This is a genomic window from Streptomyces sp. NPDC053665, from assembly GCF_055585285.1.
Window position 1 is genome coordinate 114284 of record NZ_JBVJKK010000001.1, and the last position, 113785, is coordinate 228068.

Sequence of the window (113785 nt, forward strand, 5' to 3'; positions counted from 1 at the left end):
CATGTCCCGGTGGCTGGTGTAGAGCGCGTTGACGCCGAAGCGCAGCAGGTCCGGTGCGCGCATGTCGGCGACGACGCCGTGCTCGGCGAGGGCGGCCACCAGTCCGCGGGCGTGCGGGTGGCGGAGGCTGACCTGGCTGCCGCGGCGTCCCGGGTCGGCCGGCGTGACGGAGGTGAAGCCCGAGGGGGCCAGCAACTCGTCCGCGCAGCGCAGGAAGAAGCCCGTCAGGGACAGGCTCTTGTCCCGGACCTGCTGCATGTCCACGCCGTCGAAGGCGGTCAGGGCCGCCTCCAGGGCGAGCAGGGACAGGATCGGCGGAGTCCCGATCCGCGCGCGGGCGATGCCGGGGGCGGGCGTGTACGCGTCGCCGAGCGCGAACGGGTCGGCATGGCCGGTCCACCCGGGCAGTGGCGTCTCCAGCGCGGCGTGATGGCGCCGCGCCACGTACAGGAAGGCGGGTGCGCCGGGGCCACCGGAGAGGAACTTGTAGCCGCAGCCGACGGCCAGGTCGACGCCGGTCCCGTCGACGTCCAGGGGAAGCGCGCCGGCCGCGTGGCACAGGTCCCAGAGCGCCAGCGCCCCGGCGTCGTGGACGGCCCGGGTCAGCGCCCGCAGGTCGTGCAGCTCGCCGGTGCGGAAGTCGACGGGCGTGTAGCTGACGACGGCGACCCGGTGGCCCTCGGCGGCGAGGAACGACGGCAGGGCGGCCGGTGGCACCCGCCGCACGGTCAGGTTCCTGCGCCGGGCGACCGCGTCCGCCAGATAGCGGTCGGTGGGGAAGTGCCCGGGGTCGGTGACCAGGAGCGGACGGTCCGGGCGGAGCGCGGCCGCGGCGTCGAGCGCGGTGAACAACTGCACGCTGGTGGAGTCGCCCACGACGGTCTGCCCGGGGGCGGCGCCGATGAGGGCACCGACGGCGTCCCCGACCCGCAGGGGCGCCTGCCACCAGCCGGCCGCGTTCCACGAGCCGATGAGCCCCGTGCCCCACTGGCGGCGCACGGCGTCGTCGAGGGCCGCGGGCACGGCCGCGGGCAGCGGGCCCAGGGAGTTGCCGTCGAGGTACACGACACCGGGCGGCAGCAGGAACCGCGCGCGGAGCGGGGCGAGGGGGTCGTCGGCGTCGAGCTGTGCGGCTCGCCCGTGCAGGCCGGCCGGCGCGGACAGTGCGGTGGTCATCGGTGTGCGGCCTCCTCGCCCGCCCGGCCGGCGTCCCTCCGGGGGAAGGCGGCCGCCATGTCCCGGAGGGTGTCGGCGACCGCGCGGGCGCCGGGTGCTCCGGGCTCGATGAGGGTGTAATGGCCGGTACCGGGCAGGACGACCGTCCTGAGGTCGCGGTGCACGGCCGCGTAGTCGCCGAACTGGGTGAGCGGGACCTCCTCGTCCGCCGCCCCGTGCAGCAGCACGGTGGGGACACCGGTGGAGCCGGCGTCGCGCAGCAGGGTGAGCGGGTCGACCTCGGGCAGCCGCTCCGCGAAGACGGCCTCCCCGCCCAGGAGTTGGAGGGCGGCGCCGTCGCTGAGGTCGTCGCGGCGGGTGGCGGCCAGGTCGGTGATCGGCGCCAGGGCGAGCACACTCGTCGGCAGGGTGCGGGTGTGCCAGCGCGAGCCCTCGGGGAGCAGGCCGCGGGCGGCGCACCACAACGCCAGGTGCCCGCCGGAGCAGTGGCCCGCGAGGACGTACGGGCGCCCCCCGGGCAGGGTGTCGACGATGCGGGCGACGTCGTCGAAGGTCTCGGGGTAGCCCCCCGCGCCGCCGGAACGGCGGAAGCCGGGCAGCAGGACGTCGAAGCCCTGCCGGGACAGGTAGGCCGCGAACGGCGTCAGGTGCATGCGGTCGTAGCGCCAGTAGCCGCCGTGCAGCAGCACGACCAGCGGGGCGTCGGGGTCGCCGGACGGCCAGGCGTCGTAGGACTGGTGGGGGTGGTCGCCGTAGCGGCCGTGCACCGGCGCCAGCACCGGTTTCAGGCTCAGGACCCGCCGTTCCTCCTCGGCGGCGAAGGCGGAGATCGCCCTAGAGGTCACCGCGCACCTCCCACAGTTCGGGGAAGACCGGGCGGGCCGCGCGGCGTTCCAGCCAGGCGAGTCCGGCCGATCCGGCACTGCCCGCCTTGGCGCCCATGGCGCGGCGCACCACCAACACGTGCTCGAACCGCCAGCGCGTGACCAGTTCGGCGATGTCGGTGAGGAGTTCGCCCAGCGCGAGGTGGGGGTGGTGCTGCGGTCCGGCGTAGACGTGCCGCCAGGTGGCCACGACCCCGGGGTCGGAGGTGTAGGGGCGGGTGACGTCCCGCTCGAGGACATGCCGGGGAACGGGCAGTCCCTGGCGGTGGAGGTGGGCCAGCACCTCGTCGTAGAGGGACGGTTCGCGGTAGGTCTCGCCCAGCGCCTCGTGTACGGCCGGGTCGCCGCGGTGGGCGCGCAGCAGTCCGGCGGACTTGTCGCCGAGGAGGAACTCCAGGTGCCGGTACATGGCCGACTGGAACCCGGACGCCCGGCCGAACGCGGCCCGGAAGCCGTTGAACTGGGCGGGGGTCAGCGCGGCGATGGGCGCCCAGGCGCCGTTGAGAGCCGTCAGCGCGCGGCGGCTGCGGGTGAGGGCGTCCATGGCCGCGGCCGGGTCGTCCTTGGCGAACGCCACCTTGGCCGTGCGCCACTCGTGCACGATCAGGGTGAACCACAGCTCCATCACCTGGGTGGTGACCAGGAAGCCCATCTCGTCCGGGGCTTCGGTGAGCGGGTGCTGCAGCGTGTTGAGGACGGACGCGTGCACATACGTGTCGTAGGGGCTCGCGCCGGGGAAGGGGCGGGTCAGGTCGTCGTCCACCGGATGGTCGAGGGCGGACGTGCCGTGGTTCATCGCATCTCCTTGGGAAGCCGGCCGGTCGGGGCCGGGTGGCTCGGGGTCACACACCGAGGTGGGCGCCGCCGGAGGCGTCGATCCACTGGCCGGTCACCCAGCGGGCGTCGTCGCTCGCGACGAAGGAGACGACGTCGGCGATGTCCGCCGGGTCGCCGAGCCGCTTGAAGACGGAGGCCTCGGAGTACCTGCGGCGGATCTCCGGGATGCTGAGCGTGGGATTGATCTCCGTCTCGGTGTAGCCGGGGGCGACGGCGTTGACGGTGATGCCGCGGGAGCCCAGCTCCTGGGCGAGGGAGAGGGTGAGGTAGTCGAGGGCGGCCTTGGTCATGGTGTACGAGACGATCGGCGGGAAGGCGACGCGGGTCGCGACGGAGGAGACGGTGATGATCCGCCCGCCGTCGCGCAGCCGGTCCAGTCCTCGCTGGATGACGAAGAACGGCGCCTTGGTGTTGATGGCGAAGACCCGGTCGTAGTCGGCCTCGGTGACCTGCGCGAACGGCTTCGGCAGGGTGATGCCGGCGTTGCTGACCAGGATGTCCAGGCCGTCGGGGGCCTCTTGGGCGGCCAGGGCGCGGTCGAAGGCGGCCCACAGGGTGTCGGCGTCGCCGGGCACGCCCAGTTCGGCGTGCACGGGGAAGGCACGCCCGCCGTCGGCCTCGATCTCCTTGACGGTGCGCTCGGCGGCCGCCTCGTCGTGGCCGTAGTGGACCGCCACCAGGGCGCCCTCCCGGGCGAGACGGCGGCTGATGGCTCTGCCGATGCCCCGGCTGCCGCCGGTGACCAGGGCGGTCTTCCCTTCGTGACGAGCGGTGGTGGTGGTCAAGGCGAGTCTCCTTCGTGGTGGGTGGCGTGACCGGGGGCGGTCCTCAGGCGTCGAAGTCGAGGGTGACCTCGGGGGTGTTCGGGCGGGCCCGGCAGACGAGCGTGTATCCGGCGGCGAGGTCCCCCTCGTCCAGGGCGTGCTGGGCGTCCGCCGCCACCTGCCCGGACAGGACCTTGGCCCGGCAACTGCCGCACACGCCCTCGCGGCAGGCGTAGGGGACGTCGGGGTGGGCGCGCAGCAGGGCGTCGAGGAGGGACAGGTCCCCGGGCCGGACGACGGCGACGCGGCGGCGCCCGTCGAGCAGGGCGCTCACCCGGGCCTCCCCCACCGCGGGCACCGGTCCGGACGTCGGCGGCTGGGGTTCGCGCCGTGGGCGGGGTGCCGACGGCGTCGTGAAGAGTTCCCAGCGTACGAGCGCCGGGTCCGCTCCCCAGTCCGCCAGGGCCCGTCGCGCGCTGTGCAGGAGCCCGGGCGGGCCGCACAGGGCGAACGCCGTGTCCGGGCCGGGCCGGGCGCCCAGGGCCGCCAGCAGGTGGCGCAACCCGGCCGCGTCGACCCGTCGCGCGAGCGGCCCGTCCGCGCTCCCCCGGTCCTCCCGGGTCAGGACGTGCAGGACGGTGAGCCGGTCGACGAACTCGTCCTTCAAATGAGCCAGTTCGTCGGCCAGCAGGGCGTCGGCGGAGGTGGGGACGGAGTGGATCAGGCTGACCCGGCAGGCCGGGTCCCGGCGCAGGGCGTGGGCGGCCATCGGCGCCAGCGGGGTGATGCCGGAGCCGCCCGCGAGGAGCACGTGGTGGCCACCGGGCGGGAGCCACGGCAGGGCGAAGGAGCCGGTGGGCGCGGAGAGTTCGAGCCGGTCGCCGGTCCGGAGACGGCTGGTGGCATACGCGCCGAAGCCGCCGGGGCCACCGCGTTTGATCACGAGGCGCAGCGCCCCCGGCTCGTCGGGGGGCGGGCACAGCGAGTAGCTGCGGCGCAGTTCGCCGCCGGGGTGACGGTGCCGGACGACGACGTGCTGGCCCGGGCGGTGGGCGAAGACGGCGCGCAGGGCTTCCGGCACCTCGAGGGTGACGGCCACCGTGTCGGCCGTCGGGCGGCGGAGCCCGGCCACACGCAGCGAGTGGAAGCCGCCCCGGCAGGAGGGAACGGGCTGCGTGGGCGGGGCGGTCGCGGGCGGGGCGGTCGCGAGCGGGGTGGTCGTGGGCGGGGCTGTGGTGGTGTTCACGCGGGGCCTCACAGCGCGGTCAGATGGGGGAAGGGCTCACGGCACGCCGTGCACCACAGCACCGACTGGCAGCGCGACGGCCCGAAGGTGCTGTGCGGACGGGTCGCCCGGGAACCGCAGCGGGGGCAGGGCACGCCGCCCAGCTCGACGGGGACCGGGCCGTCCGGGACCGGCGAGACGGGCGGGGCGATGCCGTGTGCGGCGAGCCTGCGCCGGCCCTCGGGGGTGATGCGGTCCGTGGTCCAGGGCGGCGACAGCACCTGCCGCACGCGGCCGTCGGGGTGACCGCAGGCGGCCAGGACGTCCCGTACGGCGGCGGTGATCTCGGGCAGCGCCGGGCAGCCGAGGTAGGTGGGCATGATCTCCACCTCCAGCACCCCGTCCGCACCCGGCCCGACCGAGCCCACCACGCCGAGATCGCCGAGGCCGATCACCGGCAGCTCCGGGTCGGGCAGCGCCCCGACCCGCTCGCGCACCTCCTGGACGGAGCAGCGGGGCGGGGACGGCGTAGACGCGGTCACCAGCGACCTCCCGGGAACTGCCGGTGCACGGACTGGAGTTCGGCGATGAGCGGTCCGAACTCCTCGGTGTGCAGACCGGACCGCCCGCCCCGGGCCGACCAGGACGGGCCGGGCAGGGTGAGTCCCGCACCCGTGACGACCTCGGAGACGGTCCGCTGCCAGGCCGTCCGCGCGAGCGCCGGGGAGGGGACCGTGCCGGACGCGGACAGGCGGCGGGCCACCTCGTCCTCGTCGAAGAGCTCAGCGGTGTAGGGCCACACCCGGTCCAGGCCCTGCTGCATGCGCCGGGCGCTCTCCCGCGTGCCGCCCGCGAGCGTCCGGGTCCACCGGTCGGCGTGCAGCCGGTGGAAGGCGACCTCCTTGGCGGCGCGGGCGCCGAACGCGGCGAGTTCGGCGTCGGAGCAGTCCGCCAGCGCCTGGTAGTACGCGACCGCGTAGTGGGTGTAGGCCAGTTGACGGGCCACGGTCGTCGCGAAGTCCCCGTTGGGGAGCTCGGTCAGCAGGACGTTGGTGAACTCGCGCTCCGAACGGGTGAAGGCGAGGTCGTCCTCGGTGCGGCCGCTGCCGTCGAGCCGGCCGGCGCGGGTGAGCAGCACGCGGGCGTGCCCGATGAGGTCGAGGGCGATGTTGGACAGGGCCAGGTCCTCGTCCACGGTGGGCGCGCGGGTGATCCACTGGCAGAGGCGCTGACCGAGGACCAGGGCGTCGTCGCCCAGGCGCAGGAGGTGGACGGCCAGGTCGGCGGTGGTGCCGGTCGCGGCGGCCGGGGCGCCTTCCGCGCCGGGCGCCGCGGGAACTGCCGGGTCGTCACGCGTGGTGGTCACCTCGGGGGCCTTTCTCGGTCAGCGGCGTGAAGTGCTCGGGGTGGCGGTAGGGCTTGCCGGAGCCCGCGAAGTACGGATCGCGTTCGTCCGGGGAGGCCGTGTGCACGGCGTCGGAGCGGACCACCCACAGCGACAGCGGCTCGCCGCGGCGTGTGAACAGGTCCCGCGCCGTGGCCAGCGCCGCGTCGGGCCCGGCGGCGCGCACCGACCCCACGTGCTGGTGGGCGAGGCCCCGGCGGGCCCGCAGGAACACCTCCCAGGACGCCGGGACGCCCTCCCCCGCTGCGCCGTTCATCCCGCCTCCTTCCCCACGGCACGTGTGACGTCCGTGCGCTCCGTGGCATCCGTGGCGTCCGCCGCGGCCGTCGCGTCCGCCGCCTCCGCGCGGGCGGCGTACGCGACGGCGGCCTCGCGCACCCAGGCGCCGTCCTCGTGTGCGGCCCGGCGGTGGGCGATGCGCTGCCGGGCCCAGTGGGTGTCGTCGCCCAGGGCCTCGCGGTAGGTGTCCCAGTCGACGGGCGTGAAGTCGTAGTGGCCGCGCTCCTCGTTCCAGCGGATCGCCGGGTCGGGCAGCGTCAGTCCGAGGCGTTCGGCCTGCGGGACGCAGGTGTCGACGAAGCGCTGGCGGAGTTCGTCGTTGGTGTGCCGCTTGATCCCCCAGGCCATCGCCCGGCGCGACACCGCGGCGCCCAGTGCGGCGGTCCGCGCGTCGGCCCCGCCCGCCTCGGTGTCGGGCGGTCCGAACATCAGCGCCACGGCCGGCAGCCACCACCGGTCCACCGCGTCCTGCGCCATCTCCTTCTGCTGCGGCGTCCCCTCGCACAGGGCGCGCATCAGGTCGTAGCCCTGCCGGACGTGGAAGGCCTCCTCCTGGCAGACGCGGCGCATCGCGCGGGCGTACGGCCCGTACGACGTGCGGCACAGCGGCGCCTGGTTGATGACGGCGGCGCCGTCCGTCAGCCAGGCGATGGCCCCGGTGTCCGCCCAGGTCAGCGCGGGGTGGTTGAACGTGGCGGAGGCGCGCTGCTGTCCCCGGTGCAGCGCGTCCAGCAGCTCGGCGCGGTCCACGCCCAGGGTCTCGGCGGCGGAGTAGAGGTACAGCCCGTGCCCTGCTTCGTCCTGCACCTTCGCGAGGAGGACCGACTTGCGGTGCAGGGACGGGGCCCGGGTGAGCCACGCGCCCTCCGGCTGCATGCCGATGATCTCGGAGTGGGCGTGCTGGGCGATCTGGCGGATCAGCATGCGGCGGTAGGCGTCGGGCATCCAGTCGCGCGGTTCGATGGTCTCGCCGTCGGCGATGAGAGCGTCGAAGTGGGCGAGCAGTGCGTCCTGTTCCGCGGTGGCGGGCTCGGGAGCGGCGGCGCCGACCGGTCCGGCCGTCGCGGTGGATCCGGTCACGCAGCACCGCCCCCAGGGACGGCGACCGCCGCGCCGCCGGGGAACGCCGGCGCGGGAGACCCTCCCGGTGCCGGGACCCGTACCGGCTGCCTGGGCACGCGCATCACTCCTTCGGTTCGGGGGCGTTCGCCCGGCGGGGCCCGACCGGGCGGGCCGGGACGCTTCGTTGCGGAAAGAGGCCGGGCACGGCCCCGGCTATCCCCGCCGCACGAGGATCGGGCGCGTGACAAAGCTCACGGCACGACCCCGGGAGTGGAACCGGTCGTGCCGTCCTCTTGAGGAGGTGACAGCCGAGTCCCGTACGGCGGCCGGCACGCCGAGGAAAGGGGAAACCATGAGCACCATCAGGGAGTTGCTGGTCGAACTCACCGGTACGGCCGAGTACGCCGACCGGATCGGCGACGACGTCGACCTGGCGGCCAGCGGCATCGACTCCGGGGACCTGGTGCGCCTGGTCCTCCTGGTCGAGCAGCGGCTCGGTGTGGAGATCACCGCCGAGGACATGGAGAAGCTGCACACCATCGGCGACTACGAGCGCTTCCTGGCCGAGCACTCGGTCGCCGGGGCGAGCGGCGGCGCGTGATGTGGCTGACGCAGCTGCTGGAGCGCAACCGCCAGTGCCGGCCCGGCCGGACCGCGCTGGTGGACGAGGAACGCAGCGTCACGTGGGCCGAGTTGCACGACCGGACCGTCGAACTGGCGCGAGGGCTGGCCGAGTCGGGCATCCGCCCGGGTGACCGGGTGGCCGTTCTCTCCAAGGACCGCGTCGAGGTGCTGGAGACCTACTTCGCTCTGGCCCGGCTGGGCGCGCTGTTCGTGCCGCTGAACCACAGCCTGGCCGAGCCCGAGGTGGCCGGCATCGTCGAGCGCGTCGGCGCGGTGGCCGTCATCGGCGAGTCGGAACTGCTCGACCGGCACCTCGACCTCGCGGACTCGGTGCGGATCCGGCTGGCCCTCGACAAGCCCGCCTTCGCGACGCTGGGCAGCCTGGCGACCGAGCGGGACCTGCCCGTCGTCGCCGACACCGACCCCATCGCCGTGCTGCACACCTCGGCCACCACCGGGCAGGCCAAGGGCGTCACCGTCGACAGCGCGTCGTTCCGGGCCATCGCCCTGGGCTGGCTGGTGATGGCCCGCCCCACGGACGACATCGTCATGGTCAACTGCTGCCCCCTGTACCACGGCAGCATGGTGGTGTCCCTCACCTACATGGCGGCCGGCGCGACGATCGTGCTGATGCCGGGCTTCACCCCGCAGCGGGCCCTCGCCGCGGTGGAGCGGCACCGGGCCACGCACATGTGGATGGTCCCGCAGATGCTGCGGTTCATGCTCCAGGCCAAGGCGTCCGCGCACACCGACCTGTCCTCCCTGCGGGAAGTCCTGTACGGGGCCGCGCCCATGCCCCTCGACGTCTACGCCGCGGCGGTGGAGCGGCTGGGCTGCGGGTTCCGGCAGGTATACGGCATGACGGAGGTGGGCGGCCCGTTCGTCACGCTGGGCCCCGACGAGCACCCCGCGCCCGGGGACGTCACCGCCCGCATCCCCTGCGGCAGGGTCGTGCCCGGCATGTCCGCACGCGCCGTCGACGGGACCGGCCGGGAGCTGCCGCCGGGTGACATCGGCGAGATCGTGGTGCGGGGTCCCGGCGTCATGCAGGGCTACTGGAACGACCCGGAGGCCACCCGTGAGATCACCCTCGACGGCTGGATCAGGACGGGCGACCTGGGCTTCCTGGACGAGGAGGGCCGGATCAGCCTGGTGGACCGCACGAAGGACGTGATCATCCGGGCGGGCCAGAACGTCTACCCCTCGGAGATAGAGCGGGCCCTGATGACCCACCCGGCGGTCCGCGACGCGGCGGTCGTCGGGATGCCGGACGAGGACTACGGCGAGGTGCCGCTGGCGTACGTCGTGACGGAACCGGGCACGGAGCCGGGGGCGGCGGCGCTGCTGGCGCACGTGGCCGGGCTGCTCGCGCCGTACAAGCGGCCGCGGCGGGTGGAGTTCATCGAGCAGGTGCCGCGCAACCCCGCCGGGAAGATCATCAAGAAGCTGCTGCGGGTGTGAGGGAAGGGCGGGCGGTGACGACCGGGCGCCCCACGCAGGCCGGGCCGGCCACGGCGTCGTCGCCGGGGCCGGCCCGAGGCGGCTGGTGGGACCCGTCGGAGGCACACGGCGCCGAGCCGACAGCAGACAGCCCGGCGCCGACCCGGACCCGTCACCGGACCGGGCCGGCGACGCACGGCGGCGGACCCGTGTCGCTCGAGCCGTTCGCGCCGGCCGGGCAGCGGCCTGCCGTGGACGTCCTCGGGGGTGACGACGGCGCGCGCCTGCCCGGCCCGTCGGCGCTTGCCGCGCTGCCGGTCGCCCCCGGGCTGGGGCTGGGTGTCGCCACCGTGTCCGAGCCGTGCCTGGAGCCGGCCGGACCCGCCGAGGCGGAGGTGGCGGCGTCGATGCCGGCCCGGCGGCGGCTGGAGTTCCTGGCGGGCCGGTGGGCCGCCCGGCGGGCCCTGCGCGCGGTGGGCCTGGACTGCGGGGAGATCCCCCGAGCGGGGCGGCTGCCGGTGTTCCCGCCCGGCGCGGCCGCGTCGATCTCGCACAGCGCCGGGATCGCGGTCGCCGTGGCCCGCGGCCCGGGCCGGGACCTCCCCCTCGGCTGCGACCTGGAGCTGCGGCCCCTCCCCCGCGGCGCGGCCCGGCTGGTGCTGCGCGAGGACGAGGAGGAACTGCTTTCCCGCGGCTGCCGGCCCACGGGCACGGCCTGGTCGGTGACCGAGCTGTTCTCCGCGAAGGAGGCGGCGTGGAAGGCCCTGGCTGTGCGCGCCAGTGCCTGCGGGGTGGGTACCGCACCGGGGAGTCTGCGGGATCTGCGGGCCGAACCGGCGGGAGACGAGTTGCGCGTGGGCCTGCGGGGCGTCCCCGCACGGGCCGTCCGGGTGCGGGTGACGCACGTGGGGGCGGGTGTGTTCAGTCAGGTCACCGGGTGGGCCGGCCGGCCCGGCTGACCGCGCTGCGGCGTGCCGCCGCCCCCGGCGCGGTGCACCGGGGGCGGCGGGACGGTCCAGCCGGTCAGTGTTCCGACGTCCCGCCGTCCCGGTAGGAGCGCCGTACCGTGTCACCGGCCTTGTCGGTCTGGGCGTCGTACTTGTTGCCCGTCCGATCGTCGACCATGCGCTCGGCGCTGCCGACGCCCTTGTCCGCCTGGTCGGGGTGACCCTTGGCCATCTGCTTGGCCTTGTTCATCATGTCGCCCAGCTTGCCCATGGAAGGTACCTCCGGGGAGTGCGCGTACGTCGTACTCCGCGCAGGTACCCCTCTCGCCGAGGACGAATCACCCCAGCCGACTCATTTCGGTCCGGTTGTCCGCGGTCGCTCATCCGCGGTCGCCCACCCGGGCGGCCATGTTCCCCGCGGGGTGCCGGTTGTCGTGGATGAGCTGGTGCGCGAGGCCGATCTCGTCGAAATCGAAGGTACGGGACAGGCAGGGATCAATGATTCCCTGGTCGATCAGCCGGGTCACCTCCCGCGCCTCACGGGCCGTGGCGACGTGCGAGCCCTGGAGGCGCTTCTGCCGCATCCACAGGAACCGCAGGTCGACGTCACCGTTGTAGCCGGTGGTGCCGCCGCACAGAACGACCATGCCGCCGTTGTCGCACAGGTACAGGGACGTCGGGATCGTGTCGGCGCCGGAGTGCTCCAGGACGATGCGCGGGTTGCGGCGCTCCCCGAGCACGTCCCAGAAGCGCCGCCCGAAGGCGCGGGCACCCGACAGCCAGCGGGCCGTCGCCGCCTCGTCGGAGGTGTCCGGCAACCGCCCCCAGTGATCGAAGTCCCGCCGGTCGATCCAGCCCTCGGCGCCCAGCTTGAGGCAGAACTCGCCGCGCTCCTCGCTGGAGACGACCGCGACGGGGATGCCGCCGACGTGCCGGACCAGTTGGATGGCGATGCAGCCCAGCCCGCCGGCACCGCCCCACACCAGGACCGGGTCGCCGGGGCGCACGGTGTGCGGCGGCCAGCCGAACAGCTGGCGGTAGGCGGTGGCCGCGGTCGCCATGTAGCAGGCGGCCTCCGGCCAGGACAGCCGGGCGGGCTTGGGGTGGCACATGTAGTCGTCGACGACCGCGAACTGGGCGAAGGAGCCGTGGTTCTCCTCGTAGCCCCACACGCGCTGACTGGTCGACCAGGTGGGATCGCCACCGAGGCGGATGTCCTCGGCCTTCTCGTCCCAGCGGTTGGCGAGGACGACGACCTCGTCGCCGAGCCTCACTCCGCGCACGTCCTCGCCGACCGCCCACACGATGCCGGACAGGTCGGAGCCGCCGATGTGGAAGTCCTCGGTGGCGCCCGCCTTCTGCCGGGCCGCGATCACGTCGAGCGGCGAACCCAGCGCGGCCCAGACGTTGTTGTAGTTGATGCCGGCCGCCATCACCTTCACCAGGACCTGTCCCCGCCCGACGGGAGGGACGTCGACCACCTCGGTCCTGAAGGCGTCGACGGGCTGTCCGTAGCGCTCACGCCGGATGAGCGAGGCGTACATCTTCTTCGGGGCGGTGCCCAACTCGGGCGCGTCACCGAGTTCGTAGAGGTCCTGGGTCGCACTCACGCTGTCTCTCCTCGACGCGGGTTCACGGGGAAGGGGATGCGGCGGGCCGGTCGCCGAGGCCGCGCAGGGCCTTGGCGACCGCCTCGCCGATGCGGGCGATCGGTTCGGGTTCGGTCATCTCGTAGTGGCCGCAGGGCACGCGGTGGTCGTGCAGGGTCCCGTCGACGTACGGCCGCCAGCTGTCGGCCTTGCCGGGCAGTACCGCGAGGTCGGCCGGGAAATCGGTGTGCCGCTCCTCGGAGGCGCTGAAGAACAGCACGTCACCACGGAAGACGCCGGGCGCGAACTGCGGTGCGATGCGCAGGTTGTTGCGCATGACGGCGGCGATGGCGGCGGCCTCGGCGCGGGTGACGGGGACACTCGACGGGTCGGCCGCGACGCGGGCGTCGATGCGGTCCAGGACGGTCTCCACGGGCGCCTGGTCGACGGGCAGGCCCGCCACCCGGGACAGCAGGGCCGCCACCTGGCGTTCGGCCGCGTCGGGGTCGTGGGCGGTGCCGTGCGGCTGGGGCGCGTCGAGCATGGCGAGCAGCTCGACGCGCTCGCCGTCGCGCTGGAGCGCACAGGCCATGGCGTGGGCGACGAAACCGCCGTACGACCAGCCCAGCAGGCGGTACGGGCCCTGCGGCTGCACCTGGCGGACCAGGTCGAGGTAGTGGGCGACCATGGCGGTGGCGTCCGGCGCGGGCGGGGTCGTGCCGTCGAGTCCGGCGGCCTGGATGCCGTAGACGGGCTGGTCGCCGCCGAGATGCGGCAGCAGACCCGTGTAGCGCCAGGCAACGCCCGCGCCGGGGTGGACGCAGAACAGGGGGCCGGCGGCGCCTTCGGGACGCAGCGGCAGCAGCGGGCCGAGGGCGGTGGGCGCCGGCTCCTGGGCCTTCGGGTCGTTCTCGACGGTCGCGGCGAGGATCCCGGCGACGGTGGGCGCGGCCAGCAGGGCGGCCGCCGGCACGTCGAGCACACCCGACTGGCGCAGCCGGCCCGCCAGCAGCACGGCGCGCATCGAATCGCCGCCGAGGTCGAAGAAGTTGTCGTGCAGGCCGATACCGCCGATGCCGAGGATCTCCTCCCACAGGCGGGTCACCTCGCGTTCGCGGTCGGTGCGCGGGGGGACGTGCTCCGTGGTGAGCCGGGGCCGGGGGGCGAGACCGGTGGCGGCCGTGGCCGGGGTGTCGTCGGTGGCGGGGCCGGTGCGTGCGCCGGGGGCGTCGATCCAGTGGCGCCGGCGTTCGAAGGCGTAGGGCGGCAGCGGGACCCGCCGGGGTGTGCCGGGGACCGGGGGCAGGGCGCTGTCCACGCCCGCGCTCCACAGCCGCCCCAGTGCCTCGGCGAGGACGAACCCGTCGGAGGCCTCGGCCTTCGCGTGGCGCATGGTGGTGACCGTCACCGGCGCCTGGTCGGTGAGCCGGCCGGTGGCCAGCTTGGTCAGGGTGTCGCCCGGGCCGATCTCCACCAGGACGGGGTGCAGCCGGTCCCACAGCGCGCTGATGCCGTCGGCGAACCGCACGGTGCGGCGGGTGTGGTCGAGCCAGTGCCCTACGGAGGTGGCCTGGGCGTCGGTGACCCAGGTGCCGGTGACGTTGGTGACGTAGGGGATGCGCGGCGGGCGCAGGGTGACCTGGCGCAAGTGGGTCTCGTAGGCGGGGAGGACCGGGTCCAGGACGTGGGAGTGGGCCGCGACGGGGATGCGCAGACGGCGGAACGGCACGCCCCGGCGGGCGAGTTCGGCCTCCAGGCGGGTGACGGCGTCGAGGTGCCCGGCGACGGTGCAGGCGCCGGGCCCGTTGACGGCGGCCAGGGACAGGTCGTCGCCGAGCAGCGGCGCGATCTCCTCGGCCGGGGCGGCGACGCCGAGCGTGGCACCCCCGGCGGAGGCGATGAGCCGGATGCGTTCGGTGACCAGGGGGAGCATGTCCGCCAGGTCGATGACGCCGGCCAGGCAGGCGGCCGTGTACTCGCCGAGCGAGTGACCGATCAGCGCGTCGGGGCGTACGCCCGACTCGATGAGGGTGCGGGCCAGGGCGTACTCGGTGACCACCAGGCCGAGGAAGGCGGAGGTGTCGTCGGGCCGCCGTTCCTCGAACAGGGCGGTGCGCAGGTCGGCGCCGAGGACGGGCCGCAGGATGCGGGCGCACTCGTCGACGGTGTCGCGGTAGACGGTGTGGTCACCGTACAGCTCCGCTCCCATGCCCGGGTACTGGGTGCCGCCGCCGGGCAGCAGGAACGCCACGCGGGGCGGTTCCCCGGTCAGGGGCGGGGTGGTCGCGGCGGCGGAGCGCAGTGCGCCGACGGCCTCCGCGCGGGAGGCGGCCGTGACGGTGAGCCGGTGGTTCAGCGCGGGCCGGTCGGTGCGCAGGGAGTGGGCGAGGTCGTCCAGCCGCAGCTCCGGGCGGCGTTCGAGGTGCCGTGCGAGTGCCTCGGCCTGCCCGCTCAGGGCGCCGGCGGTCCGGGCGGACAGCGGCAGCACCAGGCGGCGGCCGTCCTCGGGCGGGCGGGGCGCGCCGGGAGCGGTGGGCGGGGCCTCCTCCAGGATGACGTGGGCGTTGGTGCCGCCGATGCCGAAGGCGCTGACGGCGGCGCGGCGGGGGTGTTCGCCCGCGGGCCAGTCCTCCAGGGCGGTGGGCACGCGGAAGGGGCTCGCGTCGAAGTCGATGAGCGGGTTGGGGCGGTCGAAGTGCAGGCTGGGCGGGATCTGCCGGTGCTCCAGGGCGAGGACGGCCTTGATGAGGCCGGCGATGCCGGCGGCGGCTCCCAGGTGGCCGATGTTGGTCTTGACCGAGCCGAGTGCGCAGAACCCGGTGCGGGGCGTGCTCTGCCGGAACGCCTCGGTCAGGGCGGACACCTCGATGGGGTCGCCGAGCCGGGTGGCGGTGCCGTGCGCCTCGACCAGCCCGATCGTGCCGGCGTCGACCTCCGCCTGGGCCTGCGCGGCGAGGATGACCTCGCTCTGCCCGGCGGCGCTGGGCGCGCTGAAGCCGACCTTGCGGCGGCCGTCGTTGTTGACGGCGCTGCCGCGGATGACGGCGCGGATGCGGTCGCCGTCGGCGAGGGCGTCCTCCAGCCGTTTCAGCACCACGGCCCCGACGCCGTCGCCCGAGGAGGTGCCGGCGGCGTCCGCGGCGAAGGCGCGGCAGTGGCCGTCGGGCGAGAAGGGTCCGTCGGGCACGTGACGGTAGCCGAGGGCGGCCGAGGGGTTGAGGGAGACGGCGGCGGCGAGCGCGGTGTCGCAGCGGTGGTCGAGCAGGTCCTGGCAGGCGGTGTGCACGGCGACCAGCGCGGTCGAGCAGGCCGTCTGGAGGGACACGCTGGGCCCGGTGAGGCCGAGTTCGTAGGAGACGCGCGTGGCGAGCGTGCCGAGGGAGTTGGCGGTGGCCGCGTGGACGAGCGCCACCGAGCCGGGCTGCCCGGCGAAGCGCGGGTGGACGTGGGCCGGGTAGTAGCGGCTGTCGCCGGCTCCCGCGTACACGCCGAACGCCTCGCCCGTCCGCTCCGAGCCCAGGCAGCCGGCGTCCTCCAGGGCGTGGTACGCCACCTCCAGCAGCAGCCGCTGCTGCGGGTCGACGACGGCGGCCTCGGCGGGGCTGTAGCCGAAGAAGCCGGAGTCGAAGCGGTCGATGCCCTCGACGACGGACACCTTCCGGACCAGTGCGGGATCGTCCAGGTCGCTCGGGTCGCCGCCCGCGGCGAGGAACTCCTCGTCGGTGACGGGCCGTACGGATTCGCGGCCGGCTGCGAGGTTGTCCCAGAAGGCGTCGAGGTCGTCGGCGCCGGGGAAGCGGCCCGCCATGCCGATGACGGCGACGGCGGGGAGGTCCTCGGCCTGGGGGGTGCTGGTGTCGTGCACGGCGTGTGCCTCGTCCTTTCCCGGTTCGGTGGTGTACGGGCCCGAGTCGTCCCGGTCAGGCACGGCCGCGGTCCCCGCCGTGCCGGGCGGAGCGGCGTGCGCGCGCGGCCCGCTGCCGCTGCGCCTGTGCCTTGGCGCGGTCCAGGCCGGCCGGCTCGGGCCGGGGCGCCGCCCGGACCGCCGGTGCGGCGGTCCCCGTGGGGCCGGTGGCGGTGGCCGCCAGGTGGCGTGCCAGGTCCCGCACGGTGGGGTGCGCGAACAGGTCGACCACCGGCAGTTCGGTGCCGAAGGCGCGGTTGACGGCTGTCTGCGCGGTGACGAGCAGCAGGGAATTGCCGCCCAGGTCGAAGAAGTTGTCGTCCCGGCCCACCCGGTCGCGGCCCAGGACCCGGCACCAGACCTCGGCGAGCCGGCGCTCCAGCTCGCGCAGGTGCTCGCCCGTCTCCGTGCGGTCCGCTCCGGCCGCGGTGCCCGTGGAACGCAGGACCCACGCGTCGGACGGCCCGGCCGCACGGGCGCCTTCGCCCGCCGCCTGGTACAGGGCGCCCAGGTCGGTGCCGTCCTCGAGACCGACGCGCCCGGCCAGCCGCCGCGTGGCGCGCACGGGCGCCACGACGTGGCTGCCGACCCAGGGGGCGGTGCGGTCGGCGCCGATGAGCAGGTGCGGCTCGTCCAGGGAGCGGGCCAGATCGAACGAGCGCAGCGCGGCGGGGGTGTCGAGCAGCCGGTAGCCGCGGGCCTCGGTGAGCGCGGTGAGCCTGTACCCGCGGCTCATGCCGCGCTCGCGCCACATGCTCCACGCCAGGGACTGCGCGGGCAGGCCGAGGCCGCGGCGGTGCTGGGCGAGGGCGTCCAGGTAGGCGTTGGCGGCGGCGTAGGCGGCGTTCATGGCACCGCCGAAGAAGCCGTTCACCGAGGAGAAGGTGACGAAGGAGGTCACCGGATGGTCCTCGGTGAGCCGGTGCAGCGTCCACGTCCCGCGCACCTTCGCCTCCAGCGCCCGGCGCCAGGTGGCCGTGTCCAGCTCCCCCACGGGGCGTTCCACGAGGGTGCCGGCCAGGTGCAGCACCGATCCCAGGGGCACGCCCCACGCCGCGGCGGCGGCCTCGACCGCGTCGCGCATCTGCTGTTCGTCGGTGACGTCGGCCGGGGTGTAGCGGACCTCGCCCCGTTCGCGCAGGCGGGTCAGGACCCGGCCGTCGGGCCGTGGCGTGCGGCCGACGACGAGCAGCCGGGTGCCGGGGGTGCGCAGCAGATGGGCGGCGAGTTCGGCGCCGACGCCGCCCAGTCCGCCGGTGAGCAGGGTGAAGCCGTCGGGTGAGGGCTGTCCGGCGCGGGGCGGGGTGTCGGGCAGGGGCGCGAGGCGGCGTACGTACCGCTGCCCGTCGCGGTACGCCACGTCCGTGTCGCCGGTCGCGGCCGCCGCCTCGGTGAGGAGGTGGGTCAGCGGGTCCGTGCCGCTGTCCAGGGGCAGGTCGAGGTGCGTGGCGCGCAACGGGCCGCACTCCTCGCTCAGCGACTTCAGCAGCGCGCCGCACAGGGCGTGGGCGGGGTGGGCGGGTTCGCCGGGGCGTACGGCCTGGGCCCCGGCCGTCACGTACACCAGGTCGACGGGCCCGGAGGGTTCCGGCCGTGCGGTCAGGGCCCGGGCGAGGGCGAGCAGTTCCTCCGCGCCGGTCGTGTCGTACGGCTCCACGGCGTCGGCAGCGGGCGGTGCGCCGAGGTACAGCACGGCGTCGACCGGGCGCTGGTCGCGCTCCAGCCGGTCCAGCAGTGCGGTGTGGTCGCTCTCCTCGCCGGGCCGGACGCGGTAGTGGGCCGCGTCCAGGCGCGCGTAGGCCGTACCGGTCTCGGCCAGGGTGCAGCGGCCGCCGCTCTCGCGGAGCGCGTCGGCGAGCCGCCGGGCCAGGGCGTCCTGGGGCCGGGCCAGGACGAGGGTGTGCCGTCCGGGTGCCGCGGGACGGGCGCCGGGGTGCTCCACCCGCTGCCACACCGGCCGCAGGAACCAGTCGGGGACCGTGGCCGCGGTGCCCAGCAGTAGTTGCGTGCGGCACACCTCGGCGTCGAACTCGCCCGCTTCGAAGCGTTTGCGCAGTCTGGTCCGCTGGATCTTGCCGATCTCCGTCTTGGGGACGGTCTCGCGCGCCACCGGGACGAGGAAGGCCGGGCTGACGCCGATCTCCCGGGTGACCTTCCCGGCGATCTCGCGCAGGGCTTCGGCGGTGACCTCGGGCTCGAGGTGGAAGAACAGGGCCAGTTCGTCGGTGGGCGACGAGGGTTCGGAGCGCACGGCCACCGCCGCGGTGAAACTCCGTTCCACGAAGGGAAGTTCCTCGACGCAGGCCTCGATCTCGTGGCTGTAGTGGTTGACGCCGTTGACGATGATGACGTCCTTGGCCCGCCCGGTGATGTGGAGCTCGCCGGCCCGCAGGTACGCCAGGTCGCCCGTGTCGAACCAGCCGTCGTCGGTGAACGCCTCGGCGTTGGCGGCGGGGTTGTCGTGGTAGCCGCCGGTGACGGAGGTGCCGCGGACCTGGAACCGGCCCGCCTCGCCCTCGGCGAGGACGCGGCCCTGCTCGTCGACGACCCGCATGGCGAACCCGGGGTAGGGCCGCCCGCAGCTGACGAACATCCCTTCGTCCGGTCGGGGTTCGGCGGGAAGGACGGCGTCGGTGACCACGGAGCAGGTCTCGGACATGCCCCAGCCGGGGTGCATCACGTCCTGCGGCAGGCCGAACGGCTCCAGCGTGTGCAGGAACCGGCGGGCGGCGGAGGCGACGACGACCTCGCCGGCGTTCATCACCAGCCGCATGGGCGAGAGGTCCCAGGTGCGTCCGGCGAAGCGGTCGGCCTGCCCGGCGAGGAGCCCGAAGGCGAAGTTGGGCGCCCAGGTGACGGTGACCCGGTGCCGGTCGGCGAGGTCCATCCAGCGCAGCGGGTCCTGGAGGATCCAGGGGGTGGGGGCGTGGATCTGGCGGCAGCCGAGGTACACGTCGCGCAGGTGGAACATCACCACGCCGGTGACGTGGTCGAGCGGGATCCAGTTGAGGGACACGTCGTCCGGGCCGAGCGCGTTCATCTGCTCGGTGGCGGCGGAGCGGGTCAGCACATTGCGGTGGGTCAGGCGCACCGCCTTGGGCAGGCCGGTGCTGCCGGACGTCATGAGCATCAGCATCAGGTCGTCCGGGCCGGCCGGGTGCCAGTCGTGGTCCTCGGGAGCCTCGCGCAGGGCGTCGGCCGTGGTGAGCCGCAGTCCGGGCCAGTCCTGCCGGGCCGCGACCTCGCGCAGTCCGGCCTCGCGGGCGGCGGAGCAGACGATCCAGGGCCGGCCGAGCATCCGCCAGATGCCCTCCAGCTTGGTGAGCGCCGCGGAGGGGGTGTCGTAGCCGGTGGGCACGGTGAGCGGGACGGCGACGAAACCGCCGAGGACGCAGCCCCACAGTACGGCGAGGAAGTCCTCGGTCGCGTCGCACTGGAGGATCACCTGGTCACCGGGGCGCAGGCCCGCCCGGCGCAGTCCGGCGAGCACGCGGGACGCCTCGGGGATCAAGGAGGCGTAGCTGCGCCGGTGTTCGGTGCCGTCCGGGTGGACGTGGACGATGTCGCCCCGGCCCTGTTCGGCGGCGCGGCGCAGGGCCTCCGCCCAGCCTGCCACCGAGGGTTCGGCCAGGGCGGGGCCCTCGCTGACGGCGGGGACGGTGGAGCGGGGTGCTGTGCGGGCAGGGGCGGACGCGGGCTGCGCGGTGGGGCCGTGCAGGCCGGCGTGGCGGCGGCCGAGTTCCTCCGCCGTGGTCTCGACCGACACCTCGGCGGCCGTGACGCCCGGGATCCGGACCAGCCGTTCGCGCCATGCGCCGGCGGCGGTGCGGTCGACGGCGGGCAGGGCGCGCAGGGCCGCGGTGTCCACGGTGCCGTCCTGCGCACGGGGCAGCAGGTTGACGGCCGTGACGCGGACCGTGCCGTGCCCCGTGCGGTCCAGGGCGGTCTCGAGGTGCTCGGCGGCGTCCGGCCGTGACGGCACCACGTACAGGTGCGCGGGGGCGCCGTCGGTTCCGGGCAGGGCGTGGGCCTCGCGGATGCCGGGCACCGCGAGGGCCGCCTGCTCCAGTTCCGCGAGGTCGGGCCCGGCCGCGGCGGGGGTGCGCTCGGGGAGCGCGGGCAGTTCCCCGAGCCGGACGCCGGGGTCGGTGACCACCGTGCGCAGGGTGTCGTGCAGGGCGTGGGCGAACGCCTCGGCGGTTTCGGCGTCGTAGAGGTCGGTGGCGTACTCGACGTGCAGGGTCAGTCCGCCGGGCGTGCCGTCGGGGGCACGGCGTTCCAGCATGTCCACGAAGAGGTCGAACTTGGCGGTGCCGGTGGCCGTGGGCCGCAACTCGGTGCGCAGACCGTCCAGTTCGAGGACGGCGGGGGTGTTGTTCTGCAGGGCCAGCATCACCTGGAACAGCGGGTGGCGCCCGGGTGTGCGGGCGGGGTTGAGTTCCTCCACCAGCCGGTCGAAGGGCAGGTCCTGGTGGTCCAGGGCGGCCAGGTCGGCGGTGCGCAGCCGGGCGAGGAGGTCGCGGAAGGCGGGGTCGCCGGAGGTGTCGGCCCGCAGGACCAGCGTGTTGGTGATCAGCCCGATCAGCTGGTCGAGGGCGGGTTCGGTGCGGCCCGCGACGGGCGTGCCGAGGACGATGTCCTCGCCGGCGCCGCAGCGGGTGAGCAGGGCGCTGACGGCGGCGTGGAGCACCATGAACAGGCTGGCGCCCTCGCGGTCGGCGAGGCGCAGCAAGGCGTGGTGCAGGTCGGCGGCGACGGTGGTCTCGACGTGTGCGCCGCCGCCGCGCGGCGCGGCGGGACGCGGCCGGTCGCCGGGCAGGGTGCACTCCTCGGGCAGGCCGTCCAGTGCGGTGCGCCAGTGCTCGGTGAGCTGCTCCAGCCGCCCTGGGCCGTCCGGTTCGGGGGCCAGCAGGGCGCGCTGCCACAGGGCGTAGTCGGCGTACTGGACGGGCAGCGGCGTCCACTCGGGCGCCCTGCCGTCCCGGCGGGCCGCGTAGGCGGTGCCCAGGTCGTCGGCGAAGGGGCCGAGCGACCAGCCGTCGGCCGCGCTGTGGTGCAGGACGAACAGCAGCACGCGGTCGCTGCCGGTGCCCAGCAACCAGGCGGCGAGGGGGCTTTCGGCGGTGAGGTCGAAGCGGTGCCGCAAGGCGGCGCGGACGTGGGCGGCGGTCTCGGTGGCGGGGCAGTCGACGCGGCGCAGTACCGGACGCAGTTCCCCCGGCGGCAGGATGCGCTGGTACGCCGTTCCGTCGTGCTCGGCGATCACCGTCCGCAGGCTCTCGTGCCGGTCGGCCAGGTCGCCGAGGGCCGACCGGAGCGCCTCGGTGTCGAGGCCGGCGCCGGCCGGGACGAGGAGCGGGATGTTGTAGGTGGCCGCTCCGTCGTCGAACCGGTTCAGGAACCACATGCGTTCCTGTGCGAAGGACAACGGCACCCGCTGCGGGCGTACGGTGTCGCCGAGGGCCGGGCGGGGCGGGGCGTCGTCCGTCACCGTGAGCCGCTGGGCGAGGGCGGCCGGGGTGGGCGCGTCGAACAGTGCGGTGATGGGGATCTCGGCGCCGGTGGCCTGCCGGATCCGGGCCAGCAGCCGGGTGGCGAGCAGGGAGTCGCCGCCCAGGTCGAAGAAGCCGTCGTCGGTGCCCACGGTGCCGGGGGGCAGCTTCAGCACGTCCTCGAACTGCGCGCACACCAGGGCTTGTTGCGGCGTCTCGGGGTGGGTGCCGGAGGCGGCCGCGGTGAAGTCGGGGACGGGCAGTGCCTCGGTGTCGAGTTTGCCGTTCGCGGTGAGCGGCAGCGCGTCCACCGGGACGCACACGGCGGGAACCATGTGCTCGGGCAGGTGGGCCGCGGCGTGGGCCCGCAGGGCGGCGGGGCTCGCGGGGGCCCCGCCCGCGGGGACGGTGTAGGCGACGAGGTGCAGGGCGCCGTTGGGAGCCCGGCGGGGGACGACGGCGGCGCGGGCGACCCCGGGGTGGGTGGCGAGGACGGCCTCGATCTCGCCGGGTTCGACGCGGAAGCCGCGCAACTGCACCTGGGAGTCGGCACGGCCCAGGTAGTCGAGGGTGCCGTCGGGGCGGCGGCGGGCCAGGTCGCCCGAACGGTACATGCGGGTGCCGGGCGGGCCGTAGGGGTCGTCGAGGAACCGTTCGGCGGTCAGCTCCGGCCGGTTCAGGTAGCCGGCGGCGACGCCGGCGCCGGACACGTACATCTCGCCGGTCGCGCCGGGCGGCACCGGGCGGCCCTGCGGGTCGAGCAGGTGCACGCGCAGGTCGGCGAGCGGGGTGCCGATGACGCTGCCCCGGCGCGGGTCGTCCAGGTCGGCCCGGGTGAGACGGTGGTGGGTGACGTGGACGGTGGTCTCGGTGATGCCGTACATGTTCACCAGTGCCGGGCGGTCCAGGCCGTGCCGGTGCACCCAGGGGCGCAGCCGCGCCGGGCGCAGGGCCTCGCCGCCGAACACGACGTAGCGCAACCGCGCGGTGTCGCCGCCCCGTTCGGCGTCCGCCTCGACGAGTTGCTCGAACGCGGAGGGCGTCTGGCTGAGGACGGTCACCCCCTCGCGGCGCAGCAGTTCCAGCAGCTCGCGGGGGGAGCGGCTGACGGCGTACGGCACGACGGCGACCCGGCCGCCGTGCAGCAGGGCGCCCCAGATCTCCCAGACGGAGAAGTCGAAGGCGTAGGAGTGGAACAGCGTCCAGACGTCGTCGGCACGGAAGTCGAAGTGCTCGGCCGCGGCGGCGAAGAGCCGCACGACGTTCGCGTGCGGGACGGGCACGCCCTTGGGGCGTCCGGTGGACCCGGAGGTGTGGATGATGTAGGCGGTGTCGGACGGGCTCACCGGCCCGTGGCGCTCGGTGTCGCTCAGGTCGGCGCCGGAGCGGCGGGCGAGGTCCGCCGCGACCTCGGGGTCGTCGAGGAGGACGGCGGGCAGCGCGCCGGAGGCGAGGTGGGCATGGGCGTGCTCGGTGACGAGGACGACGGGGGCCGCGTCCTCGACGACCAGCCGCAGCCGTCCGGCCGGGTGGCCGGGGTCCAGGGGGAGGTAGGCGGCACCGGTCTTCAGGACGGCCAGCAGGGCGGGCAGCAGCCGCACGCCGCGTTCCAGGGCCAGCGCCACGACCCGGCCGGGGCCCGCGCCGTGCTCGGTGAGCAGCCGGGCGAGCCGGTTGGCCTCGGCGTTGAGCGCGCCGTAGGTGAGCCGCTCGTCCCCGCAGCTGACGGCGGTCCGCTCCGGCGCGGCCGCCGCCCGCTCCTCGAACACCTCCGTGAGGGTCCGCTCCACGGGATACGTGTGCACGGGCGTGTCCTCGGGGTGCTCCCCCGGCAGCAGCACGTCCAGGTCGCCCAGCGGTGCCGCCGGGGCGGCCTCGGCGACGCGGCGCAGCACCGCGAGGAACCGGTCGCGGTGCAGGGCGAGTTCGTCCTCCTCGTACAGGGCGGGATTGGCGTCGAAGGCCAGCCACAGCCCGCCGCTCCGGCCTCCGGGGCGCACCGAGATCTGCAGGTCGTCGACGGCTCCCCCGGACAGGTGGTGCCAGGTGGTGAGGTGGCCGCCGAAGACCGGCGACTCGTCGAACGGCACGATGTTGAGCACCGGCCCGTACAGCCGGCGTCCGGTGCCCAGCAGCCCCAGGTCCCGGCGGAGGTACTCGCCGCGGTAGCGCTGGTGCCGGCGCAGGGCCTTCAGCTCCTGGGCGACAGCCCGCACCAGTTCTCCCAGGGGCGTGCCGGGAGTGGCGGTCACGCGCAGCGGCAGCACGTCGGAGGCGGTGCCGGGGGTGCGCAGGGCGGCGCTGCCCAGGCGGCTCATGGTGGCCATGCCCAGCACCAGGTCGTCGGCGCCGGTCATCCGGTGCAGATAGGCGACCGTGGCCGCGGTCAGCAGGTCGGTGCGCTGCACGCCGAGCCGGGCGGCCGCCGCGTCGAGGATGTCGGTCTCGGCGGGCGTCAGTTCGGCGGTGCGGCGCAGGAAGGGCGCGGTGGGAGCGGCCGTGCGGGAGGTGAGCCGGGCGGGCTCCGGCAGGGCGGACAGGCGCTGCGCCCAGTGGTCGCGGTCGCGGACGTGGACCTCGGAGGCACGGTAGGCGGCCTCCTCCGCCTGGAGGCGGCTCACCGGCGCGAAGCCGCAGGGCTCCGGTTCGCGCCCCTCGGACAGCGCGTTGTACGTCTCGGCCAGCCGCCGTCCGAGCAGCTTGTAGCTGTAGCCGTCGAGGAGGATGTGGTGGGCCCGCAGCAGCCACAGGTGGCGGTCGGGGGCCAGCGTCAGCAGGGTGTGGGCGAACAGCGGGCCCTTCTCCAGGTCCGCGGGCGCCGCGAGGTCGGCGCGCACGTGTGCCCAGGCGGCCGCCTCGGGGTCCTCGGTGCCGCTGACGTCGACCCGGTGCAGGGCCCAGTCGTCGGCGTCGGCGGCGGTGTGGCAGCGGGGGCCGTCGTCGGTCTCGGCGAAGCGCAGGGCGAAGGTGTCCGCCTCGCCCACGGTGCGCCGCAGCGCGGCTTCGAACAGGCCGGTGTCGAGGGGTCCGTGGATCTCCACCGCCTCCGCGGTGTTGTACGCGGCGCTGTCCGGTGCGAGCCGCCCGGCGTACCAGAGGCCCTCCTGGGCTCCGGACAGCGGTCGACGTTCGTCCTCGCGGAGTGACATGGCACAACCCTCACGTGACTAGCCGTTGTGTCCCGGACGGCGATGGCCCGGCCGGATCGGACGGGTGCGGCCACCGCTCCGCGCGGTCCTCGCGCGGGTGTACGCGCCGGACCGGCGGCCGACAGGGGCGGGACGGAGGTCGCACGCCGGGGCGGGGGGAGGCACCTCACCCGGCCCCGGTTTCACGGCACATCACGGTGCGTCACCCGAACCGGCCGGGTCAAGCGCCACCGGGCCGTGGCGGTCTCCCTTAGGGGTTTCCCTGGAATGCGCGGGTCCGGGGAGTGCTCCGGCCCCGGCAACTTCTAGGGAAATCACGCGACTTGCCTCGCCACCGCGTTCTCGGCTGGATCGGGACGTGTTCCGCCGTGCACTCTCGAAGAGCCCCCTGCGCCCCGCGGAGAGCCGCGGCGGCCGACCCGATCCGGGGCCGTGGAACCCCGGGATGGACGACGGAAAGAAGGCTGACGGCATGCACCGTGCGCTGTGTCCGGTCGAGACGCTCTACGTGGGCCAGAGAAGCAGGGCCGTGCTGTCCTGCACGCTGCGCGGACACGTGGACGTCGCGGCGCTGTCGGCCGCGTTCGACGCCATGACGGAGACGAACCCGCCGCTGCGGTCCCGCATCGAGCAGGACGGCACGGCGCACCTGCTGCGCGTGCTCGGCGAGGACGAGCGGCCCCGGCTGATCACCCGGACCGGTGAGGAGACGGAGGCCTACGCGGCGGAGCTGAACCGGCCCCTCCCGGTCGGGGGACCGCTGAGCCGGGCCGTCCTGGTCAGCGCCCCGGACGGCGAGAGCCACCTGTTCGTCCTGGTGGTGGACCACACCGTCGTCGACGGGCACAGCAGCATCGCACTGCACAACGCGCTGTGGGACCGCTACCGGGCCCTGGTCGAGGGGGAGCCCGCCCCCGCCGGCTCCGGCTCGCCGGGCTGGCCCGAGCCCGTCAGCCGGCTGGTGCCCGACGCCGACGCCGCCGACACGGCGAAGTACCTGGACGCCCGTCTGCACGACGTGCGGAGCCACCCGGTCGAGCTGGTGCCCTACGACGCCACGGCCGGCGGACACGGCGACGGGGCCGGGCAGATCGAGGTGCGCCGGCTGACCCTGGACGCCGAGCACACCTCGCGACTGCGGCGGAGGGCACGCGACGCGGGCGTCTCCGTCCACGCCCTGATCGCCGCGACGCTGCTGGGCACGGCCCGGCGGCGGCTGGACGGCGACGGCCCCCGCACCCTCGGCTGCCTCTCCCCCGTGGATCTGCGCTCCCGGCTGTCCCCGCCGCTGCCCGCCTCCGCCCTGGTGCCCGCGGTCACCACCCATTTGCAGACCCTCGACGTGTCGGGCACGGCCGAGCCGCTGGACCTCGCGCGTACCGTGCACGGCCGCCTGAGCGACTTCCTCGCCCGCGGCGACCACTTCCACGAACTGCGCATCACGCCCGAGATCCCCCGCACCCCCGCGCTGCAACTGGCCACCGTGATCGTGACCAACATGGGCGTCGTCCCGGGCCCGCGGCTGCCGGCGGGACTGCGGGCGGCCGACGTGCGTCTGGTGCCGGCCCGCGAGCACTACTTCCCGCAGGCGGGACGCAGCCCCGTCATGGCGTGCGTCGTCTCCTTCGAGGGGCGGTTGTCCGTCGAGTTCCCCCACTCCACCGCCTGTTACAGCCCGGCCTTCATGAGCGCCTTCCGCGACGACGTCCGCGCCGGGCTGCTCCGCCTCGCGAGCGCGGCGGCACCCGGCCGCGCCGCCACGGGCTGACCACGGCCCGGGCCGACCAGGGCCTCTCCCCGCTCCCCCGCCGCCGACGAGGAACCCGTGACCGACATGACCACCGTCAGCGAACTCCCCTCCCCCCTGACGCTGCTCCCCCGCGCGCAAGCGGGTGACGAGCACGCGATGAACCACCTGCTGACCGGCATCACGCCGTACGTCGCGCGCATCTGCCGGTCCATCACCCACGACGACGGCGCCGACGCCACGCAGGAGGCGCTGCTCGCCATCTACCGCGGTCTGGGTTCGCTGCGCGAACCGGCGGCGTTCTACGGCTGGGTGCGCTCGGTGACGGTCCGCGAGGCCGTCCGCACCGCCAGGCGCTACGGCGAGGAGCGCTGCTGCTCCGAGGTGGATTCCCGGCAGGAGGCCAACCCCTTGGACGCGGTGCACATCAGCGATGTGCTGGAGCGTCTGTCCCGGGCGCACCGGCAGGTGCTGACCCTGCGTGCCTACGGGCTCAACGAGGAGGAGATGGCGGAGGTGCTCGCCCTGCCCGTGGGCACCGTCCGCTCGCGCCTGTTCCGGGCCCGCCGCCGCTTCCAGGAGGCGTGGCAGCCGTCGGCGGCCTGACGCCGGGTCACCCACGAAGCGCGGCCGTGGCGGTGCCCCTCCCACCGCCACGGCCGCCCGGGATCCGGCGCCCCGGGACCGCACCGGCGCACGGTCCGATCACCGCCGCCCGTGTGCCGCCTCAGCGCACGTGCTCCGCAAGGACGCGCGGGGGCCACTGCCCCGGTGCGAACATCCCGAGTGCGTGGGCCCGCGCCACCAGGGCGGGGCGGTTGGGCGCGTCGAAGCGCCGCAGCATCTGCCCGACGCGGTACTCGATTCCCTGACGGCTCAGATAGAGACGGGAGGCCAGCTGCACCGTGGACTCACCGCTCGCCACCCCCTCCAGGACCTGTGCGTCGAGGGCGCTGAGCACCGGCCCGCCGGGCCGGGCGTGTTCGGCCCTGCGCAGCAGGACGACGACGCCGACGATGCCGCCCGCCGGTTCCCGGACGGCGACCGCGGTGACGTCCGCCGGGAAATCACGGCCGTCGCCGTCCCGGCCGGTCGCCTTTTCCGTGAACCGCCGAAGACGCCCTGCGGAAAGGGCCGCGAATTTCTCCCGGAGCCGTGCGGGAAAGGGCGAACGGAGAAGGTCGAGAAGGCTGTGCCCGCATATCTCGTCGGCGGTCAGCCCGAATTGGCCGGCGAATTCCGGTTCGGCGGCGGTGACGACCGGGTCGCCGGGCGAGACGTGGGCCGTGCAGGCACCCGCCGAAGCGGCGCCTCCCGGGGGGCCGTCGCCGGTCGGGCCACGGCGGGCGGGGGCGGCCGCGGCGGCCGTCCGGTTCTTGCGGGGCGAGGCGTCGGGGAAACTCGTGGTCGCCACGGACGTACCGTCCTTCTTCCTGCGTGCGGGCTGGGAAGGGTGAGCGGACGCGGAGCGGACCGGTGCGCTGTGCCTGGGTGTGGACGAGCGTCCGGTGACGGCGTGCACCACCTCGCCGGTGGCCAGGGCCGGTGTCCGCGTCCTGCCGGGCAGGCCGGCACGAGGGCGCCGGACTCCCGGGTGGGTCAGGGTGAGCAGAGGAGGCGGCACCGAGGCGAACGGCCCACGGCTGCCGGGGATAACGTTGTCACGCCCATGCGATCTCGGCGTCCGATCCGAACCGGAGACCGAGGACCGGGTCCGCGGGCCGTACCTCCGGCCTTCGCGAGAGGCCCGGTCGGAACCTGCTCAGCACGAGAACCTCCGCATGACGAAGTCGGGATCACATCAAGGGGGCGCTTTCGAGATTAAGCGCCGGAAACTCCTCTGGCAAGGGTTTGCCAAGTGACCTGGGCAACCCGTCAACCAGGCTGTGAAACGGGCTTGATCCGGGCAATGTCCGCGGCTTTTCAAACAACGGCCGCACATCCGGACAACGCTTGGGCGGTGGCCTGTTGACCTGCGTTTAATGGCTTGTCGCCCCTTGCCGGGCTTCATACAGTGTGGGCGATCGTCACGCCCGACCGGGCAGGCGGGACCGGCAGAGTTCTCGCCGACGGCGCCGAGGAACCGGAGGAGGGAGATGCTCGAACAGCCGCATTTCGGCCGCCGGCTGAAAAGGCTACGGCTGGCACGGGGGTTGAGCCAGGCCGGACTGGTCGGCCGGGGCATGTCGACGGGATACCTGTCGCGGCTGGAATCCGGTGAGCGGCCTCCCACCGAACGCGCCGTGGCCTACCTCGCCCAGCGGCTGGGCGTCGATCCGTCGGCCCTGACCGGCCCGTCCGACGGCAGGTCCCTGACCGGCATCCTGGCCGCCGTCGCCTCCGCACCGCCCGGCGCGGACGACACACCGGCGCTGCGCCGCGCGGTCGAGGAGGACGCGGGCGAGGACCCCGCCGCCCGCTGGCAGGCGCTGTGGCTGCTGAGCGGGGCCGCGGGCCGCGAGGGCGACCACGAGCGGGAGCGCAGGACGCTGACGGAACTCGTCGACCTGAGCGACCGGTTGGACGCGGCGGAGCTGCGGGCCCGGTCGCGTGTCCGGTTGGCCCGCTGCTCGCGCGCGCTGGGGGACGTGCGCGCGGCCGAGGAGGCGGCCGTCGGGGCGCTGTCCGTGGCGCGCACCGCGCGCCTCGGCGTGGCCGACACGCTGTCCGCTCTGACCGTGCTGATCGGGGTCGAGACCGCACTCGGCGAGCTGGAGGCGGCCGGCCGCCATGTCGCCGAACTGGAGCGGGATCTGCTCCCCAAGGCCGCGCCGGCCCTGGCGGCCGAGGCGCTGTGGGCGGCCGCGGTGGTCAGCGACCGCCAGGGTGACGCCGCGACCGCCCGGACGCGCCTGGAAAGGGCCCTGGGCCTGCTGGACGGCGGGGACGATTTGGCTCTGTGGGCCCGGCTGCGGCTCGCGGCGGCCGCCGCCGCGCTCCAGACGTCACCGCCCCGCGTAGCGGACGCCGAGCACCGGCTGGGTGAGGCCGCCGCCGTCCTCCCACTCGTCGGCACCCCCGCACAACTCCAGGAGATGCGGGCACTCCAGGCTCATCTCGCCTTCCACCAGGGGCGGTTGGAGGACGCCAGGGCGCTCAGCCGCGCCCTGCTCACCGAGGAGGACCTGCGGCTGTCCTACCGCGACCGTGTACGCCTGTCGGTTCTCGACGGCCGCCTGAAGATCCTCGCGGACCGTGCCGACGAGGGCATCGCGGCGCTGCGCCGGCTGGGGCGGCAGGCGGCGGAGTCCGCCAACGTGGATCTGGCAGCCCATGTCTGGCAGTCCCTGGCCACGACCCTGGCCGACGTCCGCCCCCGCGACCGCGCCGCAGGTGCACGGGAGCGACCCGGGCCGGAGCACCGGCGCGACTCCTGCCTCTGACCGGGCGGCGGGGGCCGTGGGCTCCCGGCGACGGGACCGGGCATCCGCCTGCGCCACGCCCCGCACCCCCCGGTCGCCTCACCATGCCACCGGCAGCTCCACGGGGAAGCGGCGGATCGTGCGGGTGTCCCAGATCAGCTCCTCCGCCGGGACCGCCAGGCGCAGGCCGGGCAGCCGGGTGAACAGCACCTCGATCGCGGCTCTCAGTTCCGCGACGGCGAGGGTGCTGGCGACGCAGTGGTGACCGCCCCAGCCGAACGTCATGTGCGGGTGGGGCGCCCGCTCGACGTCGATGGCGTCGGGGTCCTCGAACACCTCCGGGTCGCGGTTGGCCGCCAGGTAGGAGACGTGGACGAATTCACCCGCGCGGATCAGCACACCCTCCAGCTTCACGTCCTCCAGGGCGACGCGCGGGATCCCGACGCCCTTGCGGAAGGGGATGTGGCGCAGGAGTTCGTCCAGCAGCCGGGGCAGCCGCTCGGGACTGCGCTCCATCAGGGCGCGCAGGTCGGGGCGGGTCAGCAGGGTGTAGGCGATGTTGCTGATCTGACAGGTGGCCGTGTCGTTGCCGCTGAGGATGAGGGTCAGGGCCAGGACGGCCAGTTCGTCGTCGCTCAGGGGCTCCTCCCCCCGCTCGGACGCCGCCATGGTGGTGATGAGGTCGCTGCCGCCGTCCCTGCGGCGTTCGGCGACGAGCGCGGTGAAGTAGGCGCGCAGCTGCTGCTTGGCCGCGACCGCCGCCTGTCTGGCCTCGGGCGCGGTGGTGAGCATCTGCTGGGTGAGGCGCAGCATCAGGGGCCGGTCCGCGTCGGGTACGTCCAGCAGCGCGCAGATGGTGTGGTTGGGCAGCGGCTCGGACAGGCAGCGGGCCAGGTCGGCCGGCGGGCCGCTCTCGGCCATCGTGTCCACGAGTCGGTGCGCCACCTGCTCGATGGCCGGTGTCATGCCCTTCACGCTGCTCTGTGTGAAGGCCCGGGCGGCGGCATGACGCAGCCGGGTGCTGCGCGGTGGGTCCATGACGTTGAGCGACTCCGGGGAGACGATCGGCTCGGGGGTCATCCGGGGGTAGTCCCGGCCGACGACGGCGGCCCGGCTGAAGCGCGGGTCGGTGGTCACCTGGCGCACCCCCTCGAAGCTGGTGACCAGCCACGCCTCGGCCTCGCCGTGGGACAGCCGGATGCGGGTGACCGGGCCCTGGGCCATGAGGTGCGCGAGGGAGGGGTCGAAGGCGAGGTGCTCGCTGAAGTCGAAGGGGCAGGCGGCGGCGTGGGCCATGTGTACTCCTGAGGGCGTGCGGGGGTGCGGCCATGTGGGCGGAACCGGTCGGCACGGGCCTCGGCCGCCCTGCCCGAGGGGGACATTCCGCATAGTGCGGCAGAGCGCCGCTCCATGCACCCAGTGCCGGTCAAACGGCAGAAAGCAGGGAGACGTGCTTGATCCCACCCCTTCGTCACCCCGGCAGCCGGCCGCGGACGTTCTGGTCGTCGGCGCCGGACCGACCGGTCTCACCCTCGCCTGCGACCTGGCCCGGCGCGGTGTGCGCACCCATGTCGTCGAGGCGGCCGAGCACCTGCCCGCGGGCTCCCGCGGCAAGAGCCTGCAGTCACGCACGCTGGAGGTGTTCGACGACCTCGGCGTGGGCGACGCCGTGCAGGCCGCCGGTTCCCTCTTCCCGCCCATGCAGACGTGGCGGAACGGTGAGCGCGGGGGCGAATGGCAGCTGATCGAACCGGACCCGGACGCCCCGGTGTCGCGCCATCCGCGGCCGTGGCTGGTCCCGCAGTGGCGCACGCTGGAGATCCTGCGCGACCGCTTCCTCGAACTCGGCGGGACGCTGGAGTGCGGTGCGCGGCTGACCTCCCTGACGCAGTCGGACACGCAGGTGACGGCCGAGGTGACGTCCTGCGACGGTGGCCGGCGGCTGGTCCCGGCGCTCTACCTGGTGGGTGCCGACGGCGGCCACAGCACGGTCCGTGAGGCGTCGGGCATCGCCATGAAGGGCGAGGACGGCGGGCTCCGCTCGGCGGTGGTGGCGGACGTCCGCGTCCGGGGACTGGACCGCGAGCACTGGCACATCTGGCCCGACCCGGCCGGTGAGCTGCTGATGTGCCCGCTGCCGGGTACGGAGGACTTCCAGCTCAACGCCAAGATCACCGGGGAGGAGTTCACCGCGGCACCCGAGACCGTGCGCGCACTGGTCGCCGCCCGGACCCATCTCCCCCCGGACGCCGTCACGGAGGTGGGGTGGTTCTCGTTCTACCGGCCCCGCACCGCGCTGGCCGAGCGCTTCCGGCAGGGACGTGTCCTCCTGGCCGGGGACGCCGCTCACCTGCACCCGCCCGGCGGCGGCCAGGGACTGAACATCGGCGTGCAGGACGCCTGCAACCTCGGCTGGAAGCTCGCGCTGGTCGCGGGGTCCCACGCCCCGGACACGCTGCTGGACAGCTACGAGGCCGAGCGCCGGGCGGCGGCCGCCGACGTGCTGGATCTGAGCACACGGCTGTACCGGGCCGGACGCAGGACCCAGGACGCCGGTGAGCAGGCCCGCTACCGGGGCAAGGTCTGCCACCTGCTGTCGGTGCACTACCGCGACAGCAGTCTCTCGACCGACACCCGCGCCGACCGTTCCGCGAGCGGTGTCCGGGCCGGTGACCGTGCTCCCGACCTGCCGTGCGTCACCGCCGACGGCCCCTGCGAGCGCCTCTTCGACCTCCTGCGGGGGCCGGAGTTCACCCTGCTCGCCGTGGACTGCGCGCCGCCGCGGCCGATGCCCGGCCTGCGCACCCACCGGGTGACCGGCGGCCCGCTCGCCGAGGCACTGGGCAGTGGACTGTTCGTGATCCGCCCGGACCACCACATCGGCCTGGCCACCGACGCGCCCGCACACGTCGAGCGGTATCTGACCGGGATCGGTCTGCGTGCCGGGCAGCCGTGAGCAAGCGCCCTGATCGGGCCCACACCGGGTCCGCCCCTCGGGCGCGGGGCGGACCCGGCATACGATCGGCCGGTAGCCGTCCTGCAAGGAGTGCCCGTCCGTGACCGCCGCGATCCCGCTGCCCCGCCCCGCCGCCACCGAACTGCTGACGGTGGAGCGGTTCAGCCGCGTCGAGGACGGCGAGCTGCTCCACGGGCTGCTGTGGCGGGCGGGCGAGGGGTGGCGGATGGTCAGCAGCGCCGTCCTCGGGGGAGGCATCGGGACGCGGACGTTCGTCCTCAACGCCCAGGTCGCGCACGGCTACCGGCGCACCGACCCCGACCGGCACCTGGCGGAACTCGCCCGGGCCGCCGGGGCCGGCGGGCCGGGCGTCGGGCTGATGACGGCGGCCGACGTCCGCGCTCACGGCCGCGCCCGGGACGGCGGCGTGGAGGCGTTCGCCACCGCGGGCCTGGGGGTGCGGGGCTGGGCGGCCTCCCCGGTGGCGGGCAGTGACGCGGACGTACGCCCGGGCACGGTCAACATCGTCGTCGCGCTGCCCGTGGCCCTGTCCGACGCCGCCCTGGTCAACGCCGTCGCGACGGCCACCGAGGCGAAGGTGCAGGCGCTGCTCGACGCGGGCCACGACTGCTCCGGGACCCCGACGGACGCCGTGTGCGTCGCCGCCCGCTCCCCCCTGCCCGGGGACGAGGTGCACGCCTTCGCCGGCCCCCGCTCGCTGTGGGGCGCGCGGCTGGCCCGCGCCGTCCACCGGGCCGTGCGCGACGCCGCCGCCCCCGCCGGGGTGTGAGGCCGGAAACCTGTGGCTCGCCGGGAGCCGTCCGGCGTACCGTCGCTGCCCCGGAAGCGCTCGGACGGCAGGTGATCATGGAACTTCACCCCTTCGCCCCTCGGCATGCGCCGGCGGTCGCCGGCTGGCCGGCGTCCGCGGCGGAGGTCCTCATGTGGTGCGGGCGGCGCGAGTTCCCCCTGTCCGCGCGGACGGTCACCGGGTGGCAGGAGGACGACGACGTACGGGCCCACGTCTTGGTCGACAGCGAACGGCCCCTGGCGTACGGGGAGCTGTGGTTCGACACCGAGGAGGGCGAGGTCGAGCTGGCGCGGCTCATCGTGGCGCCCTGGGCCCGGGGCGAGGGACGGGGCCGTGCGCTCGTGGCGGCACTCACCACCCGGGCCGTCGAGGCCGGCTTCGCCGACGTCTTCCTTCGGGTGCACCCGGACAACGACCGGGCCCTCCGGTGCTATCTGGGCGCCGGGTTCGTGCCGGTGGACGACGGGCTGGCACAGAGCTGGAACGCCGTTCAGCCGGTCGCCTACAGGTGGCTGCGCCACGCACCCCGGGCGACGGGGGCCACGGACGGCCGGGAGGCCTGAGGCCGCTCCGCGATCCCGTGCGGCTCCCGACTGCGGGCGGGTGGCGGAACGCGCCTGATGCCACGCCGCCGGATGGCCCATCGCACCGGTTCCCGGCCAAGGGGAACATAACCTGCGCGATATGAACAAATGCCATATCGCGTATCTGGCGTGCACGGCCGCGCTGCTCGGGACGAGCCTGGGTGCCGCTCCGTCCACCGCCGCCGCGCACACCGTCCGTCTGGTGAAGCCGGGCGACTCGATCCAGCAGGCGGTCGACGCGGCCGGGCCCGGCGACACCGTGCTGCTGGCGCACGGCGTCCACCACGGCAGCGTCGACGTGACCACGCCGGGGATCACCCTGCGCGGCATGGGCCGCGGCACCGTGCTCCGGCCCGCGGCGGCCACCGGCGCCTCCTCCACCGCCAAGGCCGCGTCGGCCGCCGCCGGGGCGTGTGCCGCGGCCGGCAACGGCATCTGCGTCACGGGCACCAGGACCGACAGCGTCAAGGGCGTCACCATCGCCTCCCTGACGGTCACCGGCTTCCGCAAGACCGGCGTGTACGCCCACTCGGCCGAGGCGCTCACCGTGCGCAGCGTCGCCGCGGTCGGGAACGGGGTCTGGGGCATCGCCACCGAGCGCTCGCCGCGCGGGGTGTTCCGCGGCAACACCGCACGGGACAACGGTGACGCGGGCCTGTTCCTCGCCAACACGGTGACGGAGGAGGAAGGTGCCTCGGACGCCCGGGGCACGGTGGTGGAGCGCAACCGGCTGGAGGGCAACCGGATCGGCGTCACCGTCCGCCGGCTGCGCAACCTGACCGTCGTCGGCAACCGCCTGACGGGCAACTGCGCGGCGGTGTTCCTCGTCGGGGACGAGAACAAGCCGAAGGCCGGGCGGGTGACCGTGCGCGAGAACCGTATCGAGCGCAACAACAAGTCCTGCCCGAAGACCGCGCGCCTGGACGCCCTCCAGGGCTCCGGCATCGTGCTGACGGGCACCGACGACAATGTGATCACCCACAACGTGATCAGGGACAACGCCGGCACGTCCCCGCTGTCGGGCGGCATCGTCGTGTTCAAGAGCTTCGTGGGCACGCCCAGTGAGCGGAACCGGATCAGCGACAACCTGCTGAGCGGCAACTCCCCGGCGGACCTGGTCAACACGGACCCCGGCAAGGGCAACACGTTCCAGGGCAACTCCTGCGTCTCCTCGCAGCCCGCCGGTCTGTGCTGACGGCGCGGCGTCGCCCTGCGCGCCGCAGCGCCCGTCCCCCACACGTCCGACGACCCTCGTGCTTCACGTGAATCGATCAGGAAGGCGGCACATGACGACCACTCAGCCCGCTCCTCCGCCGTCCATGCGGCTGCGGGAGCTCGTTTTCGGGGCGGCCTGCGCCGCCGCCCTGCGCGCGGCCGCCCGGCTGGGCGTGGCCGACGCCCTCGGTGACACGCCGATGGCCGTGGAGGACATCGCGGCGTCCGTGAAGACGGAACCCGCCCCGCTGCGACGGCTGTTGCGGGCCCTGTCCTGCTACGGCGTCTTCAGCGAGCGTCCCGATGGCACGTTCGCGCACACCGACGTCTCGCGGTTGCTGCGCGAGGACGACCCGGACAGCCTGCGGGCCATCGCCCTGTGGTGCACCGAGCCCTGGACCTGGGACGTGTGGCCGAAGCTGGACGAGGCGGTGCGCACCGGCCGCAGCGTGGTGCAGGAGCTGTACGGCAAGGAGTTCTTCCCCTACCTCAACGAGGACGCCCCGGAGTCCGCCGACGTCTTCAACCGCGCCATGACGACCTCCAGCGTGCAGTCGGCGCAGGACGTCGCCCGGTTCCTCGACCTCACGGGCTGCGCGTCGGTCGCCGACATCGGCGGCGGCCAGGGGCACGTGGTGGCGAGCCTGCTGGACAAGTACCCCACCCTGGAGGGCACGCTGCTCGACCTTCCCCGGGTGGTGGAGAACGCGGTGCCGCGGCTGCTGCCGGGCGGGGACCTGGCGGACCGGGCGCGCGTGGTGCCGGGCGACGTCCGCTCGGCCGTGCCGGTGCGCGCCGACGTCTACGTCATCAAGAACGTCCTGGAGTGGGACGACGAGAGCACCACCCGGACCCTGCGCAACGTCCGTGAGGCCGGTGGCGCGGGCACGCGTGTCGTGGTCATCGAGAACCTCGTCGACGACACGCCCTCCATGCGGTTCAGCACCGCGATGGACCTGCTGCTGCTCCTCAACGTGGGCGGGGCGAAGCACACCACGCAGAGCATGGTGGACCGGCTGACCAAGGCGGGACTGGTCATCGACGACATCAGCCCCGTCAACCCCTATCTGCACGCGTTCGACTGCCACATCCCCGGCTGACCCGAGCGCACCCCGGACGCGCGGGAGCCCCGGCGACCCCGGGTCTCCCCCGGCCGGCCGCAGACGCCGGTTCGCCGGGTCCACGACGTCGTGGGCCCGGCGAACCGGTGAGGTCCGGCGGCGGTCAGCCGACCGGCTCGCGCTCCCAGAGGTAGAAGCGCTGCGCCATGGCGTCCTTCGGGGAACGCCAGGTGGCGGGGTCGTACGCGCTGACGTACGCCTCCAGCCGCTCGCTGATGTCGCGGAACTCGGGGTGCCCGGCCACCTGCGCGATGGCCTGCCCGGGCTCGCGCTCGGACTCGATCAGATGCATGTACACATCGCCGAACTGGAAGAGGCTGCGCCGGGTCACGCCGACGAGATGCGGCAGTTCCCCACGGTCGGACTCCGCGAACACCTTGGCGATGTCGGGCGCCGATCCCGGGGCCATCCGGGCGACGATCAGGGCTTGGTGCATGGGGTGTGCTCCGTCCGGTTCAGCGGGTCAGACCGGGCTCTCGCCGCGCTCGGCGGCGATCTTCTCGATGCGGTCGCGGATCAGGCCCATCTGCACCTTGGAGTTGCGGTTGATGTTGTCCGTCATCCAGACGTCGTCGACCGGTGCGTCCGGCTTCATCGCGAAGTCCTGCGTCCACACCATCCGCGTGCCGCCCGGGACCTCCTCGTACTGCCAGTGGATGTCCATGTGGGCGAAGGGGCCGGTCTCGACCCGGCGGGCGTCGACCGTGAGGGTGTCGCGGTCCGGCTCGCGTTCGGAGACCCAGCTCCACACGGTGCCGTTCTCGTCGGGGTGCATCGTGAGGCGGAAGGTCGTCCTGCGGCCCTCCCGGGACAGGATCTCGACGGAGGCGTACTCGCTGAACAACTGCGGCCAGTTCTCCAGGTCGTTGGTCACCTCCCACACCAGGTCCACGGGCGCGGCGATGGTGATCTCGTTCTGCGTGTGCCCGGCCATGTCACGCTCCTGCCAGAAGGGCGCCGTTGACGAGGTCGAGGAACTGCCGGGGCGACTTGGAGCGCTCGGCATCCGTGGGCATCGGCGTGCCGTACCGGTTCTCCAGCTCGCCCACGATGCCCAGCAGGCCCAGCGAGTCGACGCCCATGGACTCGAACAGCGCACCCTCCTGGCGCAGTTCGGCCGGGCTGACGGTGGCACCGGCGCACTTCTTCATGAGTTCGGACAGCTCTTCCACGGTGATGCGGTCATTCATGGCGTTTTCCTTCCTCTCCTGTTCCGAGGCGCCTCACGACGAGGCGCCGGTGGCGCCGTGCCGCAGCACCAGCGCCGAGTTGGACCCCATGAGTCCCCGGCTGAGGACCAGGGCCGTGCGCACCTCGGCGGTGCGGGCCTGCCCCGTCACGAGGTCGAGGTCGTGGCAGACGTCGAAGACGTTCGGCGTCGGCGGGATCACGCCGTGCTCCATGGCGAGCACCGCCGCCGCGACGTCCATCAGCGGTCCCGCGCAGTAGCCGCGGCCGATGCCGGTCTTCGGCGCGGTGACGGGCACCCGGGTGCCGTGGGCTCCCAGGGCGTCGGCGAGGGCGAGGGCCTCGGCACGGTCGGCCAGCGGCACGCCGAGCGCGTCGGCGAAGACCACGTCGATCTCCTCGGGGGCGCACTCGGCCTCGGCCATGGCGCCGCGCACGGCCTGCGCGAGCCCTTCGGCGGACTCCTCCCACCGGGAGGCGCCGGTGAAGGTCGCCGCGTGCCCGGCCAGGTGCGCCCGCACCCGCGCGTCCCGCGCCCTGGCCGTCTCCTCCGCCTCGACGACGAGCATGGCGCCGCCCTCCGCGGGCACGAACCCGCAGGCCGAGGAGGTGAACGGGCGGTAGGCCCGAGTCGGGTCGTCGACCGTGCTGAGCTCTTCGTAGCCGAGTTGGCAGACCACCGAGTAGGGCGCGATCGGTGCCTCGGTCGATCCGGCCACGATCACGTCGGTGCCGCGGCGCACGGCCCGGGCGGCGTGCGCGAGGGCGTCCAGGCCGCCCGCCTCGTCGGCGGCGACCACCGAGCAGGGGCCCTTGAAGCCGCGGCGGATGGAGATCTGGCCGGTGCTGGCGGCGTAGAACCAGGCGATGGACTGGTACGGGCCGACGTAGCGGCTGCCCTTGCCCCACAGTTGCTGCAGTTCGCGCTGGCCGAACTCGCCGCCGCCGGAGCCGGCCGCGGTGACCACGCCGACGGAGAACGGCGCGTTGTCGGTCTCCGACCGGGGCAACCGGGCGTCGTCCAGGGCGAGATCGGCAGCGCCCATCGCGAAGTGGGTGAACCGGTCGGTCTGGACGAGGAAGCGCTCCTCGATCGCCGCCGAGGGGTCGAAGTCGCGCACCTGGCCCGCCACGCGCAGCGGCAGGTGCTCGCAGCCCTCGCGGGTCACCCGGTCCAGGACGCTGATGCCCTCCCGGGTGGACTTCCAGAAGGTCTCGGTACTGGATCCGTTGGGCGCGATCACACCGACTCCCGTGACGGCCGCGCGCCGTGGGCGGGATGCGTTCATCGTGTCTCCCTCGGCCGGCTCATGACCACCGCGGACTGGAAGCCGCCGAAGCCGCTGCCCACCGAGAGCACGCTGTCGAGCCTGCGCTCACGGGCCACACGCGGCACGTAGTCCAGGTCGCACTCGGGGTCGGGCGTGTCGTAGTTGGCGGTCGGCGGCACCACCTGGTTCGCCAGGGCCAGGACGCACGCGACGAGTTCGATCGCCCCGATGGCGCCCAGGGAGTGGCCCACCATCGACTTGATGGAACTCATGGGGGTCTCGTAGGCGTGCGGGCCCAGCACCCGCTTCACCGCCGCGGTCTCGTGGCGGTCGTTCTGCTTGGTGCCCGAGCCGTGCGCGTTGACGTAGTCGACGGCGGTGGGGTCGAGCCGGGCGTGTTCGAGGGCCTCCTCGATGGCACGGGCCATCTCCACGCCCTCACTGGTCAGGCCGGTCATGTGGTAGGCGTTGCCGAAGGTGGCGTAGCCGCCGAGCTCGCAGTACACGTGGGCGCCGCGGGCCCGGGCGTGCTCCAGCTCCTCCAGGACGAGGACGGCGCCGCCCTCGCCCATGACGAACCCGTCCCGGTCGGCGTCGAAGGGTCGCGAGGCGTGGGCCGGGTCGTCGTTGTTGGGCGAGGTGGCCTTGATGGCGTCGAAGCAGGCCATGGTGATCGGGGAGATCGGCGAGTCCGAGGCGCCGGCGATACAGACGTCGGCCCGGCCCTCCTCGACGGTGTGGAAGGCGTAGCCCACCGCGTCGAGTCCGGAGGTGCAGCCCGTGGAGACGGTCTGCACCGGGCCGCGCGCCCCGAACCGCTCCGCGACCGTCGAGGCCAGGGTGCTGGGCGAGAACGCGCGGTGCAGGTCCGGGCGCGCCCGGCGGTGGTCCACGTCCCAGCGCTCACCGCCGTGGCTGACCAGGACGTAGTCGTTCTCCAGCCGGGTGGTGCCGCCGACCGCCGTGCCCAGCGAGACGCCGACCCGCCACGGGTTCTCGGCGTCCACGTCGAGACCGGCGTCCCGTACCGCCTCGTCCGCCGCCACCATGGCGAACTGGATGTAGCGGTCGGAGCGTTCCGCCTCGCCCGCCGCCAGTCCGTGCGCGGCGGGATCGAAGTCGCACTCGGCGGCGATCCGCGACCGCAGGCCCGCCGGGTCGAAGAACGTGATGCCGCGGGTCGCCGTGCGCCCGGCCGACAGCAGATCCCAGAAGGCGGGGACGCCGATGCCGCCGGGCGCGACGATGCCTATACCGGTGACCGCCACACGTCGGGTCATGACGGGACCTGGTCTCGTCCGGCCGCCTCCGCCCCCACCACCGCGGACTCGGCGTCGGTCTCCTCGGTGTCCACGTGGCCCAGCGGCGGGCTCGGGGCGAGGGGGCCGAGGTGGAACACCAGGCGCGCCTCCACGTTGCCGACGTTGCGGAAGCGGTGGCGCACGTTGAGCGGGATCAGCAGGCCCTGCTCGGGCAGGAGCGGGTGCGGCTCCCCGTCGAGGTCGACCTCCAGCTGCCCGCACACCACGTACACGAACTCCTCGGAGTAGGGGTGGTAGTGCTCGCCGATGCGGTCGCCGGGCTCGATGAGGGCCACGCCCATGAAGCCGCTGGTGGCGCCCACCGCCGCCGGGGTGAGCATGGCGCGCAGGTCACCGCCTCGCCGGCGGTTGGGCTCGACGTCGTTCAGGCTCACGATCTTGGGACGGGATGTGATCACGCGTTCCTCCGTTGATGTGCTGCACCGGCGTGGGAGAGGCGGGCTCCGCCTCTCCCCGGGGGTGGACGGTCAGGCGTCGGGCGCCCGGCGGTCGGTGACGAAGTCCATGCGCGCCAGTTCCAGCAGGCGCGCCGGGCCGGCGTCCCCGGACGCGTCCGCGGCGTCGTCGAGGAGCGTCGTCAGTTCGGCCGTCCGCGCCGGGTCGGACAGTCCGAGGATGTGGGCCGGGTCGCCGTCCTCCAGCGCGCCGCGCACGTCGACCAGCCGGACGACGACGTCGTCGCGCTGGAAGATCGTGCTGCGCAGGACGGGGCTGCGCGGGTCGTCCGCGGCCGCCTCGTCCTGGTGCGCCAGGAGCTCGGCCAGCCGCATCCCGCACTCCGGCCGGGCCGGGTAGTACAGGGCGTGCCGCTCGGCCCGCTCGTCCTGGTCCCGGGCCGTCACGTGGTGGACGGCCGGCAGCGCGGCACGGGTGAAGAAAACCCGGGCGGACTCGGGGTCGTTGAGGTCCCGGTCCTGCTCCAGGTACGGGTTGATGGCCTCCTCGACGGCCCGTACCTCGGGCTGGCGGGCGACGTGGCGCAGGGCCGCCAACAGGTCGCCGCGCACCTCGACGGCCCGCACGACGCGGTTGCCGTGCATGAACAGCGAGGTGCGGCACAGCCGGGTGGAGTCGTCGACCTTCGGCTCGGGCGAGGCGTACTCGGCGAGGATCTTGGCGACGACGTCCTCACTGCCCGGCTTGACGGTGAAGGTCAGCGCGTGCCGGATGACGCCGTCACCGATCCGGGGCGCGGCCTGGAGGCGGCGCTGCGCCGCGTCGGGGCCGTCCGCCGGGCCGCCGGTCTCGCGCACGACGTGGAAGCGCAGCGAACGGGTGTCGCGCACGCAGTTGTGCAGCGGCCGCACCATCTGCACGTGCTCCTCGCTGTTGACCCACGCGAGGAACGGCGGGGCGCTCTCCCACTCGCTGGTGATGAGCCACTGGGAGGGGTTCTCGATCGACTGGCACAGCTGGTCGCTGACGTGCCCGGGGACGGACGCGACCTGGTTGCACAGCTGCTCGTAGGCTTCGAGGAACTCCTGCTGCGCGCCGTCGTTCACGTCGACCAGGAGGACGACGCGCAGCCGGGAGCCGTCGAAGACGGACTGGGAGACATGGTGCGACGCCTGCCGCACCCGCGAACCTGCGGCCCGTTCGGACGTGGTGGTCATCCTGCGCACAGCTCCTTCGCGGAGGGGAAAGTGGGCGCCGGTCGCAGAGGGGCGACGTCAGCGTTCCTCGATCCTGTGGCCGATTCCACGCATCGCGCGACTCGGATGTAGTGCAGGAGTGATGCGGAGGGTGCGGCCGGGGGGCATATGCCGGGGCGGACCTGCCGAAGCGCGATGCCGCTGCTCCGCCGCCCGTACTCCCCCGCACAGGTGACGGCCCGGGCCGGGCGCGGGTGGTTTCCGTCTACACACGTCGGGAGGGAACCCGCAGGCGGCTTCCCGCCGCACGGCCGCGGCCCGGCGCTCGACGTGCCGGGCCGCGAGGGGGTGCGGACGTCAGCCCACGGCCAGCGCGGTCCGCAGGACGTCGCGGAGCGTCGCCTCGGCGTCCGCCTCCGCTCCGCGGGAACGCCAGGCCACGAACCCGTCGGGCCGGACGAGCACGGCGCCGCCGGGACCGGTGCCGTGGCGCTCCGCCCAGTCGGCGGAGTCCTCCGGGACCAGGTCCGCCCGGTCCCCGCTGCCCACCCGGTACGACTCCAGCGGCGCGGACAGCTCGCCGGCGAGGCGGAGGGCCGCCTCGTGCCACCCGTTCGGCTCGGCGGCGTCGCTGAGCAGCACCAGGGAGCGCTCGTAGAGGTCGAGTGTGGACATCCGGTCGTCCCCGCGGCGCACCCACAGGTGGGGAGCCCTGGTGCCGGGCGCGCCGGTCAGGTCGAGGCCCTCGGGCACCACGGGGGCCTCGGGGTCGGCGCCGGCGACGGCACCCTGGGTGTAGCGGTAGCCGAGGGCGACGTTCAGGATGCCCCGCTGCGGGCCGCCGCCGCCCGCGGCCGGCGGCGGTGCGAAACCGGGGTGGCTGTGCTCGGCCGACCGGGCGGCGGCCCGGGCGCTGGTGGCCTCGGCGACGGGGCGGCGCTCCGCGTCGTAGGTGTCCAGCAGTGCCTCGCCGGCCCAGCCGTCGAGTACCGCGGCCAGTTTCCAGGCCAGGTTGTGCGCGTCCTGGATGCCGGTGTTGGAGCCGAAGGCGCCGGTCGGGGACATCTCGTGGGCGGAGTCGCCCGCGAGGAACACCCGGCCGGACCGGTAGCTGCGGGCGACCCGCTGGGCGGCGTGCCAGGGTGCCTTGCCGGTGATCTCCACGTCGAGGTCGTCGACCCCGACGGCGCGGCGGATGTGGTCGGTGCACATCTCGTCCGTGAACTCGTCCAGGCTCTGTCCCCGCTCGGGGTGCCAGGGGGCGTGGAAGACCCAGTTCTCGCGGTTGTCCACCGGCAGCAGGGCGCCGTCGGCCTCCGGGTCGGTCAGGTAGCAGACGATGAAGTGGCGGTCGCCCACGACGTCGGCGAGCCGGCGGGAGCGGAAGGTCAGGCTGACGTTGTGGAACAGGTCGCCCGGTCCGCTGTGGGTGATTCCGAGCTGTTCGCGCACGGGGCTGCGCGGGCCGTCCGCGGCGACGAGGTAGTCGGCCCGGATGGTGGTGTGCTCTCCCGTCTCGCGGTTCTTGACCAGGGCGGTCACCCCGTCGGCGTCGCTCTCGAACGACATCAGCTCCGTGGAGAAGCGCAGGTCGCCGCCGTGCGCGCGGGCGTGGTCGAGCAGGACCGGCTCCAGGTCGTTCTGGCTGCACAGGCACCAGCCGCTGGGGCTGAAGCGGGCCAGGCCGCCGCCCGGGTCGATGTCCCGGAACAGCCACTCGCCCGCGTCGCCGACCAGCGTGGGCGTCTGGAGGATGCCGTGGTTGACGGACAGGGTGGCGGCGGCGTCCTGGATCGCCTGCTCCACGCCCGCCACCCGGAACAGTTCCATCGTGCGGACGTTGTTGCCGCGGCCCCGCGGATGGATCGAGGTGCCCGCGTGACGCTCCACCAGCACGTGCGGCACACCCAGTCGTCCCAGGAACAGGGACGTCGACAGGCCGACCAGGGAGCCGCCCACGATGAGGACCGGGACGCTGATGGTGTCGGGGCCCGTCCGTCCGGCTCGTTCGTTCATCACTCTCGCCTCCAGCGCGTCGATGCCGCCGCCCAGGCCGGGATACGGCGGCGATCCTCATGCATGCCCCGGGGAGCTGACGGTGGCTCAGGCTTCACCCGCCTGCTCGCGGGCCGGAGCCGTACGACCACCCGGCGCCCCCGCACCCGCACCCGCACCCGCACCGGCCGCCGCGTCCGGTGGGCGGGCCGGTTAGGATCCGGGCCATGGTGCTGACCGTGCACGACGTGGACCGCTTCGAGGCGGCCAGGCCCCGCCTGGGGGCCATCGCCTACCGTCTCCTCGGCTCGGCGAGCGAGGCCGAGGACGCGGTGCAGGAGACCTTCCTGCGCTGGCAGGCGGCCGACGTCGACCGCATCGAGGTGCCCGAGGCCTGGCTGACCAAGGTGCTCACGAACCTGTGCCTGAACCAGCTCTCCTCGGCCCGCGCCCGCCGCGAGACCTACGTCGGTCAGTGGCTGCCGGAGCCGCTGCTCGCCGGTGACCCGATGCTCGGCCCGGCGGACACGGCCGAGCAGCGCGAATCGGTGTCGTACGCCGTCCTGGTCCTGCTGGAGCGGCTGTCACCCAACGAACGGGCGGTGTACGTGCTGCGTGAGGCCTTCGCCTACTCGCACCGGGAGATCGCCGAGATCCTGGACGTCAGCGAGGCCGCCAGCCAGCAGATCCACCACCGGGCGAAGAAGCACGTCGCGGCCGGCAAGGCCCGGGCCGAGGTGGACGAGGCGGCCGCCCGGAAGATCATCGACGAGTTCCTGGCGGCCGCCACCAGCGGTCGCACCGAGCCGCTCGTCCGGCTCCTCACGCAGGACGCCGTGGCGGTCGGCGACGGCGGCGGCAAGGTCCCCGCCCGCGCCCGCGCGTTCGAGGGCGCCGCCGCGGTCGCGACGTTCATGCGGGGGCTGTTCAAGCCGAGCAAGGCCAAGCGCGACCTGGTCGGCGGCTCCCCGGACATCTACGCCTCGACCGCGAACGGGGGCCCGGCCCTGGTGGTGGTGGTCGACGGCCGGGTCGTCGGCGTCATGTGCCTGGAGATCGGCGCCGACGGCATCGCCGCGTTCCGCAGCCAGGTCAACCCCGACAAGCTGGAGCGCGCGACGGAGCGGTGGGCCGCCACCGAGCACGGGGAGCCCCTGTTGCAGGCGTTCTGACCCCCCTCAGAAACGCGTGACGCACGTCACATGGCCTGGCTGTCAGGAAACGGGACGCCGCCCGGTTCAGGAGGCGAACCCGCTGACGACAGGAGCAGGCCATGCAGCACCGCATCATCGTTCTCGGAGCCGGATACACCGGAGCGTCCGCTGCCGGGCGCATCGCCAGGCGGCTGCACCGCGACGACGTCGCCATCACGCTGGTCAACGCCGAGCCCGACTTCGTCGAACGCGTCCGGATGCACCAGCTCGCCGTCGGCCAGGAGCTCACGCCCCGGCCCCTCGGCGAGATGTTCGCGGACACCGGCGTGACCCTGAAGCTCGCGCACGTGACCGGCATCGACGTCGACGCCAGGACGGTCACGGTGACGACCGGCGGCGGCACCGAGGAACTGGAGTACGACACCCTCGTCTACGCCCTGGGCAGCGGCTGGAACGACCAGGGCGTTCCCGGCACCGCCGAGCACGCCCACCAGATCGCGAGCCGGCCCGGCGCGCTGCGGCTGCGCGACCGCCTGGCCCGGCTGGACGCCGGCCGGCCCGTGGTGGTGGTCGGCGGCGGGCTGACGGGCGTGGAGGCCGCCACCGAGATCGCCGAGGCCCGCCCGGACCTCGACGTCTCCCTCGCCGCCCGCGGCGGCCTCGGCGACTGGCTGTCCGACAAGGGCAGCCGGCACCTGCGCAGGGTGTTCGACGGGCTCGGCATCACCGTCCACGAGAACGTCGAGGTCACCGCGGTCGAGGCCGACCGGATCCTCACCTCCGACGGCACGGCCGTGCCCGCCGAGGTCACCGTCTGGACCGCCGGATTCGCGGTCCACCCGATCGCGCGGGCCTCCGCCCTGGAGGTCGACGGCACCGGCCGGATCGTCGTCGACGCCACGATGCGCTCGGTCTCCCACCCGGACGTCTACGCCGTCGGCGACGCCGCCCTGGTGGCCGGCCCGGGCGGGAAGCCCTTGCGGATGTCCTGCGCCTCGGGCGTCCCCACCTCCTGGCAGGCCGCCGACGCCATCGCGGCCCGCCTGACCGGCCGGAAGCTCCCCGAGATCTCGATCCGCTACTTCAACCAGTGCATCTCGCTGGGCCGCAGGCAGGGCCTGATCCAGTACGTCACCGCCGACGACCGCGCGGTGCGCCACGCCCTCACCGGACGGCTCGCGGCGACCTACAAGGAGCTCATCTGCAAGGGCGCGGCCTGGGGTGTCGCACACCCGACGATCGGCCTTCCGACGCGCCGCCGCCGGGTGGTCGCCGAACCGTCCCGCACCGCCCCGGTGACGGAGGCCGAGGCCGAGGCCGCCGCCTGACCGGGGGCAGCCGGCCGGGCGGGCACCCTGCGGGGCGTCCGCCCGGCCGTCGTGCGTCCCGGCCCCGGACACGCGTACGGGGGGTGATTCCCCCGCATCTGCCGTCCCCGCCCGCCTGATCGCTGTCAACCTGCCGTTGGTGATCGAGTAACGGCGGGGGCCCGTCGGGCGCCGTCGCTCCCCCCGGGGGGCGCGCCGGCCGGGGCGCTGAGGGGGGCGTGCGTGACAGCGGAGCGGTCGACGAGCGAGGTGCTCACTTCTCCTCCCGCTGCGTCACACGGCGGCGGGAGCGTGCCCGGGCCCCGTCCGGTGCCCCGCCACGTCGCGTGCGTGATGGACGGCAACGGCCGCTGGGCGGCCCGGCGTTCACTGCCCCGGACCTCGGGGCACCGTGCCGCCGAGACGACGGTGATCGACGTCATCGAAGCCGCGCGGGCGGCCGGTGTGGGCTGGCTGAGCCTGTACGCCTTCTCCACGGAGAACTGGCGACGGCCCGACGCCGAGGTCGACTTCCTCATGCACCTGGTGCGCCGCGTGGTGCGCAAACACGCCCCGCTGCTGCACGCGCGCGGCATCCGCTGCCGCTTCCTGGGCATGACCGATCCCCGCATCCCCCCGGAACTGGCGCGGGACATCCGCGACTTGACGACGCTGACCGCGCAGAACCGGCAGATGACCCTGACCGTCGCCTTCGACCACGGCGGCCGCAGGGACATCGTCGAGGCGGCACGGTCGCTGATCCGCAGTGGTGTGCCGGCCGAAGCCGTGACCGAGCGGAGCTTCGCCGACCACCTGCCCTTCCCCGACACCCCGGATGTCGACCTGGTCATCCGCACCTCCGGCGAGCAGCGCATCTCCAACTTCATGCTCTGGCAGGTCGCCTACGCCGAGTGGGTCTTCCCGCCGGTGCTGTGGCCCGACTTCCGCGCCCCCGACTTCCTCGACTGCCTGCACGCCTACCGGCAGCGCGACCGCCGCTTCGGCGGCGTACTGCCGACCCAGAACGGAGAGACCCGATCGTGACGACCGCAGACAGCCCTCGCTCCGCGCCCGCCGGTGCCGGTACGGAACAGCAAGGAACCGAGGACCACGACACCGCGCCGGGGCCCCTGTTCGGTCCCGGCTCGCAGTTCCACGCGCTCTTCAACGACCCGCGCTGGGCGCTGGCCATGATCCGGGCCACCGTGCTCGAGGCGGCACACCCGCAGATCGGCGCCGCCCTCATCGAGAACTCCACGTTCGTCGTCCACCCCTGGCGGCGGCTGAGCAACACGTTCATGAGCCTGCGCCGGATGTTCGGGGCCGACGAGCAGGTGCGGCAGCGGGAGGCGGCCCGGCTCAACCGCATGCACGCACGGCTGCGTGGGACCGACGCACGGGAGCGGCACTACGACGCGATGGACCCGGCCGTGCGGGCCTGGGTGGTGGCGACCATGTTCGAGAGCGCCGTCACCATGTGCCGTCTCAGCGGCGAGCCGCTGGACCAGGCGAGGATGGAGCAGCTGTACGCCGAGTTCCAGGCGTTCCTCGCCACGATGGAGGGTGACGCCTCCCATCTGCCGCCCACCCTCGACGAGTTCTGGCCCTACTACGACCGGGTGGTCGCCGAGGAGCTGGAGAACACCGAGGCGATGCGGATCATCCTGTACAAGCTGTTCGACCACCTGCCCGCCCCTCCGCTGCTGAACGGCTTCCCCGCGCTGTGGGCGACCGGCCGGGCCGTCGCCGGCCCCGTCATCGGGGCGATCACCGTGGCGTCCCTCCCGGAGCCGTTCCGGCGGCGGGCCGGTCTGCCGGAGATCGCGGGCGTCCCGACCCTGATGCAGGGCGCGTACCTGGCGGCCGGTCTGGCCCGGTTCCTGCCCGAGGGCTGGATCCAGGCCGACACCATCGCGGAGATGGTCACGCTCTCCCCCGACAGCGACGATCCGCGGGCGCGGACGATCAGCGCCCTGCGGGACCAAATGAAGCGGGCCGGCGCCCTCGTCCGCCTCATCACCCCGCTCCCCGCGGAGCCGGAACCGGAACCGCAACCGGCCGCGGGCGGCACGGCCCAGCGCAGCGCGGAGGAGTTCTTCGCGGACGTCCTCGACCAGACCGGCGACGGGTACCTGGACTGGCCCGACCTGGCCGCCATGGCCCGGGAACTGTCCGGCCGCCTCGACCTCGACGAGCCCGAGGAGACCCGGCTCTACGACGCGTACGCCGACTGGTGGCGCGAACTGCAGACGGCCCTCGACGCCGACGGCGACGGGCGCGTCAGCGCCCACGAGTACGCCGCCGCCGTCCCGTCCCTGGCCGGACCGGCCCTGATCAGGGTCGCCGAGGTCCTCTTCGACGTCACGGACAAGGACGGCAACCAGCGCATCGACGCCGAGGAGTACCGGGCGCTGTTCCGCACCGGCTTCCACCGGGACGCCCCCGGCGCCGACGCGACCTACAGCCGCAGCGCCTTCGTCGGCGACTTCCTGTCCTTCATGGCCGGGCGCCGGCGCACGACCGCCTACGACCCCCTGCTGGCCCAGGCGTGACGGCCCGGGTCACTCCTCTCCGAACAGGTGAGCGGGCGTGGTCTCCTCCGGCGCGTCGGCGGGGCCGGCGGGCGGTGGCGGGAACAGGAAACCCTCGAAGGCGTCCAGTGCGAACACCACGCCCAGCAGCACCAGGGGCGTGAGCAGTGCCAAGGCCATCATGACGCCTCCTGACCAGCGGTGCCGTGCGCGGCGTGACGCAGAGGGTCCAGGACCACCATGGGCCGAGCGGATGAAGATCGCACTCGCGGCAGCGGTTGCGGCGGCTCGGAGGCCCGGGCGGGTTTCACCGGTGGGGGTGGTTTGGCGACTGCGGTGACGCCCGGTGGGCACCTACACCCCAGGCCGGCTGTGGCGGCACCACTTTCCGCTCCCCCGCGGCGCCGCCGCAGCCGTCCACGGTGGGACCTCCGCGGCCGGGCGGCCCCGGCCCCCCTGGGTGATACTGGGAGTCGTCCAGGCGCGCGGCGGGGCGACGGGCGGCCGAGCGGCGACGGAAGGCCGCATGCCTGCCGATTCGCGCGAGTGTTCGCTGACAGGGAGTGTGCCGTGGCGACCATTCTGGTGGCGGATGACGACGAGGACGTCCGGGACGTCGTCTCCTTCAAGCTCGGCAGCGCCCACCACACCGTACTGGCCGCCGAGGACGGCCCGGAGGCCCTGCGGATCGCGAGCAGCCGGAGCCTGGACCTGGCCGTGCTGGACGTCCGCATGCCGGGGCTGACCGGTGTCGAGGTGTGCCGGCGGTTGCGGCAGAACCCGGCGACGGCCACGCTTCCGGTCATCCTGCTGACCGCCCAGTCGGAGGAGGGCGATGTGGAGGCCGGGTTCGCCGCCGGCGCGGACGACTACATCGCCAAGCCGTTCAGTCCGCGCGAGGTCGGCAGCCGGGTCCAGGCCGTCCTGGCCCGCTCGGGTGCCTGACCGGCGCCGCCGGAGCGCTCAGTCCCGCGTCGCCGGCGGGTAGGGCAGATGGCACGTCACCGTCGTGCCCCCGCCGGCCGCCGCGTCGACGGCGAGGGTGCCGCGGTGCGCCACCGCGATGCGCTGGCAGGTGGCGAGGCCGATCCCGGAGCCGGGCGCTCCGGTGTCCAGCCGCACGAAGGGTTCCAGCACGTGACGGCGCTGTTCGGCGGGGATCCCCACTCCGTTGTCGGTGACGCGGAGGTTCCAGCCGCCCGCGTCGTTGTCGCAGCTCACCTCGATGCGCGGGGGCCGGCCGGGGTGGCGGTACTTGACGGCGTTGCCCACGAGGTTCTGCAGAAGCCTGCGGATCTGCGTGCCGTCGCAGGGGACCACCGGCAGCATGCCGAGACACACGTGTGCCCGCGCCCGTGTCAGCTCCTCGTGCAGGTCCGCGATCGCCTCCTGGGCCACGACGCGCAGGTCGGTCTCGACGAGCTGCAGCCGTCCGCCGGTGCGGGCCAGGGACAGAGCGGCCTCGATGGTGCGGTTCATGCGGGACGTGGCCGCCTCGATACGGCTGACGAACGCCGACGCCTGCGCGTCCACGGTCACGCCCGGCAGCTCCGCGAGGAGGCCCGCGTGACCGGTGATGCCGGTCAGCGGGTTCTTCAGGTCGTGGCTGACCTGCCCGGCGAACTGCTCCAGGGCCGTGTTGGAGCGCTCCAGCTCGGCCCGGCCCTGGTCGGCGGCGAGCAGCGCGTGATGCAGCAACTGCCGGTGCCGGTGCAGGTCCAGGACGTCCACCACCAGGGACGCCAGGTCGTCCAGCGCCTGACGCTGCCGCCCGGTCAGGGACCGCACCTCCTGGGCGAACACGCACAGGGTGCCCAGCGTCTCGCCCTCAGGTGAGTGCAGTTGGGAGGCGGCGTAGAACCGTACGGCGCCCGCGGGGGCGGTCACCCAGGGGTTGGCGGCGAACCGCGGGTCCCGCCGTGCGTCCGGTACCAGGACCTGGCCGGGGGCGCGGATGCTCACCGCGCACATGGAGTCCGAACGCGAACACACCGAGGGGGCGATGCCCACCGCGGCGATCTGGTGCTGGCGGTCGGCGGAGATGATGTTCACCGCGGCCTGCGGAGCGTCGCACACCCGAGCGGTCAGCCGCACGATCACGTCCAGGTCCGGCGGTGCGGGCGCCCCGACGATGCCGTAGCGCTCCAGCACCGCGAGTCGGCGGTGCTCGGCGGGGTCGTCGCCGGCGTCCACGAGTCGGGCCTCCCTGCCGCGGAGTCACACGTGTGCGGTCCTCGGCAGCTTCACCCGGCCTGCCGGTGCCCGCAACACCGGACCACCGCGCCCGCCTCCGGCCCCGGTGACGGGGCGCCGTCACCGCCCGCCCTCCGCGCGGTGTCCGGTCACCCCTCCGGGGGACGCGCCGTGGCAAACGCACGAGGCTCCTTGGCCCGCGCCGGGGCGCCGCCGGAGGCTGGCCGCGTGAGCGACGAAGGGGCGGACAGCGGTGCGTACGGTGGCGCAGGCGGTTCTGTCGGTGTCCGCGGCCTGGGCGGCGCTCTGCCTGCTCGCGCTCTGCGTCATCCGGGCGGTGCGCAACCGCCGGGAACGGGCCGTCGGGGGTGCGGCGGCGGCCGCGAGACACCTCGTCGTGGAAACGGTGGGCGGTGAGAACCCGTCGGCCGGCGCGGCGCTGGCCGCGCTGGACCGGCGTACCTGGCAGGCGGTGGAGCCGGCCGTCACCCGCCTGCTGAGCCGCGTCAAGGGAGGCGCGCACCGGGCGCTCACCGACGTCCTGGTGCAGCGCGGTGTCGTCGACGCGGCCCTGGCCCACGCCGCCGGGCCCCGTTCGCTGCAGCGGGCCCGAGCCGCGACGTGGCTCGCCCTGACCGGGCCCAGCCTGCGGACGGACCCCGTGCACGGAGCCGAGGCACGGCGCGTCCTGCACGGCCTGCTGGAAGACCGCAGCGTCACGGTGCGCGAGACGGCGGTACGCGCTCTGGGGCGGCTCGGAGACGGGGTCAGTGCCGGTCTGCTGCTGGCCACCCTGGACGCGCCAAGGTCCGTCGCCCCCGGCCTGCTCGGTGACGCGCTCGTCCGCATCGGACCGGCCTCCGTCCAGGCGCTCACAGCAGCGGCCGGAGACGGCGACGAACAGCACCGGGCCCTGGCCGTGGAACTGCTCGGCCTGATCAAGGACCGCCGGGCGCTTCCGGCCCTGTCGGTGGCGCTGCACGATCCCGCCGCGATGGTGCGGGCGGCGGCCGCGGCGGCTCTGGGCCGGGTCGGCGAACCCGCGGCCGTCACCGCGCTGACCACGATCGTCCGCACCGACCCCTCCGGCCGGGTCGCGGCGGCCGCCGCCGAAGCGCTCGGTCTGATCGGCGACGAGAGCGCGGTGCCCGCACTGGAGCAGACGCTCCGGCACGGCAGCTACCGCCCGGCCCATACCGCGGCCCGCGCCCTGCTGCGCCTGGACCGGCCGGGACGGAGGGCCCTGACCGACGCGGCACGTGGGGGCGATCCCGCCGGGGCGCACGCCCGCGAAGCCCTCTCCTGCGCCGTCGACCGGGGAGGCACCGACCGGTGAAGGACATCGTCGTCACCCTCGTCCACCTCAGCCAGTACCTGGTCATCGGCTACTTCCTCGTGCTGAACACCGTGTACCTGGTGCTGCTGGTGGTGGCCGGACGCACCATCCCGCGTCTGGCCCGGCGCCGTCGGTTCACCGGCCTCGACGACCTCGCCACCAGCCCCCTCACCCCGCCGGTCTCGATCGTGACCGCCGCGTACAACGAGGAGCCGACCATCGTCGAGAGCGTGCGGGCCATGCTCGCTCTGCGCTACCCGCGCCACGAGGTCGTCCTGGTCGACGACGGTTCACGCGACGGCACCTTCGACCGGCTCCGCGAGGCCTTCGGGCTCGTACCGGTGGAACGCGTGCGCCCCCGGGAGATCACGTCGCGGGAACCGGCCCGTGCCGTGTTCGTCAGTACCCACTCCGTGCCCCTCACCGTCGTGCGCACCGAGAACTCGGGCAAGGCCGACTCCCTCAACGTCGGCATCGATCTGGCCTCCCACCCCCTGGTGTGCATGGTGGACGCCGACTCCCTGCTCGACGAGGACGCCCTGCTGACGCTCGCCCAGCCGTTCGTGGCCGATCCGCTGCACGTCGTCGCCGCCGGAGGCGTCATCCGTCCCGTCAACGACAGCGTCGTACGTCACGGGCGGGTCGCCGAACCCCGGATCCCGAAGGGCTGGCTCCCGCGCATCCAGGTCGTCGAGTACCTGAGGGCGTTCCTCATGGGCCGCACCGGGTGGGCCCGTCTGCACGGCCTGCTCATCATCTCCGGGGCGTTCGGTCTGTACCGCCGTGACGTCCTCGTCGAGGTCGGCGGGATGAACGCCGACTCCCTCGGAGAGGACTTCGAGCTCGTGGTGCGCCTGCACCGGCACCTGCGCGACCGGCGCCGCCCCTACCGCATCGAGTTCATCCCCGAGCCGGTCTGCTGGACGGAGGTCCCCGACAGCGGCCGCGTCCTGGCCCGGCAGCGCAGACGCTGGCACCGGGGCCTGTACGAGACGCTGCTGCGGCACCGGCAGATGCTGCTGCGTCCCCGCTACGGCGTCATCGGCATGGTCGCCTATCCCTACTTCGTCCTGTTCGAGCTGCTGGCCCCGCTGCTCGAGGTGTGGGGTCTCGTCACGGTCTGCGTCGGGTTCGGGTTCGGTGTGGTCTCCGCGTCGCTGGCCCTGCTGTTCCTGATGGCGGCCTTCGGCTACGCCGTGCTGCTGTCGCTGCTCGCCCTTCTGCTGGACGAGCTGGGGTTGCACCGCTACCGCCGGCTCGGGGACCTGGCTGCGGTGGCCGCGGCCACCGTCGTCGAGAACCTCGGCTACCGGCAGCTCACGGCCCTGTGGCGGCTGCAGGGGTGGTGGGCGTCGCTGCGCAACGGGACGCCCGTGTGGGGTGAGATGACCCGCAGCGGCTTCGCCGGGACCACACCCCTCGACCACGGGAGCCACGCCGCGGTTCCGGAGACGGCGGCCGGGCAGGCCCCACCCGGTGCACGACGGCCCGCGGCGGCACCTCGGGACCGGGGCACATCCCCCTGATCCGCGCGTCGGGAGGGGCGGGCGGAAAAAGAGCGGAAGCGCGGCGAAGTCCGCTGCTATGGTGCGCCGATGCCGACGATCAGGACGTTCCAGGTCACCTTCGACTGCGCGGATCCGGAGCGGGTCGCCCGCTTCTGGTGCGAGGTGCTGGGGTACGTGGCACCGCCACCGCCGGAGGGTTTCGCGAGCTGGGCCGCCTACGAGGACGCTCAGCCGGCGGAGCGGCGGGGGGCGTGGTTCGCGTGCAGTGATCCCTCGGGCCAGGGGCCGCGGCTGTACTTCCAGCGGGTGCCCGAGGGCAAGGTGGTCAAGAACCGCGTGCACCTCGACGTGCGGGTCGGCACGGGCCTCGTGGGCGAGGAGCGGCTGGCCACGCTGACCGCGGAGGCCGAGCGGCTGATCGCGCTCGGGGCGACGCAGGTGCAGGTGCTGCTCGCCGACGAGGAGAACGAGTCGTGCATCGTGATGCAGGACGTCGAGGGCAACGAGTTCTGCCTCGACTGAGTCCCGGTCTCACGTGAGCGGGGCCGCCCGTCGGTGCGGCGGGCAGCCCCGGCCCGTGGAGCCCACCTCCCTGGTCAGGCGTTGGGGACGGTGTCCTCGAAGGTCGTGCCGGACGTGCGGTAGGCGTTGATCTTCGCCGTGACCTGCGCCGGTGTGAGGACCTGGTCCTTGACGTGCAGGACGTAGTCGACCTGCTGGTCGTAGGCGCGCGGGGTGGTGCTCGTCTGGCCCGCGAGGTCGATCAGCCACTGGTTGAAGTTGATCGACATGGGGCGTTCCGGCAGGTAGGCGGCGTCATGGGTGCCGAACGGCTGCCCGTCCACGTAGTACCTGATGCTGTTGTTGTCGATCGTGAGCACCAGGTCGTGCCAGCCGGCGTAGCTCTGCCGCGACTCGGTGTGCTGGTTGACGGCCTGCCACGGATCCGGGTTGTAGGTCTCCCAGGACGTGGTGTAGAGGATGTTGGCGGGCTCGCCCCAGCCGCCGTTGGGCAGGTACTCGAAGTCGTACTCGGCGTAGTCGTCGGCCATCGGCGCCTTGAGGTCGTTGATGGTGAAGAACGTCTGGACGAGGTGGTCGCCGTCCGGGCCGGAGACCGGCGCGTCGGAGAACTTGACGCGGGCGGCGTACGTGCCGTTCCTGAACTTCGTCGCCTTGGTGAGGACTTCGGTCTGCCGGGTGCTCGCGGCCGTTCCCGCGGTCGACGTGCGCAGGTTCATCACGGAGTTGCCGCCGGACGCCGCGAAGGTCACGTTCTCGGGCGACCAGGTGGCACCCGGTACGCCGGGCCCGCCCGAGTTGGCCCGGACGTTCCAGCCGTTCGCGGAGATCCTCGGGTCGCCGTGGCCGGTGTAGTCGAAGTCGTCGAACAGTGTCTGTCCGCCGGTGGGCGGGTCGGTGGGCGGATCGGTCGGGGGATCGGTCGGGTCGTTGCCCTCGGGGGCCGTGCCCCACACCGTGCTGCCGGAGACCTGCGCGGTGACCTTGGGCCAGTCGGCGTACGTGGTGCGGGCGGCGCCGAAGGAGTAGTCGTCGCTCTGCTTGAGCGGCTGCCAGTCCGTGCGGTGGAAGCGCAGTTGCATGTCCCCGGTGTCGGCACCCGGCGCGAGGCTGCCGGCTCCGGCGGTGAAGCCGATGTCCAGGTAGCGGTCGGCGGTGGCGGTGGGGTGCGCGAGGGTGCCGAAGGTGCCGGTGATGTGGGCGCAGCCCTTGACCGCCCAGGAGCAGGCGAAGCGGTAGGCGGCCCCGGCCGAGTCGGCCTTGAAGTAGTAGCGCACCTTGACGGTGGAGAGCTGGACGGGGACGGCCCCGGTGTTCCTGACCTTGAGCCAAGGTTCGGACTGGTCGGCGGTGGCGGAGCCGGCGCCGGTGCGGTACTGGACGGCGACGGTCTCGCCGGCGGCGTCGGCCGTACCGGTGAGGGCGGCGAGGGAGGTGACTGCGGTGGCCACGGCCACGGCGGCGATGCGCCACCGCTGGGGAGTGGTGCGCCGTTGCATGCGGTTTCCTTCCGGGTGGGGGTGGGCCGTCCCGCCGCTCGGGGCGGCCGGACGGACACGGACGGTGCGGTGGTGGTGCGGTGCTGCGGTGCGGTGCGGGGTGGTGCGGCTCAGGGGTGGCGGGCGACCCGCAGCGCGTCGAGGCGGGCCGTGTGGCCGGCCAGACGGGAGCTGAAGTCGGCCCAGGGGGTGGGGCCCGTCCAGCCGGCGTCGGCCAGGGCGCACAGACGGGGGTAGGTCAGGTACTCGATGCGGGCCGGTGTCGCGGCGTACTCGGTCCACAGGTGGGCCTGGGTGCCGAGGATGCGGGCGGCTGTCTGCGGGGAAGCCGCTGCGGGCACGGGGTCGTGGCCGTGGACGTCCCGGAGTCCGACGACGCCGCCGGGCTGGCCGGGCGGCTCGTCGGGGCCGGGGCTCTGCGGGTAGTCCAGATAGGTGGCGCGATGATACGAGTTGATCACGTTGTGGCCGTGCCGGGCGGCGTGCAGGGCGTGTTCGGGGTCGCGCCAGGCCATCACGGTGAAGCCGGGGGGCAGTTCCGTGCCGGTCTCCGCCCAGGCCACCGGGCGCCGTCCCTGCCGGGTGAGGAAGGCGCCGACGCGGGCGAGGAACCAGCCGTGCAGGGCGGTCGGCTCGGCCAGACCCTCGCTCCGGACGCGGCCGGCGGCCGCCGGGCTCCGCTCCCATTCGGTCGTGGGGCACTCGTCGCCGCCGATGTGCAGGTGCTGCGAGGGGAAGACGTCCATGACCTCCTCCAGCACAGTCCGGCAGAAGTCGAGGACCTCCTCGTGGACGCCGAGGATCGTGTCGCACACCCCCCACCGCGTCCACACGTCCAGGGCGCGTTCGGGCCGGTTGCCCAGGTGCGGGTAGGCGGCCAGGGCGGCCCGGGAGTGGCCCGGCATCTCGATCTCGGGCATCACCGTGACCCCGCGTGCCGCCGCGTGCGCCACGAGCCGGCCGAGCTCGGCCCGGGTGTAGGCGCCGCCGTGGGGTGTGCCGTCGTGGTGGTCGCCGCTCGGCCCCCGCATGGACCGGCGCCGGTGGCCGCCGATCTCGGTGAGCTTGGGGTAGGCGGAGACGGGCATGCGCCAGCCCTGGTCGTCGGTCAGGTGCAGATGGAAGACGTTGATCTTGTGCAGGGCGAGCAGATCGACGTAGCGCAGCAGGTACGGCAGGGGCTGGAAGTGGCGGGCCACGTCGAGCATGGCTCCCCGCCAGGGCAGCCGGGGGACGTCGGTGATGTCGGCGCAGGGCAGGGTCCAGGGCACGCCCGGTCGGGGGGTCGCGGCCAGGGCCTGCGCGGGCAGCAGTTGGCGGAGGGTCTGCACACCGCGCAGCAGGCCGGTGACGGTGCGGGCGCGCAGGAGCACGGAGCGGGGTCCGATGGTCAGCCCGTAGCCCTCGCTGCCCAGTCCGGTCAGGGCGGTGTCGAGGGCGAGGACGACGGGGCCGTCGGCGGCCGGGGGCAGCCGCAGCCCGGTGGCGGGTGCGAGGAGGGTGCGCAGGAGTTCGGCGGCGGGCTCGGCGCCCGCGGTGACGCGCAGGCGGGTGTCGGGGCCGAAGGTGAAGTGCCCTGTTTTGAAGCGGGCTCTGGCGGGTCGGGGCACGAGCGCGGTCCGCGGTGGGGACGGGGTCACGGCTGTCTCCGGAAGGGTCGTGGCTGAGCGGGGGACGGGCTCAGCCCTTGACGGCGCCGGCGGCGAACCCGGCGGTCACGTGGCGTTGCAGGAGGAGGAAGACGACGAGGGCGGGGAGGGCGAAGAGGGTGGAGGCGGCCATGGTGGCGCCCCAGTCGGTGCCGAAGACGTTCTGGAACGAGGAGAGCCAGACCGGAAGGGTGCGGCTGTCCTGCTGTTTGATGATGAGGAAGTTGGCGTAGGCGAACTCGTTCCAGGCGGTGATGTAGCCGAACAGGGAGGTGGCCATCAGTCCGGGTGCGAGGAGGGGGAAGGTGATGTGGCGGAAGGCGTGGCGGCGTGTGCAGCCGTCGACCTGTGCCGCCTCCTCGAGTTCCGGCGGGATGGCGGTGATGAAGCCGCGCAGCACCACGACGGTGAACGGCAGGGTCATCATGAAGTACACCAGGGTGAGGGTGGGGAGCCGGTCGAGCATGCCGGTGTCCCGCGAGATGATGTACACGGGGATGATCAGCGCCTCCCAGGGTGCCATCTGGGCGACGAACACCAGCAGCATGAACTGCCGTCGGCCGCGCCACCGCATGCGGGCCACCGCGAACGACGCGCCGAGCGCGACGACGAGGGCGAGCAGGACGGCGCCGGCGGTCACCATGAGGCTGTTGCGCCAGAACAGTGCGAAGCCGTCCGCCGCCACCGCGGCGCGGAAGTGTTCCGTCGTCCAGGTGTGCGGCAGGAGGTGCGGTGTGTCCGACTGGATGTCCCGGTTGGGTGTGAACGCGGTGGTGACCATCCAGTAGACGGGAAAGAGGCACACCCCGATCGTCAGGCAGGCCGCGGAGTCGAGCAGCAGGCGCCGGCGGGCCCGAGGACGCGCGGCGGTGCGGGCACCTCGGCGTGTGGATCCGGAGGTCATGGGACCGGCGCTCATACGGCTTCGCCCTCCTGGCGGAACATCTGGCGGAAGTAGAGGACGAGTACGCACGCCATCAGCGCGACGGTGACCATGGAGGCCGCCGAGCCGAGGTCGTAGCGCTGGCTCGACAGGGCGGTCTGCACGGCGTAGACGGGCAGGATGGTGGTGGCGTCGCCCGGCCCGCCGTTGGTCATGACCCAGATCTGCACGAACGCCTTGAAGGTCCAGATGACCTCCAGGGAGAGGACCAGCATGAAGATCGGCCGGATCAGCGGGAGCGTGACCGCGCGGAAGACGCGCCCGGCCGAGGCGCCGTCGAGGCGGGCCGATTCGTACAGTTCCGCGGGGACGGTCGTCAGGGCGGAGTAGAGGGTGATGGCGGCGAAGGGCACCGACTGCCAGACGATCAGCAGCACGAGGATGGTGAAGGCGGCCGGACCGTGGGCGAACCACGGGTAGCGGTCGAACGAGGAGAAGCCGAGTTGCTCGAGCGCCCAGTTGACGACGCCGTACTCGGAGTGGAACAGCCACTGGAAGACGGTGGTGGCGGCGATGACCGGCATCGCCCAGGCCAGGACGAGCGCGCTGAGCACGGCCGTGCGCCACAGGCGGCCCAGCCGCTCGACGAGCAGGGCGACCAGGGTGGCCAGCAGCATGATCAGGACGACGTTCACCGCCATGAAGACGAAGGTGCGGCGTACGACCTGCCAGAAGCGCTCGTCCGCCAGCAGTGTCCGGTAGTTGCGCAGGCCGACGAACGGGGCGTCGCCCTGGATCAGTTGGCGGAGCCGGAAGTCCTGGAGCGAGATCAGCACGGCGCGGGCGAGGGGGTACAGCAGGAGATACAGCATGCCCAGGACCGTGGGGGCCACGAGCAGGTAGGGCCACGGGCCCGCCCGGCCGGCCCGTGGTGCGCTGCCGCGTCGCGGCTCGGCCGGGGGCCGCGCCGGCGGGCGGGGCCGGACGGGTGGCGCACTGGAGTCGCGGACGACCGACACGGTGTCGCCTCCTCGGGTGTCGTCAGGGGCCTGTACGGCGGGACGGGGCCGGAAGGCCCCCGGGGCGGGTGGTGCGGCGGCCGTAGCGGAGTCAGGAACCGTTCATGGCGGCGGTGATCGCCGCGGAGGCACGGGTCGCCTCCGCCCGGGCGTCGGCACCCGTGAGCACCGCGGTCATGTAGTCCTTGATGGGGTTCTTCGCCTCGACGGCGGCCCAGCCGGGGGTGTTGGGTGTCGCCCTGCCGACGGCGGCCCCCGTCGCCATGGCCGAGGCGCCCGGATCGGAGGCGACCGCGTCGGCGAGGGTGGTCTTGTTCGGGACGTAGCTCATGGCGGCGGCGAGTTTGCGCTGCCAGGTGTCGCCGGTGAGTTCCTTGACGAAGGTGAAGGCGGCCTCCGGCTTGGCGGACGCCGCCGGGACGACGAGGTCGGAGCCGCCGATGAACACCGAGCCCGGGCGCTCGGCCGTCTTGCCCGGGACGGGGAAGAACCCGAGCTTGCCCTTGAGGTCGGGGTTGTTCTCGGTGACCACGTTGGCTCCGCCGGGGGTGGAGATGATCTGGGCCACCTGCCCCTTGGCCATCACCTCGGCCTGGGGCGGCTCGGCCTCGTCGGAGTCCTTGGGGCCGTTGCCGAGGGCCTGGAGCTTCTTGTAGAAGTCCATGCCGCGCAGCGCCTGCGGCGTGTCGAGTGCGCCCCGCCAGTTGTCGCCCGACCGTGTGGCGAGGTCCCCGCCCTCGTCCCAGATGAAGCCGGCCAGTGCGTACCACATCTGGCCCGGCAGGTAGATGCCCTGGGTGCCGCCGGAGTCGAGTTTCTCGGTGGCGGCGATCCACTGGTCCCGGGTCTTGATGGAGGCCGCGTCGACACCGGCCCTCTCGAACAGGTCGGTGCGGTAGATCACGACCCGGTTGGCGGCGTAGTAGGGGATGCCGTACTGCTTGCCCTCGAACGCACCGGGTTCGGCCAGCCCTTTGAGCCAGTCGTCCCCTCCGAGTTCCTCGGTCCGGTCGCTGAGGTCGAGCAGGCCGCCGCTCTGCGCGTACTGCGCGACCTGGGTGTTGCCCGTCTCGATGACGTCCGGGGCGTCGTTGCTGGCGAGGGCGGCCGTGACCTTCTCCCCGATGCCGTCCCACTCCTGGATCTGGACCTTGACGTCGATGTCCGGTTGGGCTTTCTCGAACCCGGCGACGAACTTCTTCTGGAACTGCGCCGAGACGCTGTCGCGCATGAGCCAGACGTCGATCGTCGTGGCGCCGCCGGCGGAGTCACCGGACGATCCGGAGCCGTCACCGCAGGCGCTGACGCCCGAGACCATCACCAGTGCGGTCAGTCCTGCAAGCGTGCGGAGCTTCACAGTTCACCTCTGGAGGTAAGGCGCCAAGGAACCTGACCAGTTGAGCCACTGGACAGGTGACCTCTCGTTGGTCGATGAAAATGGCATAGACCAATAGAGGCGTCAATCCCCCGCGCGCACACGGCTTCTGGGCGCGCCGACTCGCGGCGAGCGACCTTCACGGTCTCCCCCGCGCTTGACCAGCGGGCGTCGAGTGGTAAAGAGTCCCCAGGACGGGTCGGAGAACATTCGCGTACGGCGGGGCGGGAGCGGTCGGGCATGGGCGCTGACGGGTCGGGGGCGGTACTCAAACGGGAGCGGGTCCGGGACCACATCCTCCAGCTCATCGAGTCGCTGCACCCGGGGGACGCGATCCCCTCGGAACGGTCCCTGTGCGCCACGCTCAAGGTCTCCCGCCCCACGCTGCGGGCGGCGGTCGACGAACTCGTCGCCGCGGGACTGCTGGTGCGCGAGCACGGGCGGGGCATGTTCGTGGCACCGGAGAAGATCACGCAGGAACTTGTCTCGGACTCCCACGGCATGGTCCTGCCGCAGGCGTCCGGCGCCTGGTCGAGCCGTCTGCTGGAGTTCGCCACCATCACCGCGGGCGCCCGGGTGGGCCGCAAACTACACCTGTCCCCCGCCGCGGAGATCGTCTACGCGGCGCGCCTGCGGCTGGTCGACGGCGCCCCGATGGCCATCGAGCACCTGCACATCCCGGCGGACCTCGTTCCCGCCCTGACCGCACGGGAGTTGGAGACGGGAGACCTCTACCAGCATCTGCGCGAGCGGCACCGGGTGGAGGTCAGCGAGGCGACGCAGACGATCGAGCCCACCGTGGTCAGCCAGGCGGAGGCCCGGCTGCTGGGCGTGCCCGAACTGTCGCCCGCGCTGCTCTTCGAGCGCCACACCGGGGACACGCGGGGGCGGCCGGTGGAGTACGTCCACTCGATCTACCGCGGAGACCGCTACCGCATCGTCTCCCGGCTGAGCCTGAACGCGTCGGACCGGCGGCCGGCCCCGCCCGGGGCGGGGGTGACACCGGGGGTCGCGCCCCACGGGGCGGGCCGGTGGGAGCCCAGCGTCTCCGGGGCGCCAGGGGAGGCTGCCGGGGGCGCCTGACGGAACAGGACAGGTGGGACCGGCTCTCAGCGGCGGCCCCTCGCGCTTGCGCCGACGGCCGGGCGAGGGGGGGGCGCCGCCGGTTGTCCGGGAACCCCGGCGGAATCGTCCGGAAACCGTAACGGGCGGATCCCGCAGCCGTCGGTCCTCGTCCTGTCAGGTGGTCGTGAGACGACCGGGGGCCGGACGGGAACTGCGGGAGAGCGGGGCGGACATGGCGCGGCACGGTGGCGGGCGGGGCTGGTACGGCAAGGTCGTGGGGGCGGCGCTGGGGGTGTCGGTGCTCGCCACCGGCGCGTCGGTGTGGACCGCGCAGGCCGGCGCCACCGACGCCCCGGCGCCGAGGGCGACCGCTTCGGCCTCGCCCGGCGGTGACGTCGAGCCGGTCGCCGTCACCATCGCCCATGCCTCGGAGAAGGGGGCGCGGGGCGTGAACATCACCATCGACGACGGCCCCGACCCCGTGTGGACCCCTCAAGTCCTCGACGTGCTGAAGCAGTACGGGGTCAAGGCCACGTTCTGCATGGTGGGCACCCAGGCGCGGGCGCACCCCGGCCTCGTCAAGAAGGTGGTCGCGGCCGGGCACCGGCTGTGCGACCACTCCGTCTCGCACGACACCGCCATGGACAAGAACTCCACGACCTACCAGTCCCGGCAGATCCTCGACGCCGAGCGCATGATCACGGAGGCGTCGGGGGGCGTCCGGCCGCTGTACTACCGGGCGCCCGGCGGGGCGTTCACCCCCTACAGCCGAAAGCTCGCCGCGTCGCGGGGGATGCGGCCGCTGGGCTGGAACGTCGACACCAAGGACTTCGAACGCCCCGGCGCGGACGCCATCGTGGCCACGGTCCAGCGGGAGCTGGCCAACGGACCGACGCTCCTCTTCCACGACGCGGGCGGCGACCGCTCCCAGACCGTCGAGGCCCTGCGCCGCATCCTCCCCTGGCTCGAGCAGCAGGGCTACTCGTGCGGGTTCCCGGTGCGTTGAGGACCGGAGCCGGTCAGCCGTTCACCGGCCACTCCAGGGGCTCCTTGTAGAAGCCCTGGAACAGTTCGACGGCGCTCGCCTTCTGGCCGGCGGGGATGAGGAACGCCTTGCAGATCTTCTGCGACTGCCCGGGGCTCAGGGTCTTGTCCTGGGGCGCCGGGCAGTCGGGCCACTTCGCCTCGCCCAGCAGCACGATGAGCGCGCGGGTGCGCTTGTCCTTGTCCGTCCGGACGATCAGGTCGTCGTCCATGTCGCCGGACGCCATGGGCTTGCCGCTGACGTGCTTCAGGGTGGTCCACACGTAGACCGGCACCTGGGGCTTGTCGTCCTTGTCCTTCTTGAGACCGGAGGCAGCCATGTCGGCCTCGGTGCCGGTCTCCACCTTCGTCGGGGTCAGCGTGTACTTCGTCCCCTTGTACTTCTCGGCCGTGCTCTCCTGGACCGGGCTCGACTCGCCGAGGCGGAAGGTCGTCCGGGCCTTCGCCGACTCGGACTTCCCCGCGCTCGGCCGGGCCTTGCCGTCGGCGGAGTCGCCGCCGCTGCCGCAGGCGATGAGGGTCAGCGCCAGCGCGGCGACGGATGCGGCCAGAGCGGTGCGGGTGGTGCGCATGTGCATGGGAGTGGGGTGGCGCCTTTCAGTGCGTCGGGACGGGCGCGGCGGTCCGCCGGCCCGAGCCGGGGGCCGGGGCGACGTGAGTCGCGTCTGGTCCCGTGATCGGCACGAGGCTATCAGCGGCGTCCCGGGCGGACTTCACGTGCCGCCGGGCGGCGACCGGATCGCCGTCCCGCCTCCGGCGGAAGGCGTCACAGGACATCGCGGACCGGCCGACGTGACGCCGTCCTGAAACAGGCATGGTGGACAAGCGCACAGGTATTCCACCGCGTTGAGGAATCGTTCAGTAAAAACGCTGGCGCGCCTGCTTCCTCTTGTGTCCGGAGCTATTGACGCCCGCCGGACCGGGCCGCCACCTTCATTGCGTCGACCGAATTCCCGAGACCACGAGGGCTGGGACGCTGATGAAAAGAATGCGACAGAAACTCACTTCGGCCGCGGCCGTCACCGCGGTGGCGGCGGCCGTTCTCGTCTGGCCCGCCACTGAATCCGCGCAGGCCTTCCCTCCGACCCCCAAGCAGAAGGTGCTCGACCATCTGCGTTCCATCAGCGGACATCACATCGTCTCCGGCCAGCACAACAAGGAGCCCGCCTCCGCGCCGGGACAGTACACCCAACAGGTGAAGGACGTGACCGGTCAGTATCCCGGGCTGTGGGGAGGCGACCTCATGTTCGGTGCCACTGACGTGGCCAACCGTCAGCGCGTGATCGACCAGGCGAAGATCGAGTGGGCGAACGGTTCGCTCGTCTCCCTGACCTGGCACGTCTGCCCGCCGACCGGTGGCAGCACCTGCGCCTTCGAGGGCGGGGTGAAGTCGAACATCTCGAACGCGCAGTTCTCCCAGATCCTCACCGAAGGCAGTGCGCTGAACACCGCCTGGAAGCGGCGCCTCGACGAGGCCGTCCCCTATCTGCGGCAGTTGAAGGACGCCGGGGTTCCGGTGCTGTTCCGGCCGTTGCACGAGATGAACGAGTCGTGGAACTGGTGGGGCAACCGCCCCGGATCCCAGGGCAGCGCGCGGCTGTTCCAGATCACGCGCGACTACCTCGCGGGAACGAAGGGCCTGGACAATCTCATCTGGGTCTGGAACGTGCAGGACAATCCGGCGGGCGGCTGGAGCAATTACTATCCGGGAAATCAGTACGTGGACGTCGTCTCGCTGGACGTCTGGTACAAGAACCATCCGAGTTCCGCCGATTACCAGCAGATGCGCGGCATCGCCGGAACGAAACCCATGGCCATCGCGGAGATCGGCAAGATGCCGACCGCGGCTCTGCTCGACAGCCAGACGCAGTGGGCGTGGTTCATGATGTGGTCCGAGCATCTGCGCGGGAACAACACCAACGCGGAGATCCAGGCCGCGTACTTCCACCCGCGCGTGCTCAACCAGGGTGAGCTGACTCTGCCCTGACACCTGCCCGCCTGCACGGCTGAGCGCGGCGGTGTCGTCACAGCCAGCCGTGCAGCGCGTGCAGGAAGCCGGCCGGATCGTCCCGGTGGACGGCGTGACCGGCGCCGTCCACGGTGCGTACCCGCCAGCCCCGGCGGCTGAGCCTCGCGGCGTGCGCCGGCGATATCCGCTCGCTCGGACCGGCGAGCACGACCAGTGAGGGAACGGCGGGGGCGCCGGGCAGGCCGGGCAGGTGCTGCAGGGCGGTGACCGAGGCGGGATCCCAGGCGGCGAGGGCCCGGTGCTCCGCGGTGATGTCGTCCGCGTGCCAGCGGGGATGCGCCGCGCGCAGCTCGTGCCACGTGGCGTGCCGGGTGGCGCGCAGGGCGTCCAGGTTCCGGTGCCGGGGCAGCCAGGCGGGGTCGCAGTGGACCGCGCGGGTGCAGCGCAGCCGGGAGACGGCGAGCAGCAGCGCGGCCGAGCCCAGAGAGTGGCCGACGGCGAGGTCGGGAGCTTCCGGCAGGGTGGCGAGGAGCGCGGCGGCGAGGGAGGCCGGGGTGTAGCCGGGGGCGGGGCCGCTGCCCCCGTGGCCGGGCAGGTCGACGGCGACGACCCGGTAGCCGTGCCGGGCGATGGCCGGTGCGACGCCGCTCCAGCTGCGTGAGTCCGTCATGATGCCGTGCACCAGGACGGCCGTGCGGGGGCCTTCGCCCCAGCTGCGGGTCGTGAGTCTCAAGGGTCGTCCTCCGTGGTCACGGGGCGTGCCCGATGCCGCTCCCGCCTCTCCACCGCCGTGGCGACAGGGCATGGCGGGCACCGGGGCCCGGGCAGGGTGTCCGTCCTGTCCCCGGGCCGCCGTCCGTCAGGCGGGGTCGCGCGGTGGTGGTGCGCTGCTCCCCCGCGGCAGCAGGACGGGGGTCGCGGCGGGGCCGGACTCCGGGTTGCGGCGGTGCACGACGTCGAACAGGCGGCGGGTCACGTCCGCGCCGAAACCGAAGACGTCGTGGCTCATGGCCGACAGGTTCGGATGGGTGAGCTGGCACAGTTGCGAGTCGTCCCACGCGATCAGGCTGATGTCCTTCGGCACGCTCAGCCCCATCTCGGCGGCCACGGACAGCCCCGCGACCGCCATGACGTCGTTGTCGTAGATGATCGCCGTCGGCCGCTCGTGGGCGCTGAGGAGCGATCTGGTGGCCCGTGCGCCCTGTTCGCCCGAGTAGTCGGTGGTGATGCTGCGGGCCGGCTCCAGGCCGAGCCGCTCCACGATCGCGTTCAGCGCGGCGGTGCGGATCGCGGTGTGCCCGAGAGCGGGGTGACCGCCCACCCGTGCGATCCGCCGGTGCCCGAGGACCGCGAGGTAGCGCACCGCCTCGTGCACGGCCGTCTCGTCGTCGGTCCACACCGATGTGAACCCGCCGGTGAGGGACGGATGCCCGACGGCGACGGCCGGCAGTCCGATCGCGGCCAGTTCGGTGATCCTCGGGTCGTCCCGCTGGATGTCGACCAGCAGGGAACCGGCGATCCGGCGGGACTTCCACCACTGGCGGTGGACGGCGATCTCCTGCGCCGTGTCCCGCACGAGGTGCAGCAGCAGCGAGCACCCCTGCTCCTCGAGGACGGACTCGACCCCGGAGATGAACTCCATGTAGAAGGGTTCCAGGCCCAGTTGACGCGCGGGCCGGGCGATGACCAGACCGACGGTGTCCCCTGCCCCGGTCGCCGACCCGGACAGCTTGATGGCGGCCTGACTGGGGACCCAGCCCAGTTCCGCGACCGCCGCCATGATCCGTTCCCGGGTGGCCTCCGAGACCCCGGGACGATTGTTGAACGCCAGGGACACCGCTCCCCTGGACACGCCGGCCAGGGCCGCCACGTCGGAGATCGTGACGCGCCCCGGCCGGTGCTCCCTGCCCTCACTCACGGACGGCTCCGCCCTCGTTGACGCAGAACAGGGCCGCACGGGCACTCCCGGTGTCCGTGCCGGTCCAGCCGGTCACCCGCCAGGTCGCGCTCTCGCCGGGCAGGAGGGTCACCCGCCCCCGGTCGGTGCGGGCCCCCGGGTCCAGCCGGTCGGCCTGGAGCAGCAGATCCCGGACGAGCGTCCCGGCCGTGACCGTGATCAGGGTTCCCGTCTCGCCGTCCTCGTGCACCCGTACGTCGTAGGAGGCCGGGGTGTGGGCGAACTCGCGGTCCGGGCAGGGGAAGTGGACCGCGCGCCCGCCTTCCTCGCCCGGGTGCGGGAAGCCCGGCACGTCCGCGACGAGGAACTCGCGGGTGACGTCCGTGAACCGGGCGACCGTCTCCGGCAGCCGCTCCAGCGCCACCTCCCGGGCGGCGGCCTTGAGGGGGATCTCGGCCCGCGCCAGGACCGTCCCGTCCGCCCCGACCCTGCGCACGGTGACGGTGGTGTCCCAGACCGTCCCGGCCTGGTTGCAGCCCGCGAGTGTCAGAGCCCCGTCGCGCTCCTGGATGGTCAGCAACCGGTCGGCGTACAGGCGGCGCAGCTCGAAGTAGAGGGGTTTGAAGCGGCCGTCGCCGTCGATGGCGGCCCAGGAGGTGACCGGCCAGCAGTCGTTGAGCTGCCACAGGACCGCGCCCGCGCAGCGCGGCCAGTGGGAGCGCCAGTGCTCGACCCCCGCGGCCACGGCGCGCGCCTGGTTCAGCTGGGTCAGGTAGTGCCAGGTGTCGAAGCCGGTGGGCGGAGCGAAGTGCGGGGCGAGGCCACGGTTCAGCTTGCCGTTGCCGTCCTCGGCCTTCTGGTGGTGCAGCATGGCGGGCGAGTCTGCGGTCAACGGGCGCTCCGACAGCGCCCGTTCGAGCGTGGCGAACGTCGCCGGGGCCTGCCAGCCGAACTCCGCCACGAAACGCGGCACCGAGGTGAGGTAGTCACCGTAGTCGCGGCGGTTCCACACCTCCCAGGAGTGTGCGGTGCCGTGGCCGGGGTCGTTCGGGGCGTGGTCCCAGGATCCCGACCAGGGGCTGCCCGCCCAGTACGGCCGGGTCGGGTCGGTCTGCGCCACGACGCGCGGGAGCAGGCCCAGGTAGTAGCCCTCGCCCCAGGAGTCACCGGCCAGGGCCGGTTCCCAGTCCCAGTCGGCGAAGCCCCACAGGTTCTCGTTGTTGCCGTTCCACAGGACCAGCGACGGGTGGGGCATCAGCCGGGTCACGTTCTCCCGGGCCTCCGCCTCGACCTCGGAGCGCAGCGGCTGCTCCTCCGGGTAGGCGGCGCAGGCGAAGAGGAAGTCCTGCCAGACCATGAGGCCCAGTTCGTCACAGGTGTCGTAGAAGGCGTGGTCCTCGTAGATGCCGCCGCCCCACACGCGCACCAGGTCCACACCCGCGTCGGCGGCCTGGCCGAGGCGGGTGCGGTAGCGGTCGGGGGTGACGCGGGTGGGGAAGGCGTCGTCGGGGATCCAGTTGACTCCGCGCGCGAAGACGGGCACGCCGTTGACGACCAGGGTGAAGGCGCTGCCGTGACGGTCGGCGGAGGTGTCGAGCCGGATCGTGCGGAAGCCGATGCGACGCTCCCACGTGTCGAGCGGATGGCCAGCGTCGAGGTCGCCGAGGGTGACCGTGCAGGCGTGCAGGACCTGCGGGCCGTAGCCGCGCGGCCACCACCGATCGACGTCCGGCACCCGGACGGTCACGGTGGCGCTGTTCTCCCCCGGTGCGACGGTGACCTCGGCCGACGCCTCCCCGACGGCGGCCAGCAGGCGCAGCGGGCGGTCGCGCCCGGTCGTCGTGCGGTCCAGGTCGACGGTGATCTCGGCGATTCCCGTGCCGTCCTCGGCGATCGTGACGTGTGGCCGCACCGCGGTCAGCCGGGCGGTGGACCACCGCTCGATGCGTGCCTGACGCCAGACGCCGGCCGTCACGAGGGTCGGCCCCCAGTCCCAGCCGAAGGAACAGGCCATCTTGCGGAGGTAGTGGAAGGGCTCCGGGTAGGAGTTGGGCCGCTCGCCGAGGACGGCCCGCACGGCCTCCGCTTCGGCGTAGGCGGAGGTGAAGGTGACGTCGAGCGGGGCGGGGCCGCCGGACAGCAGGTCGGTGACGTCGAACCGGTAGGAGCGGTGCATGTTGCGGGTGCGTCCCAGCAGCCGGCCGCCCACCCGTACGGCGGCGACGGTGTCGAGGCCGTCGAAGACGAGGTCGGTGCGCTCGAACGTCCCGTCGCTGTCGGGCAGTTCGGTGGCGTACGTCCAGTCCGCCCGGCCCACCCACGCCACCTCGTCCTCGTTGAGGTCGAGGTAGGGGTCCGCCAGCCACCCGGCCGCCATCAGGTCGGTGTGGACACAGCCGGGAACCTGCGCCGGCAGAGTGGAACCGGCCAGGCCGGGCGGTGCCTGGTCCGGGGTGTGGCGCTCGGTGTTCAGGCGCAGCGTCCAGCCCTCGGACAGGGGGGTGCGGACCTTCATGCGGTACTCCTCGTGGGGCGTGGTGCGGGGCGCGGCGGTCGGGCGCATCACTTGCCGGAACCGGCCGCGAAGCCGCTGTAGATGAAGCGCTGCAGCGCCAGGAAGACGATCAGGGTCGGCACGATCACCAGGACGGCGCCGGCGGAGATGGTCTCCCAGTGCGCGCCGAAGGGCCCTTTGAACCGGAACAAGGCGGTGGAGATGGTGCCGAGTTCGGGGTCGGGCATGTAGAGGAAGGGCACGTAGAAGTCGTTGTAGACCGCGATGCCCTTCACGATCACGACGGTCGCGACGGCCGGGCGCAGCATGGGAACGATGATCTTCCAGTAGATGGTCCAGGAGTTGGCGCCGTCCAGGCGGGCGGCCTCGTCGAGGGACGTGGGGATGGACCGGATGAACTGCAGGAAGATGTAGATGGAGACGATGTCGGTCCCCGTGTAGAGCAGAATGGGCGCCCAGCGGGTGTTGAAGGCGCCGAGTTCGTCGATGACCTGGAAGGTGGCGACCTGGGTGGTGACGCTCGGGACGAGCGCCGCCAGCAGGAACAGCCCCATGACCAGGCGCTTCAGGCGGAACTGGAAGCGGTCGATGGCGTAGGCGGTCATCGAGCCGATGAGGACGGTACCGGCGGTGGAGACCACGAGGATCAGCGCCGTGTTGCCGAACGCCCGCAGCATGGCGCCCTGTTCGAAGGCGGTCGCGTAGTTGGCGAAGTTGAACCAGTCGCCCGGCAGCGACAGGGGCCCGTCGTTGGCCACCTCGGACTGCGTCTTCAGCGAGGTCAGCAGCACCACGGCGAGCGGGACCACCACCACGGCCGATGCGATCAGCAGCGAGAGGTACGTGAGGGCGGCGGCGGCCCGGGACGGCGTGCCGCGGTGGGCGCGCCGGGTCGCAACGGAGTCGTCGGTCACGAGAGTTCCACCCTCTCCTCGGGGATCAGCCGGCGCTGGATCCAGGTGACCAGCAGGATCAGGAGCAGCAGGACCACGGCCGACGCCGAGGCCAGACCGACCTTGTCGAACTGGAAGGCGAGCTTGACCGTCTGGATGACGAACGTCTCGGTGCCGTTGGCGCCGCCGGTCATGATGTACGGGATCTCGAAGACCGCCAGGGAGCCGGACACCGCCAGGACGAAGCTCAGGCTGATGACGGGCTTGATGCCGGGGGCGATGATGTGCCGGAACTGCTGCCAGCGGTTGGCTCCGTCCAGCTGCGCAGCCTCGTACAGGTGCGGGGGGATCGACTGGATGGCGCCCAGGAAGAGCACCATGTTCAGCCCCATGAAGCGCCACACCGACACTCCGGCCAGCGAAGGGTTGGCCAGGTCCGGGTCGCCCAGCCAGAGATGCCTGCCCTCCACGCCTGCCAGGCGCAGCAGCGTGTCGAGGGTCCCGTCGGGCTGGAAGAAGTAGAGGAACACGAATCCGACGGCCACGCCGTTGATCAGGTAGGGGAAGAACAGCAGCCCCTTGAACAGGTTGCGGAACCGGGTGCTGAAGCCGAGGACCGTCGCGAAGTACAGCGCGACCGCGATCTGCACGATCGAGGCGGCCAGGTAGAAACCGCTGACGAGGAACACCTCGAAGCGGGCCGGCCGGGTGACCAGGTCGGCGTAGTTGTCGGCGCCCACGAAGGAGCGTGCCGGGCTGACGCCGTCCCAGTCGGTGAAGCTGTAGCCGATCATGTCGGCCACCGGGACGTAGGTGAACATCACCAGCAGCGTCAGCGGGGCGGCCAGGAAGAGCCAAGGGGTCAGGGCGGCGGCTCGGCGGCGCCCGCCCGCGCGGGACCGGCCGGCGGTGCCCCCGGGAGGCGGAGCGCCCCGCCGGCCGGCGGCACGTGTCGCGGCGCGGGTCTTGTGGACAACGGTCATCTCATGGTTCCTCGTGGTGGGTTCCCGGTCAGGGGTGCCGTCGGTGTGACGGGGTGCCGTGGCTGTGACGCGGTGCCGTCGCTGTGACGGGGTGCCGTCGCTGTGACGCGGTGAGCGGCTGGGGCCGTGTGGAGCGAGTGGCGGCCGGGGACGGGCTCCCCTGGCCGTGGTGCCCGCCGCACCGTGTCCGGTTCAGCCGCCGAGGGTCTGCCGGGCCTCGGACCACTTGTCGTTCAGCTCGTCGAAGTAGCTGTCCATGTCCCCGTCGGAGGCCCCGCGGGCGACGTCCACGAGCTTCTGCCGGTAGTCCTGCGCGGTGATGCCCAGCTCGGACGCCTTGTCGACGGCGTTGACCCGCGCAACGTTCTTCTGGCTCTGCTGAATCATGGTGACATCGTTGTCAGCGAACGCCTCGAGCGTATCGGGCAGGGGTGCGCCCTTCACCGAGGAGATGGAGCCCTCCGCGGCGGCCTGGCCGGACTTGGTGATGTACCAGTCGATCCATGCGCGAGCGGCCGCCTTGTTGTCCGAGTGCTTGTTCACCGCGTACTGATAGTCCGGGCGCAGCACGGAGCAGAACGCGCCGTCCTTCCGTGCGGGGAACGGCATGAAGGCGATGTCGTCCGGGTCCCTGCCTGCCGCTTCGGCCGCCGCCCGCATCTGGGAGACGGCCCAGGAGCCGAGCCACATCGAGGCGACCTTGCCGGTTCCGATCTGCGCCTTGGAGTCCTCCCAGTTGGTGGTCGTGGGGTCGGGCTCGGCGAGCTTCTCGTCCACGATCGTGTAGAGGAGCTTGTCGATGGCGTACAGGTCCGAACCCCGGCTCCAGGGCCTGTCCGTGGTGGCCAGGGCGTCGTAGGCCCCGGTGTCGCAGGTCGGGGAGCCGATCGCGTTCGTCCAGTTGGTGAGCGGCCAGCCATCCTTGTAGTTGGTGTAGTACGGGATCGCCGCCGTCCTCGCCTTGATCGCCTTGAGGTCCGCGATGAACTCCTCGGGCGTGGACGGCCATTCGTCGATGCCGGCCTGCGCCCAGACCTTCTTGTTGTAGACGAACCCGTTGGCGACCCCGATGTTGGCCAGACCGTACACCTGGCCGTCGACGGTGGCGTGGTCGGTGTAGTCGAACTTCGCGGACAGCTCACCCGCCCTGCCCAGCGGGGCGAAGAAGTCCGGGTACTGCTTGACGGAGAGGGAGTTCGGTATGAGCAGGACGTCACCGTAGTGCTCGGTGTTCATCCGGATCTTGGTCTCACCCTCGTAGTCGGTGAGCCCTTCGAATTCGACCTTCACCCCCGGATACACCTTGCGAAATTCGGCGGCGTACTTCTCCAGGGTGCCGTCGGTCATCTGGTCGGTCCTGTTGGTCAGGACGGTGATGCTCCCCGTCACCTTCGCGGGGTCGCTCGGGGGTGCCGCGATCTCACCGGGTTCGCCGCCTCCCTGTCCGCTACAGGCTGTTGCCGCCACCATGGTCGCAGCCGTCAGCGCGAGCCAGTTTCTTCGCATTCCCGCCACCTCTCATTGGGAGAACAGGCCGTACGGAGCGAGGGAGCGCCATGTCGGCGCTCGGCGCCCTCGGCCCGATGAGCGCTCAACGTAGACGCAGCGCCGCGACCGTGTCCATAGACCGGTCTAGACGCTTTCCCACGAGAATCAACACGCTGACCTGCACTTTTACTAAACCGTGGGTAAACGGGACGGCGGCGCGCGAGGCCGTCGACGCAGTGGGTGGCGGGAGGCTGGACAGCGTTGTCCGAAGCGTGGTCCGATCGGCCGGGGCGCGACCGGACCCACTGACGACCTCGCGGCCGGAGTGTCACGCTGCGTGACGGACGAGGGAGTCGAGAGCAGGGGACGACGACCGGTGCAACCGCCGATCCTTCGGACCTCGGTGGCCTCGGTGGCCTCGGTGGCCTCGTCAAGAGAACTCGTGGACCACCCGGATGTCACCGACGATGTGGGCGTTGAACTCGTCGAGTTCCCCGGCCGGCACCCAGAGTTCGAGAATCGTCCGTCCACCTGCCTGGCGCACGGGATAGCGACTGACGAACTGCGCGTCCACCTCGAAGCGGGTGACGTATCCCGCGCCGTCGTGCTTCACGTTCCAGTCCCGCGCGATACGGATCGCGTAGTCCTCGTTCAGGACGGGATAGAAGATCGGCTGCTCGGGCAGGCGCGGAGGCCAGGCACGCCACTCGGACCGCCGGACCAGTTCCAGCTCCTCGGGACCGGTGGGGCGCCACAAGGTCGTCGTCGGTCGCCGGCTGGCCATCGGGGCAGTCCCTTCGGTGGACGCTGGTGGGTTTCGGTAGCCGGACGGTACCGGTGGCGGTGCGACAACTGCCAGGCGATTTACGTCTCGTGGGGCGGTCAGCGGCCGAGCGTCCGCTGCCAGCGCCGCTCGCCGTCGTGCCAGGTGTCCGTCGGCACGAGGCCGGCGGCGGTGGCCACGGCGGCGGAGGCCCGGTGGTCCGGGTGGATGTGGGCGACGACCGTGCGCACGGACCGGTCGCGGAGCCACCGGAGCAGTCCGCAGGCCGCCTCGCGGGCGATGCCCCGTGCCTGCCACGGCGTGCCCACCACCCAGGCGATCTCGGCGGTGAGGCCGTCGTCCGACGGTCCCACCGTCGCCTGGACCGTGCCCGTCAGGCAGGACTCGGCGCGCAGGTGCAGCACCCAGTTCAGCCAGGAGACCGCCGGATCCGGGGAACCCGCGGTCATCCGCTCGTAGCGCGAGCGCAGGGCCGGCGGGGTGTCCGGGGTGCCTCCGATGTACGTGTGCAGGTCCGGGTCGGACAGGACGAGGGCCATCTCCTCGGCGTGCTCCACCCGCAGCGGCAGCAGGTCGAGTCGCTCGGTGCTGATCGGCCGGGCGATGAGTGTGCTCACCGGTCACCTCCCTGCCGTGCCGGAGGGCAGGAGGGTGCAGCACCGCGCGCCCTTGCAGCCGGTCGGAGGTGATGGCCGCCCGGACGCCGGTGAGGGCCCGTCACCCCCGGGACCGGAGCAGGTAGCCGGAGAACCAGGCCGGGAAGTCCCGCCTGAGCTCCGCCGGGCCGGTGAGCGTCACGGCCCCGGCGCGCAGCAGGCCGTCCCAGGAGGCCTCGCCGAGCCAGAACCTGGTGAGCGCCTCCAGGTCCGCGTCCACGTGCAGCGCGATGTCGAAGCCGCCGTCCTCCGCGCAGAGCTGCACCTGGGGACGCCGGGCCAACAGGAAGTAGGGGTCGGACCGCCGCCCGCGGAAGCGCAGTTCGACCAGGGTCGGGTGGACGGGGAGGTGCTCGGGCACGACACGGCGGCTCATGTCGTGCGTCAGCACCTCCGGGCTGAGGTCCTCCTTCCGCAGACCGCGGGGGTCGGATTCCAGGGCCCAGTGGCCGAGTTCCCGCAGCACAGGGGCGAGGTTCTCGCCGGGTTCCGTCAGCCGGTATTCGCCCTCCGCCCGTTCCACGAGCCCTGCGGATTCGAGCCTTTTCAGCCGCGCCGACAACATCGTCCGGGAAATACGAGGAATGCCGCGCTGAATTCCGTTGAAATGCCGCTCGCCCATCATCAGCTCCCGCACGACGAGCAGCGTCCAGCGCTCCCCGAGGACGTCGAGAGCGCGGGCGATCGGGCAGAACTGCTGGTAACCGGCCATGGGGCGAGCGTACCGGGGGAGGTACGGAATCTGTACTGGCCCTCTCGCGCAGCCGCCCTAGGGTGAGAAACATGAGCAACGACACGAACACGGACACCCCGCGAACCGCCCCCGACGACAAGGGCGCGACCGGACTCGAGCACCTTCTTTCGATCATCGACGGACGCAGCCCGAGGGCACCCATTTCTGCGACTCTCGGATTCGATCTGGTCGCGGTGGAATCCGGTACGGCCGTTTTCGAGGGAAAGACCGGCGAGCATCTGTGCAATCCGATGGGCACGGTGCACGGCGGATTCGCCGCCACGCTCCTGGACTCGGCACTCGGCTCCGCCGTCCTGACCCGGCTCCCGGCCGGCCTCGCCTACAGCACGGCGCAGCTCAACGTGAACATGGTCAGGCCGATCACGCCGGTCACCGGCACGCTGCGCGCCACCGCCCAGGTGATCCACCTCGGCCGCACCCTGGCGACGGCGGAGGCCCGGCTGAGCGGCGTCGAGGACGGCCGGACGTACGCCCACGCCACGGCCACCTGCGCGGTCTTCGCGACGAGGTGACGCCGGCGGCCTGCCACGACCGAAGCGCCGGTCGTGGCCGGCCGCCCGGGGCGACGCGACTCCGCCTCCGCTCAGTCGCGCGGACGCGGTGCGTCGTCCGCCTGCCCCGCGGCCGACGCGGCCGCCATCAGCGTCGCGACCTGCTCCCCGATCAGGTCCCAGGCGCCGGGAACGTCTGCGAGCGGGGTTTCGCGGAGCTGGTCCATGGGGTGGGCCGTGTCCGGGCCGATGGCCGCGGTCGCGGTCACGACGTCGTAGCCGTCGCGCACGGCCGCGTGGAGGCGATGGCCTGCGCGGCCGACGGCGCCGGTCGCGGGCTCCGCGTGCAGGGCTGTGGCGACCACGAGGGGCGGAGCGCTGCTCGCCCCTGCGGGCACCTTGCGGTAGGCGCTGGCGACCGGCGTGCGCCAGCGCAGGCCGAGCAGCACCGGGCGCTTGGCCGTCACCTCGGCGAGGTCGGTCTCGTAGACGCCGTGCGGTGCCAGTACGGTCGCGCGGGCCTCCAGGACCAGGGCCGCCGGCAGGAGGCAGCGCAACGTGCTGCCCGCTATGTTGCCGCCGACCGTCGCCGTGCGCCGCACCGCGCCCGTGCCCACCGCGGCGGCGGCGGCACGCAGGACGTGGGGGACGTGCCCGTCCACGCGGCTCAGGACCACCGCACCGCCCAGTTCCTCCGCGCCGACGACGTTGGCCTCGGGCAACCGGCTGAGCGACATCGCCTGTTCGGGGAACCCGTCACGTTGCCATGTGGCCCAGACGAGGGTCGCTCCGCCGATCGGCACCGCTCCCTCGCTCAAGTGCTTCCGTGCCTCGGCCACCGTCTTCGGCAGATGTACCCACATCGTCAGTCACGTGTCCCTTCGAGCCCGGGCGGACGCCCCCGGGGCGGTCTTCGGCCACCCGTCCGTCGTCACGGCGCATGGTGACCGCAGTGGAGGGGGCGCATCCAGGGCTCACACGGGCGCGACACCGGCGACGCGGGGATCGATCCACCCGTGGTCCCGCCTCATGGCGGCCTTTGCCGCATCGCGGCCCCGGGAGCGACTTCCCGTGACGGCGGCCGCGCACAAGCCCTTCCGGCCCGGGGCCGGGCACAAGCCCTTCCGGCCCGACTGGCGCGCACAAGCCCTTCCGGCTGGCGCCGCACGGCGGTCAGGGCGGTCCCCGCTTGACGGTCGGAAGTCCACGCTGGTCCACTGCCTGCGAAGATCCGACATCCGGTCCCCGGCCCACCGGCGGCAGCGCGGACCGAACCGAGGGAGTGCGGCCATGCCAGGCGAAGCGATCGTGCGCCAGTCCGTCGTCGACGTGCTGGAGGAACGCCTGCGCACGAGCATCCTGGACGGCACGCTCGCGCCCGGCTCCCTGCTCCCGCCGGAGCGGGAACTCGCCGCCTCCTACGGTGTCACCCGGACCACCCTGAAGCACGCGCTGTCCCGGCTGGAGCAGGCGGGCCTGCTCCGCACCCGCCACGGCGTGGGCACGCGCGTGCTGGACTTCCTGAGGTCCGGGGGCGTCGACCTCCTGCCCCTGCTGGTAGGACAGGACGGGCGGTGGCTGTCGGACGTCTTCGAGGCGCGGCGGGCCATCGGCGGGATCATCGCGCGCAAGGCGGCCTCCCAGTGCAGGACTTCCCAGGCGGTCCGCCTGCGTGCCGCGGTCGACGCGGTGGCCGGCGCCTCGGACCCGGCCGGGGCCCAGCTCGCCGAGGCGGAGGTGCACCGCGAACTGGCCCGCGCCACCGGCAACCGCGTCTACCTGCTGCTGACGAACACCCTGCTCAACGCCTACCTGCCGGTACGTCACGTCATGAGCACCCCCTTCGCCGACCCGGCGGTCGCGGCGGAGCGCATCGGGCAGGTCGTGGAAGCGGTCGCCCACCGCGAGGTGGAGGACGCCGGGCGCGCCGCCGAGGAGTACTTCCGGCTGACCGCGCAGGAGATGACCGCGGACCTGAAGAAGCACGCCCGGCGGCGGTAGGAGCGGCCCCGCGGCAGCCCTCAATCTGAAGAGGCGGTTGCGGCTGAGGGGTTGACCTGTGCACAGCGGGCTGGTTCTCTGCCTTCAGTGGATGAGCCACTCATCCACTGGTCCACTAGTCCCACTGGACCCACTGGACCAGTCATGACGCAGGGAAGGTGCCGTAGATGGCAGCACGCCGGGGAGCGCGCTTTGCGGAGACCATGGAGGGCACCCTGCGGCCGGCCGCAGCCGACGGCGGGTCGCGGCCCGTGCGACTGGACCTGCGGGTCGCCACGCGCGGCGCGTTCCGCCCACGCGGCTCCACGACGGCCCTCGTCGAAGGGCGCGTCCGCATCGACGGCTGGGCCGACGACCACCGCGCCTCCGGCACGATGGTCATCGCCCCGCTGTCCGAGGGGCGGATCGCCTACGAGGTGCGCTTCACGGCCCGCGACGGCCGCCGGTACGTCCTGGAGGGGCACAAGTCCCCGGTGTGGCGCAGCCCTTTGCGCTCGATGACCACCCTGCCGGTGCGGCTGCGACCGGCCGACGCGGGCGGCGTGGGCGGCACGACCGGCGGCACGACCGGCGCGGGCGGTGCGGGCGGCGAGGGCCTCCTCCGCTTCCGGTTGCGCACCCTGCCCTCGTTCGCCGCGAGTTGGCGCTTCCCCGCACCCGCCGCCATCGGCGGCACGCCCCTCGACCGCACCGCCGCAACCACTGCCACCACCGCGACCACTGCCACCACCACAGCCACAGCCACAGCCACAGTCACCGCCGAGGCACTCGTCGCGGCGCGCCCGGACCGCCTCAACGTCTGGTACAGCACCTTCACCGACCCGGACACCGGCACCGGCTTCTGGCTCCACCACGAACTGGTCCGACCCGTCGAGGGTGCTCCCTACACGCACGGCTGGGCCGCGGTCTACCCGCCGGACGCGCCGCCCGTCGTCGACCGCTTCGGCCCGCACCCGCTTCCGGAGGAACCCCCCGGACCGGCCCGCGGCACCACCTCCGCGCGACCCGCCGGTTTCCACTCCCCGGCCGCCGTCGCCACCGCGCGTGAACTGCGCGGCAGGACCGCCCGGTTGGCCTGGGACCTCGAGGTGACGGCGGATTCCCCACCTCTGCACACGTTCCCCCGCCTGGCGTGGAAGCGCCGCGTGCTGCCCGCCGTGCACGCCGTCCACCAGGCGCAGGCCCGCTACACCGGATCCGTCCGCCTCGACGGGGAGCCGCTCCCCCTGGCGGCGGCGCCCGGCGCCGACGCCCGCATCGCCGGTCGCGGCAACGCCCACCGCTGGGCCTGGCTGCACGCCGACCTGGACGGCGACACCGTCCTGGAAGTGGTGACGGCCGTCTCGGGGCTGCCCCTGCTGCGGCACCTGCCGCCCCTGGTGTTCCTGCGGCTGCGCAGCGGAGGACGGGACTGGCCGCGGGGCGACTGGCGCAGTTCGCTGGGCGTTCTGGGCGTCGGGCGGTTCCGGGGCCGGCCGCGGCTGCCGACCTGGACCGTCCGGGGCCGCGCGGGCGGACGCCGTATCGCGGTGCGGGTGGACCTGCCGGAGGAGAGGCGCACCGCGGTGCGGTACATCGACCCGGACGGCGCCGAGGCGACCTGCCACAACAGCGAGCGGGCCGACGTCCACGTCCGCCTGGAGCGGTGGTGCGACGGCCGGTGGCACACCGAGCGGGTCTGGGAGCTGCGCGGCACGGCGCATGCGGAAGTGGGGCTGCGATGAGGGCGGCCGGAGGCCGGGCCCTGTCGGCCGTACTGCTGGACGCCGGCGGTGGCGCCGATGGTCCGGAGTGGGAACGCCAGGTGCCGGAACGGCTGCTGCGCTTCATGTCGTCCCTGCCTCCGTCCGTCCGTACGGGCCTGCACGCGGCCGACGTCGCACTCGACGGCTTCTCCGTGCTGACCACCGGACGGCGGGCCCACCGGCTGCCGGCCGACGCCAGGGCCCGGCTCCTGCGGCGGCTGGTCCGCCTGCCCGGCTGCGAGGCGCTGCTCGACACCGTGAAGATCCCGGTGCTGCTGGCCGCGGGGGCGAGCCGGCACGGCGCCCGAGCCGTCCGGCCCCTCGTCCGGGCCGATCCCCCGCTGGACCTGTGCCCGTCGTCGGAGTGGCCGGACACGGTCCGCGTCGACGCCGTGGTGATCGGGTCCGGAGCGGGCGGAGCCGTGGCGGCGCTGACCCTGGCCGCCTCCGGGCGTTCGGTCGTGGTCCTGGAGGAGGGGCGGCACTTCCCGACCGGCGAGCTCGCCTCGCGCCCGCCGCTGGACCGGTTCGCCGACGCCTACCGTGACGGTGGCGCCACCCTGGCCTGGGGCCTGCCGCCCGTGCTGCTCCCGCTCGGCCGGGCCGTGGGCGGCACCACCCTGGTCAACTCGGGCACCTGCTTCCGCACCCCCGAGGACGTGCTGCGGCGCTGGCACCGTACCCACGGTGTCGAGCTGGCGGACCCCGCCGCCTTCACGGCCCATCTGGACCATGTGGAGCGCCTCCTCGGCGTGGGCGTCCCCGATTCGTCGGTCCTCGGCCGCAACGGCGGACTGGCGCTCGCCGGCTCCGCACGGCTGGGCTGGTCGGCGGCTCCTCTGCGCCGCAACGCCACCGGGTGCGGGGGCTGTTGCGAGTGTGTCGCCGGCTGCCCGAGCGGCGCCAAGCAGGCGGTGCACCTGTCCGTGCTGCCCGCGGCCTGCGCGGCGGGGGCACGGATCGTCACGCGCGCCCGGGCCACCCGCATCCTCACCGAGCACCGGTCCGGGTCCCGCCGTGCCGTCGGGGTGGAGGCACTGCGTCCGGACGGCACGGCGTTCACCCTCGGCGCGGATCTCGTCGTCGCGGCGGCGGGGGCCCTGCACACCCCTGCCCTTCTGCGCCGCTCGGGGCTCGCCGGGCATCCCCGGCTGGGCTGCAACCTCGCGGTCCATCCGGCCGTCAGCGTCGCCGGACGGTTCGCGGAACCGGTCACCGGCCCAGGGGCCGGCCCGAACGTCCTGCAGAGCGTCGGGGTCGACGAGTGGCATCACGACGGGATCCTCATCGAAGCGACCGCGGCACCGCCCGGCATGACCTCGTTCGTCCTCCCGCATCTCGGAGCGGACCTGAAGCGGGAGCTGGCGGACGCGGGACGGCTCGGCCTGCTCGGCGCGATGGTCTCGGACCGGCCCTCCGGGCGGGTCCGCGGGGCGCGCCGGCCGGTGGCCTCCTACGCCCTGCACGCCGAGGACGGCGACCGTCTGCTGCGGTCCATGGTCCACATGGGCCGCATCCTGTTCGCCGCGGGTGCCCGCGAGGTCCTCACCGGCATCGCGTCGGACCCGTCGGTCACGTCTCCCGGTGCCCTGGAGGAGGTGGTGCGGCGCACCGGCCGGCGTCGCCTGCACCTGTCGGCGTTCCACCCCACGGGGACGGCTGCGCTGGGGGCGGACGGCGCGCGCTCCCCCGTCCGTCCCGACGGGAGGCTGCGCGGGGCGGAGGGGGTGCTGGTCGCCGACGCCTGCCTGCTGCCGTCGTCGCCCGGGGTGAATCCGCAGGTCACCATCATGGCGCTGGCCCACGCGGTGACGGAGCGGGCCGTCGCCCGCGACGGGTAGGCCCACCCCGGGGAGCGCTGCGCGCCCTCGCGTACTCCCCGCGCGGTAGGCGGGGTGCCGCCGGCCGTACGACGACCCGGCACCCCGTCCGGGACCACTCTCGAAGCGAGGGCACCGACCGTGTGCCGAGCGAACGAGGAGTGATCGACATGCAGACCCTGGCGCACTTCGCGGACGGCGGCCCCGGACCGTGGATCCTGCTCTTCCCGTTGATGTGGGCCCTGGTGATCGGCGGTGGTGTGGCACTGCTGCGGCGCACCGCGAGGCGCGGTGGCCCCCGGCGGCAGGACACCGTCGGCGGCGACTCGCCCCTCGCCGTGCTGGGCCACCGCTTCGCCTCCGGCGAGATCGACGAGGACGAGTACTGGCGCCACCTGTCCGTGCTGGACGAGGAGTTCGGCCGCAGGGGCGGCCGGGCGTGAGTCGGCACCCCCGGGCCCGGGGCGGGGGCGAGATCCGCACGGCATAGGGTGCACGGCATCAGCGAAGGAGAAGCCCGATGCCCGACGGCCACCGCATCCTGTACGTCACCGACCTCGCCTACCGGGCCCAGGGGCGCGGGCGCTACTGCGACGAGGACATCTTCCTGACGTCGCGGCTGCGCGACGAGTTCGACCTGGCCCTGTGCCACCCGTTGGACGCGGCCGCGCTGATGGACGCCTTCGACGCCGTCGTCGTGCGCAACAGCGGTCCCGTGCTGGCGTACCGGGAGCAGTACGCCGCCTTCCGGGAACGGGCCTCGGCGCGTGGCGTGCGCGTGTACAACCCGCTGTCGGGCCGGGGGGACATGGCCGGCAAGCAGTACCTGCTCGACCTGACCCGCTCGGGACACCCCGTCATCCCCACCGTCGACGACCCCCGGCACGTGCACCTGCTGCCCGAGTCGGAGCGGTACGCGGTCAAGCCGAGACTGGGCGCGGACTCCATCGGGCTCGCCTTCGTCACGCGAGCGGAGCTGGACGGTCTCACCGGCGGCGACGTCCTCATCCAGCCCCGGGTCGACTTCAGGTACGAGGTGTCCTTCTACTTCGTGGACGACACCTTCCAGTACGCCCTCCACGCACCCGACCCCGGCCGGCGCTGGGCCCTGGAACCCTACGAGCCCACGGCGGCGGACCTCGCCTTCGCCCGCCGCTTCATCGACTGGAACACCCTCGACCACGGCATCCAGCGCGTGGACGCCTGCCGCGCTCCGGACGGCGGGCTGCTGCTCGTGGAGCTGGAGGACCTCAACCCGTACCTCTCCCTGGATCTGATCCCCGACGACACCCGCGAGAGGTTCGTGACGAGCCTGTCCGAGTCACTGCACCGGTTCCTGGACGCCGCCTGAGGGTGTCTCAGATCAACCGTGCCGGTCGCAGCGCCGCTTCGTCACCTGTGAGCCGCTTCGCGTTCAACGCCCCTTGTTAAATACTGGCGTTGAACGTGTGAAGTCCGGAGGAGCGGCTTCCAGACACCCCGGTCGACGGTGATAGCATTCCGCCGTCTGCGACCTTGATCCACTTTTGCTCAGGGCCCCGAACCCGAACGCGCGCTGAGCTCCCCTGGTGCACTGCCCCGGACGGGTTGCGGATCCTTGCGAGGCGTACCTGTCGACGCCTGCATGCCACGCGCCGTGAAAGGTTTCCATGACTCGAGACGTGCTTCTTTGGTGCCTGGTTGCGATAGCGGTGATATCCCTGGCCGCGGTCGTAGCGCTCGTGCTCCGCAGCAGAGGCGTACTGAGGAGGAAGAAGGAGTCCGAGGACGAACTGCAGGCGCAGCTGCAGTACAGCCAGATCGAACTGGCGCGGGTGCGCGGCGAGTTGTCCCAGCTCAAGAACGAGCAGGACGGCGTCATCCGCGAGGCGGAGACGAACGCCGAGGAGAACACCAAGGCGGTCCTCAAGGGCGCCGCGCGCTTCCTGCAGAGCCTCGCGGCCGAGCAGACGACGCTGCTGGACCGGGTCCAGCGCGAGTACGGCGGCCACCCGGTCCTCAGCGACCTGATGGACATCACCCACGCCAACGCCCAGATGGCGCGCAAGGCGCAGGGCATCGCGGTCATGTGCGGCGCGCCCCTGGGCCGCCGCAACCAGCCGGCCAGTGTCTACGACGTCGTCCGCAGCGCCCAGAGCCAGATCCGCAACTTCCAGCGGGTCGAGATCATGCAGCCCAGCGGCATCGCGCTGAAGGCCTCGGCCGTCGCACCGGTCGCTCTCGCGGTGGCCGAACTGCTTGACAACGCTGCCAGCTTCTCGCAGGCGGACGCCCCGATCGAGGTCACGTTCCGCCAGGTCCAGCAGAACCTCTGCATCATCATCGACGACGCCGGCGTCGGCATGGGGGACGAGGAGCGGCAGCGGGCGACCGCGCTGCTCTCCGGTGACGACGTGCCCCGGCTGTCGCAGCTGGGCACGCAGCCGAAGTTCGGTTTCCCGGTGATCGGCCTGATCGCCCGCCAGTACGGCTTCAAGGTCGATGTCACCGGTGTGTCCCGTTACGGCGGCGTACGGGCCGTCGTCCTGCTGCCCGAGGAGCTGTGGACCATGGAGGAGACCCCGTCGGCCCCCGACACAGCGCCCGTGAGCAGCATCCGGCCGATGGAGTCCCGCAGTCCGTCGCGCACGGCCAACGGCCTGCCCAAGCGCGGACCGCGAGTGGCGTCCATCGGTGACTCGCCGTCGGCGGACCAGCCGGCGCGGCGCAGTGTCCGGCGCCGCGGCACCGGAAGCCTGGGCGCGTTGCAGCGCGGCGCGCAGACCGGACGCGATGCGGCTTCCCTCGACACCCCCATGCCCGAAGGGTCCGACAACGCATGAGTACGACCGACCTGTCGTGGATGGTCCAGGACATCGTGTCCAACGTGCCCAAGGCCCGGCACGCCGTGGTGCTCTCGGCGGACGGCATCCCGCGCGGCTCCACGGACGGTCTGACCGCCGGGGACGTGGGCACCGTCTCGGCGGCCATGGCCGGGATGCAGTCGCTCAGCCGGGCGACCGCGCACTTCGCCGGCCTGGCGCCGACCCGCGAGTGGATCCAGACCGTCATCGAGTTCCAGCACGGCTGGGTGTTCCTGATCGGTGCCGGCCAGGGGGCCTACCTGGCCGCCGCCGCCGAGCCCGACGTCGACATGGAGCAGCTGTCGTTCCGGATGAACCGGCTGGTGGCCCGGCTCGGCAGCAACCTCACCGCCCCGCCGCGGGTGACCGCCGCCGACCCGGCCGCGGCGGGCGACGGCCTGAGCGCCTCGCAGCGGCGGCCGGACAGGTCCGTGGCGGTGCTCGACCAGCTGGACAGGGTGGTGGCCTCGGTGCCGGGCGCCCTGCACGCGCTGCTGCTCGGCGCGGACGGTCTGCCCCGCGGGGCGAGCGCGGGGATCGACAGGGACCTCGCGGACACGATCTCGGCGGCCATGACCGGCATCCACGCCTACAGCCGGGCGACGGCGCCCTTCGCGGGCGGGGCACGGGACGACGAGTGGAGCCAGACGGTCATCGAGTTCCAGCACGGCTGGGTCTTCCTGATCGCGGCGGGCGAGGGCGCCTTCCTCGCGGCCGCCGCCGAACACGACTGTGACATCGAGGAGTTCACCGCCCGGCTGAGTGACGCGATGCCCCCGCAGGCCGCGTCCCGCGCCGGCTGGGGAGAAGGGGTCGGCGATGCATGAGGACCCGTCCGAGGAACTGGAGCTGACGGCCCCGTTAGTCCCCTTCTTCGTCATGGCGAAGGGGCGGGTGCTGCCCCGGGAGAGCGAGTACGAGCACACCACGATGATCTCCGTGCGGGACGCGGCCGCCGCCACGGTGCGCACGCTCGCCCCGGAGGCGCGCGTGGTGATGGACCTGCTCGCCAACGGGTACCTGTCGGTCGCCGAGGTCGCCGCCCACACGCAACTGCCCCTGGGCATCGTGCGCATCCTGCTGGCCCAGATGGCCGAGGACGGGCTGATCCATGTGCGCAATCCGGTGCCACATGCCGAGCGCCATGACCCCGCCCTGCTCACCGCCGTGCTCCATGGCCTGGAGCGAATACGAACCGGAGCGTAAGTCGCGTGTATCTGGATCCCAAGGTCTCCCGCTCCGTGAAGGTCCTGGTCGTGGGCCACTTCGCGGTGGGGAAGACCACGTACATCGGCAGCGTCTCCGAGATCGAGCCGCTGCAGACCGAGGAGGAGATCACCGAGGCCAGCGAGGGCTTCGACGATCTCTCCGAGACGCCGGACAAGACGACCACGACCGTCGCGATGGACTTCGGCCGTCTGACGCTCAGCGACGACCTGGTGCTCTACATCTTCGGAACGCCGGGGCAGGAACGCTTCAAGCAGATGTGGGAGGGCCTGTCCCGGGGGGCGCTGGGAGCGCTCGTCCTGGTCGACCCGGAGCGGCTGGAGGAGACCTTCCCCATCCTCGACCTGGTCGAGGACTTCGGCCTGCCCTACGTCGTCGGGGTCAACACCTTCGACGGCCGGTCCCGCTTCCCGCTGTCCGAGGTGTGCGAGGCGCTCGACCTCTCCGAGGACACACCGGTCATCGACTGCGACGTCCGCGACCAGGACTCCTCGATGGAGGCCCTCATCACCCTCGTGAAGCACCTGTTGTCCTCACTCGGCTAGGAGCCACACCATGCAACAGCCCCTCGAGACGACCGGGACGCACGCCGGTCACCCGGCGCCCGGCAACGTGCCGCTGTACGGCCCGGACTTCGGCTCCGACCCCGAGCAGACCTACGACCGGCTGCGCGCGTCGGGGCACAGTGCCCCGGTCGACATCGCCCCCGGTGTCGAGGTCGAGCTGGTGACGAGCTACGACGCGAGCCTGTACATCCTGCAGAACCCGAACCTCTTCGTCCGCGACTCCCGGCGCTGGAACGCCCTCAACGAGGGGCGGGTCCCGGCGGACAGCCCGGCCCTGCCCATGATGGGCTACCGCCCCAACGCGCTGTTCAGCGACGGCGCCGCGCACGCACGGCTGCGCCAGGCCGTCACGGACAGCCTCGCCACCGTCGACCAGGGCCGGCTGATCCGGCTCACCCAGCAGTCGGCGGACTACCTGATCAGCCGGTTCAGCTCGGAGCCGCTCGGACAGGCCGAGTTGATGGCCGCGTACGCCCAGCCGCTGCCGCTGCTGATCTTCGGCGACCTGTTCGGCTGCCCGCCGGAGCTCGGTGACCGTGTCATCGCCGGGATCACCGGCATCTTCCAGGGCACGCCCGGCGCCGACGAGATCCTGGGCGGAGCGCTCGCGGAGCTGATCGCCCTGAAGCGCCGGCAGCCCGGCGAGGACCTCACCACCAAGCTGATGGTGCACTCCGCCCGGCTCAGCGACGAGGAGGTGCTGCACCAGCTCGTGACCCTGCTGTCGGGCGGCACCGCGCCCCTGGCTGCGGCGATCGGCACGAGCGTCGCGCTGTACCTGAGCGACGACTGGCCGACGGGCCTCCCGGCGGAGGACGCGGTCGTCAAGACCCTGTGGAACTACGCCCCGATCGCCAACTACGCCGGCCACTACCCCACGCAGGACGTCGAGTTGGGCGACCGCACCCTGCGGGCGGGCGACCCGGTGCTGATCTCCTTCGCGGCGGCCAACAACGACCCGAAGCTGACCGCCCACCGCGAGCAGCTCAGCCCCAAGGCACACCTGGCCTTCGGCGCCGGCCCGCACGCCTGCCCGGCCAAGGACCCGGCGTTCATGATCACCGCGACGGCGGTGGAGTCCCTGCTCAACCGGTTGCCGGACGTCGAGATGCGGGTGCCCTTCGACGAACTCGCCTGGGTTCCGGCCCCGTGGAGCCGCACGCTGGTCACCGTCCCCATCCGGTACAGCCCCCGCACCGTGCCCCAGGCGGGCAACTCCCGTTACGCGCAGCCCTCCACGGCTCACACCGCTCCCTCGTCGGTGGGCGTCCCCCAGCCGCACGCGACGCACCGGCCGACGCATGCCGCGCGCCCGAAGGGCGGGCTGTTCAGCCGCTTCCGGGCCTGGATGAATGGCGAGTGACGCAAGTAACCGTATGAGAATACGGTGTTGTTGTATGGCTCAAGTGACGGTCGGGTACGGATAGCGGCTGGCAGAAAGGAGCCGCAATCGTGGGAAGTGTCACGACCCCGTCCACGGACCGTCGGGCCACCATCTCTCTGTTCTCCCGTCTCAGGACGGCCGACGGACAGGCCGACCCCTTCCCCTTCTACGAGGAACTCAGGGCGCGCGGTGCGGTCAGCCCCGCGCCCTGGGGCGGTTTACTCGTCACCGGTTACGCCACCTGTGAGCGCATCCTGCGCGGCGGCAACTGGCTCGAACCGGACACCCGGTGGCGGGAGCAGCAAGGGGCGCGCACCCGTTGGAGCGCTCCCTCGGCGCGGGAGATCAGCCGGACCCTCCCGGCGCTCAACCCACCGGAACACACCCGGGTGCGCCGGTCGGCGGGCACCTTCGACCGCGGCACGATCGACCGCATCGGCAGCCGGGTCACGGGCATCGTCGACCGGCTCCTGGACGACCTGGACGAGCGAATACGGTCGGGAGAGGCGGATTTCGCGGCGCTGGTCAGCGAGGAGCTGCCCGTCGCCACGATAGGCGACTGGCTCGGTCTGCCCAGCGCGGACTGGGCACGCCTGCGGGAACTGACCCACGAGCAGGTCTTCACCCAGGAACTGCTGCCCAACGCGAGCCAGTTGGCCCGCTCCGACGCCGCCATGGCCGAACTGCGCACCTACTTCCTCGACCTGGTGCGCGAGCGGCGAAGACGCCCCGGCGACGACCCGGTCTCCCGTTGGACGGACACCTGGGACCAGCTCGAACCCGACCGGGACAAGGCCGACGAAGCGGTGTACTTCCTCGCCCTGTTCGTCCTGCTGGCGGCGCTGGAGACCACCTCGACGCTGCTGTCGACGATGACACTGCGGCTGGTCGAGGACCCCGACCGCTGGACGCGGCTCACCCACCGGCCGGACCTCGTGCCCTCCTTCGTCGAGGAGTCCCTGCGCCACGACCCTCCCACCCACGTCATCAGCCGCGTCGCCGCCGAGGACACCTTCCTCGCGGGCACGGAGGTGGCGGCCGGGGAGATGGTGCACCTCATGGTCGGTGCGGCACACCGCGACCCCGAGCGGTTCTCCGGTCCCGACACGTTCGACGTGCAGCGCAACCCCTCGCACCTGGCCTTCAGCTGGGGTATCCACTACTGCCTCGGAGCCCCTCTGGCCCGCCTTGAGGCGCAGACACTGCTCCGCCACACCATCGCCCGCCTGCCGAGACTCACCCTGGTGCGCCGCCCCGCGTACGCACCTCGGGTGGCGTTCAGGCGCCTGCTGAATCTGGATGTAGCACTGGCATGAACGCACCGCACACCCCCACCGCCGGCTCCGTCACCGCCCCCGAGCCGGCGCCGCCGCTCCCCGCTCCCCTCGCCCCCGCTCCCCTGGCTCTCACCCGGGCCGGTGCCGTCCTCCACGTCCGGCTCAACCCCGACGCACAGGACGACGTCCTGAGCACGTCGGTCCTGGACGCCCTCCTCGCCGTCCTGGACGGGCTGCACGACCAGCCCGACGTCCGCGTCCTCGTGCTGTCCTCCCAGGGCAGCGACTTCTGTCTCGGGGCCGACCGGCGGGAGTACCAGGACAGCCTGGCCGCCGACCCCGGCGGGACCGCGCTGCGGCGCATCGCGGACAAGGCCCAGCGCCTGTGCCAGGCCCTGGAGAACACCCATGCCGTCACCATCGCCCGGCTCCACGGCAAGGTCGTGGGCGCCGGCCTCGCCCTCGCCGCCTACTGCGACCTCCGCGCGGGTGCTGACACCTGTCAGTTCCGGATGCCCGAACTCGGCCTCGGGCTCGCCCCCGCCTGGGGCGGCGCCATGGGCCGCCTGATCACGGAGGCGGGGGCGGCCCGCATCCGCGAACTCATGCTCACCTGCGAGACGTTCGACGCCCTCACGGCCCACCGTCTGGGGCTCCTGCACAAGGTCGCTCCCCTCGACTCCCTGGACGACACGATCACCGCCTGGACCAGGCCCCTGACCCGGCGGTCACCGCAGGCCCTCGTCCTGACCAAGCGCATGCTGGCCGGCTACTCGAAGGCCGCCCGCACCGCCGACCCCGCCCTGCTGGACTCCCACCTGCTGGCGGCCCAGCTGACCCAGCCGCGCTGACCCGCACCCGGCGCAACGGCCCTTCTCGTACACGGCGGCACACGCGCGGCGTACGAGGGGGCCCTCGCTGTCCCCGGCGGACGCCGACATCCCCACCGGGCCGACCGCACCCGTCCCGGGCGTGCCGTGCGCCCGGATGGAGCACGTCCGCCGAGCACGGCGACACGGTCGCGGCCGATGCTGAGGATGCCCCTGACCGCCGAGTCACCCAGGACCCTCATGCCACTCATGCCCGTCCCCCGACCGGGGACACCTGCCCGCTCCGGTGCCGGACTCCCCTCCCGCCGTCACCGTCTGTTCCTCGTCACCCTGCTCGGCGCCTCCTTCCTCGGCGGTCTGCTGCTCGCCCCCACGGCGGGCGCCGCCGCCGGCGGCGGTGGCTCCGGCGGCCGGGGCGAAGGCGCCCTGCAACGACAGCTCGAGGAACTGGTGACCACGCCCGGAGGACCGCCGGGTGTGATCGTCGTCCTGAAACGGGACGGCGCCCCGCGCATCCTGCGCGCCGGTGTCGCCGACCTGGAGACCGGCCGCCCGATCGAGCCGACCGACCACATGCGGATCGCCAGCACCGCGAAGGCGTTCAGCGGTGCGGTGGCCCTGCGCCTCGTGGCGGACGGCGCACTCCGGCTCGACAGCACCATCGGCCGCACCCTCCCCCAGCTGCCGCGTGCCTGGCGGGCGGTCACCCTGCGCCAACTGCTGAACCACACCAGCGGACTGCCCGACTACACCGAGGACCCCGAGTTCGCGGAACTGCTGGTGTCGGACCCACGTCGCACCTTCGACCCCCGCCGGCTCCTGGACTTCGTGGCCGACGAGCCGCTGCGCTTCCGCCCCGGGACCCAATACCGGTACTCCAACTCCGACAACATCGCCGTCGCCCTGATGGCGGAGGCCGTGACCCGCACGCCGTACGAGGAGCTGCTGAGGGAGATCGTCTACCGGCCGCTCGGCCTGCGTGACACCAGCCTCCCCGACGGCTACGAGCTGCCCGAGCCGTACATGCACGGGTACGTCGTGGAACCGCCCGAGCCGCCCGAGGACGTCAGCGAGGTGATCAGCGCGTCCGGTGTGTGGGCCTCGGGCGGGATCGTCTCCACCCCGCGGGACATGACGCGCTTCATCCGCGCCTACGCGGCCGGACGCCTGACGTCACCGGCCGTCCTGCGCGAGCAGCGCCGCTGGGTCGAGGGCGCCTCGGAACCGGCGGGCCCCGGTCACAACAAGGCGGGTCTCGCCATCTTCCGCTACGAGACCCGCTGCGGCGTGGTCCTGGGGCACACCGGGAACTTCCCCGGCTACACCCAGCTGATCGCCGCGACCCCGGACGGCCGCAGATCCCTGACGTTCTCGCTCACGACCCAGGTGAACAAGACGCTCAACCCGGACCTCCTGGAGCGGCTGCGCACGGTCCAGGAGAACGCGGTCTGCGCGCTGCTGGGCGGACGCCGCGGCTGACGAACCCCGGTTGCCCCCGGGAGGCGTCTTCCCTACTGGAGAAGCGCCGGGACGATCACGGCGACGATCAGGGCCCAGGCGGCCAGGGCCACCGCGGTGTGGACGCCACCGGTCCGCGAGGTGGGCCCGGCACGCCGGTGTCCCACCTCGTGGCAGACGCAGTGGTCGCGCGGGAGCCGCGACAGGTCCAGCCAGTAGGCGCCGAGCAGCCGGGCGTCGGGGCGGGCGTACGAGTCGTCCTCCATGCAGGGGCAACGACGGGCCGCCCCGGAGGGCACGGCGCCGTCAACGAGGCGCCGGGGCCCTGGGGCCGGTCGCGCGAAATCGTTTCTCCGTACAGCCCCGTCCGGCGTGCCGGAAAGCGAAAAGCAGATAGGCACGGCAAAGGGCTATTGAACCGAACGATAGAAATTCACCGGCGGACCGTGACACGGCCCGGGCCGTGCAGTTGTGCCCATGCATCAGCCCCTCTCGACGATGCATCTGGTCACGAGTCACGGAGAAGCTATGTTGAACGCCACAGTGTGGACGTTTGTCGTGAGTGCGTCTCTCTGCACCATCGGTTCCGTCTTCCTGTCCGACCCTCACCGGCGACTGCACCACACCGACGCCGCGGAACTGCGCCGTCGCCGGCTCCTCGTCGAGGTCCTGCGGAACAACATGCGTGCTCAGCGGTGTACGCCGCCGTCGCCCCACACCGCGGACGAGGTCGGGGAGCCGGCGACGAGCGTTCCCCGCGCCCGACGCCATGCCGCCACCCCCTGAGCCGGGCGCCGCGTCCTCCCGGCGCAGCGCCCCTTCGGCTCGCCGCACGGGGAGCCGGCACCCGGCCCCTTGTTGCTTGAATTCTCGATCAATTCACCCGCGATCCACCGGTGACAAGGACCGCCCGCGATTTTCCCGGCGCGTGAGGAATTGACCGGCCCGCCATCCCGAATTCCCGGCACGCGTCTTTTCTCGAGCGCTGTTCCGGCAATTCCGGTGGGCGGCACCTACACGGGCGTGAGCCGGAAGGCCTGCGCGGGACCGTGGGTGCAGGTCCACTGCTGGAGGCGGGCGCCGTCGGCCGTGGAGACGTCCGCGACGTCGAGGCACTTCCCGCTGTGCCGGGCGGTGAACTCCCAGGCCCCGTCACTCCTGGCGACCGGGCGCCATTGCTGGTTCGACGCACCTCCGTACGCCCAGAGCTGGATCCCGACGCCGTCCCCGGTCGCGCCGCTGCCTCCGGTCACGTCCCAGGCCATGGTCCCGGCGTTGCGGCTCACCACGCGGACATGACCGTCCGTGGTGGGCTGGAACTGCCACTGCTGGTTGGTGTTGCCGCTCGCACACGTCCACTGCTGCACGGCCGTGCCGTTCCCGGTGCCACCACCGGCGGCGTCCAGGCACTTGCCGCTGTTGGCGTTGACGACCTGGTACCAGCGGGCGGGGTCGATGCTGCCGCCCGGCGGCGGGGTGCTGCCGTCCGGCTCCCAGACGAACGTGGCGACGGCCCCGGCGGGCAGCGTGTACGAGAGCGACTTCCCGCCGTCCGTGAGGGAGAACGCCTGGGCGGAGGCAGCCGTGTTGACGACGTAGGCGGCGCGTGAGCCGTCCGGGTTCTCGAATGCCACGTTCCGCACTCCGCCGGCGCCCTGGCTGGTGGAGCCGATGCGCACGGCGCCCGGTTCGACGAACTTGGACAGGTGTCCCAGCACGTAGTACTCCGCCATGGGCGTGACGGTGCTGCCGTCGATCTCCACGACGCCGTTGCACCGGTTCGTGCAGTGACCCTGGTGCGGTCCACCGTTCCGGTCGAGCGCGAGATTCCAGTTGATCACGGTCTCGCCGCCGTTGCGCATATTGGTCACCACGAGGTTCTCCGAGTGCCAGCGCAGGGTGTCGGCGAAGGTCTGGGACGGATTCGCGGAGTCCGTGCCGGAGCACTCGGTGAAGAAGACCCGCTTGCCCGCCTGACGTATCTGGGACTGGTTGGCCGGGTCGCCGCCATAGCAGTGGAAGGCGGCTCCGATGACCCTGCCGATCCCCGCCGTACCGGCGAACACCGTCAGCGGGTACTGCGGGTGGTCCCAATTGTGGTCGTAGGCGAGCAGGTTGGTCGGCAGCCCGGCCGCCGTCAGCGTGCGGTCCAGTACGCGGATGAAGTCGGCCTGCTGCGTGGCGGTCATCGACGTGGAGGGGTAACTGGTCGCGAACTCCGGCTCGTTCTGCACCGTGAGGTCGGTGAGGGTGACGCCCTGCTGCGCGTACGCCCGGATCGCGCGGACCAGGTAGTCCGCGTAGTCCTGGTACCGCTCGGGGAGCAGACTGCCACCGTTGAGGGAGCCGCCGCTCTTCATCCAGGCCGGCGGCGACCAGGGACTGCCCATGAACCGGATGCCGGGGTTGACGGCGAGGGCCTGGCGCAGGACGGGGATGATCTCCTGCTGGTCGCGGCCGATGCCGAACTGACCGCGGGTGTCCTCGTAGGTGTAGAAGGGGCCGGCGTTGTAGTCGGTGCTCCCCAGAGGCTGGCGCAGGTAGTTCAGGCCGATGCCGTCCCCCTGGGAGGAGAAGAGGGACGTCATCAGCGCGGTGCGCCGGGAGGCGGGAAGCTGCTGGATGAGATGGGCCGACGCCTCGGTGACCGACGCCCCGGCCCCCGTGAAGCGCTGTTCCCGCTGCGCCGCGTCGACGCGGATGTCGATGGCCCGGGGGGTGGCGTCGAACGCGACGTCGCCGCCGGGCGACAGCTTGCGGGTGCCGTCCGGAGTGGTCACCCACACCTGGGCGACGGACGGGGCGGACTGGGCGGGCCCGGCCAGCCCCACTCCGAGACCGCCGACCGTCAGGGACAGGGCGCCGAGGAGAACGGCGGCCTTGCGTACGGCAGGGCGTGGCGCCCGGCCCGACCTCTCAGGGTTCCTCATCCACTCCACTCCTCAAGTCCGAGGGCTGTCATGTGAGTTCATGCCGTACCGGACACTCAGGTCTTAGTTCAAGGTGTGATGGAACTGCCTCCGCACCGCCCGGTCAAGGTCCGTACCAGAAAAAGTGGAAGGGAGCGCTCCCATCCTGCCGCTGAAGGGCCGCCCCCGGCCAGGATGGGCCGCCCCGGCCGAGACGGGCCGGGGACCGCCGCCGGCCGGGTCGCGCCGGCCGAACCGCCCGCGGCGGCCCCGCCGTTCAGCGGGCCTTGCGGCGACTCTGCGGCGTGAAGGCGTACAGGTCCAGGATCTCCGGCCGGGGTGCGACGCCCGGGCCGCCCGCCCGCACCCAGTCCGCGATGTCCTCGGTGGCGGCCGGGTCGTTGACCAGCCCGAGCCACACGGCGCGGGCCCCTGCCGCCCGGCCCGCCGACGACGGCTGCACCACGATGACGTTGGCCTGATCGCACACGTCCAGGCAGTCGGACACCCGCACGGGCGCCTCGGCGCGCAGCCGCGCGGTCTGCTCCGCGTGGTCGACGCCGGTCACCTTCGGGCTTCCGCAGCAGCAGTCCCGGCACACGACGATCCGGCACGGCACGGCCCTGCCCCGTCCCGTGAGGGCCCCACGGCCGAAGGCCTCGGCGTCCGTTGTCTCGGGCATGCCGAACCACCTCTCTCCGGGGAGATCCGCCCCGGCGTTCTTCGAGGAGGCGACGACGTGAGTCTCCTGGCTCCCGGGTCGCAGCTCGTCCCGGCCTTCCCGCCCCCTCACGGAGGCAGTGGCCTGCGCGGGATCCGCTCGCCGGTCACAGTGGCGGGACCGCGCCGGATTCACACCGGCTTCCTCGGACCGCCGTCGCCCTGTCGCCGCTCATCATCCCATCCGAGGCAGGAGAAGAGATAAGTATGTTGACATAGGTTTCTTCTCATAGGTACTGTCCCGGACGTGACCGGAAGCAGGGGGGCTCGCACGAGCCAGGGCCTCGACCAGGTGGCCGCGGGCCTCGTGGCGTGCCTGCCCGCGCTGAGCCGGCACCTCGAGCGGAGCATCGACGGGCGGCTGCCCTTCCCCAGGCTCCCCGAGCGGCAGTTGCACCTGCTCCGCCACGTCGCCGAACACGAGGGCGTCACCGTCCAGCGGGCGGCCGCGGCGCTGCGGATGATGCCCAACAACGTCAGTGCCCTGGTCACCCGCCTCAGCGAGGCGGGACTGCTCGAACGGCACCAGGACGACACCGACCGGCGCGTGGCGCACCTGCGCGTCACGCCGCTGGCCCGTGAGCGCATCGGCGAGGTGGAGAAGATCGCGGCGGCGCAGCTCGCGTCCGCCCTGCGCACCCTCACCGACGGGGATCTGGACGCCCTCGGCTCGGCGCTCGGCGCGCTCTCGGCCGTCACCCGGCACCTGCGCGACCAGTCCGTCTGACCGGCCGGACTCGCCGTACGCCTCCCGTCCTCGCCGCCGGCGCGGTGGGGACGGCCGCGCCGCGCCCGCCGGTCCCTGCCCCCGCACATCCACGCGCCCGTGCGGCGCGCCACTCGTCATGAGGACATCCCACCCGTGCCAGTCACCGCTGTCTCCGCAGCGCCCGCCTCCGTGTCCGCCCCCGGGCCCCGGGGCGTCCGGGCCAACCCCTGGTTCACCCTGGTCGCCGTGGCCTTCGGTCTGTTCATGGTCGGTCTCGACGGATCCGTCGTCTCGATCGCCAACGCCGAGATCGCCCGCGACCTGAACGCCACCACCGCCGAACTGCAGTGGGTCACCAACTCCTACCTGCTCGCCCTCGCCGCCACCCTGATCCTCGGCGGGAAGCTCGGCGACCGCTTCGGACGCCGGACGCTGTACCTCGTCGGCGTCGTAGGCTTCACCGTCGCGTCCGTGGCGATCGGCCTCGCCGGCTCCATCGAGGGCGTCATCGCCTTCCGCGCCGTACAGGGCGCCTTCGGCGCGATGCTGATGCCCAACACCCTCGCCCTGCTGCGCGCCGTGTTCCCACCCCGGAAGTTCGGCATGGCGGTGGGCATCTGGGCGATGATCTCGTCCGTCTCCACCGCCCTCGGCCCGATCGTCGGCGGGTTGCTCGTCGAGCACGTGAGCTGGGAGTCGGTCTTCTCCATCAACGCCCCGATCGGCGTGGTCGCCCTGGTGTTCAGCCTGTTCGTCCTGCCGCAGTCCAGGAACGAGGCGGCCGCGGGCGAGAAGTTCGACGTGCCCGGCGTGGTCCTGCTGGCCCTCGGGCTGCTCGCGGTCGTCTTCGGCGTCGTCAAGGGCGAGAGTTGGGGCTGGACTTCGCCCGGCACGCTCGGCGCGATCGCCGCGGGCCTCGTCGTGCTCGGCCTCTTCGGCTGGTACGAGACACGTGTCGCGCACCCGCTGCTGCCGATGCGCCTGTTCCGCAATCCCGCGCTGGCCGTCGGGACGGTCGTCACCGCGCTGAACTTCTTCGTCCTGCTCGGTGTGATCTTCTTCGTGATGCTGTACCTGCAGAACGTGCGCGGCTTCACCCCGGTCGAGGCCGGGATACGCACCCTTCCGCTGAGCCTGGCGTCCATGGTGGCCTCGCCGCTCGGCGCGCACCTCACCGAACGGTTCGGGCCGCGCTTCACCATGCCGCTGGGGATGGTGCTCCAGGCCGGTGCCGCCTTCTCGATGCTGGCGTGGACCGCCGACTCGTCGTACTCCGCCCTGTGGCCGCCGTTCGTCGCGCTCGGCCTCGGCGTCGGCATGGTGATGTCGGCGTCCTCCGACGCGATCGTCGGCAACGCCCCTGTCCGGGACGGCGGCGTCGCAGGCGGTCTGCAGGCCACGTCGTTGCAGGTGGGCGGCGCGCTCGGTACGTCGGTGCTCGTCTCCCTCATCAGCAGCCGCGTCGGCTCCACGCTCACCGGCTCCCTCACCGACGCGGGGGTCCCGCACACCGTCGCGGGCCGTCTGGAAGAGGCCCGGGACGCGGTCGCCATGGGGGTCGCCCCGGTCTCGGGCGCGATGCCCGCACCGCTCAGGGCGGCCGTCACACAGGGCAGTCACACCGCCTTCATGAACGGCGTCCACACCGCGGTGCTCGTCACGGGAGTCCTCGCACTCGCCGGCGCGGCGCTGGCAGCCCTGGGCCTTCGCCGCCGGAAGGACGACTGAGGACAGCTGAGGACTGCTGAGGACGGCCGGCTGAGAGGGCGGCCGACCGGAAGCCCGGTCAGGCGCTCCCCCGGCCGGTGACGCGGCCGTCGAGGTGAGTCCGGCCGACTCCTGCGGATGAAACCACGCCGCACAGTGAACGCACGGCCGCCGTTCCTCCTCCAGCAGGGCGAAATTCGCCAACCGAGAGGAATGCGCCGTGCGTTCACGTACGCGTCCCCGCCCGCACCCGGCCGGCACCCTGGTCCTCGCCCTCGCCGCCGCAGGATCCGTGCCGGGCGGACCCGCGAACGGAGCGTAGGCAGCGAGCCCGCTACGGGTCCTCTATGCGGCTTTTGCCGGAAGGTTGCTCGTTCTCCACTCGGTGACGGCCATCGTTCGGGGCCTGCCGGGCACCCGGGTGGTACGCCGCGTCCGGGAGGAAGAGCACATGCTGATACTCGCCGTCCTGCTGCTGCCCGGGCTCGCCCTGCTCCTGACGGGCATGAGCGCGATCGAGGACCGGCTCCTGCGCGAGGCGGAACCGGGCGCCCGGCACGCCCGGCCCCGTCGTCTGCGCCTCGTCCACGGGGGCAGGTCGACCGCGAACCGCGACGAGGACCGGGCCGGCGGCGCCCGCACCCCCGTGTCCGCCCGCCGCGCCGCGCCGCGCGACAGGGCTGCCTGACCGGCACGGGTGCGTGCGCGCCGTCGGACGTGCGCAGGCCCGGGGCGGGTGCTGCAATGGCTGAGGCGGGCGTCCCCGACGGGAAGGCGACGGCGTGGTCCACGAGCCGGAACACCCGAGCGACCCCGGCGACGCACAGCGGCCGGGACACCGGACGGCCGACGACGACGGCACGCGGCCGGAGCACCCCGGCGGCGCGGGGGGCGGCACGCAGCCGGAGCACCCGGGCGGCGCCGGGGGCGGCACGCAGCCGGAGGAGGCCGAACGGTTGCGGGAGCTGCTGCGCAGCCCGGGCTACCGCAAGGCCCTCCTCTTCGCGGCCCTCATCGGCGTCCCCGTGTCGCTGGCCGCCTTCTGGTTCCTGGCCGGTCTGCACGAACTCGAGCACCAGCTGTGGGACGAGCTGCCGCGTCAGCTCGGCTGGGACACCCCTCCCTGGTGGTGGCCGCTGCCGCTGCTCACGCTCGCCGGACTCGTCGTCGGCCTGGTCGTACGGCACCTGAAGGGGGCGGGCGGGCACCTGCCGGCCGGTGGTCTGCACGCGGGCGGGATGACCCCCGGGGCCCTGCCGGGCGTTCTGCTGGCGGCGCTCGCCAGCCTGCCCTTCGGCGCGGTCCTGGGACCCGAGGCGCCGCTGATCGCCCTCGGCGGCGGTCTGGCCCTGCTCTTCGCCCGGCTGGCCCGTGCACCCGCGTCGCCGCAGAGCGCGGCCCTGCTGGGGGCGGCCGGTGCCGCGGCGGCCCTGCCGGCGATCTTCGGGGACCCCGTGATCGGCGCGGTCATCCTCATCGAGGTGGCGGGGGTCGGCGGACCGCAGCTGTTCGCCGTGATGCTCCCGGCGCTGCTGGCCAGCGGCATCGGCTCGCTCGTGTTCACCGGGTTCGGCCGCTGGACCGGCCTGTCCACCGGGAGCCTGTCCCTGGACCTCGGGGTGCCCTCGCCGCGCCTGGACGCCGGGGACGTGGTGTGGTCCGTGCTCATGGCCGTGGCGATCGCCGTCGTCCTGCACTTCGTCCTGGACGGCGGCCGGCTGACGGCCGCGTTCATCGCGCGCAGTCCCGTCGTCCGTACGGCGGTGTGCGCCTTGGCGGCCGGGGTGTGCGCCGCGGTGTACGCGCTGACCGTCGACCGCTCCCCCGCGGACGTGGCCTCCTCGGGCGAGGCCACCCTGGCGCGGATGGCTCAGGATCCGCACGCCTGGGGTGTGGGCGCCCTGGTCGCGGTGCTGGTGTGCAAGGCGGTGGCGTACGCGCTCTGCCTCGGCGGCCTGCGCGGCGGCCCCGTCTTCCCGGCGCTGTTCCTGGGGGCCGCGGCGGGCGTCCTGCTGGCGCCCCTGCCCGGACTGGGGATCGTGCCGGGCATGGCCGCGGGCATGGCCGCCGCGTGTGCGGCCACCCTGCGTCTGCCGGTGAGCAGTGTCGTGCTGGTGGTCCTGCTCCTCGGCGGCGCCGGGATGACGCCCGTGGTGATCCTCGCGGCCGTGACCGCCTTCGTCACGGCCCAGTTGCTTCCGGCCGGTCACCCCGTGCCGGCGCTGGGCGAACCCGCAGGGCCGCCGCCGGGCACATCGGCGCGGGCGCCGCAGGACCGTCCCGCGCACACCTGACGCCGACCGCCGGGCGGGCCGGGCCGGGGATCGCCTGCCGGTGGGCGAACCTGCTCCCTCGGTCGGCCCAACCCGGCCCCGTGCGGCGTGCCGGCGCCGGGCCGCGGTGATTGTGTGACCCTGCCCCGGCGCCGCGGCCCGGGTCACCCGGCCAGGCAGTGGAGGAGACAGTCATCGTGCAGTCGACCGCGAGCTCGCCCCGCGACGTGATCCCCGCCCAGCTGCTGAAGGGCCAGAAGGCGTTGGTCACCGGCGCCAACTCGGGCATCGGCAGGGCGACGGCGATCGCCCTGGGCCGGGCCGGTGCGGACGTGGTCGTGAACTACGTGACCGGCCGGGACGAGGCCGACGAGGTGGTCGCGCACATCGAGTCGTTCGGTGTGCGCGCGGTGGCCCACGAGGCGGACGTCTCCGCCGAGGACCAGGTGGTGGCCATGACGGGGCGCATGGTCGAGGAGTTCGGCACGATCGACATCCTCGTCGCCAACGCCGGGCTGCAACGTGACGCGCCGCTGACCGAGATGACGCTGGGCCAGTGGCAGCAGGTCCTGGACGTGAACCTCACCGGGCAGTTCCTCTGCGCCCGGGAGGCGAGCAAGGAATTCGTCCGGCGCGGCGTCGTCCCCGAGGTGTCGCGCTCCGCCGGCAAGATCATCTGCATGAGCTCCGTGCACCAGGTCATCCCCTGGTCCGGGCACGTCAACTACGCGGCCTCCAAGGGGGGCGTGCAGATGATGATGGCGACCCTCGCACAGGAGCTGGCTCCACGGAAGATCCGCGTCAACGCCATCGCCCCGGGCGCCATCAGAACGCCCATCAACCGCGACGCCTGGGACACTCCCGAGGCCGAGGACGACCTCTTGAGACTGATCCCCTACGACCGCGTCGGCGACCCCGAGGACATCGCGTACGCGGCGGTCGCGCTCGCCTCGGACCTGATGGACTACGTCGTCGGCACCACGCTGTACGTGGACGGCGGGATGACCCTCTTCCCCGGCTTCGCCACCGGCGGCTGACCCGCACCCCAAGGCCCACCGGACGGACTCGGACAGACTCGGACGGACGGGAGCTGAGCCGCTCGTGCGCGACGGGGAGGGGCCGGGATGAGTGAGGACGAGATCCTGCTGGGCATCGCCCTGACCGTGGTCCTGGCCGTCGGGTCGCAGATCCTGGCCTCCCGGCTGCGTGTCCCGGCCCTGATCGTGCTGCTGCCGGCGGGGTTCGTCGCCGGCACGCTCACCGACGTCGTCCATCCGGACAAGCTGGTCGGGCAGGATTTCCCGGCCCTGGTGTCGCTGTCGGTCGCGCTCATCCTCTACGACGCCGGACTGGGCCTGGATCTGCGGCTGCTCAAAGGCACGACCCGCAGGGCCGTCGTCCGGCTCCTGGTGTTCCAGGTGCTGCTCACCTGGGGTGCGGTCATGGCCCTGGGACCGGCGCTGCTCGGCGTCCCGGCCGCGGTGGCCAGCATGCTCGGGGTGATCCTCGTGGTGTCCGGGCCGACCGTCGTCGCTCCCCTCCTGGAACACGTCCGGCCGTCGGGGAAGGTGCGGCGCGTCCTGGTGTGGGAGGGGTCCCTGATCGACGCGGTCGGCGGCATCCTCGGCGCCGTCGTGTTCCACTCCCTCGTCTCCGGCGGACTGCGGCCCGGCCACTTCCGGTTCGGCGCGTTCTTCGGCGGCATCGCGGTGGGGCTCGCGGGCGGTGTCGTGGGAGCCGTGCTGCTCTGGCTCACGCTCCGGCTGCTCCGCCTCGGAGAAACCCTCGGCACCCTCACCCAACTGGCCGTCGTGGTGCTGGTGGCGGCCGGCTGCGACGCCGTCTACGACGACACCGGGCTCATCGCGGCGATCGTCACGGGTCTGGTCGCCGCGAACGTGCCCGGCTTCGAGATGCCCGCACGGCGCCCCTTCTTCGAGACGCTCGTCCAGCTGATCATCGGCCTGCTGTTCGTGTCGATCTCCGCGACGGTCACGCCGGAGAGCCTGCGTCCGGTCCTGCTGCCCTCGCTGGTGCTGGTCGCCGTCCTGATCGTCGCCGTCCGGCCCGTCGTCGCCCTGGTGTCGACGCTGAGGACGGACCTCGCCCGGGGCGAGCGCGCCTTCGTCGGCTGGATGGCACCGCGCGGGATCGTCGCCGCCTCCACCGCCACCACCTTCGCCGGGGCGCTCACGGCCGACGGGCTCCACGACGCCGACACCATCCTGCCGATCACCTTCCTGGTGATCGTCGGAACGGTCGTGGTGTACGGCCTGACCGCACGGCCCGTGGCCCGCCGGCTGGGCGTCGTGACCGCCCCCCGGGCCCGTCCGCTCCTGCTCGGGGGTGACCCCTGGGTGGTGGACCTCGCCCACGCCCTGCGCACCGCGGGTGCCGACGTGCTGATGTGGGCGGCGTCGGAACGGCAACGGGCCCGGATCGAGGCCGCCGGGGTCGAACCGGCCGCCGAGGCACTGCTGGCCGCCGCCACCGACCCGGAGGCGCGGCTGGAGGGCGTCACCTCCGTGTTCCTGCTGACGGACGACGACGACTTCAACGCGCTCGTCTCGGTCGTCCTGCGGGACAGCGTCGACGGCCCGGTCCACCGGATCGGTCCGCCGCCCGGCACCTCGGGCGTGGTCGCGCCCTACGCCCCCGGGGAGACCCTCTTCGGCCCTGACCTGGTCCGGCACACCGTCGCGGCCCGTCACGGCAGCGGCGCCCGCTTCCGTGTGCAGCCCGCCTCCGCGCCGCTCCCGCCGGGGCACGACACGCTGTTCGTCGTGCGGCGGGACGGCCGTCTCGACCCGGCCACCGAGGGCGGCACACCCGCCGCCGGTCCCGGCGACACCCTCGTGCTCCTGGAACCCGACCCGGCTCAGGCCGGCTGAACCGCCCTCCGCTCAGGTCCGGTTGAGGGCGGCATCCAGGGTGATGGCCGCGTCGATCAGTGCGAGGTGGGTGAACGCCTGCGGGAAGTTGCCCAGTTGGCGGCCCTGCGGGTCGATCTCCTCGGCGTACAGGCCGAGGTGGTTGGCGTAGCCCATCATCTTCTCGAACACCAGCCGCGCCTTGTCGGTCCGGCCCGCGCGGGCCAGGGCGTCCACGTACATGAAGGTGCACAGCGAGAAGGTCCCCTCCGCGCCGCGCAGACCGTCGGGGGACGCCTCGGGGTTGTAGCGGTAGACCAGGCTGTCGCTGACCAGTTCCTCCTCCATGGCCTGCAGGGTGGAGGTCCAGAGCGGGTCGTCGGGCGTGATGAAGCCGACGGTCGCCATGCGCAGCAGGGAGGAGTCGAGGACCTCGCTGCCGAAGTGCTGGACGAACGCCCCGCGTTGCTCGTTCCAGCCCTTCGCCATGACCTGCTCGTAGCAGGCGTCGCGTGCCGCGCGCCAGCGCTGGACGTCGGCCGGTCTGCCGTTGGACTCCGCGAGCCGCAGCGCACGGTCGAAGGCGACCCACGACATCACCCGCCCGTAGGTGAAGTTCTCGCGGCCGCCGCGGGTCTCCCAGATGCCCTCCTCCGGCTGGTCCCAGTGGTCGACCAGCCAGTCCAGGTCCGTCAGCAGCGCGTTCCAGCCGTGGTGCCCCACCCGCAGGCCGTGCCGGTGGGCGAAGGAGATGCTGTCGAGCGCCTCTCCGTAGATGTCCAGTTGCAGCTGGGTCGCGGCGCCGTTGCCGATCCGCACGGGCGCGGAACCGGCGTAGCCCTCCCAGTGGTCCAGCGTCATCTCGTCGAGGTCCTGGGAGCCGTCCACCGCGTACATGATGTTCAGCGGCCCGGTGTCGCTGTCCCGTCCGGCGCGTTCCTCGACCCGGTCGCCGAGCCACTGGATGAACGCCCTTGCCTCCTCGGTGAACCCCAGCCCGAGCAGGGCGTACACCGAGAAGGAGGCGTCGCGGATCCAGGTGAACCGGTAGTCCCAGTTGCGCTCGCCGCCCAGTTGCTCGGGGAGCGCGGCCGTCGGGGCGGCCACCACCGCACCGGAGGGGGCGTACGTCATGAGTTTCAGCGTGATCGCCGAGCGCTCCACGGTCTCGCGCCAGCGTCCGGTGTAGCGCGACTGCCGCAGCCAGCCGCGCCAGAACGCGACCGTGCCGTCGAAGAGCCGCCCGTACTCGGCCAGTCGGATCTCCCTGGGCGGGCCCTCGGCGGCCCATTCCAGCACCATCCCGCGCTCCAGGCCCGCCTCCAGGGTGAGGGTGAAGTGCAGGGCTTCCCGGCGGTCGGTGAGGACGTCGAGCAGTTCCTCGTCGTCCGGTTCCCGCACGGGGTGCACGGTGAGGCGCGCCCCGCGCTCCCCGGCAAACACCGCCCCGTGCTCGCTGATGTGCAGCCGGTGGGGTTCCCGCCCGTAGTCGAAGCGGGGATCGACCTCGATCTCGAAGGTCATCCGGCCGCGTACGCAGCGGATCATCCGCACCAGCCGGTGGCTTTCCGTGACGGAGGTGCCGGTGACAGGCATGAAGTCGATCACTTCGCCGGCTCCGGCCTCGGTCATGAAGCGGGTGACCAGGATCGCCGTGTCCGGCAGGTACAGCTGCTTGGTGGCGTAGGAGCGGTGGCGGGGGCGGATGGTGCAGTGCCCGCCCTTGGTCCGGTCCAGGAGCGCGCCGAAGACGCTGGGCGAGTCGAACCTCGGGACGCAGAACCAGTCGACGCTGCCGTCCGTGGTGACCAGTGCCGCGCTCTGCAGGTCACCGACGAGTCCGTGGTTCTCGATCAGCGGGTAGTCGTCCATCGGGCCGCCCTTCCGGTGCGCGATTCACCCGAACGCCCCCGGCATCAGAGTAAGCCGGAGCCGCGGGCCGGCGCGCGGGCTGAACGCGGCGGCGGGGTGGGGCGAGCGGTGCCACGGCCCGTCCCTTCCGCGTCCCGGGCCGGTGGCGGGACCCGCGGGCGGTACGGCGGGGTGCCGTGGGCCGCGAGGTCGCGCACTCTGGGTGAGGAAGGGAGCAGCGTGATGGGGACTTCTCCAGGTGTTTCGCGGGCGAGGTGGGCACGGCCGGCGTGTGCGGGTCGGGGCCGCCTGCCGTGTGGCCGGGCCGCGGGCCGTCCCGGTGCCGCGGGCCGTCCGGGCGCCGCGGACCTCCGGGCGCCGATCGGTGCGGGCCCCGCACCCCGCCCGGCGGAGTGAGCCGCGGAGCCCGCGTGCCACGCCGGCCGTCCCGGGTGTCCGGCCCGTCGCGGCGGCGGGCCCGGACCGGTGGGCGGGCCGGCAGGCTGCGCACGCTCGCCGCGCGGCTGAAGGCACGTTTTCCCCTGCTCACGGCGGTGGTCGAGCGCATGGTGGAGGTCAACGTCTTCGACTCGGCGACCCGCATCGCCGCGCAGTCCTTCCTCACCGCCATTCCCTTGCTCTTCGTGCTCGGCGCCTACGCTCCGTCGGCCCTGAAGGACCAGGTCGCGGTCTCGGTGACTGCCGTGTTCGGGCTGACCGGGCAGGAGAAGGCCCAGTTGCAGCAGCTGTTCCAGCCGCCGACCGCCGAGTTGCGGCAGGCGACCGGTCTGATCGGCGGTCTGATGGTGCTGCTGTCGGCCACCGCGGTGAGCCGGGCCGTGCAACGGCTGTGCAGACGGGCGTGGCAGCTGCCGCGCTCGGGCCCGTCGGTCGCCGCGTGGCGCTGGCTGGCGTGGATCGCCCTGTGGCTGGGCGCCCTGGCCGTGCAGGGGCTGCTGCGCAACGAGCTGGGGGCGGTCCTGGGCTTCACCATCAGCCTGCTGATGCAGACGGCCATGTGGTGGTGGACCCAGCATCTGCTGCTGGGCGGCCTGATCGGCTGGGGCCCGCTCCTGCCGGGGGCCGTGGTCACCGCGCTCGCGGTCAGCGGCCTGTCGGTCGCCGCCCACTTCTACATGCCGCGCGCCCTCAAACGGGCCCTGGACGCCTACGGGGCCGCCGGTTCGGTCTTCGTGCTGCTGTCCTGGCTGATCGTGCTGTGTGTGGCCATCGCGGTCGGGCTGAGCGTGGGCGCCGTGCTGTCCCAGGCCCCGCCGCTGCGTCGCAGGCTCGGCACCGTCGTACCACCGCCGAAGAACACCTGACGAGCGCCGCCCGGTCGGCGTGCACGGGCCGGTCGCGTCGGCGTGAAGAGGCCGGTCGCGTGTCCGCCGCACGCTCGAGGCAGCTCCCTCAGCTTCTGTGCCGAACTGAGGGAGCCTCGCGCTGATGGGCTCCCGGGAACCGACCTCCGCGTACCACCGAGGCTACTCTTCCGCGACGGCAGCCGCGCCTGCCGCGCTGCCGCCGTTCGAGCTCAGGCCGACTTGGCGGCAGGCCGCTTCGCGGTCCTGCTCCGGCCGGCGCCGCGTCCGGCGCTCGCGGCCGTGTCCTTGGGCCGCTTCGCGGTGGTCGCCTTGGCCGTCTCGGAGGCACCCGTCTGCTTCTCGGATCCGGACGGGCGCGATTCCGTCGCGGTGGACCACTTGAGCTCGATCTCCAGCTCGACCTCGCCGCCGCCGATCTCGACCTCGATCTCGCTGCGCAGACCGTCGGGGATCCGCAGGGTCAGTGTGCCGGAGCCGAGTTTCAGCTCGGCGTCCTCGCCTTCCCTCAATGCGTCCGCGAGTGCGGTGAGCTGGTCGGCGGCCTCACGACGGGACAGCGTGCGCTTCTGCTCGAACTTGAGATCCTTCATGGTCGCCCTCCGATCGGGCACGAACGACGCGACAAGGCCCATTCTCGCGCGGTACCGCGGATCGAACCTCCTCACGCCGGGGCACCGGCACCTCGCCGCGGCCCTGCCCGCTGACGTACCGCACTTCTCAGGAGGGTCCTCCGTAGCGGGCCGCGAGGGCGGCGGCGCGCTCCCGCAGGGCGTCGCGCAGCCACTGCGGGGTCAGGGCCTCCGCGTCCGGGGCGAGGTGCCACAGCGCCCACTCGGCGTGCCTCGCATCCTGGAAGGCGACCTCCATCCGCAACCGCCCGTCGGCCTCGGTCTCCTCGGCGAGGACGGCCACCGCGGTCCCCACCAGATCCTTCCGCCGGGCCTCGGCCACCCGCAGCAGCACGCTGACCCGGTCCCCGCCGTCGCGGAACCGTGCGCTGCGTTCCCGCCAGACGCGGTCCAGGTCGACCCCGTCGGCGCGGTGGGCCGGTTCCGGTTGCTCCCGGGCGGCGAGGATGCGGGACAGGCGGTAGGTGCGGTCGGCTCCGGACCGGGTGGCCAGGAGGTATCCGCGGCCCCGCACGGTGACCAGGCCGACCGGGTCGACGGTGCGCCAGGCGGGCTCCCGGTCCACCGTCGCGTACTGGATGCGCAGCCTGCGCCCGGCGAACACCGCCCGCCGCACCTCGCCGAGCACGGCGTCGGGTACCTCCTCGGCGTCCGAACGGCGTGCGAGCAGGTCGATGTCCGGCTCGACCAGCAGGCGCCGGGCGGCGCCCGCGGCGGTGGTCCGGGAGTCCTCGGGGAGCGCGTCGACCACTTTGCGCAGCGCCGAGGCGAGCGCCGGGCCGAGGCCGAACGCCTGGGCGCCGCGGCGCGATCCGGCGACCAGCAGGGCCAGGGCCTCGTCGTGGGTCAGTCCGGTGAGTTCGGTCCGCAACCCGGGCAGCAGCGCGAAGCCACCGTGCCGGCCGCGTTCGGCGTACACCGGCACCCCGGCCGCGGACAGCGCCTCGATGTCGCGCAGCACCGTGCGGGTGGACACCTCCAGTTCACGGGCCAGCGCGGGCGCGGAGAGCCGTCCGTGCTGCCGCAGCAGCAGCACCATCGATACCAGTCGGTCGGCGCGCATCCGCGAAGCCTAGCGACATACATGACACAGGGTGTCACGTATGGCTTGCGAGGCTGCCTGCGTCAACGTCCCTTCCGTACACAGGTGGTGGTCCTCATCGCGCACACGTTGGTCAATCCGAGGGAACTGCACGATCCGGTCCCGTTCGGCTACAGTCACACCGCCGTCGTCCCGGCGGGCAGCGAACTGGTGCTCGTGTCCGGCCAGTTCGGGTCCGGTCCGGACGGCACGGTCGTCCCGGGCGGCTTCGCCCGGCAGGTCGAGCAGGCGTTCCGCAACCTCGGTCTCGCGCTCGCCGCCCACGGGCTCGGGCTCGCCCACGTCGTCCAACTCAGGACGTACGTGGTGAACCACGACGTCGGCAAGCTCGGGCCGATCGCCGCGGCCGTGCTCGCGGGGTGGGGTACGCGGCCCCCGACGCAGACGCTCGTCGGCGTCGCCGCTCTGGCCACGCCCGACGTGCTGTTCGAGGTCGAGGCCGTCGCCGTCCGGCACTGACACACCGCCCGCCCGCGTCGCGCCCCGGTCGCGTCGATGCGGGCGGGCGGTCCGGGGGCCCGGCGTCAGGGCACGGGCGGCATCTCGGACGGGCGGGTGTCGAGTCCCGGGCGGCGGTTCACCCATGCTCCCCGGGTGAAGTCGGGAATCCGCACGGGGCGTCCTCCGGCCGCCAGGGACTGTGCGCTGAGCGGCACGGGTGAGCACCACACGGCCGCGTCGTAGACGTCGATGTCGGGGACGAGTCCGGCCCGCATGAGCTGGACGGTGCGCCACTGCAGCACGTAGTCCATCCCGCCGTGGCCGCCGTTGTTCTCGGCGTCGTCACCGATCTTCGTCCAGAGCCAGTGGTCGAACTCCTTGCGGTAGGCGTCGAAGTCGCGCCAGGTGTGTCCGCTGTGGTCGGGCTCGACGTAGATCCGGCCGCCGGTCGCGGAGGTGCCCGCGTAGTCCTCGAAGATGCCGCGGGTGCCGGCGAGGCTGTTGATCCGGCTGTACGGGCGGGGCGAGCTGACGTCGTGCTCGGCGCGGACGGTGCGGCCCTTCGCGGTGTCGATCAGGCAGGTGACGAGGTCACCGTTGACGTAGGTCTCCTTCCAGGAGGGGTGCGACCGCGGAACGAACCGCTCGCGGTAGTCGGCCAGTCCCCTGGGTTCGGTCGCGGTGGCGCGCAGTGTCGTGAGCCGGTCGCCGCGGTTGACGTCCATGGCGGCGGCGATCGGCGCGAGGCCGTGCATCGGGTAGAGAGAGGCGGTGCTGCGGGTGTGCCACCTCCGCCGCCAGGCGTCGGTGTAGTACGTGTCGGAGAAGAGCAGTTCCCGCAGGTCGTGCAGGTAGCCGCCGTGTCCGTTGGTGAGGTCGCCGAACAGGCCGTCGTGGGCCATCCTGAGCATCGCCAGTTCGTTGCGGCCGTAGGAGCAGTTCTCCGCGAGCATCAGGTGCCGCCGGGTGCGCTCGGAGGTGTCGACGAGGTCCCACAGTTCCTCGAGCCCGGTGGCGACGGGCAGTTCGACCAGGGCGTGCTTGCCCGCCCGCAGTGCGTCCCTGCCCTGGCGGTGGTGGAACTCCCAGGGCGTGGCGATGTAGACGAGGTCGATGTCCTCGCGCCGGAGCATGCGGGTGTAGGCGTCGTCCGAGCCGCCGTACTCGCCGGGGCGCGGCCGGCCCTGGGAGGCCAGCCGGTCGGCGACGCGGCGGGCGCGGTCGGCCCGTACGTCGCAGACCGCGGTCACCGTGCAGCCGGGGACGGCGGACCAGCCCTCGGTCATCCCCGAGCCTCGGTTGCCGAGTCCGATGACACCGACGCGGACGGTCCGGTGCTCGCCGAACGGCACGTTGATCATGGACTTCTGGCCCGGCGCGCGGCGTGGTGAGGAGTCGGCCGGCACGTCCGGCCGGTCCCGTGCAGCGGCCGCCTGCGCCGTGCCCAGACCGGCCGCGGCAGCGCCGCCGGCCAGCGCTCCTCCGAGGAGCAAACGCCTGGTGACTTCGGGGATCTCGGGCATGGGGGTGCACGCTCCTCGGGTCCGCGGATCGGCATCACTCGGTGGGGACGACTGTGGAGGGAGTGTCATCGCCATGTCAATAGATGCTCGATGGAGAGGCGTTGCGAGCAGGAATGAGCACGCCGACGGCCGCGGAGGGGCGACCGCCGAGCCGTCCCTGCCCTCCGGGGACCCGGCAACCAAGATCGATTGTCAGTGGTGGATGAGAGGGTGGAAACACCAAGCCCGGAACGAGGGGGAGTTGTGATGTCCGGAACCCAGAATTACATCAACCACGTGGCTCTCGTGCTGGATGCCAGCTCGTCCATGTCGCATCTCAGCCGCAAAGTCGTGGACGTCGCCGACCAGCAGATCGCTTATCTCGCCCGCCGTTCGAGGGAGCTGGACCAGGAAACCCGTGTCACGGTGTACGTGTTCGCCGACAAGGTGGAGTGCGTCATCTACGACAAGGACGTACTGCGCATGCCGTCGCTGAAGCAGTTGTACCGCACCGGGGGAATGACCGCCCTGCTGGCGGCCACGCTCAAGTCGCAGCAGGAGCTGGCGCAGACGGCGCAGCTGTACGGGGACCACAGCTTCCTGACGTTCGTACTGACGGACGGTCAGGAGAACGCCAGCCACCGCTGCCCGGACGCCCCGAGCAGGAACGCGCGTGACCTGGTCCAGGCCGTGGCCCGGATGATCGAGACCCAGCAGGACAACTGGACGCTGGCCGTCCTGGTGCCCGACCAGATGGGCAAGCGCGAGGCCATGCAGTGCGGTTTCCCCAAGGACAACATCGCCGTGTGGGACGCCACGAGCACGCAAGGGCTGGAAGAGGCCGGTCAAGTCATCCGGCAGGCCACCGAGAATTTCATGGTGGGCCGTGCGCGAGGAATTCGCGGATCCCGGGCGGTATTCTCCACGGGCGCCGACGCGGTGAATGAGAACACCATCAAGGCGGCCGGTCTGACACCGGTCGATCCGTCGACGTACCAGCTCATTCCGGTGGCTCGGGACGCGGCGATCCGTGAATGGGTCATCGAATGCGGGCACGCCTATCGCACCGGCGGTGCTTTCTACCAGTTGAGCAAGTCGGAGAAGATCCAGGCGCAGAAGCAGATAGCGGTGCTGGAGAAGAAGACCGACCGGGTGTACACGGGGCCGGAGGCCCGGGCCCTGCTCGGCCTGCCGGACACGGAGGTCCGGGTGAAGCCCGACCACAACGACCACTTCACGATCTTCGTGCAGAGCACCAGCGTCAACCGCAAGCTGGTGCCCAACACCCGGCTGCTGCTGATGCTCTGACGTCCCGCCGGGGACCGGCAGCAGCCGGAGGGACCTCCGGAGGGCGTGCCTGCCGGCCCGTCGCCACCCCGGGCGATGCCCTCACTCCCCGGCCAACCCCAGTTCACGCTCGCCCAGCGGGGCGAAGAAGCGCTCCACGTCGGCGTCGCCGACCTCGGCAAGGGTCCTCGGCGACCAGCTCGGCCTGCGGTCCTTGTCGACGACCTGGGCACGGATGCCCTCCACCAGATCCGGCATGGTCAGCGCGGCGCACGAGACGCGGTACTCCTGATCCAGGACCCGTTCCAGCGTGCCCAGCCGGCGAGCCCGGCGCAGGGAGGCCAGAGTGACCTTGAGGGCGGTCGGCGACTTCGACAACAGGGTCTCGGCGGTCTCCTTCGCGGCGGGATCGCCGTGCGCGAGCAACCGGCGCACGATCTCCTCGACGCGGTCGGCGGCATAACAGGCGTCGATCCAATCGCGTGAGGCCGCCAGCACTCCCTGCGGAGGCGTCCGGGCCACACCTGCGACGGCCTCGGCCGCCGGCAGGCCGGCCAGGGCGTCGAGGAGGTCCGGCAGCGAGTCCGACGGCACGTAGTGGTCGGCGAGGCCGCACAACAGGGCGTCGGCGGCGCCGATCTGAGCGCCCGTCAGGGCGAGGTGGGTGCCCAGTTCGCCCGGCGCCAGGGCGAGCAGCCGGGTGCCGCCGACGTCCGGGACGAAGCCGATGCCGGTCTCCGGCATGGCCACCCGGGACCGGTCGGTGACGACGCGGACGTTCCCGTGCGCCGAGACACCGACCCCGCCGCCCATGACGATGCCGTCCATCACCGCGACGTACGGCTTGGGGTAGCGCGCGATCCGGGCGTTCAGGCGGTACTCGTCGCGCCAGAACGCCGCCGAGGCGGAGCCGTCCCCGTCACGGGCGTCGTCGTGGATGGCGCGGATGTCACCGCCCGCGCACAGGCCGCGCTCCCCCGCGCCGGTGATCACGACGGTCTGCACCGCCGGGTCCCGCTCCCACGCGGTGAGGGCCTCGTCGATGCGGCGGACCATGGTGTGGGTGAGCGCGTTCAGCGCCCGCGGCCGGTTCAGTGTGATGCGTCCGGCGTGCCCGGTGGTGTGGAAGAGGACCGGTTCCTCGGCCGCGCTCATCGAACCGTCTCCCTCAAGCCGTGGACCACGTTGCCGCCCCTGTCTCCTCGATCCTTCGTGACGCGGTGGCGTAACCGCTCGCCCAGCCCCGCAGGTGGCGAGGGGCTTCCGCCCACCGGGACCCTACGGTGCCCGACGCCCGGCCGGGCGGATGGGGCGGGGTGGGCGAAGGGACGTCGTACCCCGCCGGACTGCGGGATCGGAGTCGTCGTTCCCCCGCAAAGGGGGCACCCGGCCGGTCAGAGGGAAGGAGCCGACATGAGCAGTCCCGAGGCCTCCGACGAGACACAGGCGCCCTGAGGGCCCTGTAGGCGGGGCGGGACGCCGTGCGTCGAGCGTCCCCCCCAGCTGTGCCGCCTCGTAGCGAGCCCGCGAGCCGGTCAGGGACGGGGCCGCAGAGGCGGCTGGGGTGTGGGCGGTCGGCCGGCGATCTCGGTCAGCACGCGGGTGCAGACGTCGTGGAGTTTGAGGTTGGTCTGCTGGGACAGACTGCGCAGCAGGCCCAGCGCCTCTTCCTCGGCGCACTGCCGTTGCTGCATGACGACGCCGATGGCCTGGTCGATCATCCGGCGGGAGGCGAGGGCGCTCTGCAGGTCCCGGGTAAACTCCTCCGCGTCGGCCAGCCGCTGGGCCAGGGCGATGGCACCGCCCGCCTGGGCCGCGGAGAGCGCCAGGGTGTGCCGGTCGTTGGCGGTGAAGGCGTCGGGGTCTCCGGCGTAGAAGTTGAGCGCGCCCGCGGTGTGGCTGCGCACGGGGATCGGCACCGACAGTGCGGAGCGGACGCCCAGGGACGCGGCGAAGCGCGGGTAGGCCGCCCAGCGGTCCTCTTCCAGCATGTCGGGCACGTGGACGATCTCTCCGGTGCGCAGGGCGTGCAGGCAGGGCCCGTCGTCCTGGCCGTACTGCTTCTCGTCGAGCTTGTCCGCCACTCCCCCGGTGCTGACCACGGTCAGCGGACGGCCGCTGCGCTGCACCGTCACCCCGCAGCCGTCCGCCGCCGAGACGGCGACCGCTTCGGCGACCAGATGCTGCAAGAAGTCCCGCAGCGTGTCGGTCTCCAGCAGCCAGTCGATCATGTCCAGAGCGCGCCGCTCCTGATCCGGCCGGTTCACCGCCCGTCACCTCCCACAGCATGAACCCGTGGCCCACTTCTCCATTGTGCTGATACCCGGGCCGTGCGCGATACGCGCGGCGGATCGCTCCTCGCCGGGGCGCGGGCATGCCCCGGTTCCGGCGAACGCCGGCTTCGGCGGCAGCGGGGCGGCCCCTTCGGCCGGGGGTGTGCGCGGTGTGCAGGGCTCCGGGGAGTTGTCGGGCGGGGGCGGAAGGCGGGTGATCTTCACCTTGGCCGTGCCGCCGCCCGCGGGCCTGCGCGTCGGCACGCCGTTCCTGCGGGAGAGCTCGCGCCGGCGCATCGAGCGGTGCGTGATCGACCGGTCCGTCCGGGGTCTCGACCCGGCTGTAACCGACCAGCCGACGTCGGTTGGCGCCACCTGCGGGCAGCGGCGGGTGTGTCCACTGGAGAGCATCGGCGGACGGCCCTCAGCAGGGCTCCGGCAGCGCGCCAGCGGCCCGCTGCGTGGCGGGCGTCGCACACCCGCGTCCGCACAGCGTGCCCGGTCGGGGAACCGCGCCCCGCCCGGGGGGCGCGGGCGCATCGGGCGGCCCGCACACCCGGCCCCCTGCGGGCCGACGCATCGTGAGCCGCCCCGACCAGGACCGGCGTCAGCCGGTGCGGCCTGCCGCAGCGGCGGGTGCGGCCGCTGGAGGGCATCGGCGGACGGCCCTCAGCAGGGCTCCGGCAGCGTGCCGGCGGCCTGATGGAGGGCGGGCGTCCCGCCACCCGCGTCCGTACGGTGTGCCCGGCCAGGAGGGGCGCAAGCAGTGAGGCCCGCACAGCCGGTCCCGTGCGGGTCGGCGCATCGTGGGCCGCCGTTCCGTACCCTGACGGCATGCGCATGCGCCCCACCCTGAGCTGGACCCCCGCCGGAGACGTGCCGCCGGGCACCTCGGACCTGGGGCCGGTCGCCGACGCGCTCGGTGCCGGTGGGGTGCTGGTCCTCAGCGGAGCGGGCATCTCCACGGAGTCGGGCATCCCGGACTACCGGGGCGAGGGCGGGAGCCTGAGCCGGCACACGCCGATGACCTACCAGGACTTCACCGCCGACGCCCGGGCCCGGCGGCGGTACTGGGCGCGCAGCCATCTCGGGTGGCGCACCTTCGGCCGGGCCCGGCCCAACGCCGGGCACCGGGCGGTGGCCGCTTTCGGGCGGCACGGCCTGCTGTCGGGTGTCATCACGCAGAACGTGGACGGTCTGCACCAGGCCGCCGGCAGCGAGGACGTCGTGGAACTCCACGGGGCGCTGGACCGGGTCGTGTGTCTCTCCTGCGGCGCGTTCAGTCCGCGCCGCGACCTCGCCCGGCGTCTGAAGGAGGCCAATCCGGGTTTCGCGCCCGTGGCGGCCGGGATCAACCCGGACGGTGACGCCGACCTGACGGACGAACAGGTCGGCGACTTCCGCGTGGTGCCCTGCGCGGCCTGCGGCGGCGTCCTCAAGCCCGACGTGGTGTTCTTCGGCGAGTCCGTCCCGCCGCAGCGGGTCGCACACTGCCGGGAACTGGTCCGTGCGGCCGGTTCGCTGCTCGTCCTGGGCTCCTCGCTGACGGTGATGTCCGGGCTCCGCTTCGTTCGTCA

General features: G+C 73.1%; 97 protein-coding genes and 1 riboswitch (2 of these 98 cut by a window edge). Of the genes, 47 read left to right on the forward strand and 50 right to left on the reverse strand.

The features are described 5' to 3' along the window. The 9 genes in view from ACZ6ZN_RS00405 to paaA are tightly spaced (at most 46 nt apart) and all read right to left on the reverse strand, a layout consistent with a single transcriptional unit that may run on beyond the window. Positions 1-1176 carry the 5' portion of a kynureninase gene (locus ACZ6ZN_RS00405; RefSeq protein ID WP_469641944.1) on the reverse strand. It extends 84 nt beyond the left edge of the window, so the window shows 1176 of its 1260 coding nt (coding positions 1-1176); the start codon lies at positions 1174-1176; the stop codon falls past the left edge of the window. Further along, positions 1173-2021 carry an alpha/beta hydrolase family protein gene (locus tag ACZ6ZN_RS00410; protein WP_469641945.1) on the reverse strand — a complete coding sequence of 283 codons (849 nt, stop codon included), beginning with the start codon at positions 2019-2021 and terminating at the stop codon, positions 1173-1175. The genes ACZ6ZN_RS00405 and ACZ6ZN_RS00410 overlap by 4 nt, the downstream gene beginning before the upstream one ends. Continuing rightward, entirely contained in the window at positions 2011-2856 is an 846-nt protein-coding gene (locus ACZ6ZN_RS00415) for a tryptophan 2,3-dioxygenase (RefSeq protein WP_451877586.1), read from the reverse strand. The genes ACZ6ZN_RS00410 and ACZ6ZN_RS00415 overlap by 11 nt, the downstream gene beginning before the upstream one ends. Before the next feature lie 46 nt (positions 2857-2902). Beyond that, the gene (locus tag ACZ6ZN_RS00420) at positions 2903-3682 is read right to left on the reverse strand and encodes an SDR family oxidoreductase (RefSeq protein WP_469641947.1); all 780 of its coding nucleotides are present in this window, start codon (positions 3680-3682) and stop codon (positions 2903-2905) included. A gap of 43 nt (positions 3683-3725) precedes the next feature. Further along, a complete protein-coding gene (locus tag ACZ6ZN_RS00425) occupies positions 3726-4907 on the reverse strand; it encodes a 2Fe-2S iron-sulfur cluster-binding protein (RefSeq protein WP_469641949.1) in 1182 nt (393 codons plus the stop codon). Between the two features lie 8 nt (positions 4908-4915). Beyond that, positions 4916-5428 (reverse strand): 1,2-phenylacetyl-CoA epoxidase subunit PaaD, encoded by a 513-nt coding sequence (gene paaD / locus ACZ6ZN_RS00430; protein ID WP_469641951.1) that lies wholly within the window; start codon positions 5426-5428, stop codon positions 4916-4918. Beyond that, positions 5425-6252: a 1,2-phenylacetyl-CoA epoxidase subunit PaaC gene (gene paaC, locus ACZ6ZN_RS00435; protein ID WP_451877582.1), complete on the reverse strand. Its 828-nt coding sequence runs from the start codon at positions 6250-6252 to the stop codon at positions 5425-5427. The genes paaD and paaC overlap by 4 nt, the downstream gene beginning before the upstream one ends. Beyond that, on the reverse strand, positions 6236-6547 hold the full coding sequence (locus ACZ6ZN_RS00440; RefSeq protein WP_469641954.1) for a 1,2-phenylacetyl-CoA epoxidase subunit B: 312 nt from the start codon (positions 6545-6547) through the stop codon (positions 6236-6238). The genes paaC and ACZ6ZN_RS00440 overlap by 17 nt, the downstream gene beginning before the upstream one ends. Then, positions 6544-7650 (reverse strand): 1,2-phenylacetyl-CoA epoxidase subunit PaaA, encoded by a 1107-nt coding sequence (gene paaA / locus ACZ6ZN_RS00445; protein ID WP_469641955.1) that lies wholly within the window; start codon positions 7648-7650, stop codon positions 6544-6546. Before paaA ends, ACZ6ZN_RS00440 begins: the two co-directional genes overlap by 4 nt. A 334-nt stretch (positions 7651-7984) precedes the next feature. On the opposite strand from paaA, the gene ACZ6ZN_RS00450 reads away from it, so the two are divergent. From ACZ6ZN_RS00450 to ACZ6ZN_RS00460, 3 genes are all read left to right on the forward strand, one after another. Next, a complete protein-coding gene (locus tag ACZ6ZN_RS00450) occupies positions 7985-8233 on the forward strand; it encodes an acyl carrier protein (protein WP_398107256.1) in 249 nt (82 codons plus the stop codon). Next, positions 8233-9717: a class I adenylate-forming enzyme family protein gene (locus tag ACZ6ZN_RS00455; RefSeq protein WP_469643888.1), complete on the forward strand. Its 1485-nt coding sequence runs from the start codon at positions 8233-8235 to the stop codon at positions 9715-9717. The genes ACZ6ZN_RS00450 and ACZ6ZN_RS00455 overlap by 1 nt, the downstream gene beginning before the upstream one ends. Before the next feature lie 188 nt (positions 9718-9905). Then, positions 9906-10655, forward strand: coding sequence for a 4'-phosphopantetheinyl transferase (locus ACZ6ZN_RS00460; RefSeq protein WP_469641958.1), 750 nt, complete (start codon positions 9906-9908; stop codon positions 10653-10655). Positions 10656-10719: 64 nt separating this feature from the next. Here ACZ6ZN_RS00460 and ACZ6ZN_RS00465 read toward each other — a convergent pair whose 3' ends face one another. The 4 genes from ACZ6ZN_RS00465 to ACZ6ZN_RS00480 form a co-directional block, all read right to left on the reverse strand. Continuing rightward, positions 10720-10914, reverse strand: a complete 195-nt coding sequence (locus ACZ6ZN_RS00465; protein WP_398107259.1) for an antitoxin — start codon at positions 10912-10914, stop codon at positions 10720-10722. Positions 10915-11023: 109 nt separating this feature from the next. Beyond that, entirely contained in the window at positions 11024-12253 is a 1230-nt protein-coding gene (gene ccrA / locus ACZ6ZN_RS00470; RefSeq protein ID WP_398107260.1) for a crotonyl-CoA carboxylase/reductase, read from the reverse strand. A gap of 22 nt (positions 12254-12275) precedes the next feature. Next, positions 12276-16160: a type I polyketide synthase gene (locus tag ACZ6ZN_RS00475; RefSeq protein ID WP_469641959.1), complete on the reverse strand. Its 3885-nt coding sequence runs from the start codon at positions 16158-16160 to the stop codon at positions 12276-12278. Further along, entirely contained in the window at positions 16153-24777 is an 8625-nt protein-coding gene (locus ACZ6ZN_RS00480) for an amino acid adenylation domain-containing protein (RefSeq protein WP_469641961.1), read from the reverse strand. The genes ACZ6ZN_RS00475 and ACZ6ZN_RS00480 overlap by 8 nt, the downstream gene beginning before the upstream one ends. A 472-nt stretch (positions 24778-25249) precedes the next feature. Between ACZ6ZN_RS00480 and ACZ6ZN_RS00485 the strand changes: the two genes are divergently transcribed. Together ACZ6ZN_RS00485 and ACZ6ZN_RS00490 are read left to right on the forward strand one after the other, a co-directional pair. After that, positions 25250-26545 (forward strand): phthiocerol/phthiodiolone dimycocerosyl transferase family protein, encoded by a 1296-nt coding sequence (locus ACZ6ZN_RS00485; protein ID WP_469641963.1) that lies wholly within the window; start codon positions 25250-25252, stop codon positions 26543-26545. A 66-nt stretch (positions 26546-26611) separates the two neighbouring features. Next, on the forward strand, positions 26612-27130 hold the full coding sequence (locus ACZ6ZN_RS00490) for an RNA polymerase sigma factor (RefSeq protein ID WP_469641965.1): 519 nt from the start codon (positions 26612-26614) through the stop codon (positions 27128-27130). Positions 27131-27251: 121 nt separating this feature from the next. On the opposite strand, the gene ACZ6ZN_RS00495 is transcribed toward ACZ6ZN_RS00490, so the two are convergent. Continuing rightward, positions 27252-27938, reverse strand: a complete 687-nt coding sequence (locus ACZ6ZN_RS00495) for a PAS domain-containing protein (protein WP_398107264.1) — start codon at positions 27936-27938, stop codon at positions 27252-27254. A 682-nt stretch (positions 27939-28620) separates the two neighbouring features. On the opposite strand from ACZ6ZN_RS00495, the gene ACZ6ZN_RS00500 reads away from it, so the two are divergent. Beyond that, entirely contained in the window at positions 28621-29907 is a 1287-nt protein-coding gene (locus ACZ6ZN_RS00500; RefSeq protein WP_469641968.1) for a helix-turn-helix domain-containing protein, read from the forward strand. 78 nt (positions 29908-29985) lie between these two features. Here the strand turns inward: ACZ6ZN_RS00500 and ACZ6ZN_RS00505 are convergent, their stop codons facing one another. After that, entirely contained in the window at positions 29986-31182 is a 1197-nt protein-coding gene (locus tag ACZ6ZN_RS00505; protein WP_469641970.1) for a cytochrome P450, read from the reverse strand. Between the two features lie 154 nt (positions 31183-31336). On the opposite strand from ACZ6ZN_RS00505, the gene ACZ6ZN_RS00510 reads away from it, so the two are divergent. From ACZ6ZN_RS00510 to ACZ6ZN_RS00530, 5 genes are all read left to right on the forward strand, one after another. Continuing rightward, positions 31337-32842, forward strand: coding sequence for an FAD-dependent oxidoreductase (locus tag ACZ6ZN_RS00510; RefSeq protein ID WP_469641972.1), 1506 nt, complete (start codon positions 31337-31339; stop codon positions 32840-32842). 100 nt (positions 32843-32942) lie between these two features. Then, complete coding sequence (locus ACZ6ZN_RS00515) at positions 32943-33632, forward strand: adenosylcobinamide amidohydrolase (RefSeq protein WP_469641974.1); 690 nt, start codon at positions 32943-32945, stop codon at positions 33630-33632. 77 nt (positions 33633-33709) lie between these two features. Further along, positions 33710-34216, forward strand: coding sequence for a GNAT family N-acetyltransferase (locus tag ACZ6ZN_RS00520; protein WP_469641976.1), 507 nt, complete (start codon positions 33710-33712; stop codon positions 34214-34216). Between the two features lie 121 nt (positions 34217-34337). Beyond that, entirely contained in the window at positions 34338-35432 is a 1095-nt protein-coding gene (locus tag ACZ6ZN_RS00525; RefSeq protein WP_451877568.1) for a right-handed parallel beta-helix repeat-containing protein, read from the forward strand. Between the two features lie 91 nt (positions 35433-35523). Next, entirely contained in the window at positions 35524-36552 is a 1029-nt protein-coding gene (locus ACZ6ZN_RS00530) for a methyltransferase (protein WP_451877567.1), read from the forward strand. 124 nt (positions 36553-36676) lie between these two features. Here ACZ6ZN_RS00530 and ACZ6ZN_RS00535 read toward each other — a convergent pair whose 3' ends face one another. From ACZ6ZN_RS00535 to ACZ6ZN_RS00570, 8 genes are all read right to left on the reverse strand, one after another. Next, a complete protein-coding gene (locus ACZ6ZN_RS00535; RefSeq protein ID WP_469641978.1) occupies positions 36677-37009 on the reverse strand; it encodes a TcmI family type II polyketide cyclase in 333 nt (110 codons plus the stop codon). A gap of 27 nt (positions 37010-37036) precedes the next feature. Continuing rightward, positions 37037-37507 (reverse strand): SRPBCC family protein, encoded by a 471-nt coding sequence (locus ACZ6ZN_RS00540; protein ID WP_469641980.1) that lies wholly within the window; start codon positions 37505-37507, stop codon positions 37037-37039. A 1-nt stretch (position 37508) separates the two neighbouring features. Further along, positions 37509-37763 carry an acyl carrier protein gene (locus ACZ6ZN_RS00545; RefSeq protein ID WP_469641982.1) on the reverse strand — a complete coding sequence of 85 codons (255 nt, stop codon included), beginning with the start codon at positions 37761-37763 and terminating at the stop codon, positions 37509-37511. A 33-nt stretch (positions 37764-37796) separates the two neighbouring features. Then, the gene (locus ACZ6ZN_RS00550; protein ID WP_469641984.1) at positions 37797-39050 is read right to left on the reverse strand and encodes a ketosynthase chain-length factor; all 1254 of its coding nucleotides are present in this window, start codon (positions 39048-39050) and stop codon (positions 37797-37799) included. Further along, positions 39047-40312: a beta-ketoacyl-[acyl-carrier-protein] synthase family protein gene (locus ACZ6ZN_RS00555; protein ID WP_469641985.1), complete on the reverse strand. Its 1266-nt coding sequence runs from the start codon at positions 40310-40312 to the stop codon at positions 39047-39049. Before ACZ6ZN_RS00555 ends, ACZ6ZN_RS00550 begins: the two co-directional genes overlap by 4 nt. Further along, on the reverse strand, positions 40309-40752 hold the full coding sequence (locus ACZ6ZN_RS00560; RefSeq protein WP_398107277.1) for a cupin domain-containing protein: 444 nt from the start codon (positions 40750-40752) through the stop codon (positions 40309-40311). The genes ACZ6ZN_RS00555 and ACZ6ZN_RS00560 overlap by 4 nt, the downstream gene beginning before the upstream one ends. Positions 40753-40821: 69 nt before the next feature. Continuing rightward, entirely contained in the window at positions 40822-41967 is a 1146-nt protein-coding gene (locus ACZ6ZN_RS00565) for a SchA/CurD-like domain-containing protein (protein WP_398107278.1), read from the reverse strand. A gap of 336 nt (positions 41968-42303) precedes the next feature. Continuing rightward, entirely contained in the window at positions 42304-43962 is a 1659-nt protein-coding gene (locus tag ACZ6ZN_RS00570; RefSeq protein ID WP_469641988.1) for an FAD-dependent oxidoreductase, read from the reverse strand. 206 nt (positions 43963-44168) lie between these two features. Between ACZ6ZN_RS00570 and ACZ6ZN_RS00575 the strand changes: the two genes are divergently transcribed. From ACZ6ZN_RS00575 to ACZ6ZN_RS00590, 4 genes are all read left to right on the forward strand, one after another. Continuing rightward, positions 44169-45113: an RNA polymerase sigma-70 factor gene (locus ACZ6ZN_RS00575; protein WP_398107280.1), complete on the forward strand. Its 945-nt coding sequence runs from the start codon at positions 44169-44171 to the stop codon at positions 45111-45113. A gap of 101 nt (positions 45114-45214) precedes the next feature. Continuing rightward, the gene (locus ACZ6ZN_RS00580; RefSeq protein ID WP_451877561.1) at positions 45215-46423 is read left to right on the forward strand and encodes an NAD(P)/FAD-dependent oxidoreductase; all 1209 of its coding nucleotides are present in this window, start codon (positions 45215-45217) and stop codon (positions 46421-46423) included. A gap of 333 nt (positions 46424-46756) precedes the next feature. After that, positions 46757-47446, forward strand: a complete 690-nt coding sequence (gene uppS, locus ACZ6ZN_RS00585; RefSeq protein ID WP_451877596.1) for a polyprenyl diphosphate synthase — start codon at positions 46757-46759, stop codon at positions 47444-47446. A gap of 86 nt (positions 47447-47532) precedes the next feature. Continuing rightward, on the forward strand, positions 47533-48954 hold the full coding sequence (locus tag ACZ6ZN_RS00590) for an oxygenase MpaB family protein (protein ID WP_469643891.1): 1422 nt from the start codon (positions 47533-47535) through the stop codon (positions 48952-48954). Between the two features lie 9 nt (positions 48955-48963). Here the strand turns inward: ACZ6ZN_RS00590 and ACZ6ZN_RS00595 are convergent, their stop codons facing one another. Then, positions 48964-49116: a hypothetical protein gene (locus tag ACZ6ZN_RS00595; RefSeq protein ID WP_451877560.1), complete on the reverse strand. Its 153-nt coding sequence runs from the start codon at positions 49114-49116 to the stop codon at positions 48964-48966. A 387-nt stretch (positions 49117-49503) separates the two neighbouring features. On the opposite strand from ACZ6ZN_RS00595, the gene ACZ6ZN_RS00600 reads away from it, so the two are divergent. Continuing rightward, positions 49504-49878: a response regulator transcription factor gene (locus ACZ6ZN_RS00600; protein ID WP_469641990.1), complete on the forward strand. Its 375-nt coding sequence runs from the start codon at positions 49504-49506 to the stop codon at positions 49876-49878. 18 nt (positions 49879-49896) lie between these two features. On the opposite strand, the gene ACZ6ZN_RS00605 is transcribed toward ACZ6ZN_RS00600, so the two are convergent. Beyond that, entirely contained in the window at positions 49897-51126 is a 1230-nt protein-coding gene (locus ACZ6ZN_RS00605) for a sensor histidine kinase (RefSeq protein WP_469641992.1), read from the reverse strand. A 262-nt stretch (positions 51127-51388) separates the two neighbouring features. On the opposite strand from ACZ6ZN_RS00605, the gene ACZ6ZN_RS00610 reads away from it, so the two are divergent. The 3 genes from ACZ6ZN_RS00610 to ACZ6ZN_RS00620 all read left to right on the forward strand — a co-directional run bounded on the left by ACZ6ZN_RS00610 (position 51389) and on the right by ACZ6ZN_RS00620 (position 54492). Further along, positions 51389-52462, forward strand: a complete 1074-nt coding sequence (locus tag ACZ6ZN_RS00610; RefSeq protein ID WP_469641994.1) for a HEAT repeat domain-containing protein — start codon at positions 51389-51391, stop codon at positions 52460-52462. Next, the gene (locus ACZ6ZN_RS00615; RefSeq protein ID WP_469641996.1) at positions 52459-53988 is read left to right on the forward strand and encodes a glycosyltransferase family 2 protein; all 1530 of its coding nucleotides are present in this window, start codon (positions 52459-52461) and stop codon (positions 53986-53988) included. The genes ACZ6ZN_RS00610 and ACZ6ZN_RS00615 overlap by 4 nt, the downstream gene beginning before the upstream one ends. A 69-nt stretch (positions 53989-54057) precedes the next feature. Next, positions 54058-54492 carry a VOC family protein gene (locus tag ACZ6ZN_RS00620; protein WP_451877555.1) on the forward strand — a complete coding sequence of 145 codons (435 nt, stop codon included), beginning with the start codon at positions 54058-54060 and terminating at the stop codon, positions 54490-54492. A gap of 74 nt (positions 54493-54566) precedes the next feature. Here the strand turns inward: ACZ6ZN_RS00620 and ACZ6ZN_RS00625 are convergent, their stop codons facing one another. From ACZ6ZN_RS00625 to ACZ6ZN_RS00645, 5 genes are all read right to left on the reverse strand, one after another. Further along, complete coding sequence (locus tag ACZ6ZN_RS00625) at positions 54567-55991, reverse strand: cellulose binding domain-containing protein (protein ID WP_451877554.1); 1425 nt, start codon at positions 55989-55991, stop codon at positions 54567-54569. A 110-nt stretch (positions 55992-56101) separates the two neighbouring features. Further along, the gene (locus ACZ6ZN_RS00630) at positions 56102-57631 is read right to left on the reverse strand and encodes a beta-N-acetylhexosaminidase (RefSeq protein ID WP_469641999.1); all 1530 of its coding nucleotides are present in this window, start codon (positions 57629-57631) and stop codon (positions 56102-56104) included. A 40-nt stretch (positions 57632-57671) separates the two neighbouring features. Continuing rightward, positions 57672-58544, reverse strand: coding sequence for a carbohydrate ABC transporter permease (locus ACZ6ZN_RS00635; RefSeq protein ID WP_469643893.1), 873 nt, complete (start codon positions 58542-58544; stop codon positions 57672-57674). A gap of 11 nt (positions 58545-58555) precedes the next feature. Next, positions 58556-59542 (reverse strand): carbohydrate ABC transporter permease, encoded by a 987-nt coding sequence (locus tag ACZ6ZN_RS00640; protein WP_469642002.1) that lies wholly within the window; start codon positions 59540-59542, stop codon positions 58556-58558. Positions 59543-59633: 91 nt separating this feature from the next. Then, on the reverse strand, positions 59634-60899 hold the full coding sequence (locus tag ACZ6ZN_RS00645; RefSeq protein WP_469642004.1) for an extracellular solute-binding protein: 1266 nt from the start codon (positions 60897-60899) through the stop codon (positions 59634-59636). A gap of 258 nt (positions 60900-61157) precedes the next feature. On the opposite strand from ACZ6ZN_RS00645, the gene ACZ6ZN_RS00650 reads away from it, so the two are divergent. After that, on the forward strand, positions 61158-62000 hold the full coding sequence (locus ACZ6ZN_RS00650; RefSeq protein ID WP_469642006.1) for a GntR family transcriptional regulator: 843 nt from the start codon (positions 61158-61160) through the stop codon (positions 61998-62000). Between the two features lie 214 nt (positions 62001-62214). Further along, a complete protein-coding gene (locus tag ACZ6ZN_RS00655) occupies positions 62215-62988 on the forward strand; it encodes a polysaccharide deacetylase family protein (RefSeq protein ID WP_469643896.1) in 774 nt (257 codons plus the stop codon). Between the two features lie 13 nt (positions 62989-63001). Here the strand turns inward: ACZ6ZN_RS00655 and ACZ6ZN_RS00660 are convergent, their stop codons facing one another. Beyond that, the gene (locus ACZ6ZN_RS00660; RefSeq protein WP_469642008.1) at positions 63002-63604 is read right to left on the reverse strand and encodes a hypothetical protein; all 603 of its coding nucleotides are present in this window, start codon (positions 63602-63604) and stop codon (positions 63002-63004) included. A gap of 410 nt (positions 63605-64014) precedes the next feature. Here ACZ6ZN_RS00660 and ACZ6ZN_RS00665 point away from each other — a divergent pair, with 410 nt between their 5' ends. Next, positions 64015-65013 (forward strand): glycosyl hydrolase, encoded by a 999-nt coding sequence (locus tag ACZ6ZN_RS00665; protein WP_469642010.1) that lies wholly within the window; start codon positions 64015-64017, stop codon positions 65011-65013. 37 nt (positions 65014-65050) lie between these two features. On the opposite strand, the gene ACZ6ZN_RS00670 is transcribed toward ACZ6ZN_RS00665, so the two are convergent. The 9 genes from ACZ6ZN_RS00670 to ACZ6ZN_RS00710 all read right to left on the reverse strand — a co-directional run bounded on the left by ACZ6ZN_RS00670 (position 65051) and on the right by ACZ6ZN_RS00710 (position 74923). Continuing rightward, entirely contained in the window at positions 65051-65728 is a 678-nt protein-coding gene (locus tag ACZ6ZN_RS00670) for an alpha/beta fold hydrolase (protein WP_469642012.1), read from the reverse strand. A 126-nt stretch (positions 65729-65854) separates the two neighbouring features. Next, a complete protein-coding gene (locus tag ACZ6ZN_RS00675; protein ID WP_451877545.1) occupies positions 65855-66913 on the reverse strand; it encodes a LacI family DNA-binding transcriptional regulator in 1059 nt (352 codons plus the stop codon). Beyond that, positions 66906-69407 (reverse strand): glycoside hydrolase family 2 protein, encoded by a 2502-nt coding sequence (locus tag ACZ6ZN_RS00680; RefSeq protein WP_469642014.1) that lies wholly within the window; start codon positions 69405-69407, stop codon positions 66906-66908. The genes ACZ6ZN_RS00675 and ACZ6ZN_RS00680 overlap by 8 nt, the downstream gene beginning before the upstream one ends. 47 nt (positions 69408-69454) lie before the next feature. Beyond that, a complete protein-coding gene (locus ACZ6ZN_RS00685) occupies positions 69455-70321 on the reverse strand; it encodes a carbohydrate ABC transporter permease (protein WP_469642016.1) in 867 nt (288 codons plus the stop codon). Beyond that, a complete protein-coding gene (locus ACZ6ZN_RS00690) occupies positions 70318-71283 on the reverse strand; it encodes a carbohydrate ABC transporter permease (protein WP_451877542.1) in 966 nt (321 codons plus the stop codon). Before ACZ6ZN_RS00690 ends, ACZ6ZN_RS00685 begins: the two co-directional genes overlap by 4 nt. Positions 71284-71475: 192 nt before the next feature. Further along, the gene (locus tag ACZ6ZN_RS00695; RefSeq protein WP_469642017.1) at positions 71476-72789 is read right to left on the reverse strand and encodes an ABC transporter substrate-binding protein; all 1314 of its coding nucleotides are present in this window, start codon (positions 72787-72789) and stop codon (positions 71476-71478) included. Positions 72790-73201: 412 nt separating this feature from the next. Next, on the reverse strand, positions 73202-73555 hold the full coding sequence (locus tag ACZ6ZN_RS00700) for a hypothetical protein (RefSeq protein WP_469642019.1): 354 nt from the start codon (positions 73553-73555) through the stop codon (positions 73202-73204). A gap of 98 nt (positions 73556-73653) precedes the next feature. Next, positions 73654-74172, reverse strand: a complete 519-nt coding sequence (locus ACZ6ZN_RS00705) for a GNAT family N-acetyltransferase (RefSeq protein WP_469642021.1) — start codon at positions 74170-74172, stop codon at positions 73654-73656. 100 nt (positions 74173-74272) lie between these two features. Further along, complete coding sequence (locus ACZ6ZN_RS00710) at positions 74273-74923, reverse strand: winged helix-turn-helix transcriptional regulator (RefSeq protein WP_451877538.1); 651 nt, start codon at positions 74921-74923, stop codon at positions 74273-74275. A 71-nt stretch (positions 74924-74994) separates the two neighbouring features. Between ACZ6ZN_RS00710 and ACZ6ZN_RS00715 the strand changes: the two genes are divergently transcribed. Beyond that, positions 74995-75477, forward strand: a complete 483-nt coding sequence (locus ACZ6ZN_RS00715; protein ID WP_469642023.1) for a PaaI family thioesterase — start codon at positions 74995-74997, stop codon at positions 75475-75477. 71 nt (positions 75478-75548) lie between these two features. Here the strand turns inward: ACZ6ZN_RS00715 and ACZ6ZN_RS00720 are convergent, their stop codons facing one another. Further along, positions 75549-76319 carry an FAD binding domain-containing protein gene (locus ACZ6ZN_RS00720; protein ID WP_469642025.1) on the reverse strand — a complete coding sequence of 257 codons (771 nt, stop codon included), beginning with the start codon at positions 76317-76319 and terminating at the stop codon, positions 75549-75551. Between the two features lie 427 nt (positions 76320-76746). On the opposite strand from ACZ6ZN_RS00720, the gene ACZ6ZN_RS00725 reads away from it, so the two are divergent. From ACZ6ZN_RS00725 to ACZ6ZN_RS00785, 13 genes are all read left to right on the forward strand, one after another. Next, complete coding sequence (locus tag ACZ6ZN_RS00725) at positions 76747-77457, forward strand: FadR/GntR family transcriptional regulator (protein ID WP_398107307.1); 711 nt, start codon at positions 76747-76749, stop codon at positions 77455-77457. A 167-nt stretch (positions 77458-77624) separates the two neighbouring features. Beyond that, entirely contained in the window at positions 77625-79181 is a 1557-nt protein-coding gene (locus ACZ6ZN_RS00730) for a hypothetical protein (RefSeq protein WP_469642027.1), read from the forward strand. Beyond that, positions 79178-81043 (forward strand): GMC family oxidoreductase N-terminal domain-containing protein, encoded by a 1866-nt coding sequence (locus tag ACZ6ZN_RS00735; RefSeq protein WP_469642029.1) that lies wholly within the window; start codon positions 79178-79180, stop codon positions 81041-81043. Before ACZ6ZN_RS00730 ends, ACZ6ZN_RS00735 begins: the two co-directional genes overlap by 4 nt. 149 nt (positions 81044-81192) lie before the next feature. After that, positions 81193-81465 (forward strand): SHOCT domain-containing protein, encoded by a 273-nt coding sequence (locus ACZ6ZN_RS00740; RefSeq protein ID WP_469642032.1) that lies wholly within the window; start codon positions 81193-81195, stop codon positions 81463-81465. A gap of 77 nt (positions 81466-81542) precedes the next feature. Beyond that, positions 81543-82373: an ATP-grasp domain-containing protein gene (locus ACZ6ZN_RS00745; RefSeq protein ID WP_469642034.1), complete on the forward strand. Its 831-nt coding sequence runs from the start codon at positions 81543-81545 to the stop codon at positions 82371-82373. Positions 82374-82743: 370 nt separating this feature from the next. After that, positions 82744-83844 carry an ATP-binding protein gene (locus tag ACZ6ZN_RS00750; protein ID WP_398107312.1) on the forward strand — a complete coding sequence of 367 codons (1101 nt, stop codon included), beginning with the start codon at positions 82744-82746 and terminating at the stop codon, positions 83842-83844. 20 nt (positions 83845-83864) lie between these two features. After that, entirely contained in the window at positions 83865-84692 is an 828-nt protein-coding gene (locus ACZ6ZN_RS00755) for a roadblock/LC7 domain-containing protein (RefSeq protein WP_451877593.1), read from the forward strand. Next, positions 84685-85071 (forward strand): DUF742 domain-containing protein, encoded by a 387-nt coding sequence (locus tag ACZ6ZN_RS00760; RefSeq protein ID WP_333933033.1) that lies wholly within the window; start codon positions 84685-84687, stop codon positions 85069-85071. Before ACZ6ZN_RS00755 ends, ACZ6ZN_RS00760 begins: the two co-directional genes overlap by 8 nt. 5 nt (positions 85072-85076) lie before the next feature. After that, complete coding sequence (locus ACZ6ZN_RS00765; protein ID WP_369193021.1) at positions 85077-85637, forward strand: GTP-binding protein; 561 nt, start codon at positions 85077-85079, stop codon at positions 85635-85637. A 10-nt stretch (positions 85638-85647) separates the two neighbouring features. Next, entirely contained in the window at positions 85648-87021 is a 1374-nt protein-coding gene (locus tag ACZ6ZN_RS00770) for a cytochrome P450 family protein (protein WP_469642037.1), read from the forward strand. An 89-nt stretch (positions 87022-87110) separates the two neighbouring features. Beyond that, a complete protein-coding gene (locus tag ACZ6ZN_RS00775; RefSeq protein ID WP_469642039.1) occupies positions 87111-88358 on the forward strand; it encodes a cytochrome P450 in 1248 nt (415 codons plus the stop codon). Then, complete coding sequence (locus ACZ6ZN_RS00780) at positions 88355-89170, forward strand: enoyl-CoA hydratase/isomerase family protein (RefSeq protein ID WP_469642041.1); 816 nt, start codon at positions 88355-88357, stop codon at positions 89168-89170. The genes ACZ6ZN_RS00775 and ACZ6ZN_RS00780 overlap by 4 nt, the downstream gene beginning before the upstream one ends. Before the next feature lie 219 nt (positions 89171-89389). After that, positions 89390-90628, forward strand: a complete 1239-nt coding sequence (locus ACZ6ZN_RS00785; RefSeq protein WP_451877528.1) for a serine hydrolase domain-containing protein — start codon at positions 89390-89392, stop codon at positions 90626-90628. 32 nt (positions 90629-90660) lie between these two features. Here the strand turns inward: ACZ6ZN_RS00785 and ACZ6ZN_RS00790 are convergent, their stop codons facing one another. Continuing rightward, positions 90661-90873: a hypothetical protein gene (locus tag ACZ6ZN_RS00790; protein ID WP_469642043.1), complete on the reverse strand. Its 213-nt coding sequence runs from the start codon at positions 90871-90873 to the stop codon at positions 90661-90663. 292 nt (positions 90874-91165) lie between these two features. Between ACZ6ZN_RS00790 and ACZ6ZN_RS00795 the strand changes: the two genes are divergently transcribed. After that, entirely contained in the window at positions 91166-91393 is a 228-nt protein-coding gene (locus tag ACZ6ZN_RS00795) for a hypothetical protein (protein WP_451877526.1), read from the forward strand. Positions 91394-91620: 227 nt separating this feature from the next. Here ACZ6ZN_RS00795 and ACZ6ZN_RS00800 read toward each other — a convergent pair whose 3' ends face one another. Then, complete coding sequence (locus tag ACZ6ZN_RS00800; protein WP_469642045.1) at positions 91621-93537, reverse strand: RICIN domain-containing protein; 1917 nt, start codon at positions 93535-93537, stop codon at positions 91621-91623. 256 nt (positions 93538-93793) lie between these two features. Beyond that, entirely contained in the window at positions 93794-94198 is a 405-nt protein-coding gene (locus ACZ6ZN_RS00805) for a (2Fe-2S) ferredoxin domain-containing protein (protein ID WP_451877524.1), read from the reverse strand. Between the two features lie 39 nt (positions 94199-94237). Next, positions 94238-94429, reverse strand: a riboswitch (cobalamin riboswitch). A 54-nt stretch (positions 94430-94483) separates the two neighbouring features. On the opposite strand from ACZ6ZN_RS00805, the gene ACZ6ZN_RS00810 reads away from it, so the two are divergent. The 6 genes from ACZ6ZN_RS00810 (at position 94484) to ACZ6ZN_RS00835 (ending at position 101816) form a co-directional block, all read left to right on the forward strand. After that, entirely contained in the window at positions 94484-94963 is a 480-nt protein-coding gene (locus ACZ6ZN_RS00810) for a MarR family winged helix-turn-helix transcriptional regulator (RefSeq protein WP_469642047.1), read from the forward strand. Between the two features lie 135 nt (positions 94964-95098). Next, positions 95099-96673: an MFS transporter gene (locus ACZ6ZN_RS00815; protein ID WP_469642049.1), complete on the forward strand. Its 1575-nt coding sequence runs from the start codon at positions 95099-95101 to the stop codon at positions 96671-96673. Between the two features lie 430 nt (positions 96674-97103). Further along, positions 97104-97340 carry a hypothetical protein gene (locus tag ACZ6ZN_RS00820; protein WP_469642051.1) on the forward strand — a complete coding sequence of 79 codons (237 nt, stop codon included), beginning with the start codon at positions 97104-97106 and terminating at the stop codon, positions 97338-97340. A gap of 268 nt (positions 97341-97608) precedes the next feature. After that, complete coding sequence (locus ACZ6ZN_RS00825; RefSeq protein WP_469643899.1) at positions 97609-98946, forward strand: chloride channel protein; 1338 nt, start codon at positions 97609-97611, stop codon at positions 98944-98946. A gap of 176 nt (positions 98947-99122) precedes the next feature. Continuing rightward, positions 99123-99962 carry an SDR family oxidoreductase gene (locus tag ACZ6ZN_RS00830; RefSeq protein ID WP_469642053.1) on the forward strand — a complete coding sequence of 280 codons (840 nt, stop codon included), beginning with the start codon at positions 99123-99125 and terminating at the stop codon, positions 99960-99962. Positions 99963-100049: 87 nt separating this feature from the next. Beyond that, positions 100050-101816, forward strand: coding sequence for a cation:proton antiporter (locus tag ACZ6ZN_RS00835; RefSeq protein WP_469642056.1), 1767 nt, complete (start codon positions 100050-100052; stop codon positions 101814-101816). Positions 101817-101828: 12 nt separating this feature from the next. Here the strand turns inward: ACZ6ZN_RS00835 and ACZ6ZN_RS00840 are convergent, their stop codons facing one another. After that, positions 101829-103667 (reverse strand): glycoside hydrolase family 15 protein, encoded by a 1839-nt coding sequence (locus tag ACZ6ZN_RS00840; protein WP_469642059.1) that lies wholly within the window; start codon positions 103665-103667, stop codon positions 101829-101831. A 410-nt stretch (positions 103668-104077) separates the two neighbouring features. Here ACZ6ZN_RS00840 and ACZ6ZN_RS00845 point away from each other — a divergent pair, with 410 nt between their 5' ends. Then, a complete protein-coding gene (locus ACZ6ZN_RS00845) occupies positions 104078-104971 on the forward strand; it encodes a YhjD/YihY/BrkB family envelope integrity protein (RefSeq protein ID WP_469642060.1) in 894 nt (297 codons plus the stop codon). A gap of 212 nt (positions 104972-105183) precedes the next feature. On the opposite strand, the gene ACZ6ZN_RS00850 is transcribed toward ACZ6ZN_RS00845, so the two are convergent. Together ACZ6ZN_RS00850 and ACZ6ZN_RS00855 are read right to left on the reverse strand one after the other, a co-directional pair. After that, positions 105184-105564, reverse strand: coding sequence for an amphi-Trp domain-containing protein (locus ACZ6ZN_RS00850; protein ID WP_469642063.1), 381 nt, complete (start codon positions 105562-105564; stop codon positions 105184-105186). Between the two features lie 127 nt (positions 105565-105691). Then, complete coding sequence (locus tag ACZ6ZN_RS00855) at positions 105692-106666, reverse strand: helix-turn-helix transcriptional regulator (RefSeq protein WP_469642065.1); 975 nt, start codon at positions 106664-106666, stop codon at positions 105692-105694. A 96-nt stretch (positions 106667-106762) separates the two neighbouring features. Here ACZ6ZN_RS00855 and ACZ6ZN_RS00860 point away from each other — a divergent pair, with 96 nt between their 5' ends. Continuing rightward, positions 106763-107164 (forward strand): RidA family protein, encoded by a 402-nt coding sequence (locus ACZ6ZN_RS00860; RefSeq protein WP_398107926.1) that lies wholly within the window; start codon positions 106763-106765, stop codon positions 107162-107164. Positions 107165-107229: 65 nt separating this feature from the next. Here ACZ6ZN_RS00860 and ACZ6ZN_RS00865 read toward each other — a convergent pair whose 3' ends face one another. Beyond that, positions 107230-108669: a Gfo/Idh/MocA family protein gene (locus ACZ6ZN_RS00865; protein ID WP_469642066.1), complete on the reverse strand. Its 1440-nt coding sequence runs from the start codon at positions 108667-108669 to the stop codon at positions 107230-107232. 246 nt (positions 108670-108915) lie between these two features. On the opposite strand from ACZ6ZN_RS00865, the gene ACZ6ZN_RS00870 reads away from it, so the two are divergent. After that, positions 108916-109956, forward strand: coding sequence for a vWA domain-containing protein (locus ACZ6ZN_RS00870; protein WP_398107333.1), 1041 nt, complete (start codon positions 108916-108918; stop codon positions 109954-109956). Between the two features lie 81 nt (positions 109957-110037). Here the strand turns inward: ACZ6ZN_RS00870 and ACZ6ZN_RS00875 are convergent, their stop codons facing one another. Together ACZ6ZN_RS00875 and ACZ6ZN_RS00880 are read right to left on the reverse strand one after the other, a co-directional pair. After that, positions 110038-111090 carry an enoyl-CoA hydratase/isomerase family protein gene (locus ACZ6ZN_RS00875; RefSeq protein ID WP_469642069.1) on the reverse strand — a complete coding sequence of 351 codons (1053 nt, stop codon included), beginning with the start codon at positions 111088-111090 and terminating at the stop codon, positions 110038-110040. Between the two features lie 380 nt (positions 111091-111470). Further along, positions 111471-112166, reverse strand: coding sequence for an ANTAR domain-containing protein (locus tag ACZ6ZN_RS00880; RefSeq protein ID WP_469643902.1), 696 nt, complete (start codon positions 112164-112166; stop codon positions 111471-111473). Positions 112167-113042: 876 nt separating this feature from the next. Between ACZ6ZN_RS00880 and ACZ6ZN_RS00885 the strand changes: the two genes are divergently transcribed. Continuing rightward, positions 113043-113785 carry the 5' portion of an NAD-dependent protein deacetylase gene (locus tag ACZ6ZN_RS00885; protein ID WP_469642071.1) on the forward strand. Its footprint extends 157 nt past the window's final position, so only the first 743 of its 900 coding nucleotides appear in the window; the start codon lies at positions 113043-113045; the stop codon falls past the right edge of the window.

Bases quoted from the DNA above. Each gene is read 5' to 3' on its own strand.
- ACZ6ZN_RS00415 (WP_451877586.1), bottom strand. From the start codon at position 2,856: ATGAACCACGGCACGTCCGCCCTCGACCATCCGGTGGACGACGACCTG.
- ACZ6ZN_RS00440 (WP_469641954.1), bottom strand. From the start codon at position 6,547: ATGAACGGCGCAGCGGGGGAGGGCGTCCCGGCGTCCTGGGAGGTGTTC.
- ACZ6ZN_RS00450 (WP_398107256.1), top strand. From the start codon at position 7,985: ATGAGCACCATCAGGGAGTTGCTGGTCGAACTCACCGGTACGGCCGAG.
- ACZ6ZN_RS00455 (WP_469643888.1), top strand. From the start codon at position 8,233: ATGTGGCTGACGCAGCTGCTGGAGCGCAACCGCCAGTGCCGGCCCGGC.
- ACZ6ZN_RS00465 (WP_398107259.1), bottom strand. From the start codon at position 10,914: ATGGGCAAGCTGGGCGACATGATGAACAAGGCCAAGCAGATGGCCAAG.
- ACZ6ZN_RS00480 (WP_469641961.1), bottom strand. From the start codon at position 24,777: ATGTCACTCCGCGAGGACGAACGTCGACCGCTGTCCGGAGCCCAGGAG.
- ACZ6ZN_RS00485 (WP_469641963.1), top strand. From the start codon at position 25,250: ATGCACCGTGCGCTGTGTCCGGTCGAGACGCTCTACGTGGGCCAGAGA.
- ACZ6ZN_RS00490 (WP_469641965.1), top strand. From the start codon at position 26,612: ATGACCACCGTCAGCGAACTCCCCTCCCCCCTGACGCTGCTCCCCCGC.
- ACZ6ZN_RS00500 (WP_469641968.1), top strand. From the start codon at position 28,621: ATGCTCGAACAGCCGCATTTCGGCCGCCGGCTGAAAAGGCTACGGCTG.
- ACZ6ZN_RS00505 (WP_469641970.1), bottom strand. From the start codon at position 31,182: ATGGCCCACGCCGCCGCCTGCCCCTTCGACTTCAGCGAGCACCTCGCC.
- ACZ6ZN_RS00520 (WP_469641976.1), top strand. From the start codon at position 33,710: ATGGAACTTCACCCCTTCGCCCCTCGGCATGCGCCGGCGGTCGCCGGC.
- ACZ6ZN_RS00525 (WP_451877568.1), top strand. From the start codon at position 34,338: ATGAACAAATGCCATATCGCGTATCTGGCGTGCACGGCCGCGCTGCTC.
- ACZ6ZN_RS00530 (WP_451877567.1), top strand. From the start codon at position 35,524: ATGACGACCACTCAGCCCGCTCCTCCGCCGTCCATGCGGCTGCGGGAG.
- ACZ6ZN_RS00535 (WP_469641978.1), bottom strand. From the start codon at position 37,009: ATGCACCAAGCCCTGATCGTCGCCCGGATGGCCCCGGGATCGGCGCCC.
- ACZ6ZN_RS00540 (WP_469641980.1), bottom strand. From the start codon at position 37,507: ATGGCCGGGCACACGCAGAACGAGATCACCATCGCCGCGCCCGTGGAC.
- ACZ6ZN_RS00545 (WP_469641982.1), bottom strand. From the start codon at position 37,763: ATGAATGACCGCATCACCGTGGAAGAGCTGTCCGAACTCATGAAGAAG.
- ACZ6ZN_RS00550 (WP_469641984.1), bottom strand. From the start codon at position 39,050: ATGAACGCATCCCGCCCACGGCGCGCGGCCGTCACGGGAGTCGGTGTG.
- ACZ6ZN_RS00555 (WP_469641985.1), bottom strand. From the start codon at position 40,312: ATGACCCGACGTGTGGCGGTCACCGGTATAGGCATCGTCGCGCCCGGC.
- ACZ6ZN_RS00565 (WP_398107278.1), bottom strand. From the start codon at position 41,967: ATGACCACCACGTCCGAACGGGCCGCAGGTTCGCGGGTGCGGCAGGCG.
- ACZ6ZN_RS00570 (WP_469641988.1), bottom strand. From the start codon at position 43,962: ATGAACGAACGAGCCGGACGGACGGGCCCCGACACCATCAGCGTCCCG.
- ACZ6ZN_RS00575 (WP_398107280.1), top strand. From the start codon at position 44,169: ATGGTGCTGACCGTGCACGACGTGGACCGCTTCGAGGCGGCCAGGCCC.
- ACZ6ZN_RS00580 (WP_451877561.1), top strand. From the start codon at position 45,215: ATGCAGCACCGCATCATCGTTCTCGGAGCCGGATACACCGGAGCGTCC.
- uppS (WP_451877596.1), top strand. From the start codon at position 46,757: ATGGACGGCAACGGCCGCTGGGCGGCCCGGCGTTCACTGCCCCGGACC.
- ACZ6ZN_RS00595 (WP_451877560.1), bottom strand. From the start codon at position 49,116: ATGATGGCCTTGGCACTGCTCACGCCCCTGGTGCTGCTGGGCGTGGTG.
- ACZ6ZN_RS00620 (WP_451877555.1), top strand. From the start codon at position 54,058: ATGCCGACGATCAGGACGTTCCAGGTCACCTTCGACTGCGCGGATCCG.
- ACZ6ZN_RS00625 (WP_451877554.1), bottom strand. From the start codon at position 55,991: ATGCAACGGCGCACCACTCCCCAGCGGTGGCGCATCGCCGCCGTGGCC.
- ACZ6ZN_RS00635 (WP_469643893.1), bottom strand. From the start codon at position 58,544: ATGACCTCCGGATCCACACGCCGAGGTGCCCGCACCGCCGCGCGTCCT.
- ACZ6ZN_RS00650 (WP_469642006.1), top strand. From the start codon at position 61,158: ATGGGCGCTGACGGGTCGGGGGCGGTACTCAAACGGGAGCGGGTCCGG.
- ACZ6ZN_RS00655 (WP_469643896.1), top strand. From the start codon at position 62,215: ATGGCGCGGCACGGTGGCGGGCGGGGCTGGTACGGCAAGGTCGTGGGG.
- ACZ6ZN_RS00660 (WP_469642008.1), bottom strand. From the start codon at position 63,604: ATGCACATGCGCACCACCCGCACCGCTCTGGCCGCATCCGTCGCCGCG.
- ACZ6ZN_RS00665 (WP_469642010.1), top strand. From the start codon at position 64,015: ATGCGACAGAAACTCACTTCGGCCGCGGCCGTCACCGCGGTGGCGGCG.
- ACZ6ZN_RS00680 (WP_469642014.1), bottom strand. From the start codon at position 69,407: ATGAAGGTCCGCACCCCCCTGTCCGAGGGCTGGACGCTGCGCCTGAAC.
- ACZ6ZN_RS00690 (WP_451877542.1), bottom strand. From the start codon at position 71,283: ATGACCGTTGTCCACAAGACCCGCGCCGCGACACGTGCCGCCGGCCGG.
- ACZ6ZN_RS00695 (WP_469642017.1), bottom strand. From the start codon at position 72,789: ATGCGAAGAAACTGGCTCGCGCTGACGGCTGCGACCATGGTGGCGGCA.
- ACZ6ZN_RS00700 (WP_469642019.1), bottom strand. From the start codon at position 73,555: ATGGCCAGCCGGCGACCGACGACGACCTTGTGGCGCCCCACCGGTCCC.
- ACZ6ZN_RS00710 (WP_451877538.1), bottom strand. From the start codon at position 74,923: ATGGCCGGTTACCAGCAGTTCTGCCCGATCGCCCGCGCTCTCGACGTC.
- ACZ6ZN_RS00715 (WP_469642023.1), top strand. From the start codon at position 74,995: ATGAGCAACGACACGAACACGGACACCCCGCGAACCGCCCCCGACGAC.
- ACZ6ZN_RS00720 (WP_469642025.1), bottom strand. From the start codon at position 76,319: ATGTGGGTACATCTGCCGAAGACGGTGGCCGAGGCACGGAAGCACTTG.
- ACZ6ZN_RS00725 (WP_398107307.1), top strand. From the start codon at position 76,747: ATGCCAGGCGAAGCGATCGTGCGCCAGTCCGTCGTCGACGTGCTGGAG.
- ACZ6ZN_RS00730 (WP_469642027.1), top strand. From the start codon at position 77,625: ATGGCAGCACGCCGGGGAGCGCGCTTTGCGGAGACCATGGAGGGCACC.
- ACZ6ZN_RS00735 (WP_469642029.1), top strand. From the start codon at position 79,178: ATGAGGGCGGCCGGAGGCCGGGCCCTGTCGGCCGTACTGCTGGACGCC.
- ACZ6ZN_RS00740 (WP_469642032.1), top strand. From the start codon at position 81,193: ATGCAGACCCTGGCGCACTTCGCGGACGGCGGCCCCGGACCGTGGATC.
- ACZ6ZN_RS00745 (WP_469642034.1), top strand. From the start codon at position 81,543: ATGCCCGACGGCCACCGCATCCTGTACGTCACCGACCTCGCCTACCGG.
- ACZ6ZN_RS00755 (WP_451877593.1), top strand. From the start codon at position 83,865: ATGGTCCAGGACATCGTGTCCAACGTGCCCAAGGCCCGGCACGCCGTG.
- ACZ6ZN_RS00760 (WP_333933033.1), top strand. From the start codon at position 84,685: ATGCATGAGGACCCGTCCGAGGAACTGGAGCTGACGGCCCCGTTAGTC.
- ACZ6ZN_RS00770 (WP_469642037.1), top strand. From the start codon at position 85,648: ATGCAACAGCCCCTCGAGACGACCGGGACGCACGCCGGTCACCCGGCG.
- ACZ6ZN_RS00780 (WP_469642041.1), top strand. From the start codon at position 88,355: ATGAACGCACCGCACACCCCCACCGCCGGCTCCGTCACCGCCCCCGAG.
- ACZ6ZN_RS00785 (WP_451877528.1), top strand. From the start codon at position 89,390: ATGCCACTCATGCCCGTCCCCCGACCGGGGACACCTGCCCGCTCCGGT.
- ACZ6ZN_RS00790 (WP_469642043.1), bottom strand. From the start codon at position 90,873: ATGGAGGACGACTCGTACGCCCGCCCCGACGCCCGGCTGCTCGGCGCC.
- ACZ6ZN_RS00800 (WP_469642045.1), bottom strand. From the start codon at position 93,537: ATGAGGAACCCTGAGAGGTCGGGCCGGGCGCCACGCCCTGCCGTACGC.
- ACZ6ZN_RS00805 (WP_451877524.1), bottom strand. From the start codon at position 94,198: ATGCCCGAGACAACGGACGCCGAGGCCTTCGGCCGTGGGGCCCTCACG.
- ACZ6ZN_RS00820 (WP_469642051.1), top strand. From the start codon at position 97,104: ATGCTGATACTCGCCGTCCTGCTGCTGCCCGGGCTCGCCCTGCTCCTG.
- ACZ6ZN_RS00835 (WP_469642056.1), top strand. From the start codon at position 100,050: ATGAGTGAGGACGAGATCCTGCTGGGCATCGCCCTGACCGTGGTCCTG.
- ACZ6ZN_RS00840 (WP_469642059.1), bottom strand. From the start codon at position 103,667: ATGGACGACTACCCGCTGATCGAGAACCACGGACTCGTCGGTGACCTG.
- ACZ6ZN_RS00850 (WP_469642063.1), bottom strand. From the start codon at position 105,564: ATGAAGGATCTCAAGTTCGAGCAGAAGCGCACGCTGTCCCGTCGTGAG.
- ACZ6ZN_RS00855 (WP_469642065.1), bottom strand. From the start codon at position 106,666: ATGCGCGCCGACCGACTGGTATCGATGGTGCTGCTGCTGCGGCAGCAC.
- ACZ6ZN_RS00865 (WP_469642066.1), bottom strand. From the start codon at position 108,669: ATGCCCGAGATCCCCGAAGTCACCAGGCGTTTGCTCCTCGGAGGAGCG.
- ACZ6ZN_RS00870 (WP_398107333.1), top strand. From the start codon at position 108,916: ATGTCCGGAACCCAGAATTACATCAACCACGTGGCTCTCGTGCTGGAT.
- ACZ6ZN_RS00875 (WP_469642069.1), bottom strand. From the start codon at position 111,090: ATGAGCGCGGCCGAGGAACCGGTCCTCTTCCACACCACCGGGCACGCC.
- ACZ6ZN_RS00880 (WP_469643902.1), bottom strand. From the start codon at position 112,166: ATGATCGACTGGCTGCTGGAGACCGACACGCTGCGGGACTTCTTGCAG.